The following is a 111,829-nucleotide window of genomic DNA, read 5'->3' as shown; positions in this document are numbered from 1 at the left end:
TATCTCACTAACCTTGTCAATCCGACTGGGCAGCTGGCCGGAACCCGCCTCGCCTTAGTGCAGGTGCACCGGCGAAGTCGGTTGACATACGACTCAGACTTCAAATACTATATGGTATCTAAAGTGGAACAGACGCGGAAGCGCCGGTTCCGCTGACACGCCTGGGAGGAGTGCGTGGCTGTGCAGGAACATATCAACGCCTATTTGCCTGTGCTCGCGGCGGATGGCGTATCGGTCAGCTTCGGAGGCGTGCAGGCGCTCGACAATGTCTCGCTCGACGTCGGCGGTGGCGAGATTTGCGGCTTGATCGGCCCGAATGGCGCGGGAAAGACCACCTTCCTGAATGCCATCACCTGCCTTGCACGCCTTCAACGCGGCACCGTAGAGCTGTCGGGTCGGATAATCTCCAATTCGGCGGTGCGCGACATCATCGGCCTCGGGATCGCCCGGACGTTCCAAAATGTCGGCGTGTACGGCTCGCTGAGCGTCCTGGAGAACGTCATGCTCGGCGCACACCACAAGATGGGTGGAAAAGTCGCGCGTGCCCTTCTCAATCCCTTCGGTGCGTGGGCCGAGGAGAAGACGGTCCGCCGCAAGGCTGAATCAATTCTGGATGAGTTGGGAATGGCCGCATTATCGAGCGTGCGCGCCGACTCCCTGCCCTATCCGTTGCAAAAGCGGATGGAGATCGCACGCGCCCTGGCGGCCGAGCCCAAGCTCCTGTTGCTGGATGAGCCGGCCGGCGGACTGACCCATGGCGAGGTCACCGAATTCGGCACCCTCGTCAATACGATCCGGCATAGCCGCAGGCTCTCGATCCTCCTGATCGAGCATCACATGGGCTTGGTCATGAGCCTGTGCGACCGGATCCATGTGTTCCACCTGGGTCGAAATCTGGCGTCAGGACGCCCCGAAGAAATCAGGACCAATGAAGCCGTCATCGGCGCCTATCTCGGGAGGAGCACGTGAGACTGCTTGACGTCCGCAATCTCTCGGCCTCCTACGGCAAGGTACGGGCGCTTTTTGACTGCTCGCTCGCAATCGCGCAGAACGAATTCGTCGTCCTGCTCGGCGCCAATGGCGCGGGAAAAACCACTTTGCTGCGCGCGCTTTCGGGCACGATCCGCTCGGCCGGCGAGATCGCCTATATGGGAAGCGACTTGCAAAAGATGGCGCCGGAACGGCGTCTGCAACGCGGCTTAGCGCAGATTCCCCAGGGCAGAGGCACTTTCACGGAATTCACGGTCGACGAGAATCTGACGCTGGGCGCCACAATCGTCTCCGATGCCCGCCAGGTCCGACAGGACAAGGAGCGGTGGTACGATCGCTTTCCGCGATTGCGCGAACGACGCTCCCAACTGGCCGGCAATCTGAGCGGAGGCGAGCAGCAGATGCTCGCGGTTGCGCGAGCGCTCATGTCGCGGCCAAAACTGCTGCTATGCGACGAGCCGTCATTGGGTCTCGCACCCGTCATCACGCGCGAAATATTCGCGATCTTCAAGGAACTCCGCGACATCGATGGCTTGACGCTCTTGGTCGTGGAGCAGAACGCGGACCTGTCGCTCAAGTTCGCCGACCGCGCCTATGTCATCGAGGCCGGGCATATCGTGGCCGGCGGCTCAGCCGGCGCGATACTTGCAGATGAGCATATCCAGAAATCTTACCTTGGGGACTAACGTGGCGACGTTTTACCAGATCATTGTTTGCGGCATTGCCCCAGGCGGAGTCTACGCCGTGCTGGTCATTGCCCTCGTGCTGGTCTCGCGTCTTACAAGGCGGGCGTCGGCCGACCGCCTCGATGCAGCCTCCTTCATCGACATTCACGATACCGCCGGACTGCCATTCCTGATGGTGGTAACCGCCATTTCCCCGTCCTCAAACGCCAGGGTTCCCTTGGCCAAGGCTCTCGGATCGAAGGCGCGCAGGTCGACGGCCTCGGCGTTGCAGTTGGGAGGCTGGGCTTGACCCTTTTCCTGCAAATCGTCCTCAGCGGTCTTGCCACCGGCGCCATCTATGCGGCTCTTGCCCTTGCACTGGTGTTGATCTTTCGCGCCACCAACGTCGTCAATTTCGGTCAAGGCGAAATGGCGACTTTCTCGGCATACTGCACCTGGCAGCTATGCCTGTGGGGCCTGCCATTGTGGCTTTCGATTGCAATCGGCCTGGCCGGTTCCTTTGTGCTGGGAATCTTGGCGTTTCGGGTCTTCGTCCGCCCGCTCCTGGCAGCACCAGTCGAGGCGACAGTGGTCGTTACGCTCGGCATGTTTGTGCTCTTCCAGGCGATGGTGACGTGGCTCTGGGGCGCCGAGCAGAAGCCGTTCCCCAGCCTTTTTCCCGAAGGCAGCTTCAGCCTCGGTGAGGTACAGGTGCTGGCTTCGTCGGCCGGTACCTTGCTGATCCTCATTGTCCTGGCCGCGGCCATCGCCTCCCTCTTCGCCTTCACAAGGCTTGGGCTCTCCATGCGTGCCGCGGCCTTCGACCGCGTTCGCAGCGTTCTGGTGGGCATCAACGTCGAGCGCATGCTGATGCTCGGCTGGGGTTTCGCCGCGGCGATCGGAATGATCGCGGCGGTGCTGGTCGCGCCACGGCTGTTTTTGAGCCCGACCATGATGACCCCGATCCTATTCTACGGCCTTGCCGCGGCAACCGTTGGCGGCTGGGACAGTCCGCTCGGCGCGATAGCCGGAGGCCTTCTGGTGGGCGTCAGCGAGAGCCTTGGCGCCAACTACATCGGCTTTCTGGGTGCGGACATGCGCATCGCGGTCCCGATCGGGCTCACCCTTTTCGTCCTGCTGGTCAAGCCGGTCGGTCTGTTCGGCTCACAGAAGGTCACCAAGCTATGAGCAACGACATTCGGCGCACGGTCGCGGCAACCGCTGGTTTTGTGCTGGTCGCCGCATTGCTGCCGGCCACTTTGTCAGGCTTCCAGTTGCAGCAGGTGAGCATCGCCATCTCCTATGCGGTCGCCATTCTTGGCCTCAACCTGCTTATGGGGTTTGCCGGGCAGATCTGCCTCGCCCAGGGGACGCTGTTCGGCATCGGCGCCTACGTCACCGCCATCTTGAACGCGACCTATGGCGTCCACCCGTTGGCGACCCTGCCTGCGGCAGCTGTTTTTACCGCGCTGGCCGGTCTCGTCGTCGGACTGCCGGCCCTGCGTCTGCAGGGGCTGCAACTTGCGATCATCACGTTTGGTGTCGCGGCGGCCTTTCCGCAGCTTCTGTTGAAGCTCGGCAGTTGGACGGGCGGAGTCTCCGGCTTGCCGATCGATTCCCTGGAGCCGCCTGCGTTCCTGGCCGATTACTCCGAGCTCTGGCTCTATCTGGTGTCGCTGGGGTGCGCCTGCGTCGCGGCATTCATCGTCTATCTCGTTCTCCTCGGCGACGTCGGCCGCGCGCTCCAGGCGCAACGGGACAGTCCGCAGATCGCGGAGGCTCTCGGCGTCAACCTGACCAAGACCAAGCTGTGGGCGTTCGCCATCAGCTCTGCGCTCGCCGGACTTGGCGGCGGCGTCTTCGCGATCCTCAACGGCTTCATCAGCCCGCAGTCCTTTCTCGCCCCACTTTCCATCACCATCGTGATCGGGAGCATCGTAGGCGGCTCGACAAGCATTGTCGGCGCCTTCATCGGCGGGCTGTTCATCACCTTCGTCCCGACCTGGACGTCCAGCATCAATCTCGCACTCGGCAACGTCATCTACGCGCTGGCACTAATCGGCATCATGCTTCTGGCGCGCGGAGGGGTTGCCGGTCTGCTGGAGAGACTTGCCGCTGCCTTGACGGCGCGGTCGAACGCCAACGGCAAAGCCGGATCAATCAGCCAATTAGGGAGGAAGTTATGAGACCATGTTTACGCATGCCAAGAATGCTTGTGACGGCGGCAATACTTGCGCTAGCCGTCGGTGTCGCTCCGGCGAAAGCTGACGAGGCACCGGGCATCACCGACAGCACCGTCAAGATCGGCATCACCGGTCCGCTCACCGGTCCCGTCGCCGTCGTCGGCGCGGTCGCAGAAGGCATCCGCGCCCGGGTCGAGGCCGCCAATTCCCACGGCGGCGTCAAGATGTCCGACGGCAAGACCCGCAAGATCGAGCTCGTGATCAAGGACGACATGCTCGATCCGCAGCGAACGCTTGCGAATGTGCGCGAGATGGTGGAGCAGGACAAAGTTTTCGCTCTTGTCGGCACGGCTGCCACGCCGAACAATGTCGCCATCGGACGTTATATCGAACAACGCAAAGTGCCCAATGTCTTCATGTATTCAGGCGTCCACAAGCTGAACGCGCCGCACGAGGAAATAGGGTTCGTCCCGGCCTTCTCGACCGAGGCGGCGTCGTTCGCCACTTATCTGAAGGACAACAAGCCCGAGGCAAAGGTCGCGCTCCTCTATCTCAACACCGAGACCGGCGAAACCTTCATGAAGGCCTTCGACAAGGCCATCGACGGCTCAGGCGTCAAGGTCGTCGATCGGCAACCGGTGACTTCGCAGGATCCGACCGTCGAAACGCAACTGACAGCGCTCAAGGCTTCCGGCGCCGATACGCTGGTGATCATCGCCGCGCCGCAACAAGGCGGTGAAGCAATCCGCTTCCAGGCCGAGAGCGGCTGGAAGCCGCTGACGCTCGTCACCAACCTTTCCTCGGCCTACCCGATCCTGCAGGCGGTGGGGCTCGAGAACGCCAAGGGCATCATCACCTCGAATTTCCTGAAACCGATCGTTAGCCCGGAAAAAACCGGTGATGCGGGCATCGACCAGTATCTGGACGATATCGCCGCGGCCAAGGTCAACTTCGTCTTCGCCAACACGATCGGACAGGTCGGCTACGCGACCGGCGATGCTCTTGTGAAGGCGCTCGAGCACATGAAGAAGCCGACCCGGGCTGAGCTCCTCGACACCGTCTTCAACATGCAGAAGTGGGACGATCCACTATTGCTGGACGGGATCAAGCTGAACACCAAAGCCGGCTCCGATATTTTCCCGATTGAGGCACTGCAGCTCTATCAGTTCGACGGGCAGAAGTACGTGCCTGTTGGCAAGCTTCTGGATTTCGAGGGCAAGACGGAAGAGTAACGGACGACCGACACAGGTTGCTGCCGGCTGCGAACGTCCGCGTTTTGCGGGCGCCTTTCTCGCGAGGGCGAATTTCGATTTGTTTGAGCGATTCGTGAGCCGACAATATCGTCGGCAGTCCTATCTGCGATCCGTTTTTGCCGGAAGTCATTCGGCAGAAGATGCTGGCGAAGGCGAATCCGGATTCTGTTGCGCGTGACGGCAGATCCAGCTTCAGGCAGTTTGCACCTGCTCTGCGTACCGGACGCAACTTCCCCATTCTAGCCAGTATGGTAGAGATTGGGGCTGGTGCAAATTCCGGTACGAACGGCAATGAACCTTCAAACCAGAGCCCGGTCCATTCTCGATAGCGAAGTCGTCTGGGACGCCCATTCCGGCTTCATGCCGGATCCTGCCGCGGACTTGAACAACCTGCGGATCTGGCGAGACGCCGGTGTCGACTATCTGTCCATCGATGTCGGGTTCGATCTTCTGTCCTGGGAAATGACGGTAACCAATCTCAGCTGCTTCCGCCACTGGATCCTGGCGCGTCCCGCCCACTACGTGCTGGTCTCGTCGGCCGACGAAATCCTCGCTGCCAAGGCGCAAGGCAAGCTGGCGGTCACCTTTGACATCGAAGGCATGAACGCCCTGGACGGCCGGATTGAGATGGTCGAGTTCTACCATGGCCTTGGCGTGCGCCAGATGCTTTTCGCCTATAACCGCAACAACCTTGCCGGCGGCGGATGCCATGACGAAGACCCGGGTCTGACCGCGTTCGGTCGGCAGGTGATCGACGAGATGAACCGCCTCGGCATGTTCGTGGATGTGAGCCACACCGGCTATCGCACCACCATGGACGTGATGGAGTACACGGACCGGCCAGTCATCTTCTCGCACTCCAATCCGAAAGCGCTCTGCGCCCACGGTCGCAACATCACGGACGAGCAGATCAAGGCCTGCGCCCGCACCGGCGGCATCGTCGGCGTTGTCGGGCTCAGTCGTTTCCTTGGCGAGGCGCGCACCGATTCCGAACGGCTGGCCGACCATGTCGAATATCTGATCGATCTCGCTGGCCCACGCTATGTTGGCATCGGCCTCGACCATGCTTTCCCGGTCGAGATCGAAGGCATCGACGACATCATCGCCAGCAATCCGCATTTCTGGCCGAAGAGCGAATATGCGGGAGAAACGACCTATTCGGCACCAGCCCAAATGAAAGAGCTGACCGAGGTTCTGCTTCGTCGCGGTCAGCCGGAAGGAGCGGTCCGCGACGTCATAGGCGGCAACTTCATGCGCCTTGCCCGGGAAATCTGGAAATAACCACCGGAGCAGCTGTCGAGCGCTCCGTGGGACCTTCTTTTGGTCAGGCGGGTTGGTCCGCGCCAAGAAGGACGCGCAGCTTCGCGACGGCCGCATCCGGACTGGTCGATACGGGGATGTTCGTCGCCGCTTTGACCGCATCCCGCGCGCGCGCCATGGAGAACTGTGCCAAGACGATCGCATCGAAATCCCTCAGCTTGGCGGCTTCGGCCGCGATCAGCCGGTTGTGGGTTTCCACGTCTCCTGCACGCACCGCCTCGATCGCGCCCGGCACGAAATAGCTCGTGATGGTGGCAGCTTGGCCCATGCGGGCGGCTTCGTCCCGGAACTCCTGCTCCATTCCTTCCCTGGACGGCGGGAAAGTGTAGAGCATTGCGGTGCGGCCGCCACGGCGGATCGCCGTCTCAAACATGGCCTCGTTCGGTTTCAGGACCGGAACGTCCAGCTTCGCCGCGGCCTGTTCGATCGCTTGCCCGAACGCCGAGCAGGTGAACAGCACGGCATCGCTTCCGATCGAACGGGCATAGCTGGCCAAGGCCTCGACGCGCCGGGCAATGTCGCTCGTCAGGTCAGCGGTTTTGGCGCGGTCCACTGCCAGGCTGTCCTCGAGGATATTGACGATTTCGGCGCCAGGCCATCCCGCTTCGAACACCGATCTGATCGGCTCCATCGAGATGGGCGTGGCATGGATCAGGGCAATACGAGGCTGTGACGTCATTGTGCGAGACCGAATGATAAACGAGGCCGCCCCGAGAGCAAGCGCGTTGGTACCGGATGACTATTTCGGGGCTGCCGCCGCGAAGACCCATACGCTCTCGGCAGGGATCCGCGCCCATACGTTGCCCGAGGCAAGTTGCCGCGCGCCGTGCGCCTTGGCGACGAAGTCGCCACGGCGCAGACGGTACTCCCGCTTGTCGCCGAGATAGATGCTGTCGTCGAGATGCATCTCGATGCCGTCCGGGTGCAAGGGACCGCGGTACTTCGAGATCGACACTCTCGCGATGGGTGGGATCATCCCGCTTATCCTTTCGAGGCCAGCTCACCATGGCAAGGAGGGAGGAAGGCGACCGCAGACCCAATAAGTGATCGCCCTTGCCCTCGATCACGTGGCGAGACAGCCATCACAAAGCCCGTCGCCTCGAGCGCTACGAGCGTGCGACGTTTTGGCCATGAAAACCGAGAACCGTGAGTGGCCGAACCCGGTTGCGCATAATCCGGCGGAAGAGTTCCACTTTGGGTAAGGTTGAAGGCCGCAGGAGGCAGGATCGGGCTATCTTTCCCGAAAGGCGCGCTGGAACGAGTCCACCAGCGGCTTGGTCAGATAGCTCAGAAAGGTTCGCTCGCCGGTTGAAATGAAGGTTTCGACCGGCATGCCTGGGTAGATCTGCTCGGGCTTGACCTGCGGTGGCAGCTTGTCGGCCATCTTAAGCCGCACGGTGTAATAGGGCTGTCCAGTGCTGGGAGTGGTCAGCCGATCCGCCGAAATGTAGAAGACCTTTCCCGGCACTTTTGGTGTTGTCCGTGCGTTCAGGGCCGTGAACATCATGTTCGCGCCTTGGCCGACTCGGATAGAATCGATGTCTTCAGGCTTGATCTTTGCCTCGACGATAAGTTCCTTCGTCGGCAGAAGCTCCATCGCAGGCTCGCCAGCACGAATGACGCTGCCTTCGGAATTGTAGAGAGAGCGGACGATGATGCCGTCCGCCGGGGCACGAATGGTCGTTCGCACCAGGACCGATCGAGCGGCGTTGATTTGTTCCTCAAGGTCGGCCACCTCTACCCGGGCTTTGTTCAGTTCGGTGACAGCATCCTCGACCCGGGTGGTTGTTAGTCTTTCAATCTGCTGGCGCGCTTCCACGATCTGAGTGGCCGCGCTGGCGATTTGCGCCTCCAGCGATCCCTCCTGACCTACCAACTCGGCGGTGCTGCGCAGAAGGTCGGTGTATTCGGAACGATTTGTCAGTCCCTTGTCGAGCAAGTGCTTTTTGCGTTCCGTCTCGGCATTGACGATCGCGAGCTGGTTTGCCGCAGCATCCTTTTGCGCCTTCAAGCCGGCAACAGCTTCCTGAAGGGCTGCCACCCGTTCCCTAAGGATCTCCTGATCTGCGCCATAGCGCGCTAGCCGAGCCCGGAACTCTTTGGTTTGCTCTGCAAAGACGTCACTGAATTCGGACGCGTCTGAGTAGGCGCCTAAATCGCGGGGCAGGACGATTTTCTCCAGGCCATCCCGTTCTGCCTCGAGCCGCGCGATCTCAGCCTTTTGTGCGACCCACTGTTTGAGGACTCGGTTGAGCTGCGACTGCGCCACCGTTGGATCGAGCACGATCAGCGCCTGCCCTCGTAAGACTCTGTCACCCTCTCGAGCTTTGACGCTGCTGACCACGCCACCTTCGAGATGCTGGATCATGACATTCTGTCCAGCTGCTGCAATCACTCCTGGCGCGATCGTTGCTCCGGCAATCGGCGCCATTGCGCCCCAGAATACGAAGCCAAGCAAGAAAACGGACACGCTTGCATACCCCGCGAGGGTGATGCGATCTGTGCGTGTGTCGACGTTGCGCTGCCAGCTATACGTCCTGGCGCCGATGGCTTGGCTAGTCATTAGCGACCTTTATCTCGCCTCGAGCAGATGAGGGGAAAGGCACCACTCCTTCGCGCGACTGAGAGGCTGCGGGCCACCCCGCTTGGGCGCGTCGCTCGACAAGTCTATCGAGCACGCCCTTGGTCAAACCGTAGATCTCGACCTGGCCATTGCGTAGCATCAATACGCGATCGCATTTGGAAGCGAGAGAGGGCCGATGGGTTATGACAAGCACGGTCGTTTTTCGTGAACGCGCCCCGCTAATCGCGCGCTCGAGCGCGGCTTCGCCGTTGGAATCGAGATTTGCATTGGGCTCGTCGAGAACCAGCACCTTGGGATCGCCGTAGAAGGCCCGAGCAAGCCCGATGCGTTGACGCTCGCCACCCGAAAGGCGAACGCCGGTCGGGCCGATCAGCGTCGAGTAGCCATCCCTCTGACCCAGGATGAGCTCATGCACTTGGGCCCGCTGGGCTGCTTGAACCAACTTCTCGCTGGGCGCATTCGGTTCGAACCGCGCGATATTTTGCGCGATGGTTCCCGGGAAGAGTTCCACATCTTGCGGCAGGTAACCAATATGGCGGCCGAGTTGTTCCGGGTCCCAGTTCCGAATATCGCCGCCGTCGATCCGGATCGCCCCAGAGCGGGGCGCGATCGCACCGACGATGAGGCGCGCCAAAGTCGATTTTCCAGCCTGGCTCGGCCCTACGATCGCGACTGTCTCGCCGGCGGCGACCTCAAAGGTCAAGCGCTTGATCAGCGGCAGCGAGCCATCGGCCGCGCCCGGAAGATGATAGACTATTTGCTCCACGCTTAGCGCTCCTTCAGGAGCCGGCAATGCTACGTTCTCCTGGTTGTCGAGCCCGGACCGGAGAGCCGAAAGCCTCTTCCACGCAAGATTGGCGTCGATGATCTGCCGCCAACTCCCAATGATCTGATCAAGAGGTTGCAGAGCGCGCGCCGAAATCATCGAGGACGCAAATATCATACCGGCGGTCATCTCGTTGTGCAGAACCAGATAAGCGCCGGCCCCCAATATCGCGATCTGCAGTGTCGAACGAGTGGTGCGCGATACACCGCCATAAAACGAATTGATGCGAGCGAGCCCATCCGAGGCGTGTAGAGAGCCGGAAAAACGGGTGCCCCAGAATTCTATCGCGTTGGACACCATGCCAAGTGCGCGAACGGTTTCGAAGTTTCGGGCGAAAGCCTGCGCCGAATTCATCGAGGCGTTGAGACTCTCCGCCGCCTCCTTGCCAGGTCGCGAGCTCGCGACCTGGTTCAGCATGGCGATGGCGACCATGAGAACCGCCCCGACGACCGTCACGAGGAAGAGCAGCGGATGGATGAAATAGAGCAGGCCTACGAAAATCGGCCCGAAAGGAAGGTCGAAGAGAAAGAAAATCGTTCTCGAAGCGATGAAGCCTCGCACAGTGGCCAAGTCGCGCAAGGCTTGAACATCGCCGAGGCCAGCGCGAGGGCCACTCATTGCAGCGAGAAAAGACGATGTGCCCAAAGAGACATCCAGTCGCGCCGCGAGCCGGCTTGCGTATACACCCCGCACGACTTCGAGCACGCCGAAGAGCAAGAGCGTCGAAAGCGCAAGCAATGTTAGGTAGGTGAGCGTGTCCAAATTGGCGGCGGGCAACACCCGATCATAGACCTGCAGCATGTAGAGAGGCAGAACTAGCACCAGGGTGTTCATCACCGCGGAGAACAGGCCCATTTCGACCACGCTCTTCGACAGCACCCTTCTATTCGTGTAACTGGGCATCCCCGAAATCGTCTCTTTTGGTTAAGCGATCATTTTAGACAATGTTTATATATCATGCCAAGCAGCCGCGCTATCGCTTGCGACCTTTTGACAGCCTAGCCTCACTTTCACCGGAAGTTATCCACCGGGCATCCAGTTCGGCTGGGACGCCAGGAACCACCAATCCAGGATGGCGCTAAGCGTCTGATTCTCAAGCAGAGAATTGAACCGTCCAAACCTCGAAATTGCCTTAGTCAGCTAATCGCTTGCTGGCAGTGAAATGACGTCTGCGAACGAGGCGGCGTGAAACTCAAGTTGCTACATGCTTTCCAATAATAGCGGCGCCGCCGCAGCAAGCTGGCCGCCGATAATGGTGTCGCCGCCATCGGCCCGATCGGTTTGGAATTGGTGATGGCAGCGCCGACCGGAAAGGCCGGCGCATGCACATCCGCGGCGATCAATGCGGCCGACGTTTATGGCAACTGATCGGCGTCCGCCGCCCTTTCTGATCGGTGACCGTCGGAACCAGGCACGGCGGGGGGCGCGCCCGCCCCTCGCCATGCCATGGTCCGATCGCATGAACGATCAAACGACGAATACGTCGTGATAGGTCAGTGCCGCTCCGGGCTCCAGATGGGCGATTTCCACCTGCGGGGCCGATTTCGAGCCGTCGGGATCATAGGACAAGACGCCCGTGGCCCGGTTGTAGAGCAGGTGATCGTTGCTATGGGTGGGGTGTTCTCGCAACTCAAAATACGACGAGTTCACCTGCGTCGGGCTGGACGAGGAACCGGCGCCGAGTTGGGTGAAGACGGCGTTGTCGAGATAGAGCGCGTCATTTACCGCGTCGAAGTCGGTCAGCGTGTCGACATTGCCGGCGCCATAGGCGGTGTCAAACACAAAGGTGTCGTGGCCCGCGCCGCCGGTCAGCACGTCGTTGCCACCCTTGCCCCGCAATGTGTCGTTGCCAGCCAGGCCATCAAAGGTATCGGCCGCGGCAGTGCCGACAAATGTATCGTTCCCGGTCGTTCCGTGGGTCGGGTCCGTCGGCAGGGTCGGAGATGACGGTAGCGGGTCGGTCGGCACGGTCGGAGATGACGGCAGCGGGTCCGTCCCGTCATGGGCTGCATGCCAGGCCGCCTTGGCGTTGGCCCAGTAATCGCGGGCCGCTTGGCCTTGAAGGACCGTCCAGCCGGCGGGCGGCATTGGATAATCCGCCGGCAGTGGCGTGTCGGAGAGGTTGAGATAGTAATTGCCGTGCGACTCGACCGTCTTGTCCCAGGCCCGCTGCACCCGCTCCAAGCCGTTGTGGTCAACGTCGGTGATCGCCACCACGCAGTCGATGAAGCGCAAGCTAGGAACGATATCGTCAGCGCCTGTGCCCTTGTCCAGTTTGAACGGCGAACCGTGCGTCATCTCGCCTTTGCGAAGATACTCTCCCATGCCTAGAAGCATGCCATCCATGGTCACCGTGTTGTCAGACCCATCCACGTCACCGTCGCCAAGGCTCACTCCGGAAAACACGTGGTCGAACAGCGAATCCCGGATGGTGCCGCCGATGACGTCGTCGTCCTCGACCGCGTCGTCTCGTGAGTAGCCGACATAGGTATCCTCGATGAGGAAGGTGCCAGTGCCGCCGACACGGATGCCATCCCAGGGCTTGGTGATCGTCCAGTCGTCGATGACAAAGTTGTGGGCTGAATTCACGCGGACTGCGGCGGAGTTGACGTAAACGTCCTCCCAGGCGCCGGTTTGGGAGACCGTGCCGTTGATCGTGCCGCCCGACGCCACGAGGTTGTCGCCGGGGTTGACGACCGCAAAGGGATAGAGGTTGGTGGAGCTTCCCTGATTGGCGACAATCCACGAGGCTTCGCTGGCATCGATAGTGGTGTCGGCGGGGAGACCGGATGCTTTATATTGGCGGTAGCCGTAGTCACCGCTCAAGACAATGGTATTCGTATCGGCCATTCTTGGCGACCTTTCACACCCCCACCCTTTCTGCCCAACATGCCTGAAGCCCGAATGGCTCGCGGCCAAAAGAGCCCAGGTTAGCGGTATGGAGCAAATCACAAAATTTAAAAAAAGTGTCTCAAAATGTAACAATATATCTCTCGCGGGAATTGGGTGGCGCGGCGATTTCAGCGCGGATTCTCTTCAGTGGTCTCAACGCGGCTTTCGACCCCTTGCCACCTCCGAAACCCACCGGCCTCGCAGGAGCAGTCCATGAGCGGAGACGGTGCGCACGGGTTCCATCGTTGCAAATCATCGAAATCCGGACGATTGGCGAGACGATCAAATTCGTCCGTGAGTTATGGGGCAAGAACGCACGCCGGGATGTCGAGCGCCCGGCAATGAACTGACCGATATTTGCGTCAGCTCGACATCACCTCTCTCAATATGAAGTGGAAGTCCGTGCTCTGGTCGCGGCGAGCTGTGGGGCAGGTCCCTCGACAATATCGGCCCGACCTCCTATATGCTTCGCGCAAAAGCACGGAGAAAGGGTGTGTCCCGAGAGCGTGACGTGCTTATGTGGCGCGAAGCCGGGAAACTTGCGTTATCTGGCGACTATGAAGGATGGCTTGCCATCGAATGGGAGCTTCGTAGCAGAGGATTCTCACGCGCCAAGCTGTTGTTCGATAACGACCGGGTCCGAAAAAAATTGGATGAGATCTGCAAGAGGGCACAGGAGCAACGCGCCGACCCCAAACAGACCTAAAGACCAGAAACGCCCCGCCTTTCCAGAACCCAGCCAACCTTTCTCTCTTTCCGATGAGTTGCATTTCTCCACGCCAGGTTTCTCGCCAGGCAGGCGAAAGCGCCGGCCTAAACCTTTTCCGCCGACAGACGTTGTTTGTTCCAGACGGACCGAGCGACCGGCAGCGGAGAGGATCACCCGATGTATTTCATGGCACTGGCCACCGACTACGACGGCACGCTGGCGCATGACGGACTGGTCACCGCCAGCACGCTGTCGGCGCTGAAGAAGCTGAAGAAGTCCGGCCGCAAGCTCATCCTGGTCACCGGCCGCGAACTGCCCGATCTCAAAGAGGTGTTTCCGGAGGTCGGGCTATTCGACAAGGTGGTGGCCGAAAACGGCGCGCTGATCTACACGCCGGCGAGCGAAGAAGAGCAAACAATCTCGCCCTCGCCTTCCGCCGATTTCGTCGACAGACTGAAGAAGCGCGGCGTCAAGCCGCTCTCGGTCGGCCGCTCGATCGTTGCCACCTGGGAGCCGCACCAGGCCACCGTGCTCGACGTCATCAAGGAGCTCGGCCTTGAGCTGGAGATCATCTTCAACAAGGGCGCGGTGATGATCCTGCCCTCAGGCATCAACAAGGCCACCGGACTGGCGGCTGCGCTCAAGGACCTCAGATTGTCGCCGCATAATGTGGTGGGCATCGGCGATGCCGAGAACGACCACGCCTTCCTCAGGGCTTCGGGTTGCAGCATCGCCGTCGCCAACGCATTGCCCGCCGTGAAGGAAACCGCCGACCTCGTCACGAGGGAGGCGCGCGGCAAGGGTGTCGAAGAACTGATCGGCAAGCTGATAAAGCAGGATCATCTGATAGCTCGCAAGCGCTTGCGCGGCGTCCTGCTGGGAACTGCCAACGGCAAGAAGGTCTATCTGTCGCCCGTCGAGACCGTTCTGATCGCCGGAAGCTCCGGTATCGGCAAGTCGACATTGGCCACAGCGCTCACCGAGCGGCTTGCCGAACAGGGATTGCAGTTCTGCATTTTCGATCCCGAGGGCGACTATGACGGACTGGAGGGCGCCGTTCCGCTAGGTGATGGCTCGACTACACCCAGCAAGGAGCAATTGCTGGAGCTGATCGAAAAGCCTGGCACCAATATCGTGGTCAACGGGCTGGCGCTGAAGGTCGACGAGCGGCCCGACTTCTTTGCCGAATTGCTGCCAGGCCTCGGCAGCGTCCGCTACCGCACGGCAAGGCCGCATTGGCTGATCATTGACGAGGCGCATCACCTTCTGCCCAAGCGCCGCGAGGACAGGCGCGCGGTGTTGTCGCTCGAGCTGCCGGGCACGGTGCTGATCACCGTGCATCCGGAAGCGCTCTCGACCGGGGTCCTGCGCCTGGTGACGGCGGTCATCGCGCTCGGTCCGAAGGCGAAGGGCGTGATCAAGACCTTCTGCAAGGAGGCCGGGCTGGAGGCGCCCAAGAGCATTCCTTCGCCGAAGGGTGACCGGGTCCTGCTGTGGCGGCCGCAGGACGGCAAGAAGCCGTTCACGGTCAAGGCGATCGAACCCGACCAATCGCTGAAGCGGCACAGCCGCAAATATGCCGAAGGCGAGCTGGACGAGGCCGGCAGTTTCTATTTCACGGGGCCAGAAAAGGCGATGAACCTCAGAGCCCACAATCTGATCATTTTCGCCCAAATGGCGGAAGGCATCGACGACAAGACCTGGGAATATCACCTGCGCGCCGGCGACTATTCCAAATGGTTCCGCCAACAGATCAGGGACAAGGAACTCGCCCGCGAGACGGCAGAGGCCGAGAAGGACAAGCGTCTATCGCCCGAGGAGAGCCGCAAGCGCGTGCTGGAGGCCGTGCGCCGGCGCTACACGGCGCCAGCCACGGCACCGGAGAGGTAACTCAGTCGGTTCCGGACGCCAAGCCGCCCTCAACTCGCCTCGCGCATCGCCTCAGCCGCCTGCAGGTCGACCGAGACCAGCTGGCTGACGCCCTGCTCGGCCATGGTGACGCCGAACAGGCGGTCCATGCGCGCCATGGTGATCGGGTTGTGGGTGATGATGACGAAGCGCGTCTCGGTGGTCTTCGACATCTCGTCCATCAGATTGCAGAAGCGCTCGACATTGTGGTCGTCGAGCGGGGCGTCGACCTCGTCGAGCACGCAGATCGGCGCCGGATTGGTAAGGAAGACGGCAAAAATCAGCGACATGGCGGTGAGCGCCTGCTCGCCGCCGGAGAGCAGCGTCATGGTCTGCGGCTTCTTGCCCGGCGGGCGGGCGAGGATTTCGAGGCCGGCTTCCAGCGGATCTTCGGACTCGATCAGCTGCAATTCGGCCGTGCCGCCGCCGAAAAGATGCGAGAACAGGCGCTGGAAGTGGCCGTTGACCACCTCAAAGGCCGACAGCAGGCGTTCGCGGCCCTCGCGGTTGAGGCTCTGGATCGCTTGGCGCAGTTTTCTGATCGCCTCGATGATGTCCTCGCGCTCGGACACGATGATTTCCAGGCGGTCCGACAGCTCCCTCTGTTCTTCCTCGGCGCGCAGATTGACGGCCCCTAGCCGCTCGCGCTCGATCTTCAGCCGGTCGAGCTGGCGCTCGACCTCGGCCATGTCCGGCATCGGGTCGTCGGTCTCTAGCCCGGTATGCTTGATGACGAGATGCGGCGGCGTGTTCAACGCTTCCTGGATGCGAGCCTCGACCTCGGCGCGGCGTTCGTCGGCCGCGGTCAGCCGCTCCTCGGCGCGGACGCGGGTCTCGCGCGCTTCGGCAAGCGACTGGATCGCCGCGGTCGCCGCCTTGTCGAGCTCGGCTTGCTTGGTCTCCGCTTCCTGCAGGCGATCGCCGGCGGCCTGGCGCAGCGCCTCGGCCTCGGAAAGCTGACTCAACAGCGCACGGCGCTTGGCGTCGATCTCGTCGGGCGCGTCGGCCAGCCGCTCGCGCTCAGCTTCGGCCTCAGCCTTGCGCTCGCCAAGCGCGGCGATCTGCGTCGAGGCGTTTTCGGCCCGCTCCAGCCAGTTCTTGCGCTCGGTGCCGATCGCGTCGAGCCGGCGCATGCGCGCTTCGGCCTCGCGCCGTAGGCCGTCATGCACGGCGCGCGTATCGGCAAGCGTGGCGCGGTCGCGAGCTACACTGGCGGAGGCCTGCTCGAGCTGGAGCTGCAGGTCGCCGAGATCGGGCGCGTCCCTGAGCATCTCCTCGGCTTCGAGGAAAGCGGCTTGCGTCTCTTCATGGCTGTCGACGATGCGCGCGCGGGCGTCATCCAAGGCAGCACGGCGGCTCGCCAGCTCGCCGCCGGCCTTCTCGGCCTCGGCCAGCGCGTTACGGGCGGCGTCCAGTGCGTGCTGGGCATCGCGGCCGGCCTGACGCGCGTTGCGCTCGGCCTCGCTCGCCTGGCGCATCGCCTGCTCGGCGCGCGCCAGCGCCTCCTCGGCCTCGCGCACGACGCGGGTCGCCTGCACGGCCTCGGCATCGAGCTCCGCCAGGCGGTTCTTCTGCGCCAACCGCTGCGCCGCAGCGGTCGGCGCATCGGCGCTGGCCGTCAAGCCGTCCCAGCGCCAGAGCGCGCCGTCGCGGCTGACCAGCCGCTGGCCGGGCGCGAGCTGCGCTTGAAGGCGACGGCCATCGGCGGCGTCGACGATGCCGATCTGCGCCAGGCGGCGGGCAAGCTGTGCCGGCGCGCGGACCACACTCGCCAGGCTCCTCACGCCTTCAGGCAGCGCCGCGTCACCCGGTTTAACCGCGCTCTCGCCCCAATGCACCGGGGCGCTGCGGTCGAGCGGCACGTCGAGGTCCTCGCCGAGCGCAGCGCCAAGTGCCGTCTCGTAGCCGCGCTCGACGCTGATCTGCTCCAGCACCGAGGGGAAGAGAGCGCCGCTCGCGGCGTTGAGTATCTTGGCCAGCGTGCGCGCTTCCGTCTCGATGCGCTGCAATTCGGCCGTGGCATCCTGCAGAGGCGGACGGGCAGCACTTTCGGCGGCGCGCGCTTCGGCGACCGCCTGCTCGGCGGCGATGGCGCCTAGCTCGCTCTCTTCCAGCCGGGCAAGCGCGTCCTCGACCAGCAGCCGCTTCTCGGCGGGATCGGGCAGGCCGGAAATGCGCGCCACAATATCGGAGAGCTCGCGATCGACCTCGGCAAGCTGGCGAGCGAAGCGGTCGCGGCGCTCGGCGGTCTCGCGCAAAGTGCGCTCGATCTGGTGGCGCGAGGCGGCCGCCTCGGCGCGTTCGGCCGTCAGCGCGGCAAGCCTGGCTTCGCTCTGCGAGAGCGTCGCGCCGGCCTGCTCGAAGGCGGCGCGGGTGGTGGCTTCGCGCTCGGCAGCACCTGCATTGTCCGAATTGAGCTCGGCTTCCTCGGCGCGGAGACGCTCGAGAATGTCGGCATTGTCGCGCACCATCCGCTCCTCGCGGGCGATGTCTGCATCGAGCTGTTGCAGGCGCCGCTCCAGCTCCGCCTGGCGCGAGCGGATGCGGCCGGCCTCTTCTTCGATCTGCGTCTTGGCGATCGACAGGCGCTGAAAGGCCGCCGCCGCGGCGGCTTCGGCGTCGCGCAGGTCGGGCAGGCGGTGGGCGGCGATGCCCTGCTCCCTCGCAGCGGCCATCTGGGCTGCGGCGCGGTCACCGACCAGCGTGGTCGCAACGGCAAGCGCCGAACGCGCTTCGCCTTCCTGGGTTTTGGCCAGTGTCCAGCGCAGATGCAGAAGCGTCGCCTCGGCCTTGCGGATGTCGGCCGACAGGTTCTTGAAGCGCGAAGCCTGGCGCGCCTGGCGCTTCAGGCTGTCGATCTGGCTTTCCAGCTCGCCGACGACATCGTCAAGCCGTTCGAGGTTCTGTTCGGCCGCCTTCAGCCGAAGCTCGGCCTCGTGCCGGCGCGTGTGCAGGCCGGAGATACCGGCGGCTTCTTCGAGCAGCGCCCGGCGCGCCTGAGGCTTGGCCTGGATCAGCTCGCCGATGCGGCCCTGGCCGACCATGGACGGCGAGCGCGCGCCGGTCGACTGGTCGGCGAAGAGCAGTTGCACGTCCTTGGCACGCGCTTCCTTGCCGTTGATGCGGTAGAGCGAGCCCGCCTCGCGCTCGATGCGGCGCGACACCTGCAATTCATCGGCGTCGTTGAAGGCGGCGGGTGCCGTGCGGTCCGAATTGTCGAGGAAGAGCGTGACTTCGGCGGTGTTGCGCGCCGGCCGCGCGCCGGAGCCGGAAAAGATCACGTCGTCCATGCCGGACGCGCGCATGTTCTTGTAGGAGCTTTCGCCCATCACCCAGCGCAGCGCCTCGACAAGGTTGGACTTGCCGCAGCCGTTCGGCCCGACAATGCCGGTCAGCCCGCGTTCGATGACGAACTCGCCGGGCTCGACGAAGGACTTGAAACCGAGGAGGCGAAGGCGCGAAAACTTCATTCGCGCCGCTCCGCAAAGACCAATATGCCGAAGCCAAGCAGCTTCGGCGCGGCCTGGACGTCAGAGCAGAGGGTCGATGATGGCCGACATTTCCTCAATCGACATCGCCCCTTTGTAGGTCTTTCCGTTGATGAAGAAGGTCGGCGTCGAGTCGACCTTGAACTCGTCCGCTCCGCGTTTCTGGACTGCTCTCACATCGTCCAGAAGCTTCTGGTCCGTCAAGCAGGCCTCAAATGACTCCTGTGTAAAACCGGCGAGCTTGGAAATCTGCAGCAGCGCTTCTTTGGTGTTGCTGACGCCGACCCAGCTCGGCTGCTGCTTGAACAACACGTCCACCATGGCGAAATAGTTGTCCTTGGCGCAGCGCGCCAGCATGAAGCCGGCCTCGGCGCTCGGGTCGAAGGGGAATTCGCGTAGGATATAGCGCACCTTGCCCGTGTCGATGTATTTCGACTTCAGCTCAGGGAAGGTTGTGTCGTTGAAATGCGCGCAATGCGGGCAGGTCATCGAGGCATATTCGACGATGGTGACCTTGGCGTCGTCCTTGCCGAGCTGCTTGTCGGGCAAAGCGCCGGGCTTGAGCAGTTCCGCCATGTCGACGGTGCCCTGCGCTTCCGGCACCTGAGCGGCCGCGGGCGTGGCAGGCTTGGCTGGCGTCGACGGATTGGCGGGCTTCACATCGGCCGCCTTTGCCTCTTCACCCGAGTCGCTGCACGCGGCAAGCAGCGCCACTGCCGGAACGGCGGCCAGCGTGGTCAGAAGGTTTCTGCGAGACAAAGAGCGGTTCATGCGAATCACCTGATATCGGTTGGATTTTGCAATGCAAGGGCTAGAAAAGGCGAGAGTTGGCGCGAATTAAGGCATCGGCATCCCCAATCCAATCGCCAAATTTTTCGGGCGCGATCACGAATATGCGATATTGACGACAATTTTGCAGCGCGCTCCACGACTTTTCCCGAAACCGCCGGAACTTTCGGGAGACATGCTCAGGGCTTTTTTTGTCCGAGGATGGTCGCGCCGAGCCGCTCGAGCGAAGCGCGCAAGCCATCATCCTCGATCTTGCCGACCGTTCGCGCCAGCTTCGATTTCTCGGCCTCGCTGAGCGGCCTCGGTTGTGGTTTCGGCCGCGCTTTCGCCGAAAGGACCGGCTTCTGCAGGATCTTGATGCGGCCTATGGCGTTGAAACCCAGGAAGGCGTTGACGCGGTTGATGACCTCGCCCGCCTCATGCTGAAGATGCAGCGCTGCCATGCCTTCGCAGGCAATGATTAGCACCGCCGGCTCGAACGGATCGTCCTCATGCAGGCGGCGCGGCCACTGGATCTTTTCCGGGCGCGAGTGGCTGGCCAGGCGCGGCCCGGCGATCTCTTCCCAGGACTGCACCAGTCCGATCGAGATGCCGGCGCGCTTCTTCAGGACAGGATCGAGGATCTCGGTCGCGAGATCGCTCACCGGAACGGGATTGCCGAAGGGCCTTTTCCCTGCCATGTGCGTTCTCCGATCCTAACTCACCCGATCAATGGCACCGCAAGACCAGACCCGCAAGGCCGCAGCCGAGAAGTGCGTATCCGGAGATAGCAGCATCGCCGTCCGCCTGCTTGCCTGGTACGACGCGCATCACCGCAACCTGCCCTGGCGCGTGACGCCGAGTGCGTTCTCGCGTGGGACAAAACCCGACCCTTATCGCGTCTGGCTCTCCGAGGTCATGCTGCAGCAGACCACGGTCGAGGCGGTGAAAGCCTATTTCCGGACGTTTGTCGAGAAATGGCCGACCGTCGAGGCGCTGGCGGCAGCGCCGGCCGAGGACGTCATGAAGGCCTGGGCCGGGCTCGGTTATTACTCGAGGGCACGCAATCTCAAAGCCTGCGCCGATCTCGTGGCGCAGCGGGGCGGCCGCTTTCCCGACACCGAGGCGGGATTGAAGGAATTGCCGGGCATCGGCGCCTACACGGCGGCCGCCATCGCGGCGATCGCCTTCGACCGGCCTGCCGCCGTTGTCGACGGCAATGTCGAGCGTGTCATTTCGCGGCTCTATTCGGTGGAGACGCCGCTCAGCGAGGCCAAGCCGGAAATCCGAGCGCTGGTCGAGAAGCTCGTGCCACGTGCAAGGCCCGGCGATTTCGCCCAGGCGATGATGGATCTCGGCGCAACGATCTGCACGCCGCGGCGGCCGCGCTGCATGCTGTGCCCGCTGCGCGAGGATTGCAGCGCGATCCTGTCAGGCGATCCGGAGCGTTTTCCAGTCCGTCTGTCCAAGGGCGACAAGCCGCTCAGGCGCGGTGCTGCCTTTGTCGCTCAACGCGATGACGGCGCCATCCTGCTGCGCAAACGGCCGGACAAGGGGCTGCTCGGCGGCATGACCGAGGTGCCGACCACGGCGTGGACGGCGCGGGCCGACGGCGCTACGACGGCGGACGCAGCGCCCCTTCCGGCCGACTGGCGGCGCGCCGGGCGGATCGGCCATGTCTTCACCCATTTCGCGCTCGAACTCGACGTCTTCCATGCCCACATCAGGGGTGATGCGCCCAACGGGCATTTCTGGTCGCTAGCCCACGAAATTCCCGGGGAAGCGCTGCCCACCGTCATGAAAAAGGTAATCGAGGCAGCGATACCGGGCGCAACCAAAAAGCAAGCCCCGCTGCGCCCGCGTTGAAAGGACCGCAATGACTGACATCCGCCACATCGTGTTCGATATCGGCAAGGTGCTGATCCACTACGATCCGGACCTTCCGTTCAGCCGGCTAATCCCGGATGCCGAGGAGCGGAAATGGTTCTTCGACAATGTCTGCACCAGCGCTTGGAACATCGAGCAGGATCGCGGCCGCACCTGGCAAGACGCCGAGGCGCTGCTGATCGCCGAACACCCCCATCACGCCGAGAACATCCGCAACTTCCGCCGCTGCTGGCACGAGATGGTGCCGCATGCCTATGACGACAGCGTCGCCATCATGGTCGGCCTTATCGACAGGGGCCGCGATGTGACCATGCTGACCAATTTCGCCGCCGACACATTCGCCGAAGCCCGCCGGCGCTTCGACTTTCTCAATCGGCCGCGCGGCGTCACGGTCTCGGGCGAGATCGGCCTGATCAAGCCGGACCAGGCCATCTACGACCGTCACGTCGCATCCTTCGACCTGGAGCCGGCCGCCACACTCTTCATCGACGACAGCCAGAAGAATGTCGACGGCGCCAAGGCCGCCGGCTGGCAGGCGGTGCTGTTCACCGATGCCAAGGCGCTTCAAGCGGATCTTGAACGGCTCGGGATTGCGGCCTGAACTGAATCACTTGCGGCAATCGGTTGAGCTTTCGATTCAAGCGGATCAGCCGCCTGCCCGCTCCATTCCGAGGCGGGCGATGCGGCGCAATTCGTCGATCGGGGTGAGGCCGCCGCTGCGCTCATAGTGCCAGAAGGTCCAGCCGTTGCAGGCGTCCAAACCCTGCACCTCGGCGCCGATCTTGTGGATCGAGCCGGCGCTGTCGCCGATGGCCAGCGTGCCGTCGGCGCGCACCTTGGCCGCCCAGCGCTTCTTGGCGTCGTAAAGTGTGGCGCCCGGCGCCACCAGGCCGGTGTCGATCAGGCTTATGAAGGCGACGCGCGGCTCGGCGCGCTTGCCGGACAGCACGGTGAGGTCGGCCTCATCCAGCGGGCGCACGGCGGCGATGCGCTCATTGGCGGCATCGATGTAGGATTGCTCGCGCTCGATGCCGACGAAGTGACGGCCGAGGCGCTTGGCGACCGCACCCGTGGTGCCCGAGCCGAAGAAGGGATCGAGCACGACATCGCCCGGCTTGGTCGAGGCCATCATGATGCGGGCCAGCAGCGCTTCCGGCTTCTGCGTGGGATGCAGCTTGTTGCCGTTCTCGTCTTTCAGGCGCTCGGCGCCGGTGCAGATCGGGAACAGCCAGTCCGAGCGCATCTGCAAATCGTCATTCGAGGCCTTCAGCGCTTCGTAGTTGAAGGTGTAGCCCTTGGACTTCTGGTCGCGCGAGGCCCAGATCATCGTCTCATGGGCGTTCTGGAAGCGGCGGCCGCGGAAATTCGGCATCGGGTTGGTCTTGCGCCAGACGACGTCGTTCAGGATCCAGAAGCCGAGATCCTGCATCCTGGCACCGACGCGGAAGATGTTGTGGTAGGAGCCAATCACCCAGATCGTGCCATTGGGCTTCAGCACGCGTCGCGCGGCAAGCAGCCAGGCGCGGGTGAAGGCGTCATAGGCATCAAAACTCTCGAACCGGTCCCAGTCGTCGTCGACGGCGTCGACCTTGGACTGGTCGGGCCGATGCAGGTCGCCGTCGAGTTGCAGGTTGTAAGGCGGATCGGCGAAGATGACGTCGATCGACTTTTCGGGCAGCCTGTCGAGGGCGGCGACGCAATCGCCTTTGAGGATCGTGTCCAGCCATTCGGACTGCTGGGGAGCGTGGGAAAGCTCGTCGAGAAGACGCACGGCAGTCATCAAAACACCCAAAGCACACGTTACGGTTTACTGGCCGTTATGGTTACCGATCAGCGTAAACATTCGGTGAAGGTCGGGCGAGAGCCTGCGCCACCGATTTGCGAACATCGGCCCATTGGTGTATGCCGCGCCGCTTGGGCCAGTCAGGCCATTTTCCTCCCAGCTTCGGATTGCCATGCCCCAGCCAGACCTTGTCATCTTTGATTGCGACGGCGTGCTCGTCGATTCCGAAATCATCGCCGCGCGCGTCGAGGCCGAGCTTCTGACATCGGCCGGATACGAAATTTCGGCGGAGGAGCTTGCCGAGACCTATGCCGGGCTGACCTTCAAGGACATCCTGATGCGGGTCGAGGAAAAATCTCACCTTCCCTTCCAGGCCTCGCTGATCGACCGCGCCGAGGAACTCGTCGATCGCAAGCTGCGCAGCGACGTGCGCATCATCGACGGCGCACGCGAGGCGGTGGCGGCGGTGACCACGCCGCGCGCCGTCTGCTCCAATTCGCGCACCGAGCGGATCGAGTTCATGCTTGAAAAGGTGCGCCTGCTGCCCTTCTTCGCCGGCCGCATCTTTTCGGGGCTCGACATCCCCAGCAAGAAGACCAAGCCGGCACCGGACGTGTTCCTCTATGCCGCCGAACAGCTCGGCGCCAATCCGAAGAACACTTTCGTCATCGAGGATTCGGTGCACGGCGTCACCGGCGCCAGGACGGCGGGCATGCGCGTCATCGGCTTCACCGGCGCGGGGCACAGCTATCCCGGCCATGCCGACACGCTGACCGAAGCGGGCGCCGAAACCGTCATCCGCCGTTTGGCGGAACTCGGCAGCACGATTGCGGCATTGTCGGAGTGGTCGGAGGACGCTTAACCGCGGAAGCGCGATTGGCGGCGAACCAGATCAGTTTGTCGCCGCCGCGGCGACGCGCTTCTTCCTCTTGGCCTTGGACTTGTCCGTCGCTGCCGGCGCGTTCTCGTCATAGCCGGCATAGGCTTGGTAGTCGCGGGCGGTCGGCTCCGGCACTACGACGTTGGTGTCGGTGAAGACGAACTGCGTCGCGGCAGACGGATCGGTGACCTGCACCTGATACTGATGAAGCTGCGAATAGAGCACGTCAGGCCCATGTTGGACCGCGATGCGGATCGGCATCGTCACGTTACCGGGCGTGAACAGCGGTCCCGGCACGACCTTGCCGGCCACCGCGATCTTCATCGTCAGCTGGCCGTTTTCGTGAGTGCAGTCGCGCGTCACGTCGGTGATCGAGGCCTGGTAAATGATCTTGGCGGGATCGCGATTGGGGTCGACGGGTTGACCGTTCGGTCCGGTCTGTGCGGCTGCGGCTGCCTCGGCTTCAGCGTCCGCCGCGGCATCGACTTTCTTTTTCTTCGTCTTGGCGGCGGCGCCCTTAGCATAGGTATTGAAGAAGGCGGTGCCGTCGCGCAGCGTCACTTTCGGGCAGTAGGCGCGCAACTGGCTGGCAAGCACCTTGGGGTCCTGCGGCGGTGGCGGCGCGGTCGGGTCCTTCTTGCTGAAGCCGAAGTTCAAAATGCCATTGTCGCTCGATTGGCAGCCTGCGGCGGCAAGCATAAAGCCGGTGAGCGCCAGACCCGCGACAACACGGCGGTTGACCGAATAAAACCTCATGAACTGCACTTCCCTCTCACAAAGCCGGTGACGTATATCAACGCCGCGGCGAAAATGCGACTGGAGCCGGCTCGGAAAATTAACCAATTTGCCGTGGATGACGCGGCCGGCAGCAATGGGTTCTTGACGATGCAATATGTGAGTACCCGCGGGGATGCGCCCGTGCTTGGATTTTCGGACGCGGTGCTGGCCGGACTGGCGCGCGACGGCGGGCTTTACCTGCCGCGCGAATGGCCGCAGTTCTCGTCCGCCGATATTCGCGCCATGCGCGGCCTCGCCTATCCCGATCTTGCCATCCGCGTCTTGACACCCTTCCTCGGCGGCGAGATCGCCGCACCCGTCTTCGAACGGCTGGTGCGTGAAGCCTACGCGACTTTCCGGCACGATGCGGTCTGCCCGCTGGTGCAGACGGGCAAAAACACCTTCATCCTCGAGCTCTTCCACGGCCCGACGCTGGCCTTCAAGGACGTGGCGATGCAGCTGCTCGCGCGGCTGATGGACCATGTGCTGGCCGAACGGGGCAACCGCGCGACCATCGTCGGCGCCACCTCCGGCGACACCGGAGGGGCGGCAATAGACGCCTTCGCCGGCCGCGACCGCACCGATATCTTCATCCTTTTCCCCAACGGCAAGGTCTCGCCGGTGCAGCAGCGGCAGATGACGACGTCGAGCGCCGCGAACGTGCACGCGCTGTCGATCGAAGGCAATTTCGACGATTGCCAGGGCCTGGTGAAGGATATGTTCAACGACCACGGCTTCCGCGACAGGGTGTCGCTGTCGGGTGTCAATTCGATCAACTGGGCCCGCATCATGGCCCAGATCGTCTATTACTTCTCCTCGGCGCTGTCGCTGGGCGCGCCCGACCGGCCGGTGTCATTCACCGTGCCGACCGGCAATTTCGGCGATATTTTCGCCGGTTATGCCGCCAAGCGAATGGGACTGCCGGTCGAGCGGCTGATCATCGCCACCAACGACAACGACATATTGGCGCGCACGCTTGCAAGCGGCGAATACCGCACCAAGGGCGTGTTCGCCACCACCTCGCCGTCGATGGACATCCAGGTGTCCTCGAACTTCGAGCGCCTGCTGTTCGAGGCGGCGGGCCGGGATGCCGCGACGGTCAGGCGCTACATGAACGGGCTGAAGCAGTCCGGCGCCTTCACCGTCGAAGCGGGCGAAATGGCGAGGATCCGTACAGAGTTCGACGCCGGCCGCGCCAGCGTCGACGAGGTCGCGGCAACCATTCGCCAGACGCTTGCAGCGAGCAGCTATATGCTCGATCCGCACACGGCCGCCGCCATGCACGTAGCGGCCGGCCAAATGTCGGGCGCCGTGCCCATGGTGGTTCTCGGCACCGCGCATCCGGCCAAATTCCCGGCGGCGGTCGAGGCCGCCAGCGGCGTTACGCCAGCGCTGCCCGCTTGGCTCGCCGGCTTGATGACAGCCGACGAAAAGTACACCATACTTCCATCCGAGCTGAAAATGGTGGAAGAATACGTGAGCCGCCACACGCGGGCGGCCCGTTAGGGAGTAGTTGCCATATGGGTGTTGAGGTAAGCCGTCTGTCGAACGGCCTGACGGTCGCCACCGAAACCCTTCCGAGCCTCGAATCCGTTGCCCTTGGCGCCTGGGTCAAGTCGGGCGCACGCAATGAACGCGACGAAGAGCACGGCATGGCCCATCTGCTCGAACACATGGCTTTCAAGGGAACGAAACGGCGCAGCGCCTTCGAGATCGCCTCGGAAATCGAGAATGTCGGCGGCGAGATCAACGCGGCCACCAGCGTCGAGACGACCTCCTACTACGCCAGGGTGCTTTCCGCCGACGTGCCGCTCGCGGTCGACATCCTGGCCGACATCCTGCAGGAATCGGAGTTCGATCCGGAGGAACTGGAGCGCGAGCAGCATGTGATCCTGCAGGAGATCGGCGCCGCGCACGACACACCCGACGACATCGTCTTCGACCGTTTCACCGAAACCGCCTTCCGCCACCAGACCATCGGCCGCTCGATCCTCGGCACGCCGGAGACGGTCAAATCCTTCACCTCCAGGCAGCTGCACGATTTCATCGAACGGCAATATGGCGCCGAGCGCATGGTGATCGTGGCCGCCGGCGACATCAAGCACGACAATTTCGTGCGCGAGGTGGAAAGACAGCTTGGCGGCTTCCGCGCCAAGGCCACCAGCAACATCCCGCAATATGCGCAGTATGTCGGCGGCGACTTCCGCGAGGACCGCGACCTGATGGATGCGCAGATCGTGCTCGGCTTCGAGGGCCGCGCCTACCATGTGCGCGACTTCTACGCCTCGCAGGTGCTGTCGATGATCCTCGGCGGCGGCATGTCGTCGAGGCTGTTCCAGGAAGTGCGCGAGAAGCGCGGCCTGTGCTATTCGGTCTATGCCTTCCACTGGGGCTTTTCCGACACCGGCATTTTCGGTGTGCATGCGGCGACCGGACAGAGTGATATCGCCAAGCTGGTGCCGGTCATCATCGACGAATTGCAGAAGGCCGGGGAAAGCATCCAGCAGGATGAGCTCGACCGCGCACGCGCGCAATATCGGGCCGGCCTCATCATGTCGGCCGAAAGCCCGGCAAGCCGCGCCTCGCAGATCGCCAGGCAGTTGCTGCTGTTCGGGCGGCCGATCGCCAAGGAGGAGTTGATGGAGCGGCTGGCGGCGCTGACGGTCGAGCGGCTGACCGATCTCTCCTCGCGGCTGTTCTCGACCAAGCCGACGCTGACGGCGGTCGGCCCCGTGGGGACGCTGGCGCCCTACGAGGCGATCCTCGAATCGCTTGCGGGCCCGCAGACGACGGCTCGCAGGCTCGCCGTCTAACCTTCGTTCCAAAGTCGTGTTCGCGCTTCCTTTCTTTCGCCGCGACCTGCCGGCACTGAAGGGCGAAAAGGTCACGTTGCGCGTGCCTTTGACCAACGACTACCGCGAATGGTCGACGCTGCGCGGCGAAAGCCGCGCCTTTCTGGAGCCATGGGAGCCGCGTTGGCAGCCTGACGAGCTCGACCGCACCGCCTGGCGGCTGCGCATCGGCCGCTACCGCGAGGACTATGCGCAAGGCACGGCCATTGCCTTCTTCATCTTCGAGAAGTCGAGCGGCAAGCTCGCCGGCGGCATCACGCTCGGCAACATCCGCCACGGTGTCGCGCAAAGCGGCCACATCGGCTACTGGATCGGCGAGCGCTTCGGCGGCCGTGGACTGATGACCGACGCGGTCAAGGTGGTGTCGCGTTTTGCCTTCGATACGCTGCGGTTGCACCGGATCGAGGCTGCCTGTATTCCCGACAACGCACGGTCGATCCGCGTGCTTGAAAAAGCCGGATTCCGGCGCGAAGGACTTCTCAGATCCTATCTCCGGATCAACGGCATCTGGCAGGATCACTACCTCTACGCCCGGATCGCGGACGATCCGCCGGGTGATGGAACGAAGGGCTGATATGTGACGACTTTTTCGCGAATCGCGTCGCTGTTCGCCCTCATCCTGGCGCTCTTCGTCACGCTTTCAGCGGTTGCGCCGGCATTGGCCGTCGAGCCGATCAAGATTGCCCGCGACGACAAGGCGCTCGACCTTTCGGGCGCAGTCGAGATCTACCGGAACCAGGGCGAGAATTTCCAGGTCTCGACCGCGCCCGGCCCCGACGGCATCGTGCGGCGCATCGAGGTTGAGGCCAATGACGCGCGCTCGACCGGCGACTGGGCGGTGTTCGCGCTCGCCAACACCACCGACCAGCAGCTCGATAGGCTGATCGTCGCGCCGCATTTCCGCCTGGTGAATTCCGGTATTTTCTGGCCCGATCTCGGCTCGACGCGCATCGCGGCGATCACGCCCAGCGAAGGCTTCGCGCTCGACCGCCAGACCAGCCCCGACGCCGATGTGTTCCGAGTGACGCTCAACCCCGGAACGGTCGTCACCTTCATCGCCGAGCTCGCCTCGCCCAAGCTGCCGCAGGTCTATCTGTGGGACCCGGAATCCTACAAGGACTCGGTCAATTCCTACACGCTGTTCCGCGGCATCGTCATCGGCATCGCCGGCCTCTTGGCGCTGTTCCTGACCATCCTGTTCGTCGTCAAGGGAACCTCGATGTTCCCGGCCACCGCCGCGCTTGCCTGGGCGGTGCTCGCCTATATCTGCGTCGATTTCGGCTTCCTCAACAAGGTCATCGAAATCTCGCCCGGCAACGAGCAGATGTGGCGGGCCGGTACCGAGGTGGCGCTGGCGGGTACCTTCGTGGTGTTCCTGTTCGCCTATCTCAACCTCAACCGATGGCACGGCCATTTCAGCTATGGCGCGCTGGTCTGGATCCTCGGGCTGCTGCTGATTGCCGGCGTGGCCATCGTCGATCCCGCGGTCGCCGCCGGCATCGCCCGCATCTCGTTTGCCGCGACGGCGCTCACCGGCCTCGGCCTCATCATCTTCCTCGGAATTCGCGGCTATGACCGCGCGATCATGCTGGTGCCGAGCTGGGTGATGGTGCTGCTCTGGCTATGCGGCTCGTGGATGGCGATCACCGGCATGCTGGACAACGACATCGCCCAGCCGGCGCTCGGCGGCGGCCTGATCCTGATCATCCTGTTGATCGGTTTCACGGTGATGCAGCACGCTTTTGCCGGCGGCGCGCTGCACCAGGGCCTGTTTTCCGACCTCGAGCGCCAGGCACTTGCAGTCGCCGGCTCGGGCGACATCGTGTGGGACTGGGACGTGCTGCGCGACCGCGTGGTGACCAAGCCCGACATCAGCCTGCAACTCGGCCTTGCCCCCAACAGCCTTTCGGGCGCGGCCCGCAACTGGCTGCCGGTGCTGCATGCCGACGACCGCGACACCTTCCGCACCACGCTGGACGTGGTGCTGGAGCACCGCCGCGGCCGCGTGGCCCAGAATTTCCGCCTGCGCGGCGCCGACGGGCATTATCATTGGTTCTCGTTGCGCGCCCGTCCCGTGATCGGGTCGGATGGCGAGGTGATCCGCTGCGTCGGCACCATGGTCGACGTGACCGAGCAGAAGAAATCCGAGGAGAGGCTGCTGCACGACGCCGTGCACGACAACCTGACCGGCCTGCCTAACCGCGAGCTGTTCATGAACCGGCTGGAGGCGATCATCTCGATCGCCCGCACCGAGGACAAGGTGCGCCCGACCGTCTTCGTCATCGACATCGACCGTTTCAAGCAGGTCAATGACGGGCTCGGCATTTCGGCCGGCGACACCATCCTGCTGACCATCGCGCGCCGGCTGCACCGGCTCTTGAAGCCCAAGGATTCGCTGTCGCGCTTTGCCGGCGACCAGTTCGCGCTGATGCTGCTGTCGGAACAGGATCCGGCCCGCATCGCCGCCATGGCCGATGCCATCAAGCATGCGATCAACAATCCGATCACCTTTGCCAAGCGCGAGATCGTGCTCACTGCCTCGATCGGCCTGATCACCTGGACGACGGCGCAAACCTCGTCGGAGGACATGGTCAAGGACGCCGAGCTTGCCATGCATCAAGCCAAGCGTTTCGGCGGCGACAGGATCGAGCCGTTCCGGCCGGCCTTCCGCACCGTCGGCACCGACAGGCTGCAGTTCGAATCCGACCTTCGCCGCGCCATCGAGCGGCGCGAATTCACGCTCGCCTACCAGCCGATCGTGCGGCTGGAGGATGGCAGCGTCGCCGGCTTCGAGGCGCTGCTCAGATGGGATCATCCGCGGCGCGGCATGATCCCGCCGGGAGACTTCATCCCGGTGGCTGAGAATTGCGGCCTGATCGTGCAGCTCGGCCTGTTCGCCATGCAGCAGGCGGCCGAGGATCTGGCGGCCTGGCAGAAGCAGATCGGCGACGCGCCGCTGTCAGTTTCGGTCAACCTCTCCAGCCGGCAGCTCATCCGCCGCGACCTGGTCAGCGACGTGCGCTCCGTCATTGCGCGGGCCAACTTGAAGCCGCGCTGCTTCCGGCTCGAACTCACTGAATCGCTGGTGATGGACAATCCCGAGCAGACCGCGCATGTGCTGACCAAGCTCAAGCAACTCGGCATCGGACTGTCGCTCGACGATTTCGGCACCGGCTATTCATCGCTCTCCTACCTGACGCGCTTCCCCTTCGACACGATCAAGATCGACAAGAGCTTCGTCGACGACGCAACGCCGAAACGTGCGGTGCTGCTCAAGTCCATGGTCAACATGGCCCATGAGCTTGGCCTGTCGGTCGTCGCCGAAGGCATCTCCGACGAGAGCGACGCGCTGGAGCTGCGCCAGATGGGCTGCGAATATGTCCAGAGCTTCATGTTCGGCGCGCCGATGCCCGGCGAACTGGTGCTGAAGACGCTGAGGGAGCAGTACCCGCTCACGCAGGCTTAGAGGGCGTTGCTTCGGCGCTTACGAACTGCGGTGACCTTCCAACTCGTCATCACCCTAATCGCTCAGAGCGTCGCCATTCCTCAGAGCTGATGACGAAGCTAAAGGCGGGTTCGACTGATCCCGCAGGTCGGCAAAGGCGTTTAAGCGTGTCCCGCGGCGGCGCTCAAATGGGCGAGATCGATGCCAATCGAGGCAAGGATGCGATCGTATTTGCGCTCGATGTCGGCGTCGAACAGCAGCTCAGGCGTCGCCGGGCAGGTCAGCCAGCCATTCTCGGCGATCTCGCTTTCGAGCTGGCCGGCGCCCCAGCCGGAATAGCCGAGCGCCATCAGCGCATGACGCGGGCCGCGACCCGTCGAGATGGCGCGCAGGATGTCGACCGTGGCGGTCAGGCAGATGTCGTCGGAGACGTTGAGCGAAGATTCCACGCGATAGTCGCCGGAATGCAGCACAAAGCCGCGGCTGCGGTCGACGGGCCCGCCATTGCGCACGACGAAATCGCGGGCATGCGCCGGCAAGCGGATTGCTTCCTGCTCGTTCACGATGCCAAGCTGCACCAGAAGGTCCGGGAACAGCATCTGCTGCGTCTGATTGATGATCAGGCCCATGGCGCCCTCGTCGCTGTGGGCGCAGATATAGATGACGGAGCGCGTGAAGCGGTCGTCCTTCATGCCAGGCATGGCAATCAGGAACTGATCGTCGAGAAAGCCGCGTCCGGCCGTCTTCTTTTTGTGACGCAACAAGTCCATGGAGCTGAGGGTAACCCGTTTCCGCGGCGCCGAAAAGATGGTCAGGCTGCCCGATGTCACGCAAATATGATACCTGCAGGAACATGAAATCATTGCGCGGCCAAGAACGGGCGATCAAATCACCGTCATGCGATACCTGAATATTGTGGCGCTCGGCGCCGTCGTCGGCCTGGCAGCGGGGCAGCCGGCCGAGGCATCATCCTCGGCCTGGTACAACAGCGAAGGCGGCAAGGTGCGGCTGGTGACCAGCGGCAAGCCGGACGAGGCGGGCAAGATCCACGGCGTGCTCGACATCGCGCTGAAGCCAGGCTGGAAAACCTATTGGCGCGATCCCGGCGACGCCGGTGTGCCGCCGCAGATCGACATCTCGGCCAGCACCAACATCGCAGATGCAAAGCTGTCGTTTCCGCCGCCGCAGCGCCACGACGACGGCTACGGCAAATGGGCCGGCTATGACCGTCCCGTATCGCTGCCGGTGACCTTCACGCTGTCGGCGCCCGACCAGCCGGCGACGATCGATGCCAATGTCTTTCTCGGCATTTGCGAGACGATCTGCATTCCGGTGCAGACGCGGCTCAGCCTCGATCCTGCTTCCGATCCGGACAACCCCACCGACGCGGCACTGGTGAAGACGGCGCTTGCAACGCTCCCTGCCCCGGCGCGACCTGATTTCGGCATCCGCGTGCTGCCCGGCGATCACGAGACGCTCATCGTCGAGGCGCATTCGCCCGGCGATGCCGAGTCCGTCGACTTTTTCATCGCGGGGGAGCGCGACTATATGTTCGGCGCGCCGGTGCGCAGCGAGAAGGACGGCAAGCTTGTTTTCACCGTGCCGATCCTCGACCGGCCGTCAGCGACGCCCACGGACGGCGGGCTCTACTACACGCTGACAAGCGCCGAAGGTGCGGTGGACGGGTTGCTGCCTTTCCCTTGAGCCAATTCGTCGTGGAGCCGCAATTCCGAATGGAAAACCGCTGGGCACTTTTCCTGGCATTGCTCTGAACGGTTGCGGAATGCGGCCCGGTTCGATATCGCAGGCACAGATCCTTCCCAATCTCCCGAACGAGGAAACCATGACCATTTCGGTTGGCGAAAAACTGCCCGAGGCGACTTTCAAGGTGATGACCGCCGATGGCGCCAAGCCGATGACCAGCGCCGAGATTTTCGCCGGCAAGAAAGTGGTGCTGTTCGGCGTTCCCGGCGCCTTCACGCCGACCTGCAGCAACAACCATCTGCCGGGCTATCTCGAGAACCACGACGCCATCGTGGCGCGCGGCGTCGACACTATCGCGGTCGTCTCGGTCAACGACGTCCATGTCATGGGCGCCTGGGCACGCTTCACCGGTGGCGAAGGCAAGATCCTCTATCTCGCCGACGGCAGCGGAGACTTCGCCAAGTCGGTCGGACTCGACAACGACCTTTCCGCGAACGGCATGGGGCTGCGCTCGAAGCGCTTTTCGATGATCGTCGATGACAGCAAGGTCGTAGCGCTCAATGTCGAAGCCAAGCCGGGTGTCGACGAGAGTGGGGCGGCCAAGATCCTCGAGCAGCTCTGATGCTCGACATCGTCTGGCGCGCCATCGCGATCGGCATCGGCGCCACGGTCTTCATGGACGTCTGGGCGATTATCCTCAACAAGGCGTTCGGGCTGCCGCGGCCGAATTGGGGCATGGTCGGCCGCTGGGTCCGGCATCTGCCCGAGAAGGTCTTCCATGACGATATCAGTCAGGCCGCCCTCTACACGCATGAAAAGGCGCTGGGCTGGGCGTTCCACTATCTCGTCGGAATTCTCTACGGCGTGATCCTGGTCGTGCTGGCGGGAACGGGCTGGCTGGCAGCGCCGACCTTCCTGCCGGCCTTCATCCTCGGCATAGTCACCGTCGGCGCCGGCTGGTTCCTGCTGGCGCCCGGCATGGGCGCCGGCTGGGCAGCGTCGAGGACGCCCAACCCGATGCTGGTGCGCGCGCTCAACCTCGTCTCGCACACGGTCTTCGCCCTCGGCCTGTTCTCCACGGCGCTGGCGATCCGGTAGAGAACGTCAGGCGCGTCAATAGCTCTGGGTCGAGCGTCGGGGCGCGGGCTTCCTGGCCGGAGCACCAGCCTTCTGCGGCGCAGCCGCAACCGGTGCCGGCCGCGCCTGCTTCGGCTTGAACGGCGCCATGCCTTGCCTTGCCAGTTCGTCGGCGCGCTCGTTCTCCGGGTGGCCGGCATGGCCCTTCACCCAATGCCAGATAACCTTGTGTCGCCTGTTGGCCTCGTCGAGCGCCTGCCAGAGCTCACCGTTCTTGACCGGCTTCCTCTCGCCGGTCTTCCAGCCGTTCTTCTTCCAGCCATGGATCCATTTGGAAATGCCGTCCATGACGTATTTGCTGTCCGTATAGAGATCGACCGTGCAGGGCTCCTTCAGCGCATCGAGCGCGCTGATGGCGGCAAGCAGCTCCATGCGGTTGTTGGTGGTCTCGGCCTCGCCGCCCGACAGCTCCTTGGTGACGCCGTTATAGCGCAGCACCGCGCCCCAACCGCCCGGCCCGGGATTGCCCGAGCAGGCGCCGTCGGTGAAGATCTCGATTTGCTTGTTCATGTCAGTCCGTATTCGGATGGAGACTTGATCGCCCGGTGGAAGCGCATGCGGCGGATATATTCGGTCGGATCGCGCTTCATCACCAGCCCGCCGTTGGGAATGGTCAGCCAATCATAGAGCCTGGTCAGCATGAAGCGTAGCGCCGAGCCGCGCGCCAGCATCGGCAGCGCCGCTTTTTCCTCGCCCTCAAGCGGCCTCACCGACTGGTAGCCGGCAAGCAGCGCGGCCCCTTTGGTCAGGTTGAAGGAAAAGTCCTTCTCGAAGCACCAGGCGTTGAGGCACGTGGCGACATCATAGGCATAGAGGTCGTCGCAGGCGAAATAGAAATCGATCAGCCCCGACAGCTTCTCGCCAAGGAAGAAGACATTGTCCGGGAAGAGATCCGCGTGGATGATGCCTTGTGGCAGGCGGGTCGGCCAGTTGCGCCCAAAATCGAGGAAGTCCGCGTCGACTTCGGCCGCGAGCCCCAGCTCGACCTCGTCGGCGCGGTCGCGCGACGCCGCCCAGAGCTTGCGCCAGCCGTCGATGGCAAGCGCGTTCGGCCGCTTCATCGGGAAATCCCGCCCGGCGAGATGGAGCGCGGCCAACGCCTTGCCGACCTCGCCGCAATGCGCTGCCGTCGGGCGCCTCAGCGACAGGCCCTCGAGGAAGGTGATGATGACCGCCGGGCGCCCGGCGAGAGTGCCGATGACGGTTCCGTCATGCGCGGTGACCGGAAGCGGGCAGGAAATGCCTTTTCGCGCGAGATGGCCCATCAGGCCGAGGAAAAAGGGCAGATCGGCCTTGTCGACGCGCTTCTCGTAGAGCGTCAATATGTAGGAACCGGTGGAAGCATGGACGAGAAAATTCGAGTTCTCGGTCCCTTCGGCGATGCCCTTGTAGGACAGGAGCTCGCCCACCGGATAGGCTTTCAGAAACGCGCTGAGCTCGTTTTCGTTGACGTCGGTGTAGACGGCCATCTGGGTTTACGCGGCTCCGTTGACGAAGGCCATGTCGGCCGCCGTCAGTTCGACATCGCGCAACACCCGCATCACCGGAAAATCCTCCGTTTCCGTGGCCGTGATGGCCAGATCGATGGTGACGTCGAAGCGTTGCCGGAACGCGTCGATGATCTCGTCGACGATGATTTCCGGCGCCGAGGCGCCGGCCGACAGGCCGAGCGTCGAAATCCTGCCGATCTCATCCCACGGAATTTCGGAGGCGCGCTGCACGAGAAGCGACATCGCGGCGCCCGCGCGCTCCGCCACTTCGACAAGACGCCGCGAGTTGGACGAGTTCGGCGCGCCGACGACGAGGAAAAGGTCGGCGCCGGCGGCCGTCTCCTTCACCGCCTCCTGGCGGTTGGTGGTGGCGTAGCAGATCGATTCGGCGGCCGGGGCGTGAAGCTCGGGGAAACGCTCTTGCAGCGCCCGGATGATGCCGGCGGTGTCCTCGACCGACAGCGTCGTCTGGGTGACGAAGCCAAGCGCCGCCGGGTCTGCCGGCACGAAGCTTGCCGCATCCGCCTCCGTCTCGATAAGGGTCACGGCTCCTTCCGGCAACTGGCCCATCGTGCCGATCACTTCCGGATGGCCGGCATGGCCGATCAGGAGCACATGGCGGCCGAGCCGCTGGTGCCGCATCGCCTGCTTGTGCACCTTCGACACCAGCGGACAGGTGGCATCGAGGTAGAACAGGTTGCGCGCCTCGGCGTCGGCCGGCACCGATTTCGGCACCCCATGCGCGGAAAAGACGACCGGCGACTGACGATGCTCGGGCGGGATCTCGGACAATTCCTCGATGAACACCGCGCCCAGGCTCTGCAGCCCCTCGACGACGTAGCGGTTGTGCACGATCTCATGGCGGACATAGACCGGCGCGCCGTATTTCTTCAGCGCCAGCACGACGATCTGAATGGCGCGGTCGACGCCGGCGCAGAAGCCGCGCGGCTGGCAAAGCCTGATCGTCAGCGGTGGCTTTTTTTCAATCATCAAAACGGGCCGGTTCAGTCGGAAAGCTGAAGGCGAAATGAGGCGTGCACCCCTGCCCTGTCAAGAGCGGCGCTCACTCCTCCTTCGCCGGGCGGCGAAGCCTGAGGATCAGCACCGCGGCAAGGGCGGCGGCAAGGCCATACCAGGTGACGGCATATTGCAGGTGGTTGTTCGGCAGATCGATGATGGTGACGCCGCCGACCGGCAGACCGCCGGGGTTAGGAGTCTTGTCGGCATCGATAAAGAAGGGCACCAGCACGGCTCCCGCTGGCAGACCGGCGCTCGAGGCCATGACGTCGCGGTCCTTCCAGTAAAAGATGTTCTTGGCGACGTCGTTGTCGGGCAGCATCATCGAGGGTTTTTCAGGCAGCGGATTGCGGGCAAGCCCGGTCACCGTCACCGTGCCGGCGACCTCGCCCTGCTTCCGCTTGGCCGGATCCTTGAGATCGTAAGGGACGAAGCCGCGGTTGACGAGCACGAAACGGCCGTCGTCGAGCCGCAGGGGCGTGTAGACATTGAAGCCCGTGTCGCCTTCCCAAGTGGCGAAGAAATGGCGCTCGCCCTGGTGCAGGAAAGTGCCGGTTACAGTCACCGGCGTGTAGTCGACATCGTGTGTGGCGGCGAATTCTTTCTCGACATCGGTCAGTGGCAACGGTGCCGCATGGGTGCGCTTGTCGATGGTATCGATCAGCCCTTCCTTCCAGTGCAAGCGCTGGACCTGCCATGTGCCGAGGCCGAGGAGAATGGCGAACAGGACAAGGCCGAGCCCAAGCAGCAGTGCCGAGCGCGGCCGCGAAGCGCCGGCAGTCGAGGAGGTCGCATCGCTCATTGGCCGCTGTCCAGCCTGCCTTCCGCGGCCTTCTTGGAATATTGCAGGGTGATCAGCACGCCCTTGATCAGGCGCAACGCCGCCAGGCTCAGCACCAGCGCCAGCGGTATCCACAAAATGAAATGCAGCCAGAGCGGCGGGCTCAGCGTCACTTCCATCCACAGCGCCAGGCCGACGACGATGAAGCCGATGATGAGGATCACGAAGACCGCCGGACCGTCGCCGGCATCGGCAAAGGAATAGTCGAGGCCGCAATTATAGCAGCGCTTGCCGACGGTGAGGAAGCCGGAGAACAGCTTGCCCTCGCCGCAGCGCGGGCAATGGCCGCGCAGCCCGGCCGAGATCGGGTCGACGGGTGGCCAGATCGCCTTGTCTTCGCTCATGTCAGCACCGTAGACCCGTTCGGTCAAAAAGATAAGGCGGCCACGTCGCCGCAGCCGCCTCGTGAACTCAATCCAAAGGGTCTCAGTGGGCTTCGATTACCGCGCCGCTCGAGGCCCAGACATAGATCGCGGTGAACAGGAACAGCCAGACCACGTCGACGAAATGCCAGTACCAGGCGGCCGCCTCGAAGCCGAAATGCTGCTTCGGGGTGAAATCGCCCCGCATCGCCCGGATCAGGCAGACGAGCAGGAAGATGGTGCCGATGATGACGTGGAAGCCGTGGAAGCCAGTCGCCATGAAGAAGGTGGCGCCGTAGATCGAGTCCTTGAAGCCGAACGGAGCGTGCATGTACTCGTAGGCCTGCACCATGGTGAACAGCATGCCGAGGCCGACGGTTAGGATCAGGCCGTTGATCAGGCCCTTGCGGTCGCCGTGCAGCAGCGAGTGGTGCGCCCAGGTCACCGTCGTGCCCGACAGAAGCAGGATGATGGTGTTGTAGAGCGGCAGGTGGAAGGGATCGAGAACCTCCAGACCTTTTGGCGGCCAAACGCCGCCCGTGAAAGTGGTGCGGGCATATTGCGCGGCCTCGCCCGGGAATAGGCTGGCGTCGAAGAAGGCCCAGAACCAGGCGACGAAGAACATCACCTCGGAGGCGATGAACATGATCATGCCGTAGCGCAGGTGCAGCGAAACGACGCGCGTGTGGTGGCCCTCATGCGCTTCCTTGATGGTGTCCGACCACCAGGCGAACATCGTGTAGAGCACGATGATCAGGCCGATGAAAAACAGCCACGGATTGGCGATGTTGTGGCCGAATATTGGGAAGCTGCCGGCCTTCAGATACTGCATCAGGCAAACGCCGCCGACGGCCGTGACCAATGCGCCGATCGAGCCCAGGAAAGGCCAAGGGCTGGGATTGACGAGATGGTAGTCGTGGTTCGGTTTTGCGTGCGCGTCTGCCATATCAACCCCCGAGGCTTGCTTCGGAATCTGGAACTTTGTTGCTGCTGCCAGCGGCCGGCGCGGACGACGCGACTGGCTGCTTCTTTTCGACCGGGAACATGGTGTAGGACAGGGTGATGGTCTTCAAGTCCTTCAGTTCCGGCACGTTGACGATGTCTGGATCGACATAGAACACGACCGGCATGTCCAGCGTCTCACCGGGCTTGAGCGTCGTGTCGGTGAAGCAGAAGCACTCCACCTTGTTGAAATAGGCGCCGGCCATTTCCGGCTGCACGTTGAAGGAGGCGCGCCCGGTGATGGGGCGATCGAACTTGTTGGTGGCGCTGTAATGCGCCTGCGTGGTCTCGCCGATCTTGATCGTCACCGAGCGCGCGACGGGCTCGAACTGCCACGGAATGCCGTTGGTGTTGGCGTCGAAGCGGATGGTGATGTCGCGGTCGAGCACGCGACCGGCATATTGCTTCTCGGCGCGCTGCGTCGTGCCGCCATAGCCGGTCACCTGGCAGAACATCTTGTAGAGCGGGACCGCCGCATAGGCCATGCCGACCATGCCGGTGAAGAAGGCAAGGCAGACCGCCACGACGATACGGTTGCTGTTCTTCCCGATGGGTCCGGTCTCGCCGCTCATCGCCGCCTCACATCAAATTCGTCGGTATCAGGCCGGAGGCATGGTGGCCGAAGCGCACGATGGTGGCGATGTAGAAGATGATGACGAGCGCGGCCAGCGCGACGCCGATGGCAACGGAGCGGCTGCGCCGCGCCTTCCGCTGGCGTTCGGTCAAGGTGACCAGTTCGAGGTTCTTGTCGGCCACGGTCATGCTCCCCCCATGACGAGGGCACGCCCGACCACGCTGTCGACGAGATAGGCGGCAAAGATTGCGAAGAGATAGAGCAGCGAATAGCCGAACAGCGCCTTGGCCGGCTTCATCGCGCGGTCGGCATCGCTCATGCCCAGCACCTTCCAGGCATACCAGACGAAGCCCAGGCCGAGCAGAACGGAAACCGCGCCATAGGCGGCGGTGGTGTAGCCGAGCAGCCATGGCAAGACGCCGACCGGCGCCAAGATCAGCGCGTAGGCAAAGATCTGGCGGCGGGTCGAGGCGTGTCCGGCGACGTTCGGCATCATCGGAATGCCGGCGCGGGCGTAGTCGTCCGACTTGAACAGCGCCAGCGCCCAGAAATGCGGCGGAGTCCAAAGGAAAATGATCAGGAAAAGAATCAGGCTTTCGAGGCTGACCGATCCGGTCACCGCCGCCCAGCCGATCACCGGCGGGATGGCGCCGGCGGCGCCGCCGATGACGATGTTCTGCGGCGTCCAGCGCTTTAGCCACATCGTGTAGATGACGGCGTAGAAGAAGATGGTGAAGGCAAGAAGCGCCGCCGACAGCCAGTTGATGAGCACGCCCAGCGTCATCACCGACAGCGCGGAGAGCACGAGGCCGAAGCTCAGCGCCTCACCCGGCGTGACGCGCCCGGCCGGCACCGGACGGCTCGCTGTCCTGGTCATCACCGCGTCGATATCGGCGTCGTACCACATGTTGAGCGCGCCCGAGGCGCCGGCGCCGATGGCAATCGCCAGGATCGCGATCACCGCCAGCAGCGGATTGATGGCGACCGGCGCCGCGACCATGCCGACAAAGGCCGTGAAGACGACCAGCGACATCACGCGCGGCTTGAGGAGGGCGAAGAAATCGCCCGCGGTGGCTTCCGACATGCGAAAGCCAACTTCCTCCATCAATTTGTGGTCGGCAAGGGCCATGCGTACTTAAAGTCCATCATTCCGTTGGCCAAGACCGCCGGGCGAGCAGGCGGTCCTGTATCTGCGGCCTTACTTGATCTTCGGCAGCTGTTCCCACTGGTGGAACGGCGGCGGCGACGGCAGCTGCCATTCGAGCGTGGTGGCACCCTCGCCCCACGGATTGGCGCCCGCGACGCGCTTCTTCTGGAAGGCCTCGAACACGCCATAGAGGAAGATCGCAACGCCGACGGCCGCGATGTAGGAGCCGTAGGACGAGATCATGTTCCAGCCGGCAAATGCATCCGGATAGTCGACAGTGCGGCGCGGCATGCCGGCAAGGCCGAGGAAGTGCTGCGGGAAGAAGATCAGGTTGACGCCGACGAAGGTGACCCAGAAGTGGGTGTTGGCGATCACCGGCGAGTACATGTAGCCGGTCATCTTCGGGAACCAGTAGTACCAGCCGGCGAAGATGGCGAACACGGCGCCCAGCGACAGCACGTAGTGGAAGTGGGCGATCACGAAATAGGTGTCGTGCAGCGAGCGGTCGAGGCCGGCATTTGCCAGCTGAACGCCGGTGACGCCACCGATCGTGAACAGGAAGATGAAGCCCAGCGCCCACAGCATCGGCGGCTTGAAGGAGATCGAGCCGCCCCACATCGTGGCGATCCAGGAGAAGATCTTCACGCCCGTCGGAACCGCGATGACCATGGTGGCGAACACGAAATAGCGCTGCGTGTCGAGCGACAGGCCGGTCGTGTACATGTGGTGCGCCCAGACGATGAAGCCGACGGCGCCGATCGCGACCATGGCGTAGGCCATGCCGAGATAGCCGAAGACCGGCTTCTTCGAGAAGGTCGAGACGATATGGCTAACGATGCCGAAGCCCGGCAGGATCAGGATGTACACCTCGGGATGGCCGAAGAACCAGAACAGGTGCTGGAAGAGCAGCGGGTCGCCGCCCTGGTCCGGCACGAAGAAGGCGGTGCCGAAGTTGCGATCGGTGAGCAGCATGGTGATGGCGCCCGCCAGGACCGGCAGCGACAAGAGCAGCAGGAAGGCCGTGATCAGCACCGCCCAGGCGAACAGCGGCATCTTGTGCATGGTCATGCCAGGCGCGCGCATGTTGAAGATGGTGGTGATGAAATTGATCGCACCGAGAATCGACGAGGCGCCGGCGATGTGGAGCGACAGAATCGCAAGGTCCATCGCGGGGCCAGGCTGGCCGGATGTCGAGAGCGGCGGATAGATCGTCCAGCCGCCGCCGACGCCGAAGGCGCCGGGCGCGCTCGGTACGAACATCGAGCCGAGCAGCAGGAGGAAGGCCGGCGGCAGCAGCCAGAAAGAGATGTTGTTCATGCGCGGGAAGGCCATGTCCGGCGCGCCGATCATGATCGGCACCATCCAGTTGGCGAAGCCGCCGATGAGCGCCGGCATCACCATGAAGAAGATCATGATCAGGCCGTGCGCGGCGCCGAAGGCATTGTACATGCTCTTGCCGCCGTCGATGGCGGCATCACCCTGCATGCCGTAGACCATCTGCGCCAGACCGCTGAAGATCTGGATGCCGGGCTCCTGCAGCTCCATGCGGATGGCGACCGAAAGCGCGCCGCCGATAATCCCGGCCATGATCGCGAAGATCAGGTAGAGCGTGCCGATGTCCTTGTGGTTGGTCGAGTAGACCCAGCGGACCCAGCCATGCGGCCTGTGGTCGTGGTGGTCGTGAGCTGCAGCCTCTGCCATATTCCGCTCCGTTCCCTAATTCTTGCTAACCCGCGGCGTCAGTTGCCGGCGGCCGCTACCTTGTTGGTACCATCGATCTCGGCCATCAGCGCCTTGTTGGCGGCGGGCACGTCGGTCTTGGCCGTCTCCAGCCAGGTCTTGAACTGCGCGTCGGAGACGACGCGAACCGCGATCGGCATAAAGGCGTGATCCTTGCCGCAGAGCTGCGAGCACTGGCCGTAATAGAGGCCTTCCTTCTCCGCCTTGAACCAGGTCTCGTTGGTGCGGCCGGGCACGGCATCCATCTTGATGCCGAAGGACGGCACGGCGAAGGAGTGGATGACGTCGGTGGCGGTGATCAGCACACGGGTCATGGTGTTGACCGGCACCACCAGCTCATTGTCGACGGCGAGCAGGCGCGGATAGAGGTTGCGGTCTTCCTTGCCGGCCTTGGCGCGGTCACCGTCCTGAAGGATCGCCGAGTTGAAGGAGAAGCTCTTGTCGACCTGGTATTCGTAGTCCCAATTCCATTGGTTGCCGGTCGCCTTGACGGTCAGCTTGGCTTCTTCCGGCGGGGTATACTGCGCGGTGAGCAGTTGGAACGAGGGGATGGCGATGAGCAGCAGCACGATGACCGGGCCGACGGTCCAGATCACCTCGATCAGCGTGTTGTGGCTGGTCCTGGAAGGAACCGGGTTGGCGCTCGCGCGGAACCGCAGGATGACATAGGCGAGCAGGACCAGCACCAGCAGGGTGATGACCACGATGAATACGAAGGTGTAGTTTCCGAACCATTCGATCTGCCGCATCATGTCGGTCGCAGGCGCCTGGAAGGCGGTTTCCCATGGCCGCGGCTGATCCGCATAGGCGGATGCGCTGGAGAGGAGCGTGCCCGCGGCCGCAGCACCTGCCAGAAGTCTGGCGCTTGCCATGAATTTTCTCATCGCCCTCTCGTCTCCCACTTCCTGCAATCGGATCGCACCAATAACGAACGACGCCGGGATGGGGAATCCCGGTCTGTCCCTAAGGTGGTTCAAACCATACTCTATTTCCCTCCGCAAGGAAGGAGCGGGCGAAACCGTGCGGCATTTTTGCGCGCAGCCCGAAGGGCATCCCCGACCATCGCCGCCCCCGCGCCGGGCGGTCGCAATTCGGGCGAATTTGCTCTGGAAAAGCGCGTAATTGCCGGTATCTGGGCGGGCTGGCGACGGTCGCGTCCTTTACTTGGCCTTGGCGCAGCTTAAAGTGCCGTGATTCGCAATGGAGCCGTTATGACTTCCTGGCTTTCGAGACCCTTGGCGAAGGTTATCTTCCTTGCCGCCTCGCTTAGCGCCAGCGTGGCGAACGCCGCGCCACCGCAGACCGCGGCGCCGCCCAGCGGCACGGTCAAGTCGACGCATGGCGCGTGGTCGATCATCTGCGACACGCCGGCCGGCGCAACCTCCGAGCAATGCGTGATGATGCAGAACGTCGTCGCCGAGGACCGTCCGGAGATGGGGCTTTCCGTCGTGGTGCTGCGCACCGCCGACAACAAGGCGGAGATCCTGCGGGTGCTGGCACCGCTCGGCGTGCTCCTGCCCAACGGGCTCGGCCTCAATGTCGACGGCAAGGACATCGGCCGCGCCTATTTCGTGCGCTGCTTCCAGGACGGCTGCTACGCGGAAGTGATCCTCGAGAAGCCACTGCTCGACACGCTGAAGAACGGCACGTCGGCCACCTTCATCGTGTTCCAGACGCCGGAGGAAGGCATCGGCATTCCGGTCGATCTGAAGGGATTCGCCGAAGGCTTCTCGGCTCTGCCCTAAGTCCAGCGGCGGCAACGCGGCCGCCAGTCGGCTCGGGGCGATGACGATCGCGTGTGAAGGCCGGCGATTGTCTTGACCTCACTTCGCCCCTACATCGGGGGAATGCGAAACCGCCAGCGGACAGCCCTGCCATGAACAGCCTGATCGGCCAATTCGACATTTCCGACGACCGCGTCAAAGAGATCGTCGCCGATACCATCAAGGGCGCCGACGACGGCGAGTTGTTCCTCGAATACAGCGAGAACGAAGCGCTGATGTTCGACAACGGCCGGCTGAAGACGGCGAATTTCAACACCGACCAGGGTTTCGGGCTGCGCGCCGTCGCCGGCGAGGCGAGCGGCTATGCCCATTCGAGCGACCTGTCGGAAGCCTCGCTGCTGCGCGCCGCCGATGCCGTCTCCGCGGTCAAGGGCGGCTATTCCGGAACGCTTGCCGCAGCGCCCGCGCGCACCAATCGCCACCTTTACGGCGACGAGAATCCCATCCCCTCGCCCAGTTTCGAGGCCAAGGCGAAGCTGTTGCAGGAGATCGACGCCTGGCTGCGCGCTGCCGATCCGCGCGTGCGCCAGGTGACGGCCTCGCTCGCCGCCTCCTGGCAGCATGTCGAGATCGTGCGCGGCGACGGCCAGGTGGTGCGCGATATCCGCCCGCTGGTCAGGATGAACGTCTCGGTGGTGGTCGGCGATGGCGACCGCCAGGAGAGCGGCTCCTACGGAATGGGCGGCCGCAAGAGCTTTGGCGAGTTCCTCACCGAGGAGAGTTGGAAGCACGCCGCGCGCGAGGCGCTGCGACAGGCGCTGGTCAATCTCGAGGCCGTTCCGGCGCCGGCAGGCACATTCGACATCGTGCTTTCCAGCGGCTGGCCGGGCGTGATGCTGCACGAGGCTGTCGGCCATGGCCTCGAGGGCGACTTCAACCGCAAGAAAACATCCGCCTTCGCCGGCCTGATGGGCAGCCAAGTAGCGGCAAAGGGCGTCACCGTCGTCGACGACGGCACGATCGCCGAGCGGCGCGGCTCGCTTACCGTGGACGATGAAGGCACGCCTTCGGCGCGCAATGTGCTGATCGAGGACGGCAAGCTGGTCGGCTACATGCAGGACCGCCAGAATGCGCGGCTGATGGGCATGAAGGCGACCGGCAACGGCCGGCGCGAAGGCTATGCCCACCAGCCGATGCCGCGCATGACCAACACCTACATGACCTCGGGCGATACCGCGCCGGAAGAGATCATCGCCTCGGTCAAGAACGGCATCTATGCCGTCTCCTTCGGCGGCGGCCAGGTCGACATCACCTCAGGCAAGTTCGTGTTCGGCTGCACCGAGGCCTACATGATCGAGGACGGCAAGGTGACGCAGCCGATCAAGGGCGCAATGCTGATCGGCAACGGGCCCGACGCCATGCACCGCGTCACCATGGTCGGCAACGACATGAAACTCGACAACGGCATCGGCATGTGCGGCAAGGCCGGACAGGGCGTGCCGGTCGGGGTCGGCCAGCCGCATCTGAGGATGAACCAGATGACGGTGGGCGGCACCAGGGTTTGAGCGCGCTCAATCCGGCAGGCTTGAATAGCACTCCGCCGCTTGAGTATCTTACCTGTGTCTTACATGGGGTAAGCTTGCGATGGCTGGTGCCGAAAGACTCATAACCACCGTCTCGACCAAGGGACAAATGATCCTCCCCAGCGCCATCGGAAAACGGAGAGACTGGGGTGCCGGCACGCGTCTGCAGGTCGAAGACACACCAGGCGGTGTTCTTCTGAAGCCAGCGCCGGCCTTCACCCCGACGCGACCGGAAGGCGTGTTTGGCCTGCTGCCGCACCGCGGCAGCCGAAGACGCTTGAAGAGATGAACGCGAGTGTCCTTGCCGAAGCGCGGCGGCGCCATGCTCGCAATTGATACCAACCTTGTCGTCAGACACCTGACGAACGACCATCCTGAACGCTCACTTCGATCCGGCCGGAAAGCTCACACCTAGCTACCTGCCGGAGCGCGAACACAATCGTGTTAGCAGATTATTAATTGTTCAATTGCTTTGGCCGACGCTTCCGACTTAACTATCAGCAGTCTTCTCGTTGCGGTGGTGTTGGCAGTGCTGCGTTCCCCTGGCGTCCTGACCTCTTCATTCCTCCTTGGCCTTTGCTCAGTGATCGGTGTGACGTCGCTTTGCGTCGACACGGCGGCGGCGCAGTCGACATTGTTCAAACGGCCATCGAGTCCGGTCGACCTGCGCTCCGCCACAGTGGGAGGACGTACCAGCGTCCCTTATGGCTGGATCGATTTCTGCCACCGCCGGCCGAAAGAGTGCAAAGTGCCTGCCCTGCAGCCGGCGAACGTCAAGCTGACCGCGCAGAACATGCGAACCCTCAAGCGCATAAACCAGAAAGCGAACCGCGCCATCAAGCCCGTCAGCAACTATGATCACTGGGGCACGATGATGGACCACTGGGACTATCCGGTGGACGGCAAGGGCGACTGCAAGATCTACGCGCTCTACAAGCGCAAGCTTCTCATGGAAGCGGGATTTCCCCGCCAGGCGCTGCTGATGACGGTGGTGCGCGACCTGAACAACGAAGGCCACACCATCCTGACCGTGAAGACCGACAAGGGCGATCTCGTGCTCGACAATCTGGTCGACGAAGTCCGGCCCTGGAACGCGACCGGCTATTATTTCCTGAAGCGCCAGTCGCAGCAGAACCCGAATATCTGGGTGTCGATCAATCAGCGCGGCGGCACGCCGAAAACCTGACGGATGCCGCCAGGCTCAACCGAGCGGCCTCGGCAGCCGAGGCATTCCGCTTTTGACGGTTGATACGCGCGGACCGGCGCCTCTGCCTTGCACGTTCATGGCCGAAAGATCGGCTCGCAAAGGTACGCGCCGGCCTACTGGTTGCAGGCCGGCTCGCCCTGCTGCCCGCAAGAGAGCTTCTTCTTGGGCTGCGGCTTCTCCCGGGGGACACTCCGCTCTTGCATCTGCGGCCTCGGCTGCGAACGGAATTCCGGGCGAGGCTCCGATCTCTGCCGCCGCAGCACCTGCTCGTTAGGCCTTTCCTGCCTGAACTGGCGCTGCGCATTGTGGTTCGGCCTGTTGACTTTGAAGTTGCGCTGGACGGTGACATCCCGGCCGGCGGAACCTTCTTCGTTCTGCAGCCGGCGCAGCGTCCTGCGCCTGTCGTTCCCGCTGGCCGAGCCCTGATTCTCGTCGGAGAACAGGGTCGGACTGTTCCTCCTGAGCCGCTTCTGCACGGCCGGTCCATTGTCGGTTGGCCCACCACTAACGGTCGGCAGTCTGCGGAACTTCTTGCTCTTGGCCGAGCCCTGGTTGTCATCGGAGAACATTTCGGGGGTGTTCTTTCTGAGCCGCTCGCGCAAACTCGGCCGGTTCTCGGCCGGCATCCGGTTGACGGTAGGCAGTTTACGGACCTTCCTGCCCTTGTCGCTCGCGGCGGCCGAACCTTGTTCGTTCGGTTCGACCACGGACTGGCCTGCGGACAAATCCTTGCGCGTCAGCTTCCTCGGCTTGCCACCGCTCCGTTCGGATAATGCCTTGGGATTGTTCTGCCTGAACTTCTCCCGCGCGCTCTGCCCGTTGTCGGCCGGCATGCCGTTGACGGCGGGCAGGTTGCGGAGCTTTTTACCCCTGTTCCGATCTGTGTCCTGCTTCCCGGTCCGGTCAGGACCGGCATTTCCGATCGCCTCTTGGTTGCCGCCCGAGATGCCTTGCCTGCCGGGTTGCCTCTTCAATTTGTTGCCGGGCAAGTTCTGGCCGTCGGGCGCCGGCTTGCCGTTGACCAGCGGCAGCCTCTTGCCATCGGCTCCAGGCAAAGCGTGATCGGTTGAGAGCTTGCCGGTTCTGGACGAGGTCTCCGGCGAGGTGTCAGGCTGCTGGCGCTGGATAACACGCTGACCAGGCTTCGGCGGCAGGGCGCCCTGTTGCTGCTGATTGGATGTGGCCTGACGGAACTTGGCCGCCCTCTTCTGCAGAAGCGGCGGCAGGGGAACCTTGGCCGCCAGCGCATCGGCGCGGCCACCAACGGCGCCTTCCATCGTTTTCTGGGCTGTACGGCGGTCAAGCTGAACACGGGCGCTCGGCTGCGCGGCCCGATCGATGGTCTCGTTTTTGATCGTCGTGTTGATGGTGTTGATGACCGTCGTGTTGTGGATGTTGTTGAAGATGATGGCGTTCGGCGGCGGCACGACGTGGCGCGGCGGGTTGATGAATACGGGGATCGGCACGAATACCGGCGTCGGCAGGATGAAGACGTCGACCGGCGGCGGAGGTGGCGGAAGCACGATGAAATCCGGCGGCGGCGGCGGCAGGAAGATCACCGTGATCGGCGGCGGCGGTTCGAAGTCGAAATCGGGATCGTCGAAATAGAGCACCGGCCGGTCGATATAGATGATTTCCTCCTCCGGCGGCGGCGGCAAATCATACTCATAGACGGTGAACTCCTCCGGCGGCTCCAGGGCAGCGTCGAAATGTTCGAGCCGCCGTCGTGCGTCCCAGGCATGCGGACCACGCGGATAGCGCCGCAGATAAGACCAGTAGGCTTCCGGCGTGTCCTCCAGCCAGGTCTCGCGCCAGGTGATCGCCTCGCGCCGCGCAGCGACAATGGCGCGCACGCGCTTAGCCATCGGATCGTGTGGATAGGCGACGAGGAAATCCTCGTAGCCGCGCATCGTGTCGCGGTCGAGAGCCGCGATATAAGCGTCACGAGCGTCGAAATCCTGGATCGCCCTGGTCCGGTTGGAGCGGGATTCGGCCTCCGAAACCTTGGGCGCGGGCGCGTCCGCGGCACGGTCGAAGAAGACGAAAGGCGCGGTGATCTTCGACGCATGCCACGGAACTTCCGCGCCTTGCGTCATCTCGTTGACGCGCAGCCGCGTGCGGTCGAACACCTCGTCAACCGACAACCCGCCCTCGCGTATCATTTCGGCGAGCGCCTGGGCATAGGCGCCGTAAGGGCCCTTGCCTTCCGGCGCGACCGTTCCCGGAGCCGCGTTGAACGCAATCAGCATGTTCGGGTCGGGATCGACAAGCGCGAGACCACCGGCCAGGGGCTGGCTCATCTTCGGCAAGGCATTGGGCCGCGCCGCGTCGAGCACGACGATGTTTACCTTCGTCGGCAATCCGGCCAACGACCGGGTGACATCGGAGAGCCGCATCGCCTGAAGCGGCACGTCGGCGGGACTGGCGATCTGGGCATCGACTGGAAGAAAGTAGTTCTCCCCCTCGAACTGCACGCCGTGGCCGGCAAGATAGACGAAGACGACCGCGTCGGGACCGGCGGCGGAAACCTTGCCGAGAAAATCGCGCAGCGCGCCGCGCAGCGAGTCCTGATCGACATCGCGCGCGCCGACGACGTCGAACCCTGCCGCCTGCAGGGTCTGCGCGATCAGGCCGGCGTCATTGGCGGCAGTCGCGAGCTCGCCGGACTGATAGGCGCCGTTGCCGATCACGAAGGCGAGACGTTTTTGCTCTTGCGCGAGCGCACCGGTCGCGGACGCGGCGCCAAAAGCGATGAGAACGATGAGGCTGAGGAATTTTAGAAGCGTCTGCATGGCAATGCGCTGTCCGTTATCCGCCATCCGCCATCCGCTTATTTCAGTAACGCCGAAAGAGCAGGAATGTTTCCCTAACAGCGCAAAACTAAGACCTCCAAGAAGGCGGCTTTAGGGCGCAAATTTCGGAAAAGAGAGGCTTCAAGTTTCTTGCGAACCGGCTCTCGCGGACTACCGGCGCCGCTTCGGCTTCTCCAGCAGCGCGACGGCCTCGACATGCGGCGACCACAGGAACTGGTCGATCGGCGTCACGCTCTTCAGTTGATAGCCGCCGTCGATGAGGATGCGCAGATCCCGCGCCAGCGTCGTCGGATTGCAGGAGACGGCCGCGACCAGCGGCACGTCTGAGCGGGCGATCTGCTTGGACTGATCCTCCGCGCCGGCGCGCGGTGGATCGAAGACGAGGCCGTCGAAGCCGCTCAACTCCTTGAAGGTCAGCGGCCTGCGGAAGAGGTCGCGACGCTCGCTGGTCACGCGCTTCAAGCCGCTGGCGAAGCGGAAAGCACGGTCGAGCGCGGCCAGCGCTGGGGCGTCTCCCTCCACGGCATGCACTTCCGACTTCGCCGCCAGCCGGAGCGCGAAGCTGCCGCAGCCGGCGAACAGGTCGGCGATCTTCTTGACACGCGACAGGTGCTGGCAGACGAGACCGGCCATCGTCTGCTCGGCGGCCTCCGTCGCCTGAAGGAAGGCGCCGGGCGGCAGGGCGACGGCGACCGAGCCGAACTGCACCACCGGCTTCTTCGGCTCCACGATCACCTCGCCGTCGATCGAAAGCCTCGCCAAGCCCGCGGCCATCACAAAATTGGAAGCGATGCGGCGCTGGTTTTCGCCGAGCTTGCCCGCGTCATGGACGGCGACATCGAGGCCGGACGCCGTGGCGGTGACGGTCATGTGGAAGGCTTTCGGCGTCGCGCAGACCAGTCCTGCCAGTCTTCGCAAAGGATCGAGCGCATCAACGATTGCCAGCAGCGAGATCGGGCATTCCTCGATAGGAATGATCTCGGAGGAGAGCGCGCGCACGAAACCGAGCAGCATGCCGGCCTCGGTGCGCCGAGCGCTGAAGACGACGCGGCGGCGCGTGTGCGGCGCGCAAGGCACCAGCGCGTCGATCTGACCAGCGATGCCCTTGATCTTGAGCGCCTGCACCACCCGTTCGCGTTTCCACTGCCGGTAGCCGTCGGCCTCGAAATGCTGCAACGCGCAGCCGCCGCATTCGGTGAAGTGGCGGCAGGGCGGATCAACCCTACGCGGTGAAGCCTCAACAACCGACATCAGCGTCGCGCGGTCCTTCTGGCGCGCGGCGGTGACCGTCTCGCCAGGCAGCGTGAACGGGATGAAGACCTCGCCGCCATCGGCACCGGCGATGCCGTCGCCCTGCGAACCGAGCCTTGTGATGGTGAAGCGCGCGCTCATGGCGATGCCGCGTCCTTTGATCGCGGCGAGCAGGAACTCGCGGTTGCCGTCGCCGCCCTCGATCGGCGATGGATGCAGCCCGAGCACGCGCCAGCCCGGCATCCCGGCAAGCCAGTCGCGCAAACCGGCGGCGATGCGCTCGGCCTCGCTCGGGTCCTTGAGCAGTCCGCCCTTGCCGATCGCCTCGCGACCCGCCTCGAATTGCGGCTTGACGAGAAGCAGCGCCCTGGCGCCCTCGCCCGCCAAGGCCAGCGCCGGCGGCAGCGCCAGCTTCAGCGAGATGAAGCTGACATCACAGACCAGGAAATCCGGAACGCGGTCGCCAAGATCGGCGGCGGTCAGGTCCCGCGCATTCAGCCCTTCAATGACCGTGACCCGCCGATCGGCGGCAATTTCCGGATGCATTTGGCCGTGACCGACATCGATCGCCGTGACATGGGTAGCGCCACGCTCGAGCAGCACCTGGGTGAAGCCGCCGGTCGAGGCGCCGATATCGAGCGCCTCATGCCCAGAGGGATCGAGGCCGAAATGGTCTAGGCCGGCAATCAGCTTCAGCGCCGCGCGCGACACATAGGCCTGCGCCGGATCGTCGACGGCAACGACACAGTGTGGCGCGACGGGCTGGCCCGGCTTGCGGGCGACTGCGCCGTCGACAGTGACGGTGCCGCGTTCGATCGCGTCGCGGGCGCGGGAACGGCTGGCGAACAGGCCACGTGCGACGAGCAGTTCGTCGAGACGCGGACGCGCGCTGGCGGGCAAAGAGGAACTCATCGGCCTTCATTGGCGAAAGCCGGCGGCGAAGGCAATGGCAGCCCTGTTGAATATGGCGCGGGGCACGGCAGAATGCCGGTGCCTATAGTCCGCTCACCCGGGCGAGGAGGAGCCATGCTGAAGGGAACCTGCCATTGCGGCGCCGCGCACTGGACGCTGGAAGGCGATCCGGGATCGATCACCGCCTGCAACTGCACCCTTTGCCGCCGCTACGGCACGCTCTGGGCCTATGACTATGTCGACGAGCGCATCCGCATCGCAGGTCGGACGAGCTCCTACAGGCGGGTCGAGGTGGCCGAGCCCGCGCTGGAAATCCTGTTCTGTCCGAAATGCGCCTGCGTGCTCGCCTGGCGCGGGTTGCGCCCCGGCTCGAGCGGCCGCACTCGCATCGCCGTCAATGTCAGGCTGGCCCCGCCGGAGGCGGTCGCCGACCTGCCGATCGAGCATTTCGACGGCCTCGAAACGTTCGACGACCTGCCGCGCGACGGCCGCTGCGTGCGCGATATGTGGTTTTAGAAAATAGTCCGCGAGACCGGGCGCTCGACCGCCGGCATCAGGCCGTCATTGTGGGAGGCCTGCTCGCGCGGCTCAGCAGGAGCCGGCGCCGTCGGCGCGGCTTCCTGCGGCACCACCAGTTGGGGAGCCTGCTTGTAGGAGAAGCCGCCGCGGATGTTGCCCATCTTGCCGGCAACGATGTCCATCACCGCCTTTTCGAGGTTGCGGTCGTAACGCGTTTCGGCTGCCACCGGCGCGGCCATGGCACTCAGCAGGGCCATGCCGCAAAGGAACGAATTCATTGTTCTTATCCCCTGCCTAGGACCAGGGTTTTAGCAGGGCGTCCGTTGAAAATCGGCCAAAAGACAAGGTAACCGAACGGCCAAATGAAAACGTAAACAAACAGTTGCAGCCGCAGCCAGCAAACTCAATCGGAGAGCTGAGGTTTCGATTCAGGCGCGCTGCGCCTGCATTCCATGGCCGAGTGCGGCGAAAACCGTCCGCACGATGCCGGTCGTATCGAGGCCCGCGTCGGCATACATCTTCTCAGGCTTGGCGTGATCGGTGAACTCGTCCGGCAAGACCAGCGGGCGCACCTTGAGACCGTTTTCCAACAGGCCTTCATGGGCAAGGAAATGCAGCACCTGGCTGGCGAAGCCGCCGACCGCGCCCTCCTCTACCGTCACAAGAACCTCATGCGAGCGCGCCAGGCGGCGGATGAGATCCTCGTCCAGCGGCTTGGCGAAGCGAGCGTCGGCAACGGTGGTCGAAAGGCCTGCGGCGCCGAGCTCCTCGGCGGCCAGCAGGCAATCCTGCAGCCGCGTGCCGAACGAGAGCAGCGCCACCTTGGTGCCTTCCTTGAGAATGCGGCCTTTGCCGATCTCGAGCACTGAGCCGCGCTCCGGCATGTCGACGCCGACGCCGTTGCCCCGCGGATAGCGGAAGGCGATCGGGCCGCCGTCGTAGTCGGCTGCCGTGCGCACCATATGGCGAAGCTCCGCCTCATCGGCGGCGGCCATGACGACGAAGCCGGGCAGCGAGGCAAGGAAGGTCGTGTCGAAGGCGCCGCAGTGCGTGGCGCCGTCGGCGCCGACAAAGCCGGCGCGGTCGATCGGGAAGCGCACCGGCAGTTTCTGGATCGCCACGTCGTGCACCACCTGGTCGTAGGCGCGCTGCAGGAAGGTCGAATAGATGGCGGCGAAAGGCTTGTAGCCTTCGGTGGCGAGGCCAGCGGCGAAAGTCACCGCATGCTGCTCGGCAATGCCGACATCGAAGGTTCGGGCCGGGAACACCTCGCCGAAGAGGTCGAGGCCGGTGCCACTCGGCATGGCGGCGGTGATCGCCACGATTCGTTCGTCCTCGCGCGCCTCCTGGATCAGGCTCTCGGCGAAGACCTTGGTGTAGCTCGGCGCGTTGGCCGGCGCTTTCGCCTGCGCGCCGGTGATGACGTCGAACTTGTTGACGCCGTGATACTTGTCGGCGGCGGCCTCCGCCGGCGCGTAGCCCTTGCCCTTCTGGGTGACGACATGGATCAGAATGGGACCGTCGCCATTGTCGCGGACGTTCTTCAGCACCGGGATCAGGTGCTCCAAATTGTGTCCATCGATCGGGCCGATGTGGAAGAATCCCATCTCCTCGAACAGCGTGCCGCCGGTGACGTAACCGCGCGCATGCTCGACGGCGCGGGTGATGGCGCTGTCGGCGCGCTTGCCGAGATAGGAGGTCAGCTTCTTGCCGAAATCGCGCAGGCCGAGATAGGTCTTGCCGGAGGCAAGCCTCGCCAGATAGGCGCTCATTGCGCCGGTCGGCGGGGCGATCGACATGTCGTTGTCGTTGAGGATGACGATCAGGCGGGCATTGAGCGCGCCGGCGTTGTTCATCGCCTCATAGGCCATCCCGGCGGACATGGCGCCGTCGCCGATGACGGCGATGACATTGTTGCGGCCGCCCGAGAGGTCGCGGCCCATCGCCATGCCGAGGCCGGCCGAAATCGAAGTCGAGGAATGCGCTGCGCCGAAGGGGTCGTATTCGCTCTCTGCGCGCCGGGTGAAGCCGGAGAGACCGCCTTCCTGGCGAAGCGTGCGGATGCGGTCGCGGCGGCCGGTCAGGATTTTGTGCGGATAGGCCTGGTGGCCAACGTCCCAGATCAGCCGGTCTTCTGGCGTGTTGAAGACATAGTGCAGCGCAACCGTAAGCTCGACGACGCCGAGACCGGCGCCAAGATGGCCGCCGGTGTGCGACACCGCATCGATCAGCTCCGCGCGCAGTTCGGTCGCCAGCTGCGGCAGCTCGCTTTCATCAAGCGCCCGCAGATCCGCCGGGATGCGGACTTTGTCGAGGAGCGGCGTGTCAGGCTTCGGGTTCACTCTGGGACGACCTGTCAACTTAACCTTGGGTTAACCTTCAAATATGCGCTTTGCTATGCGCGAGATAGGCTGACGGCGCGCCAATGTAAATGCGTGTCAGTGACGCGCCGGCGCAGAATGTCCATCCTGCGCTAACCTTCCGGCAGCGGAATGAATTCTTCCTCATCGCCAGGAACGATATCGAAGCGGCCCGTCTTCCATTCTTCCTTGGCCTGCTCGATGCGTTCTTTCGAGGACGAAACGAAATTCCACCAGATATAACGCTTGGAGCCCAGCGACGCTCCGCCGAACAGCATGAAATGCGCGCCGCGCTCGGACGACACGACGATTTCCTCGCCCGGTTTGAACACCAAAAGCCGCTCGGCCGGGAAACGGTCGCCGGCAATCGAAACCTCGCCCTCCAGCGTGTAGATGGCGCGTTCCTCGGCGTCGCCGGGGATTTTGACGCTGGCGCCCGCCGCCAGCCGCAGATCGGCATAGAGCGTTTCCGAGGCGGTCGCGACGGGCGAGCGCAGCCCGGAAAATTCGCCGATGACGACGCGGCCGCTAACGCCCTCGGCATCGATTTCGGGCAGTTGGACGACCGACGTGTTCGCGAACACCGGGGCGATTTCTTCCTTGCTGTCCGGCAGCGCCAGCCAGGTTTGCAGGCCGGAAATCGACATCGGCGCGCCGCGCAATTCCTCGGGCGTGCGCTCGGAATGAACGATGCCGCGGCCGGCGGTCATCAAATTCACGTCGCCCGGCGCGATCACCATTTCGGTGCCGAGCGAGTCGCGATGCCTGATCTTGCCGTCGAACAGATAAGTGACGGTGGAAAGCCCGATATGCGGATGCGGGCGCACGTCGATCGCATGGCCGGCGCGCAGGATGGCCGGACCCATGCGGTCGAAGAAGATGAACGGACCGACCAGCCTGCGCTTCGCCGTCGGCAAGGCGCGGCGAACCTCGAAGCCGCCAATGTCCTTGGCGTTCGGAATGACCATCAACTCGATCTGGTCGCAGGCGAAGGCGTCGCCGGCCTCAGGATCGTTGCTCGGAAAGAAGCTCATGACCGGCGTCAGGCGAAGCGGAGCGCGGATCGGGCCTTCGCCTTGGCGGCCTCTTCCTCGCGGTTGCGCGGATGCTGGGTGGTTTCGAGGCTGTCAAGCAGCTCGCGCGCGGCGGCGGCGATCGCCTCGACGGCGTGGTTGAAGGCATGCTCGTTGCGCTTGGACGGCTTGGTCGCGCCGCTCAGCTTGCGAACGAACTGCAGCGCCGCGTCATGGACCTCGTCGTCGGTCGCCGGCGGATCGAAGTTGAACAGGGTCTTGATGTTTCGGCACATGCTTTAACTCCTTACCTGCTTTCTGCCCGAACCGGTCTGACATTGTGCACCGAGGTGTGTTGAGATTCAGGTCAGACCGAGCCGAAAATGGCGGGTTCCGAGAACCGGACCGGAGCGTACTTGAAGGACGTGAGCACCGGAACCGCAGAAAGCCGCGTTTGCAGGCGGCCTCACCTGAATATCAATACACCTCACTCGGCGTCGAGCGGCTCCGTTCCAACCGGCTTGCCGTCGCGCGAGAGCCTGATCTTCTCGACCTTGTCCTCGGCGGCCTTGAGCAAGCGGTCGCAATGAGCCTTCAGCGCCTCGCCGCGCTCGTAGATCTTGATCGACTGGTCGAGCGGAACGTCGCCGCGCTCCAGATCATCGACGATCTTCTCCAGCGCGTCGAGCGCCTGTTCGAAGCTCATCACCTTGACGTCTTGGTTAGCTTCATCAGCCATCATTCATCCCTTCATCAGCCGCCCGACATGGGCGGCGACCGAAAATGCCAATCCTTGCAGATCGTAACCGCCCTCCAGCAGGCTGACGAGCCGGTTGCCGCTGTGGCGCCCGGCGCGCTCCATCAGCTGGCCGGTCGCCCAGTCGAAATCATCCTCGGTCAGGTTGATCGCGGCCAGCGGATCGCGATGGTGCGCATCGAAACCGGCGGAAATGATGATCAGATCCGGCTGGAAGGCGTCGATCGACGGCAGCACGCGCGACAGGAAGGCGTCGCGGAACGTGTCGCTGCCGGTGCTCGGCGCAAGCGGCGCGTTGACGATGTTGCCGGCGCCGGTCTCGCTCTTGGCACCGGTGCCCGGATAAAGCGGCATCTGGTGGGTCGAGCAATAGAGCACCGACGGATCGTCCCAGAAAATGTCCTGCGTGCCGTTGCCGTGATGCACATCCCAATCGACGATGGCGACGCGCTCGGCCAGATGCTTCTCCTGCGCATAACGGGCGGCGATCGCCGCGGTGTTGAACAGGCAAAAGCCCATCGCGGTCGCTTTTTCGGCGTGATGGCCGGGCGGACGCGCGGCAACGAAGACATTGGCGGCACGGCCCTCGAACACATCGTCGACGGCGGCGTTCGCCGCGCCGATCGCCGTCACCGCGGCCTGCCAGCTTTTCGGGCTGGCGCTGGTGTCGGCATCGATCGAGACGATCCCCGTCTCGGGAATCGCAGCGCGGACACGGCCGACGAAATCCTCCGGATGCGCGTAAAGGATAGTCGCCTCGTCGCCTTCCGGCGCCTCGACGCGGTCGAGGGCCGAAAAAGCCTCGTCGTCGAGCACGCGCTCGATGGCGCGCAAACGGTCGGGCCGCTCGGGGTGGCCGGCCGGCGTGAGGTGTTCCAGGAATACCGGATGAGTGTAAAGACGAGTGGTCATGGCGCCTAATCTAGGCACCTGTCGCACGGATAGCCATGTTTCAGCGCCGAATGATTGGGGAAATCGCGCCCAATCGTGTCGCTGGCGGCATTGGCCCGGCCTCGGCTTCGCGATAAGGTCGCGTCGCTGCCTGGTGCCCGCAACGCGGGAGAATCGGGAACACGGTTGAAATCCGTGGCGTGCCCAACGCTGTGAGGGGGACCGCGCCGGCAAACGCCACTGTCCCAGACGGGAAGGCGCCGGATGCGGGTCGATCCCGAGCCAGAAGACCGGCCCGGCAGACATGGTCATCCGCATGGTCAGGCGGAGGACTGCTTATCGCAAGGGGACAAGCGATGCAGGCACGAACAGCCGCCGCCGGCGGCGATGACTTTGACCAATTGGCGCGCGACGCCGTCTACCGGGCCATGTTCACCCGGCGCGACGTGCGCAGCCATTTCCTTACCGACGATCTCGACGACGGCGTTTTGGCGCGGCTGCTCACCGCGGCACACCACGCGCCGTCGGTCGGCTACATGCAGCCCTGGAACTTCATCATCATCCGGGACGCCACAAGGCGGCGGCAGGTGCGCGACCTTTTCCTCGCCGCGCGCGAACAGGAACTGCCGGCGATCGAGGTGGAGCGGCGGGCGCTCTACCGCAAGCTGAAGCTCGAGGGCATCTGCGAAAGCGCGCTCAACCTCTGCATCACCTGCGACCGCCAGCGCTCGAAGAACTCGCCGCTCGGGCGCTGGCACAATCCGGAGATGGACCTCTACAGCACCGTCTGCGCGGTGCAGAATTTCTGGCTCGCGGCGCGGGCGGAAGGCGTCGGGGTTGGCTGGGTGAGCATCATCGAGCCCGAAGCGCTGAAGCGACTGCTGTCGATCCCCGAGCACGTCACGCCGATCGCCTATCTCTGCGTCGGCCGCGTCTCGGAATTCGCGCCAAGGCCCGACCTCGAAGCGCATGGCTGGGGCAAGCGCCTGCCGCTGCCCGAGCTGGTGATGAGCGAGACCTTTTGCGGCGCCGGCGAGGCGCCGCTCAAATCGGCGATCGCTCGTCTCGGAGAACGATTGAAGCCTTAGAACCGCTCGGCGTTCCATAGACCCGCACCAACCGCAACGCGCCATCGCGCTTCGCGTTTGCGCAATGGCGCATTGGCAGGCCTGACCGTCGTTGCCCGCTCTCAGAAACCGGGGATTGTTCGCGCATCGCTTGACAACGTGACGGTTCTTCTTGGCGTGATTGGGCCGGATCTCCGCACTCGCTTCCTCACGGCTAACCCTGTGCCAAGCGATGTCGTTCTCGGGCTTCAACGTCTCGCGAATTCACCGGCGTTCGCAATTAAATTCTGTCTTCTCATGTGAATAGGCAGATTGAGCTGGGCTACGGCGCTTATTGTCGGGCCACAGATGAGACCCGGCGCGTTCCCATGAATTTTTTTGCAATAGATCGGTCCGCCGAACATGAGGACGAAGCGGAATGGGAGCGCATCCGCGCAAAATACCCCCCGCAAGAACCACTCCTCAACTTGAACAACGCCGCGGTCAGTCCCCCACCGACTGTTGTCGAGGAAGCGACGGTTGACGCCTACCGCTTCATCAGTCGCAATCCCGACTACAATATGTGGAGCAAGCTCGACACAGCACTTCCTCATATCAAACGCGAGCTGGCGGAACTGATCGATTGCAGCCCCGGAGAGATCGCGCTGAACCGGAATTCGTCGGAGGGTCTTTCGACAGCGATCTTCGGAATACCGGTGACTAAGGGCGATCAAGTGCTGATCTCGCCTTGGGACTACCCCAGCGTTCGTGCGGGCTGGCTGCAGCGGCAACAGCGCGAGGGCATCGAGGTTGTAAACTGCACATTCGACCTCATGGACAGCGACGACGACATCATCGAATCCTATGTTCAGGCGATGACCCCGCGTACCCGCGTCCTGCAGCTGACTCACATGTACCACTGGAACGGGCGTGTCCTGCCGGTGAACCGGCTCTGCGAAATCGCGCGGGAGCGCGACATCATGACTGTCGTCGACGGTGCCCAGACTTTTGCTCAGATGCCTGTCAGCTTCCGCGAACTCGATTGCGATTTTTTTGTCACCAGCCTGCACAAGTGGCTCGGTGCTCCTATCGGCAACGGGATGCTGGTCGTCAGCGAACGCCGGATCGATACCACCTGGCCATTGCTTGCACCTTTCGACCAGCCCGCGGTGCACATAGACAGGTTCGACCATTGGAATCTCGGCACCTACAATTCCGCTGTCCAGGCAGGAATCGCGCCCGCAATTCAATTCCACAAGGCGATCGGCGCGGAACGGATGCATGCGCGACTGCGCGAACTCACCCGATATTGGGTAGGTCTCGTCCAGGACATTCCCGGTTTCAGGCTCCATACGCCGACCGACACGGACAGCCTCGCTGCGATAAGTCTGTTTTCGATCGACAGCATCGACATGCAGCAACTCGAGCGCGACCTTCGCGAGAAACACCAGGTCCACGTGAAATACCGCAAGGTCGAGCACGTCGAGGGTTTGCGGGTTTCGCCACACATTTACATGCTTAAGCGCGATCTTGATGCCTTTGTCGCCGCGCTGCGAAGCGCTGTGGAGTGAACCGACGAATTTTCTCTGGCTGTGCCCGACCTTAGCCGTCTGCTGTCTGGCGAATAGCGTTTTCGCAGTCGAGGGGTGCAGGATGGCAGCGCCGCTATTTGCGCTTAAAGCTGCCCAGGCCTGCACCGTGACAAGAGTTCAATAGTTTCGCTCAAGGCCGTGAGCGTGGTCTGCATTTTTGAGGTCGATCAATGCGCCAAGTCTACGTGAGTGGATCCTATCTACCGGAAAGCGAGGCCCGTATCTCGGTCTTCGATCGGGGCTTCCTGTTCGCCGACGGAGTCTATGAGGTCACGCTCGTTCTTGATGGCAAGCTCGTCGATTTTGCCAGTCACATGGCGCGCCTGCGGCGATCGCTCCGTGAACTCGATATGCCGTTCTCCCTGACCGAAGCAGATCTTTTGAAGATCCACAGGGAGCTCATTGGACGGAACAATGTATCCGAGGGACTTGTCTATTTGCAGATCACCCGGGGCGCGGCCGACCGCGATTTCATATTTCCTACTCGGGATACGCCGAACACCGTGGTGCTCTTCACACAAGAGAAGGCACTTGTCGAAAATCCGGTCGCCATACGCGGCCAGCACGTCATAACCGTGGAAGATCTCCGGTGGCGGCGCTGCGACATCAAAACGGTGCAACTCCTGTATCCCTCCATGGCCAAAATGCAGGCGAAATCACGCGGCGCCGATGACGCATGGCTAGTGAGGGATGGTTACGTCACGGAAGGCTCTTCCAACAACGCCCATATCGTGACTTCGGATGGGACGATCGTCACGCGGGATCTCTCGAGCGATATCCTGCACGGGATTACCCGGGCAGTCGTTCTGCAGTGCGCAAGTGAACTTCATCTGCGGGTGGAGGAGCGCCCATTCACAGTAGTAGAGACCAGACTTGCGACGGAGGCGTTTTCAACGTCATCATCCGGGCTGGTGAACCCGGTGGTCAGGATGGATGGTGCGCCGATCGGCAACGGGCTGCCGGGCGTAGTCACCCGGCGGTTGCGACAAATTTATCTCGATAGAAGCCGAGCATCGGCGATCTAGCGTTGATCGTCGACGGGTGTTCTCTGCGGCGTCAAACCTCGATACGCAACCTGCCGGTGGCGTTACTCAGGGCGCATATGGACCGCGCTAACTCAAGCACTCCTGACGCCAGCCCTGCACGTGAATAGCTCGCCCGAGCACTCGCGGCGCCCAAGTAGCTTGACAAAGCCGCTGCTAGACTAGCGTTCGCGCCAGATGCTGGCGGCGATCCTTCCAATGGCGGGGCATCTGCTCTGACTCTAGTCAAGCGGTCCTTGGCGAATCCCAGCGCGAGCCGCCGAAGGGGCTGAGCGCCTTGTCGCGCAGCTCCCTGAACTTGGACGAGGCTTCGGCCAGGCGCCGGTCCCATTCCGGATTGGGGACCTGGCCCTCGATGGTGGCGAAGTAGACCTGCATCAGCGAAGCGATGGCGAAGGGCTCGATGAAAGCCGCCTTGAAGGCCCAGGCGAAGACGATGGCCAACACGAAAGCCCAGCCGGCAAGCTGGCCCGGCATGGCCCAGAGGATCGCGGCGGCGGGCGCCAGCATCAAAAGGAAGATGACGAAGGAAACACCCCACATGATCACCGCCAGCCAGACGGCGTTCTTGACCATCAACTTGCCGTTCTGCGCGTAGAGCACGACGCCTTGCCTGGCGGTCTCGAAAGGCGAGTTGGAATTGATGCGGATGTTGTAGCCGAGGATGATCTCGTCGACATAGGTCAGCGACAGGCGGATGACGGTGTTGATGAAGCTCACCAGACCGCTCAAGCCTGGAATGGGTAGGAACGCAGCAATGCCGCCGATCAGCCCTGTGATGGCGCGGATGGCGCCTTTCACCAGCTGGTCGACGACGAAAAGGATGTTGGCCTCGGCGAAGCGCTTCGTCACCACTTCGCGCGCGTAGGCGATCTGGCCATGGCCGTCGGGAACGTCCTGCCCGTCGATCAGATGGACCATGACGGCGATATGGCCGGCCTTGAGCACATAGAGAATGTATTCGCGGATCCAGTAGACGGCGATCGAGACCACGCCGAAGCCGACGACCCCACCCCACAAGGCAAAGGACATCGGTCCGTCCGGATCGGTCGAGATGTGGCCGACGCCGTAACCGACGCTGGCGCCGGTGCCGGTCGCTGTTATGTAGGCCACCGTGATGCCGAAATAGACGATGATGCGAAAGACGATGAACGGCCACGTCCGCATCATGATGGACACCGACCGGCCGATGCTGAAATCCCACATGGCCCCGACCCTCCGCCTCAGAGAATTGGCGGGAGAGGATGCGCTCGCTCCTGCCAAAGTCAATGTCGGAGGGATTTTGAGCGGGGGACAATTGTCTGAGGCAGCGCGGACCCGAGTGATTGCCCGGAACGCCGCGACCGGATGCTATTTGGTTTTAAGGCCTTCCAGCAGCTGCTTGAACGCCGCCACAACCTTCTTCGACGTCGCTTCCGGATCCTTGGCATTGGCGATGCGCTGCGAGGCCTGGCTACTGGCGCCGTTGATGAGCCGCGCTGCGGTCTCGGGATCGAGATCGGGAACGACGACGCCCTCCTCCTGCAGCTTTGACAGGTGATCGGCCATTGAAGCCGTGCAGGCGCTGGCGTTGGGCCACTGAGCCGGATCGCCGAGCACGGCCGGGCCGTCCCTGAACATGATGCGCTGGATTTCCGGCTCAAGCGCCATCTCGATATAGGTGGTGCATTCGTCGACGAAATGCTGCCAGCGAGTAGGCGCCCGCGAGGCCACCTCGTTCACCCGCGCCGCCATCTCGGCGTCGATCTCGGCGATCACCGCCTGCAGGAGCCCCTTCTTGTCGCCGAAATGATGATAGAGCGCGCCGCGCGTCAGACCCGCCGAAGCGGTGAAATCGTCCATCGAGGCCTTGGCATAGCCGATCGTGCCGAAGGCATGGCGCGCGGCCGCGATCAGCTTGGCGCGCGTTTCGGCGATCATCTCCTTGCGGGGTTTGTGCATGGCTCCTGGCCTTATTCACATACGCGTCGTATGCTAATTGACATACGCGACGTATGAACTATCTGACATTCATACGCTGCGTATGTAATTGCGGCGCCTTCCCTTGTCGAGGAACAGGACCATGCGAAACCCCTATTCGGAAATCTTTCGGGCTCCTGGCACGAAGAGCTTCGCCGCGGCAGCCTTCATCGCGCGGCTGCCGATCGCCATGGCGCCGATCGGCATTGTGGCGATGCTGTCGCAAACGCATGGCGAGTACTGGCTGGCCGGCGCGGTCTCGGCCACATACGCTTTATTCAACGCCTTCCTGTCGCCGCAGGTCTCGCGGCTGGTCGACCGCCTCGGCCAGAGCCGGATTGCCGTGCCGACGACACTTGTCTCGGTGCTTGCCTTCGCAACCTTGATCGTCGCGGCCAACCAGCACTGGCCGGTGTGGACCTTGTTCCTATCCGCGCTGCTTGCCGCGTTAATGCCCAGCATCCCGGCGCTGGTCAGGGCGCGCTGGACCGAGATTTTTCGCGACCGCCCCGAGCTCAATACGGCCTTCGCCTTCGAATCGGCCGCGGACGAGCTGGTCTATGTCGCTGGGGCATCGCTGTCGGTGGGCTTGAGCGCCGCGCTATTCCCGGAAGCCGGGATGGTGGTGAGCACCTTGCTGCTCGCCTTCGGCTCGGCGGCATTCCTGCTGCAGCGTTCGACGGAACCGCCCATTCGCCCGGCCGAGGATGGCGCGGCCGGTTCGGCGATCCGCCTGCGGCCGGTGCAGATCATCACCTTTGCGCTGATCTTTGTCGGCGCGACCTTCGCAACCACGGAAGTCACCACCGTTGCCATTACTGAAGAGCTGGGCCAGCCCGAAGCAGCCAGCCTCGTCATCGGCGTCTATGCACTGGGATCCTTCGTGCTCGGCATCATCGTCGGCGCGCTCAGTTTGCGCACGCCGCTGCAACGCCAACTCGCGATAGCTGTCGCCGTCATCGCGCTCACCACGCTGCCGCTGCTTTTTGCCGACACGGTGCCGACCCTGGCGCTAGCCGTCTTCGTCAGCGGCGTTGCCATCTCGCCGACCTTCATCACCGCCTTTGGCCTGATCGAACGCCACGTGCCGCCGGCAATGCTCACGGAAGGCGTGACCTGGGTGACCACCGGGATCGGCATCGGCATGGCGCTAGGCTCCTTCGCCGCCGGCTGGATGGTCGACACTTTTGGACCGCAGAACGGGTTCTGGGTGTCGGTGGCGGCAGGCTCAGTCGCTTTGGTCACCGTGCTCGCCGGCCAGTGTCGGCTGGCGACGCCGGACTGCGACCCGAATGAATGCGAAGCGGCGATTGCTCCGGCTGGATGATACCGATGCATCCGGCTCTGGCTGGCTATATGTCCTGCTTTTGAACGAACTTCGCCGCCGGGACTGCGTAAAGCCCCGTCGGCGCGCCATGGAGCATGATCTCCCGCTCGAAGACGAAGCCGCATTTCTCCAGCACGCGCCGCGATGCCGGATTGGCGGGACGCGCCAGTGCGATCACCCGATCGGCGCGCAAGGGGCCGAAAGCCGCGTGCAAGGTCCCCCGGACCAGTTCCGTCGCGTAGCCATGCCCCCAGGTCTCGGGATGAAGATGATAGGACAGGTTCAGCCCATCGAAATCGCTCGATAAGGTGACACCGCCGAAGCCGATCAGCCTCTCGTTGGCTTCGACCGCCCAGCGACCAAATCCGTGCCTGTCCCAATGATCGATGTCGCGAGCGAGCCTTGCAGCGCTCTGCTGCGGCGTGTCCGGCGTCGGGTCGGGGCGATGCGCCACCAGTTCGGGGCGCGAAAAAAGATCGGCCAGAAACTCCAGATCCGCCTGTTTGGGCCGGCGCAGCAGCAATCGTTCGGTCCGCTGGCTGACAGGCAATGGCGCGGCCATCGTTTTTCTCCGCCGCCTGTCGGCCGAAACGTCAGAGAATTTCCGTTTTGGCGATGTGAATGCCGAATCCTTCGAGGCCGACATAGTGGCGCTCGCGCGAGGCGATCAGGTTGATCGAGGAAATGCCGAGATCCTTGAGGATCTGCGCTCCGAGCCCGATCTCGCGCCACTCGTTCTCGCGCCGGCGCGCCTCTTCGTGATCCTCGCGGTCGCCGCTTTGTGGCCGCTTGCGCTCCTGATGGGCGACGCCGACCGAGCCTTCGCGCAGGTAGACGATGACGCCACGCTTGCGCTCGCCCATCGCCTTCATGATGTGGTCCAAGCGGTGGCTGGTGCCGAAGACGTCGGTGACGACGTCTTCCGAATGCAGCCGCACCGGCACCTCCTCGCCGTCGCGGATGTCGCCGAAGACGACCGCGACATGGTGCATGGAATCCCAGGGCAGCGTGTAGGTGAAGACCTGCGCCTTGCCGCCGGGCGTCTCGATGTCGGAGCAGGCGACGCGCTCGACCAGCGTTTCCTTGCGCTGGCGATAGGCGATGAGATCGGCGACCGAAACCTGCTTCAGCCCGTGCTGCGCGGCGAAAGCCTGCACCTCAGGTCCACGCTTGACGGTGCCGTCGTCGTTGACCAGTTCGGAGATGACGCCGATCGGCGGCAGCCCGGCGAGTTTGCACAGGTCGACCGCGGCTTCCGTATGGCCCGAGCGCATCAAGACACCGCCTTCGCGCGCGATCAGCGGGAAGATGTGGCCGGGCCGCACGAAGTCGGAGGCACCAACATTGCCATTGGCGAGGTTACGCACGGTGAGCGTGCGGTCGTCCGCCGAAATACCCGTCGTGGTGCCGTGCTTGAAGTCGACGCTGACGGTGAAAGCCGTGGTGTGGGCGGAATCATTGTCGGCCACCATGGGCGCAAGGTTTAGCCTCCTTGCGTCCTCGCGCAGCATCGGCGTGCAGACGATGCCGGAGGTGTTGCGGACGATGAAGGCCATCTTTTCCGGCGTGCAGTGGACGGCGGCAACGATCAGGTCGCCCTCGTTCTCGCGCCCATCATCGTCCATGACGACGACGATCTCGCCGCGCTCGAAAGCGCGGATCGCTTCGACGATCTTCTTCTGGTCGTATGGCATGGACGCTCGCTAGCTCGCTTGGGGAATAGGGCGGTAAGGGAGTAGGGGAACGGAAAAAGTTTGGCGTCGCCGAATGCGACGTAACATACTCACCTACTGCCCTACTGCCTTCCCGTCTGTCCTCTATGGCGCAGATAATGATCCGCGATCGCGCAGGCAACCATGGCCTCGCCGATCGGCACGGCGCGGATGCCGACGCAAGGATCGTGGCGGCCCTTGGTCATGACCTCGACGTCCTTGCCGTCCTTGTCGATCGATTTCCGCGGCGTGAGGATCGAGGAGGTCGGCTTGACGGCGAAGCGGGCGACGATCGCCTGGCCGGTCGAGATGCCGCCGAGGATGCCGCCGGCATTGTTGGACAAAAACACCGGCTTGCTGTCATTGCCGATCCGCATCTCGTCGGCATTCTCTTCGCCGGTGATGCGGGCGGCTTCGAAGCCGTTGCCGATCTCGACGCCCTTGACGGCGTTGATCGACATCAGGCCGGAGGCGATGTCCTGGTCGAGCTTGGCATAGATCGGCGCGCCGAGGCCCGCCGGCACACCTTCGGCGACGATCTCGATCACCGCGCCGACCGACGAGCCGGCCTTGCGAATGCCGTCGAGATAGGCGGCAAAGACCGGAACCGAGGCCGGGTCGGGGGTGAAAAACGGGTTTTCCGCATCGCCGACGAAACTCCAGTTCCAATTGGCGCGATCGATCGACTTTTCACCCATCGAGACCAGCGCGCCGCGCACCACCATGCCCGGCACTACCTTGCGTGCCAGCGCGCCGGCCGCCACTCTGGCTGCCGTCTCGCGCGCCGAGGAGCGGCCGCCGCCGCGATGGTCGCGCAACCCGTATTTGACCTCATAGGTGTAATCGGCATGGCCCGGCCGGTACTGGCGGGCGATCTCGCCGTAATCCTTGGAGCGCTGATCCACATTTTCGATCAGCATCGAGATCGGCGTGCCGGTGGTGATCATCGTCTCGCCGTCCTCGTCGAGGATGAAGCCGGAGAGGATCTTGACCTCGTCCGGCTCGCGGCGCTGGGTGACGAAGCGCGACTGGCCCGGGCGGCGCCGGTCGAGCTCGGCCTGGATGTCCTCGCGCTTGAAGCGGATCCCGGGCGGGCAGCCGTCGACAACGCAGCCAAGAGCGGCGCCATGGCTTTCACCCCAGGTGGTGACGCGGAAAAGATGGCCGAAGGTGTTGTGAGACATGGAAAAAACGCCCTGCCCGGCGCGGACCCGGTTCGCCGGTTCAAGCGTGCCTTCTATTGGCGTTTTCCACAGCGGTCAAACGGTGATCGGATGCATCAATCTGTGATCTGGAGGATTTAGTTTTGACACATTCGGTTGGTTTCTGCTCTCTTCCATCCGCCGTTGAGGATCCGCCGTTGCTCATGCCGGCGCAATGACCAAAGAGGACGACGATGCGTACCCTGATTGGCGCCGCCTGCGCCATGTTGCTCATTTCCACCGCTGCCGCGTTCGCCGGCCAGACCGAAGGCTTGATCAAGAAGGTCGACAAGGACACGCTGACGCTGACGCTGGACGACGGAAAGTCCTACAAGCTCAACGCCGAAACCGATCTCGACGCGCTGAAGCCCGGCATGGATATCGTCCTCGCCTACGACGTGACCAATGGCGAGAATGTCGTGACCGATATGCAGCTGCCGGACAGCGACTAGAATCATCCGCGCCGCGAGGTCTTGGCGGACGGCGCAGTACGTTGTAGCAGTACGTTGGTAGAGGACACCTTTGCCAATGTCCGAGCGCCGAACGCTTCGTCATGCTGGAGCGAAGCAAGGGGCGCAGCGACGCAAACGCAGATTCCCGGATGGCGACGTTCGAGGCCTTCGGCCTGCCTCCAACACACGGCCTGAAACGCAGGCCCTACAGCCACTCCAGGGTGCGGCCCTCGAGCCGTAGCAGGCGGTCCTGCGGTACGTCGAGGCTGGCGGCTTCCTGCTTGGAAATGCCGGTGACGAAGCGGAAGAAGCAGCGCATGATCCCGCCATGGGTGACGCAGACGGTCGGCTGGCGAAGCGCGTCGAACCAGGGTTTTATCCGCTCGAGCAGCATCTCGTAGCTTTCGGCGCCCTCGCCGGGCGGCTGGAAATCCCACTTCGCGGCGCGGCGGCTTTTGGTCGAACCCGGGACACGCTTTTCGAGTTCGGCAAAGGTGAAACCCTGCCAGTCGCCGAAGCTTAGCTCCACCAAGCGCGGATCGGTGCGATAGGCGAGCGGGTCGAGACCCATCGCCGCGCGCATCAGTTCCATCGTCTCACGCGTGCGGCGCATCGGGCTGGCGACAAAATCGAAAGCCGCGGCGTTTCCGATAAGGTCCGCCAACCGTCGGCCGTTTTGCGTCGCCTGCTCGCGGCCAAGTTCGTTGATATCGGTATCCGCCTGGCCTTGCAGCCGACCCTCGGCGTTCCACTGCGTCTGGCCGTGGCGCGCGATGTAGACGAGCGGATACATCAGGTCTCCGGAGGTCGGGCCAGGGCCTGGACGATAGACAGGCGGAGAGAACTAGTCCTTGACGGTCGAGATGTCGGGCGCGTCGACCGCCTTCATGCCGACGACATGGTAGCCGGAATCGACGTGATGGACCTCGCCGGTCACGCCGCGCGACAGGTCCGACAGGAAGTAGACGCCGGAATCGCCGACTTCTTCCTGCGTCACCGTCTGCTTGAGCGGCGCGTTGTACTCGTTCCATTTGAGGATGTAGCGGAAGTCGCCGATGCCGGAGGCGGCAAGGGTCTTGATCGGGCCGGCCGAGATGGCGTTGACGCGGATCTTCTTGGAGCCGAGGTCGACGGCCAGATAGCGCACGCTGGCCTCGAGCGCCGCCTTGGCGACGCCCATGACGTTGTAGTGAGGCATAACCTTCTCGGCGCCGTAATAAGTCAGCGTCAGCAGCGAGCCGCCTTCGCTCATCAGCGGCTCGGCGCGCTTGGCGATGGTGGTGAAGGAAAACACCGAAATATCCATGGTGCGCAGGAAATTATCGCGCGTCGTCTCGACATAACGGCCGGTCAGCTCGTCCTTGTCCGAGAAGGCGATGGCATGGACGAGGAAGTCGAGCTTGCCCCAGTGCTTGGCGATGTCGGCAAAGACTGCGTCCAGGCTTTCCGGATCGGTCACGTCGCAATGGCCGGCGACATGCGCGTTGAGTTCCGCCGCCAGCGGCTCGACGCGCTTCTTGAACGCCTCGCCCTGATAGGTCAGCGCGATTTCGGCGCCGTGATCGACGCAAGCCTTGGCGATGCCGAAAGCGATCGACCGATTGTTTGCGACGCCAAGGATGAGGCCTCGCTTACCGGCCATCAGGCCCTGTCCACCCGCCATGTGCGCAATTCTCCGCAAGAATGTCTGCTTTGTGGAGCCCTATCGCACAGGCACAGGGCCCCTTCAAGCGTCGAAAACAGACTGGCTTGAGGAGAAAACTGCTTCGATCAGCCTTTCCGCTTACGCATCAGGGCTTCGAGATCGGCGTCTCCACCCTCCGGCAGCATCAGCCGCACATGGGCGTAGAGATCGCCATGGCCACCTACTTTTTCCGGCAGGCCCCTGCCCTTGAGGCGCAACACCTTGTCCGAGCTCGACCATGCGGGAACGTTGACCGCGAGCTTGCCGGTCGGCGTCTCGACGGCCACCTTGGCGCCGAGCACCGCGTCGGCGAGTTCGATAGGCAGGTCGACATGCAGGTCGCGGCCCTCGATGCGATAGCGCGGATGGCGGCGAATGTGGATCTTGACCAGCGCGTCGCCCGGCTGGCCGGGCCCCTGCTCGCCCTGACCCTTCAGGCGGATGGTCTGGCCCTCCTCGACATAGGTGGGAAGCTTGACCGCCATCTTGCGGCCGTCAGGGAACATCGCCGTCACCTTCTCCGCGGTGGCGGCCTCTTCGACGGTGATGTCCAGCGTGACATTGAGGTCAGGCGCCTGGACCGGCTGGCGACGGTCGCCACGGCCTGGACCGCGCCCACCCGAAAAGGCCTCGCCGAAGATCTGGCTGAAGATGTCGCTGTTGCCGTCGAAAGGATCGCCGCCCGGACGACCGGTGCGGAATTCGAAATGCGCCCCGCCGGGGCCCTGCTGACGGCGGAATCCGGCAAACGGATCGCCACCGGCCGCGCCCTCGAAGCCCTGGAATCTCGGCTTGCCGTCGGCGTCGATCTCGCCGCGATCGTAAGCTGCGCGGCGCTTCTCGTCGCCGACGATCTCATAGGCCTGGTTGGCGGCCGCAAAACGCTCTTTCGCCTTCGGATCATTCGGATTCTGGTCCGGATGATGCTGCTTGGCGAGCTTGCGGTACGCCGATTTTATTTCCTTGGCCGAGGCGTTCTTGGCAACGCCCAGCACCTCATAGGGGTCGCGCATGCTTCCTGCCTGAAAGAGAGATTGGGTCCACAGTTGCCCTCTATATGCGCTCGCATAGGAAGAAATTCCAGTGGTGCAAGATGCCAATGGAGACTGAAATTAGAGCGCCTTGAACTCCTGCATGCGCCAGCCTCCGGCGTCGGCAATGCACAGCTCGCCCTGATACATGGCGACGCCGTCGAAACTTTCCCGCGTCGCGTTGAAGCGGCGGCAGGTCAAGCCGCCATCCTTGAGTTCCACCAGCTCGGTGATCGAGCCGCGGGAGCCGGTGCCGGCATTGGCCCATGGCACCGCCTGGCCGCCGAGCTCCTGGATGTCGGCGGAAGACACCGCATTGCCGATCGTGGTCTGGTCCGAGTCGTTGTCGCTGCTTGCCGGCACGGCGGGCGCGGACGGCGCGCTGGAGGTGATGATCGAGCGGTCAACCTCCGCCTTCTCGAGGCTGAAGCCGCCGGCGCCACAGGCCGCGAGCGGAAGCGCCAATGTCAGCAACGCAGCCTTGGCGCTGGCCGAAGCAATAACGCTCCATTGCCCGCTGTCAAAAGCTTGCGCGATACGCGACAATCGGCGAACTCCTCCCGCAACGTTAAAAATTTGGAAAACTATGAACGAAAGCGAGTTAACAAGCGGTGACTTCGCCGAGGCTTTGGAGCCGTTCCGGCTGTTTGCCGAGTGGCTGGACGACGCCGTCAAGAGCGAGATCAACGACCCCAACGGCGTTGCGTTGGCAACCGTCGACGCCGACGGCATGCCGGATGTGCGGATGGTGCTGCTCAAGGGGTTCGACGAACGGGGATTTGTCTTCTACACGAATTTCGAGAGCGCCAAGGGCCGCGAGATTCTTGGCAGCATGAAGGCGGCGATGTGCTTCCACTGGAAATCGCTGCGCCGCCAGGTGCGCGTGCGCGGGCCGGTGGAGATCGTCAGCGACGCCGAGGCCGACGCCTATTATGCGACGCGGCCGCGCGGCAGCCGCATCGGCGCCTGGGCCTCCAAACAGTCGCGGCCGCTGGAAAGCCGTTTCGCGCTGGAGAAGGCGGTGGCCGAATACACGGCGCGCTATGCGATCGGCGAAATCCCGCGGCCGAAACACTGGTCGGGCTTCCGCATCTTGCCGCAGACGATCGAGTTCTGGCACGACCGCCCGTTCCGGCTGCATGACCGCATCGTGTTCTCGAGAAACGACGCCGGCGGCTGGGACAAGACGCGGCTCTACCCCTGAGGTCGCCGAGAGCGGAGATTTTCAGCCTTTCTTGCGGGTCATGAAGGCGGTCAACGCGGCGCGCGCCTCGTCGGACTTCAGCCGCTCGCGGAAATGCTCGCTCTCGACCTTGATGCGGGCGACGAGTTCCTCGCGCGGCTCACGCATCAGATCGCGGGCAATTTTAAGCGCCTGTGGCGGCTTGGCGGCGATCTCGGCCGCCGCAGCCAGCAGCGCGCCTTCCAGGGCGTCTTCCGCGACCACATCGTAGATCAGGCCGGCGGCCTTGGCGCGCTCAGCCGAAAAACCTTCGCCGAGACCGAGCAGCGCGAAGGCGCCCTGGCGGCCGAGGATCTGCGGCGCGAGCAGGCTGGAGCCGGCCTCCGGCACGAGGCCGAGGTCGACGAAGGGCGTGCGGAAGAGCGTGCGCGGCGTGGCGAAGGTCAGGTCGCAATGCAGATTGAGCGTGGTGCCGATGCCCACCGCTATGCCATCGACACCCGAGACCATCGGCTTCTCCGCCTTGGCCAGCGCCATCAGGAAATCCCACACCTCATTCCCGCCCTCGCCGCCGGTGGCGATCACCAGGAAATCCGCAAGATCGTTGCCGGCGGAAAAGGCACCGGGCACGCCGAGAAAGACATGGACGCGAACCGTCGGATCGGCATCACCTTCAGAAAGGGCGGCCGACATTTTCGCGTACATGGCACGTGTCAGCGCATTCTTCTTCTCAGGCCGGTTCATGCGGATGATCTGCACGGCGCCCCGGCGCTCGATGAGGATATGGTCGGTCACGATCGGTTCCTTCGGCTGACTGGCTGTTCAGGCGATCAGCGCCTTGCCGGCGGCGGCGAGGCTTTCGGCGCCGTCGATGACGCGCTCCTTGAGCGCGCGCGTCTCGCCTAGGAGGTTTTCGGCAAAGAAGCGGCAAAGCGCGACTCGGCCGCGGTCGGCTAGGCCGCCCTGCGCCAGATAAGCGCCGCCCGCGGCGAGCGAGATCAGGCGCAGATAGGGCGTGGCGCCAGCCATCGCGGCATCCGCCTTGCCGTCGGCCATCAGCCTTTGCAAGAAGCGCGTCGCCTCGTCGAGATCGGCAAGCGCGCGATCGAGATTGTCGGCGGTGCGGCCAAAACCCTCGATGTTGGAGGTGCGCACCGCATCGGCCATCGCTTTCAATTCGCCGATATAGCGATGCACGTGCTCGCCGCCGCCGAGCGGCAGTTTTCGCGAGACGAGGTCGATCGCCTGGATGCCGTTGGTGCCTTCATAGATCGGCGCGATGCGGGCGTCGCGATAGAGCGCCGCCGCGCCCGTCTCCTCGATGAAGCCCATGCCGCCATGCACCTGGATCCCCAGCGAAGCGACCTCGACGCCGACATCGGTCGAAAAGGCTTTTGCCAGCGGCGTCAAGAGATTGGCGCGGTCGCGCCAGTTGGCGGCGGCCTCGCCCTCGGCGACACGGGCACGGTCGATGGCGTGCGCACAGGTATAGGCGATAGCACGCGCGATCTGCGTCAGCGCCTGCATGGTGAGAAGATTGCGCTGCACGTCCGGGTGACGGACGATCGGCGCCATGCCGGACCCTGAATAATCAGATGCCTTGCCCTGCCGGCGCTCATTGGCATAGGCGATCGCCTTCTGCGTGGCGGTTTCGGCCACCGCAACGCCCTGCATGCCCACCGCGAGACGAGCGTTGTTCATCATCGTGAACATGCAGGCCAACCCTTTGTTCTCCTCGCCGACCAGCCAGCCGATGGCGCCGGGCGTCATGCCCTCAAAACCGTCGCCATAGATCATGGTGCAGGTCGGCGATGCATGGATGCCGAGCTTGTGCTCGAGGCCGGAACAGAAGACGTCGTTGCGGGCGCCGAGCGAGCCATCGTCATCGACCAGGAACTTCGGCACCAGGAAGAGCGAGATGCCGCGCGTGCCGGCGGGCGCGTCGGGCAGCCTCGCCAGCACCAGATGCACGATGTTGTCGGTGAAATCGTGCTCGCCATAGGTGATGAATATCTTCTGGCCGAAGATGCGGTAGCTGCCGTCGCCGGCAGGCTCGGCACGGGTGCGCAAAGCGGCGAGGTCCGAGCCGGCCTGCGGCTCGGTCAGGTTCATCGTGCCCATCCACTCGCCCGAGACGAGCTTGGCGAGGTATTTGGCCTTCAGCGCCTCGGAGGCGTGCTTGTCGAGCGCCTCGACCGCGCCCATGGTGAGCGTCGGACCGATGCCGAAGGCCATGGCGGCGGAGTTCCACATTTCGAGCGCGGCGACGCCGAGCATGGTGGGCAGGCCCTGGCCGCCATATTCGGCCGGCCCGGACAGCGCGTTCCAGCCGCCTTCGATCCAGCGCCGGTAAAGCTCCTTCCAGCCCGGCGGCGTGGTGACGGCGGCATCCACAAGCACCGCGCCATGCTCGTCGCCGATCTTGTAGAGCGGCGCAACCTCCTCGCTGGCGAAGCGCCCGGCCTCGGCCAGGATCGCGTCGACCAGGTCCTCGCCGAGGTCGCCGAAGGTGCCGGCGTCCAGCGCCGGCTTCAGGCCGGCCACCTGCTTCAGCGTGAAGGCGATGTCCTCGACCGGTGCGCGATACATTGTGCCTGCTTCTCCTCCAGTGCGGCCAACCGTAGTCGCGCAGCCGAAGCGAGACCATCCATTCTTCGGGCGGCCTACGCCCTTCTTTTTACGTAAACGTCAAACACGCGGATTTTGCAAGCGTAGACTTCGTCATCCACGGGTGGAGCGGGAGCGAAGCGGACGCGTACCACCCGAGGATCGTGTGTGTTGGTCCGGTGTCTGGTTTGAAGTGGGAAGGGGACCCGAGTGGATCCCTGGTCGTACTTGCGGACAGGCCGTGGCATGGCCCGGTCCCTTCCCACCGGTGAACCACCAGAATGGTCGCTGGCGCGTCACAAGAAGCGCGCCGGCCGACGGCACGCTGCCGCAGGAGCCGGGCCCGATCAGTTCGAGATTCAGTCGCTGTTCCGGCGCGCGGGTTGACAGCACTTCCTTAACCATAGCGGTTCAGGATCGTCCTCTGGTCAGTGGGGACACCCTGATTGAAAAAGCCGGCGCGACCTCTTCGCCGCCTGGCGCTTCTCGCGGCTGCGGTTGCGCTGGGCACGGCGGCAAAGGCCTCGGATTTCTCCGAGCCGTGGAAGAATGCCGACCGCGCGCTGGTGATCGACGCCTACGAATACAACTCCATCGATTGGGCTGAGCTTGCCACCGACAAGCGCATTGTCGGCTTCATCAACAAGGCGTCCGACGGGCTGCCGCCGCCCTATTTCTGCTTCGGCGACGAGACCGAGGTGAAGCTCTGCAAGGCGCTGTGGAAGCGCCATGCGGTGACGCGCGAGCTTTTCCAGACACGCAAGGTGGTGGCGAAGGCGCTCGGCCTGAAGTGGGGCGCCTATCACCTCGCCCGCCCCGGCAATCCGGTCGAGCAAGCCAACAATTTCATCGATTTCGCCGAGCCGGCGCCGGACGATCTCATTGCCCTCGACATCGAGGGCATCGACCCCACGCAATGGATGTCGCTCGAGGATGCGGAAGAATTCGTGCGCCAGGTGCATCGCCGCCTCGGCCGCTTCCCGGTGCTCTACTCGAACGGCAAGACCGCCCAGTACATCGCCGACAACCGTTACACCTACCGGCTGTTGTCGCGGTTGCCGCTCTGGTATGCGCGCTACAAGCCGGACATCGACGTGCATTTCCCGATGGGCAACTGGCAGGGTTACGCGCTCTGGCAGTTCGCGGCAAAGGCGAATTGCGGCCGCTTCAGCTGCCCCTATCGCGTGCCGGGCACGCCCAACGACATCGACGTCAGCGTCGCGCCGATGAAAGCCGATGCGTTGCGCCAGCAATGGGCCTTTGGCGGCTTGATCGACGTGCCGGCGGATTACCTCGCCTCGATCCCGGTGCCGATCCCGCGCGAAGCGGGCCTCGCCGGCAAGGTCACCATCACCTATGCCGATGTGGCGACGCCGCCGACCATCGAGGAAATGGTCGCGGTGCTCGGCGCGCGCTGGGAGAAATTCCGCGACGGATTCCGAATGCCGGTGGTCAAGACCGTGCCGCAGCGCCCGAGCTTCGGCATCGTGCAATATGTCGCCTGGAAACGAGCCGGACAGCGCACGCCCGAACAGCTCGACGCCGCCTTCGCGGCCGCCGATCCGGTCAGCACTGCATCGACGACGCTCGACCACCGCAGGCAGTAGTCAACGGCAGCGTCAACGATGATTGCCCAGGCTGGCATACATGCCGGTGGTGCGGAACTGTGTGGGCGTGATGCCGTAGCAGCGGCGAAACACCTTGGAAAAATAGTTGGGGTCGTCGAAACCGCACAGAACAGCGACTTCCTTTACCGGCAGGAAATCGGCCTTGGTCAGCAACTTGGCGGCGCGCTGCAGCCGCTGCTGCAGGACGAATTCGGCCGGCGGCAATCCTTCGCTCTCGGCGAAGCAGCGCGAGAAATGGGCGCGGCTGAGGCCGCTGATTTCGACCAGCTCCGCCACCGGCAGCGGCTTGTCGAGATTGGCGTTGATGTGATCGATGACCGACTGCATGGCGCTCTGCTTCTCGGCGAAGGCGTGCGAGCCGAAGACATCGTCGTAAAGCGCCATCGCCGCCTCATAGGCGATCGCCGAGGCCGCGCCCGGCGAGGCGGCGCCCTTGATCAGGCGCAGGCTGCAATCGGCAAGGTGATCGATGGTCGCCGGCTGCAGCCGGAACACGGGACCTGAGACGCTGAGGATCGACTTGTGGACGCGGAGCGCCTCCTCGCCGTTCATCGAGATCCAGAAATATTCCCAGCGGTCGCCCTTGGCCAGCCAGTAGCGATGGTTGTGCGGCACCAGCACCAGCAGCGTATCGCTCGCCTGCAGGCGGTAACTGCGGCTTTCATAGCGCAATTGCCCGGTGCCGCTGATCGTATGCTGGAGCACGGTAAACGGGGTCTGGCCGCGCTTTCGCCCGTCCCAGTCGTAAGTCTCGTCCTCGCGCACCTCGTAGCCGGTGCTGGTCGGCATGGCGTGCAGGCGCTGGCGCCCGCGCGGCAGCGAGATCGTGCGCATCAGCTTTCCATTGGCGATCAGATCCTGCAGCACAAAATTACCCTCGAAAGCATAATCCTTCTCTGGCCGCGCCAGCGAATAAGCGCATAATCCGGCTCACTCAAGAACGGGAAAGACCCGCGGTCGAGGAGCGGGCGGGAGGAGAAAGAGCCGGATTTCGGGCTCCACATGGCGAGCGCGCCTGCCGGCGCGCGGCCATATCCTCCCTTGCTGCTCCTTGCCTAACATTCGATTGGATCGAGGTGAAGGTGATGAGCTTCAAAATCGCTATTATTGGCGCCGGCAGCGTCGGCTTCACCAAGAAGCTGTTCACCGACATTCTCTGCGTGCCCGAATTCAAGGACATCGAATTCGCGCTGACCGACATCAGCGAGCACAATCTCGGGATGATCCAGGCGATCCTCGATCGGATCGTGGAAGCAAACGGGCTGCCGACCAAAGTGACGGCGACGACCGACCGCCGCAAGGCGCTGGAAGGCGCGCGCTACATCATCAGCTGCGTGCGCGTCGGCGGTCTCGAAGCCTATGCCGACGACATCCGCATCCCGCTGAAATACGGCATCGACCAATGCGTCGGCGACACGATCTGCGCCGGCGGCATCCTCTACGGCCAGCGCAACATCCCGGTGATCCTCGACTTCTGCAAGGACATCCGCGAGGTCGCCGAGACCGACGCCAAGTTCCTGAACTACGCCAACCCGATGGCGATGAACACCTGGGCCGCGATCGAATACGGCAAGGTCGACACGGTCGGGCTCTGCCACGGCGTGCAGCACGGCGCCGAACAGATCGCCGAGGTGCTCGGCGCGAAGTCGCCCAGGGAGCTCGACTATGTCTGCTCCGGCATCAACCACCAGACCTGGTTCATCGAGCTCAGGCTGAACGGCCGCGCGATCGGCAAGGACGAGCTGGTCGCCGCCTTCGAAGCGCATCCGGTCTATTCGAAGCAGGAGAAGCTGCGCATCGACGTGCTGAAGCGCTTCGGCGTCTATTCGACCGAAAGCAACGGGCATCTGTCCGAATACCTGCCGTGGTACCGCAAGCGCCCCGACGAGATCACACGCTGGATCGACATGTCGGACTGGATCCATGGCGAGACGGGCGGTTATCTCCGCTACTCGACCGAGACCCGCAATTGGTTCGAGACCGAGTATCCACAGTTCCTCGAAGCGGCTTCGAAGCCGATCGACCCGGCGAGGCGCTCCAACGAGCATGCCAGCCACATCCTCGAGGCGCTGGAAACCAACCGCGTCTATCGCGGCCACTTCAACGTCAAGAACAACGGCGTGATCACCAACCTGCCGCAGGACGCCATCATCGAGTCACCCGGCTTCGTCGATCGGTTCGGCATCAACATGGCCGCCGGCATCACGCTGCCCGAGCCATGCGCCGCCACCTGCATGTCCTCGATAAACGTCCAGCGCATGTCGGTGCATGCCGCGATCGCCGGCGACATCGATCTCTTGAAGCTCGCCATGCTGCACGATCCGCTGGTCGGCGCGGTGTCGACGCCGGAGGAGGTCTGGCAGATGGTGGACGAGATGGTCGTCGCCCAGGCCGCCTGGCTGCCGCAATATGCCGATGCTGTGCCGGCGGCAAAGGAGCGGCTTGCGAAGTCGAAGGTCAAGACCCGCGAATGGGCGGGCGCGGCGCGGCGCAACGTGCGCTCGATCGAGGAACTGCGCGCCGAAAAGGCGGGACTGAAACAGGCCGGCTGAGATTTCGGGCAGGCGGACCTGCAGGAGGCAGATCAGCCGAAAACGGCCCCCAAAATAAAGATCAAGCGGCGGGCAAGCAGCAGACGTTCAAAACATCTGGGAGGAGACAATGAGAAACTTACATAGAATTGGCATTGCCGCCGGACTGGCGCTCGGCGTTTCTATTCCGGTGCTCACCGCTTTCGCTTCTGAACCGACGATCCCGCCCGAGCCGGCGACATTCCCGGCCGAGGGCAAGATCCATTATGTGGCGCGCGACTCCATCCTGGAGTTCAAGGCGCTGCCCGAATATCACGAGCCGGACTGGGTGACGGAGAAATACGTCAAGACCGGCAAGCTGCCGCCGCTCAAGGACAGGCTGCCCAAGGAACCGCTGGTCTTCAAGACCGCCAACATGCCGGACGGCATCGGCGTCTATGGTGACACGATGCGCCATGTCATCGGCGGCAGGCCGGAAGGCTGGAACTACGGTGCCGGCCAGACGCAAGGCTGGGGCGGCATCGACATCGCGCTTTCCGAATGCCTGACACGCACCGCGCCGCTGTTCCAGGTCGATGCCAAGGACACCGAGCCGCTGCCGAACCTTGCCAAGAGCTGGGAGTGGTCGAAAGACGGCCACAAGCTCACCATGCATCTCGTCGAAGGCGCCAAATGGTCGGACGGCGTGCCCTTCAACGCCGACGACGTCATGTTCTACTGGGACGACGAGGTCGTCGACCCCAACGTGTCGCCGCTCAACGGGGCGACGCCGGAAACCTTCGGCGTCGGCACGATGCTCAAGAAGATCGACGACTACACCGTCGAATGGACGTTCAAGGAAGCGTTTCCGAGGCAATATCTCTATGCGATGGCCTACGGCACCTTCTGCCCCGGCCCGGCGCACATTTTGAAGCCGCAGCATCCGAAATATTCGAAGAACACCTACGACCAGTTCAAGAACGCCTTCCCGCCGGAATACATGAACATGCCGGTGATGGGCGCCTGGGTGCCGGTCGAATACCGCCCGGACGACATCATCGTCATGCGGCGCAATCCTTACTACTGGAAGGTCGACGAGAAGGGGAACCAACTGCCTTATCTCAACGAGCTGCAATACAAGCTCTCGACCTGGGCAGATCGCGACGTCCAGGCCGTCGCAGGCTCGGGCGACTTCTCCAATCTCGAGCAGCCCGAGAACTTCGTCGCCTCGCTGAAGCGCGCGGCTGACAAGAACGCGCCGGCACGGCTTGCCTTCGGTCCGCGGCTCATCGGCTACAATCTGCGTATGAATTTTTCCGCCAATGGCTGGGGCAACCCGGACGAGCGAGGCCAAGCGATCCGCGAATTGAACCGCAACGAGGATTTCCGCAAGGCCGTGACCATGGCGATCGACCGCAAGGCGCTCGGCGACTCGCTGGTCAAGGGACCGTTCACCGCCATCTATCCCGGCGGCTTCTCCTCCGGCACCAGCTTCTATGACCGCAAGTCGACGGTTTATTACCCGTTCGATCTCCAAGGGGCCAAGGCCGAGCTCGCCAAGGCCGGTCTCAAGGATACCGACGGCGACGGCTTCGTGAACTTCCCGGCGGGCACCGCCGGCGGCAAGAACGTCGAGATCGTGATGCTGGTCAACAATGACTACACCACCGACAAAAGCCTTGCCGAGGGCGTCGTGGCGCAGATGGAGAAGCTTGGGCTGAGGGTCGTGCTCAACGGGGTCAACGGCACGCAGCGCGACGCGATCCAGTATTCCGGCCGCTTCGACTGGCTGATCCGGCGCAATGACCAGGAGCTCACCTCCGTTGTGCAGAACACGGAGCAACTCGCTCCGGTCGGTCCCAAGACTAGTTGGAACCATCGCGCGCCTGAAAGCGGCGAAGTCGATCTGATGCCGTTCGAGAAGGACCTCGTCGACATCGTGAACAAGTTCGTCACGACGCAGGACAACGACCAGCGCGCCGACCTGATGAAGAAGTTCCAAAAGATCTCGACCGAGCACGTCTACAATGTCGGGCTAACCGAATATCCCGGCGCGCTGATCGTCAACAAGCGCTTCTCCAACATCCCGCAGGGAACGCCGATCTTCATGTTCAACTGGGCCGAGGATTCGATCATTCGCGAACGCGTCTTCGTCGCAGCCGACAAACAGGCGAAATATGAGCTCTTCCCCGACGAGCTTCCCGGCAAGCCCGGAGACAAGGGGCCGATGAACTAGTTAACCTCCCTGACGAAGAGAACTCCGGTCGCGCCAGCTGGCGCGGCCGGACAAAGCCAAATCTCCGGTGCGCCCAAGGCGCGACCGGCCAGCAAAGGAAGCCGACCATCCATGTTGCGATTCCTGCTCATGCGCATAGCGTCGGCGCTTCCCGTGCTCGCCATCTTGAGCCTGGTCACCTTCGCCATCATCCAGGCGCCGCCGGGCGACTATGCCGACTACATCAAATCGCAGCTCATCAACCAGGGCGGCGCCTCCTATGCCGAGGCGGATGCACAGGCCCAGGCCTACCGGAAAGAACACGGCCTCGATAAGCCGCTGCCCGTTCAGTATCTCAACTGGATCGGCGGCATCGTCACGCGCGGCGATTTCGGCTACAGCCTCTACTACAACAGGCCGGTGGCGGACGTGGTCGGCGAGCGCCTGCCGCGCACGCTGCTCCTGGCGCTGGTCTGCCACCTGCTCGCCTCGGTGCTGGGCATAAGCTTCGGCATTTGGGCGGCGACCCGCCAGTATTCCTGGATCGACTCGACGCTCTCGGCCATCTCCTTCCTCGGCATGACGGTGCCGCGCTTCCTGATGGCGCTGATCATCGTCTACCTGCTGGTCTTCCAGTTCAACGTGTCGGAGATCGGCAGCTTCTTCTCGCCGCAATATGGCGGCGCGCCATGGTCGTGGGCAAAATTCCTCGACCTGGTCAAGCATGTCTGGCCGGTGGTGGCGATCGCGACCTTCGGCGGGCTCGCCTACAATATGCGCGTCATGCGCGGCAACCTGCTCGACACGCTCAACGCGCAATATGTCGAGACGGCCAAAGCCAAGGGCCTGACTGGCGGCGCCGTGGTGATGCGCCATGCCGTGCCCAATGCGCTGCATCCATTGGTCATGTATCAAGGCGTGGTGCTGCCCTACATGCTGACCGGCGAGATCGAGACGGCGATCATTTTCGCGCTGCCGACCGTCGGGCCGGCGATCGTGGGCTCGATGGCGGTGGGCGATGTCTATGTGACTGCAACCTTCATGATGGTTCTGTCGGCGACGCTGATCGTCGGCAACATCATCGCCGACATGCTGCTGGTCCTGCTCGACCCCCGCGTGCGCCAGTTCGGGGAGCACTAGATGCTGGCCCGCGATCCCTCGCCCCCGCCACCCGCCGAAGGAGCCGCGATTCCGGCCGCGCATGGCAACGAGAGCTACATCGCGCTTGTCTGGCGCCGGCTGAAGCGCTCCTGGACCGGCATGGCCGGGCTATGCCTGGTCGTGCTGCTGCTTCTCATGACCCTGTTCGCGGAATTCCTCGCGCCTCTTGACCCGAAAGCGACCGATATCGCCTTCGCGCCGCCGCAGGTGGCTAGCCTTCACGACAAGGACGGCAACTTCGTCGCGCGGCCAAGGATTTACGCGCTGGCCGAATCGACCGACCTCGACCCGGTGACCTTCCAGCCGATCGTCGGCCCCGATTACGATCATCCACGACTGCTCGGCTTCTTCGTCGAGGGCGCTCCCTACAAACTCTTCGGCCTCATCCCGGCGAACCGGCATTTCTTCGGCTCGATAGACGGCCAGCCGGTGCATTTCCTCGGCACCGACAAGTTCGGCCGCGATGTGCTGTCGCGCGCCATCTACGGCTCGCGCGTCTCGCTGATGATCGCGCTGACGGTGGTCTTCATCATCACGGTGATCGGCACCAGCGTCGGCATGGTGTCCGGCTATTTCGGCGGCCGGTTCGATGTCTGGATGCAGCGCTTCGTCGAACTGGTGCTCGCCTTCCCGCAACTGCCGCTTTACCTGGCGCTGACGACGCTGATCCCGGTCACCGCGCCGACCAATGTCTTTCTCGCCTTCGTCATCATCGTCATGTCGGCGCTTGGCTGGGCGCAGATGTCGCGCGAGGTACGCGGCAAGACGCTGGCGCTGGCGCGCATCGACTATGTGCGCGCGGCCATGGCGGTGGGCGCCACCGATCGGCGGATCATCATCCAGCACATCTTTCCCAATGTGATGAGCCATGTGATCGTCGCCGTGACGCTGGCGATCCCAACGGTGGTGCTTCTGGAATCCTTCCTCGGCTTCCTCGGCTTCGCGGTGAAGCCGCCGCTGATCTCGTGGGGCCTGATGCTGCAGGACACCGCGACCTATTCGGTCATCGGCACCTATCCGTGGATTCTGTCGCCGGTCGGCTTCGTGCTGATCACCGTTTTTGCCTTCAACGCGTTGGGCGACGGCCTGCGCGATGCCGTCGATCCCTATTGAGGTGGCAGGAATGACGACGATCGCGCTTGCCGAATCCTTCGCTCCCGCCGTCCGGCTCGACCATGACGGACGCCAGGACCAGCCGGTCATCGACGCCCGCAACATCGAAGTCGCCTTCAAGGTCGAGCACGGCTTCGTCGAGGCGGTGAAGAACGTCTCGTTCCAGCTCTATCGCGGCGAGACGATCGCGATCGTCGGCGAATCCGGATCCGGCAAATCGGTGACGGCGCGCACCGTCATGGGGCTCTTGTCGCGGCGGGCGACGGTATCGCCGAGGTCAAGCGTCGACTATCTCGGGCAAAATATCCTGAAATTCGCCGAGAGCGCCCGGCGCAAGCTGCGCGGCAATCGCATCTCGATGATCTTCCAGGAGCCGATGAGCTCGCTCAACCCGATCTATTCGGTCGGCAGCCAGATCGTCGAAGCGATCAGGGTGCACCGCAAGGTGAGCCGCAAAGAGGCCTGGGCGCGAGCGCTTCAGCTTTTGCGGCATGTCCAGATTCCCGAACCCGAAGCACGCCTCAAGCAGTATCCGCACCAGCTCTCCGGCGGCCAGCGGCAGCGCGTCATGATCGCCATGGCTTTGGCCAACGAGCCCGATGTACTGATCGCCGACGAGCCAACCACCGCGCTCGACGTCACCGTCCAGGCGCAGATCCTCAACCTGATCCGCAATCTGCAGAAAGAAATGCGGATGGCGGTGGTTCTGATCACGCACGATCTCACCGTCGTGCGCAAGTTCTCCGACTATGTCTATGTCATGCAGCATGGCGAGATGCGCGAGCATAACGTCACCGAGCGGCTCTTCGCCGATCCGCAGCATCCCTACACAAAGCGGCTGCTCGCATCCGAACCACACGGCCGGCCGAAGCCGCTGCCCGATAAGTCCAGCACGATCCTCGAGGCGAACGGCGTGCGCGTCTGCTTCACGCTGCGGCACGGCACGTTCCTTAAGCCGGACTGGCGCGAGCTGGTTGCGGTCGACGATCTCGACCTCAAACTTTGCCGTCACGAGACGCTGGGCCTGGTCGGCGAATCCGGTTCCGGCAAGACCACTTTCGGTCAGGCGCTGCTTCGGCTGCTCGACGCGAGGCGCGGCGAGATCCGCTTCGATGGCCAGCCGATCCAGGATCTCACGCGCGCCGAGATGCGGCCGCTGCGCTCGCGCATGCAGATCGTCTTCCAGGATCCGTTCTCCTCGCTCAACCCGCGCATGACGATCGGCCAGATCATCGAGGAAGGCCTGGTCGTGAACAGGATCGGGGCCACACGGCGCGAGCGGATCGAGCGGGTGCGTGAGGCGCTGGTCAGCGCCGGCATGCCCGGCGATATCCTGTCGCGGTTTCCGCACGAATTTTCGGGCGGCCAGCGGCAGCGCATCGCGATCGCGCGGGCCATCGCACTGGAGCCGGAATTCATCCTGCTCGACGAGCCGACATCGGCGCTCGATCTTTCCGTCCAGGCGCAGATCATCGACCTGCTGCGCAAGCTGCAGGACGAGCGCGGCTTGAGCTATCTCTTCATCTCGCACGACCTCAAGGTGGTGCGGGCGCTCTGCCACCGCGTGATCGTCATGCAGCACGGCAAGATCGTCGAACAGGGGCCCGTAGACGAGGTCCTCACCAGTCCCAAGACCGCCTACACCGAACGGCTCGTCCGGGCCGCTTTCGACGTGGCGTGACCATATTCCGGAGGCTCACAGTGGCAAGAAATCCCAGGATCACCTTCATCGGCGCCGGCTCGACGGTGTTCATGAAGAACATTGTCGGCGACGTGCTGCAGCGCCCGGCGCTGTCGGGCGCGACGATCGCTTTGATGGACATCAACCCGCAGCGGCTGGAAGAGAGCGCCATCGTCGTCAACAAGCTGATCGCGACCCTCGGCGTGAAGGCGAAGGCCGAGACCTATTCCGACCAACGCAAGGCGCTGTCCGGTGCCGATTTCGTCGTCGTCGCCTTCCAGATCGGCGGTTACGAGCCCTGCACCGTCACCGACTTCGAGGTGCCCAAGAGATATGGCCTGCGCCAGACGATCGCCGACACGCTGGGCGTCGGCGGCATCATGCGGGGCCTGAGGACGGTGCCGCATCTGTGGAGGATCTGCGAGGACATGCTCGCCGTCTGCCCCGACGCGATCATGCTGCAATACGTCAACCCAATGGCGATCAACACCTGGGCGATCGCCGCGAAATTCCCCCAGATCAAACAGGTTGGGCTCTGCCATTCGGTGCAGGGCACGGCGATGGAGCTGGCGCACGACCTCGACCTTCCCTATGAGGAGATCCGCTACCGCGCAGCTGGCATCAACCACATGGCGTTTTACCTCAAGTTCGAGCATCGCCAGCCGGACGGCTCCTACCGCGACCTCTATCCCGACCTTGTCCGCGCCTATCGCGAAGGCCGCGCGCCGAAGCCCGGCTGGAACCCGCGCTGCCCCAACAAGGTGCGCTACGAGATGCTGACCCGGCTCGGCTATTTCGTCACCGAAAGCTCGGAGCATTTCGCCGAATACACGCCCTATTTCATCAAGGAAGGTCGCCCCGACCTGATCGAGAAATACGGCATCCCGCTTGACGAATATCCGAAGCGGTGCATCGAGCAGATCGAACGCTGGAAGGGTCAGGCGGAGGCCTACCGCTTGGCCGACCGGATCGAGGTCGAGCAGTCAAAGGAATATGCCTCCTCGATCATGAACTCGGTGTGGACCGGCGAGCCGTCGGTCATCTACGGCAATATCCGCAACAATGGCTGCATCACCTCGCTGCCTTTAGACTGCGCGGCGGAAGTGCCGTGCCTGGTCGATGCTTCCGGCATCCAGCCGACCTATATCGGCGAGCTGCCGCCGCAGCTGACGGCGCTGATCCGCACCAACATCAATGTTCAGGAATTGACGGTGCGGGCGCTGATGAGCGAGAGCCGCGAGCACATCTACCACGCGGCGATGATGGACCCGCACACGGCGGCCGAGCTCGATCTCGATCAGATCTGGTCGCTGGTCGACGACCTGCTTGCAGCGCATGGGGACTGGTTGCCGGCCTGGGCGCGACCAGGCAAGAGCAAGGCTGCCTGATTAGAGCAATTTCAGGAAAAGTGAGAAGCGGTTTTCCGTCCGAAATTGCGTCAAAACAAATAGACGGGAGATTTCGCCGTTTCCGTGAAACGGTGAAATGCCCTATTTGCCGGTCTGCTCGCGCTCGACGGCGCGCCAGCCGATGTCGCGGCGGAAGAAACCCTGCGGCCAGTCGATATGATCGGTCGCCCCGTAGGCCTTTTTTTGTGCCTCCCCGACGGTTGCGCCGGTTGCGGTGACGTTGAGCACGCGGCCGCCATTGGCGACGAGCGCGCCGCCATTGATGGCGGTGCCCGCGTGGAAGATTTCGGCGCCGTCGCTGGCGGCCTCGTCGAGACCGCGGATGACCGAGCCCTTTTCCGGCGTGCCGGGATAGCCCCTCGCCGCCATCACCACGGTCAGGGCCGCGTCGTCGCTCCAGCGGACCGACATGTGCGCGAGCTGGCCGTCGACAGCGGCGTTGAGCAGGACGAGCAGGTCGTCCTTCAGCCGCATCATCAGCACCTGGCATTCGGGATCGCCGAAGCGGGTGTTGTACTCGATCAGCTTGGGGCCTTGGTCGGTGATCATCAAACCGGCGAAGAGGATGCCGGCGAAAGGCGCGCCGAGATTGGCCATGCCGCGCATCGTCGGCTCGATGATCTCGCGCATGGTGCGCTCGGTCATCTCGGGCGTCATCACCGGCGCCGGCGAATAGGCGCCCATGCCGCCGGTGTTCGGACCGGTATCGCCGTCGCCGACGCGCTTATGGTCCTGCGCGGTGCCGAAGGGCAGCGCGGTGGCGCCGTCGCAGAGGCAGAAGAAGCTCGCCTCCTCGCCGGTCAGATATTCCTCGACGACGACCTCGGCGCCGGCGGAGCCAAAAGCGCCGTCGAAACAGGCGTCGAGCGCGGCAAGCGCCTCCTCCAGCTTCATGGCGATGGTGACGCCCTTGCCGGCGGCAAGGCCGTCAGCCTTGATGACGATCGGCGCGCCCATCTTTTCGACATAGGCCTTGGCCGCGGCGAGATCGCCGAAGCGGCCATAGGCTGCGGTCGGGATGTTGAACTTGGCGCAAAGATCCTTGGTAAAGCCCTTCGAGCCTTCGAGCCGCGCCGCCGCCTTGGAGGGGCCGAAGACGCGGATGCCCCAGGCGCGCAAATCATCGGCAATGCCAGCCACCAGCGGCCCTTCCGGACCGACCACGACGAGGTCGATCTTCTTCTCCTGGCAGAAGGCGGCCACAGTGGAGTGGTCGGCGATGTCCAGCTTGACCAGTTCGGCGAAACGGCCGATGCCGGGATTGCCGGGCGAAGCATAGAGCTTCGTCAGCAGCGGCGACGCGGCGATCTTCCAGGCAAGCGCATGTTCGCGGCCGCCGGAGCCGAGAAGAAGAACGTTCATGGCCACCTCTTGCTGATCGTCTCCCCGAACCCGCTATTGGTCCAAGGGCGACGGGTCAAGGCATCTTGGCGTTTCGGGGGGCGATTGCACACGGGAAGATTGCCCACATCAAGACGCAATGAGGCAATTTGCCGATGGGAAACCGATCCCGCCCGGCCCAATCCAAAGTCGACTCAGCTCCGGAAAACGACAGGGAACCAGTCCTCGCGCAACTTCTGGCCGGGCTTGATGTGCTTCCCATGCAGCGCATTGTTCTCGCCCGCGACGCGCGCCTGCGCCTATCGAAGGCGGCACTCGCCTTCATCGAGACAGCGAAAGCATGGTTCGCCAGTCACGATGTTTTCACTGCCTGAGCGACAACGCGGCTGCTTGACGGCGCCCATCGCTGCTGCCACTCCAGCACGATGGAAACCATCCAGTCGAAAGCAGCCCAGGGCCGCGTCGCGGACGCGCCGAGCGGCCATTGGGTTTACCGGGTGCTGCCGCGCTGGCTGTGGCCCTATGCGCAGCTTGCGCGCTGGGACCGGCCGATCGGCTGGCAGCTGCTCTTGTGGCCCTGCTGGTGGTCGGCGGCTCTTGCGGCCAGCGCCTATCCGCGGCCGACGGATCCGCTGCTGACGCTGTTGCCCGCGCCCTGGTACCTGTTCCTGTTTTTCATCGGCGCCGTCGCCATGCGTGGCGCCGGCTGCACCTACAACGACATCGTCGACGAAGACATCGACAACCAGGTCGAGCGCACCCGCTCGCGGCCGCTGCCGGCCGGCAAGGTGAAGCGCCGCCAGGCCTGGGCGTTTCTGATCATCCAGGCGCTGGTCGGGCTCGCAGTGCTTTTGCAGTTCAACAGCTTCGCCATTCCGCTCGGCATCGCCTCGCTGGCCATTGTCGCGATCTACCCGTTCATGAAGCGCATCACCAATTGGCCGCAATTCGTGCTCGGGCTCGCCTTCTCCTGGGGCGCGCTGATGGGCTGGGCGGTCGAGTTCGGCGATCTCGATGGCCCCGCCATCATGCTCTATATCGGCTCGATCCTGTGGGTGATCGGCTACGACACGATCTACGCGCATCAGGACAAGGAAGACGACGCCATCGTCGGCGTGCGCTCGACGGCACGCCTGTTCGGCGACAACACGAAGACCTGGCTCACCGGGCTCTATGGCGGCACGCTTGCCTGCTTCGCCATCGCCTTTGCCTCGGCTCAAGTGCCGATGCCGGCGCTGGCCGGGCTGATTGCCGCCGGCGCGCATATGGCGCGCCAGATCATCCGGCTCGACATCAACGATCCCGATCAGTGCCTGAAGCTGTTCAAGTCGAACAACCAGGTCGGCTGGCTGATTTTTCTGGGGCTGATCGGCGGGGCGTTTTGGGTGGTGCTGAAGCCGCTGGTGTAGCGCCTCTCTTTCTCCCCTTGTCGTGGGAGGGTGGATCGGCGCGCAGTGCCGAGACGGTTGAGGGTGTTTCAGCGGAGTGAGAGCTCGGCGTTTCCTGGAGAACCCCTCATCCGTCGCCTTCGGCGACACCTTCTCCCACAAGGGGGAGAAGGGAAGGGTCGCTGCTATTCGCGCGCGATAATCTCCTCACCGCCGACGACGAGACGCAGGCCGAGATTGCCGGTCCTGCGGCGGGCGAGGAAGCGCGGGCGGCGCATGTTGGAGACACGGCCCTGGCGGCGTTCCTGCGGCGGCAGCGCTTTGATTGCGGCGCCCAGCGATTCCTCCAGCGTGCGGGCGACGCCGTCGGCCTCGATCAGAAGCATCGGCAGGCGATAAGCGTCGGCCCAGGCGCGCCAGTCGGCGGCGACGTCGTCGAGATCGTCGGCGACCAAAAGCGGCACCGACAGCATCGGATCATTGTGCAGAAGTTCCAAAGTCACGGTGACATTGCCGTCCGGATCCTCCATGGCGCGGGCGGCGACACCACGGAAGGCATTGGCGGGCAGCGCGATGATCGCCGGCACGCCGCTCATCTCCAGCGTGCGGCGAATGACGGCGCCGCGCGGGTCGATGGTGAAGGTTACATCGCCATAGTCGTCGCGCGTGGCATAGCTTACCATCTGCGGCAGGCGAAACGGGTCGAGACGCATGTTGCGCCCCGCCCAGACTGGCTTCAGTCCAGTGTTCATTCGAATGCCTTCCTGTTTCTCCTGAGGGCCGTTTTCCGGTTCTCTCCGGGCCGGTTTTTCCGGCCTCGTTATGCGGGAAACATTAGCGCTCGCTTCTTACCGCCGCGCTTAAGAAAGTCAGTTAAATTTTGCTGATCGGAGCCGATGGTTATCGGAATGCGACCAGCCACAAGATGTTGGAAGAATTAGATAACCTTACCGGGATTCATGATGCCGGCCGGGTCGAAGGCCGCCTTCACCCGGCGCATCAGATCGATCGCCATTGGCGGGGCCGTGGCGATCAGCTCGTCGCGCTTCAATTGGCCGATGCCGTGCTCGGCCGAGATCGAGCCGTGGAAGGAACGCACGACATCGTGCACGGCCTTGTTCATCGGGTGGTAGAGCTCAAGGAACGGGTCGTCCTGCCAATCCAGCGGGCGAGAGATGTTGTAGTGAAGATTGCCGTCGCCCATGTGGCCGAAGCAGACGACGCGGGCGCCGGGACAGACAGTCTGGACCACGCCTGCCGCCTTTTCGATGAACTCCGGGATCGAGGCGATCGGCACCGAGATGTCGTGCTTGATCGAGGCGCCCTCCGGCTTCTGGCATTCTGGCAGCGTCTCGCGGAAATTCCAGAAGGCGTCGCCCTGGGCAAGACTTGCCGACACCACCGCATCGCCGACGATACCCTGATCGAGGCCGGCCGAAAGAATCTCCTCGATCAGCGCCTTGCCATCTTCTTCCGAGCGACCTGAAGAGACCTGCATCAGGGCATACCACGGCCAGTCATCCGCCAGCGGTCGGGTGATCCCTTGCCCATGCTTAAGCGTGAAGTCGTAAGGCCGTTTGGCGATCAGCTCGAAAGCCGTGAGCGAAGCACCGGCGCGATCCATCGCCAAGCTGAACAGCGAGAGCGCTGCCTGGGGCGACGACAGGCCGGCGAAGGCAACCTCCCTGCCCTTCGGCTTCGGAAAGAGCTTCAGCACCGCGGCGGTGATGACGCCGAGGGTGCCCTCGGCGCCGACGAAGAGGTTTTTCAGATCGTAGCCGGTGTTGTCCTTCTTCAGCTTGCGCAGATCGTCGAACACTTCGCCGGTCGGCAGCACCACTTCGACGCCGAGGCAAAGCTCGCGCGCATTGCCATAGGCAAGCACGCCGGTGCCCCCGGCGTTGGAAGAGAGATTGCCGCCGATCTGGCAGGAGCCTTGGGCTGCAAGCGACAGCGGGAACAGCCGGTCGGCAGCGTCGGCCGCTTCCTGGAGCGTCTGCAGGATGACGCCGGCCTCGGCGGTGATGGTGTTCGACAGGACATCGATCTCGCGGATGCGGTTCAGCCGCGACAGCGAGAGCACGATGTCGCGGCCGGACTTGTCCGGCACTTGGGCGCCGACCAGCCCGGTGTTGCCGCTCTGCGGCACGACCGGCGTGCCGGTCTCGGTCGCGAGCCGCATGATGCGGCTCACTTCCTCGACGCTGCCTGGCCTCAGCACCAGCGGTGTCCGGCCATGCCAGAGGCCGCGCCGCTCGGCGATGTAGGGCGCGATGTCAGCCTGATCGCGCAGCGCGTATCTGTCGCCGACGATGGCAGCGAAGCGGTCGATGAGGGCAGGATCGAGGTCGAAGGGCTGGTCGTTCATGCGCCCAAACCTAGAGCAATTCCAGGAAAAGTGTGAAGCGGTTTTCCGTCCGGAATTGCGTCAAAACAAAGAGATAGGCTCAGTCGATCTTGTCACGCGGGGCGGCGGCGCGCGCGAGCCGGTCGTTGATCGCCTCGCCCAAGCCGTCGGCCGGGATCGGCTCGACGGCGATCGTGGCCGCGCCGCTGCGGTCGAGCGCCTGCATATAGGCGAACAGATTGGCGGCGGCCTCCCGCAGATCCCCCGCCTCGGAAAGATTGCGCAGCGCCACGGCATCCTGCCAGCCTTCAGCGCGAGCGCGGCCGAAGGCGAGCAGCGCCTCGCCGCTTGCGATCTTGCCGACGTTGAGCCGCATCAATGCGCCGGGCGCGTAATGCGAGGCGAGCATGCCGGGCGCCTGGATGCCGGCAGCACCGCGCATCAGCTTTGCGCCGGCCGCCTCTTCAATGTCCCCGGCAGCGATGCCGCCGGGTCGCAGCAGACGCAGCTTGCCGTCCTCGATCTTGACGATGGTCGATTCCAGGCCGACGGGCGTCGCGCCGCCGTCGACCACCAGCTTGATCTTCCCGCCGAGATCGGCCGACACGGCCTCGGCCGTCGTGGCGCTGATCCTGCCGGAGGAATTGGCGCTCGGCGCCGCGAGCGGCCGGCCCAATCTCGCGATCAGCTCGCCGCCGAAGCCTCTCGGCATGCGCAGCGCGATCGTGTCAAGCCCGGCTGTGACGAGCGGATGGATGCCGTTTTCCGCGCGCTGCGGCAACACCAGCGTCAGCGGACCGGGCCAGAAAGCTTCCGCCAGCTTTGTTGACAATAGATCGAATGTAGCAATGCGGTTTGCCATGGCGAGGTCGGCGACATGGGCGATCAGCGGGTTGAAGCGCGGGCGCCCCTTGGCCTCGAAGATACGCGCCACGGCAGCCCCATTGGTGGCGTCACCTGCCAGTCCGTAAACGGTCTCGGTCGGGATGGCGACAACATCGCCGCCTTCGAGCAGCGCCAGCGCCCTTTCCATCGCCTCGCCGACGCCAAGTATCTCAGCCAAATTCACCACCGATCCTGAACATGCCGGTCCCGTAATACGGCATGGCAGCAGGGGCAAGGGCGCGCATTGGCGATTTATCAATCCCTAAAATGTTAAGTTTCCGCGCAAGTCGGCATCAATTCGCCGACGCTAGGGTGCGGATTTCCGGTTGGTGGGCGGAGAGTTGTCGTGATGCGTATGTCTTGCTTTGATGCAATTGCGAACGGAAAGCTGTTACGTCCCTTTCCTGGAATTGCTCTAGGAGCGGTCGTTATCGGTCTTCTGACGACGAGCGGCTTGGCACAGGCTTCGTCCATCGTCGTGCTCGGCGCGGCGACCTCGACGCCATCCATTGTCAGGCTGGCCGCGATCGAGCCCGGCAAGGCTACACCGTCAGTTGTGGCGCTCGGCGAGCCGGTGCCAGCCGTCACCGATGAGAAAGTGGCCGCGATCCCGGAGAAATCCGGACAGAGGCACGCGCAGCCGCCGACGATCATTCGCGGCGGCATCGTCGGCGGCGCCTCGGCGACGCCCGCGGCGGCTGCCCCGGCCAAGGAGGCCGCGACACCGGCAAACGGCACCGCGCCCGCCGGCACGCCTCCCAACGGCACGGCTGCGGCCACGCCCCCCAACGGCACGGCTCAGGCTGCCCCCAACGGCGATACCAACGCTTCCGAGAACAACCCCGCCACGACGGCAACCGCGTCTGACGGCGAGACCCAACCGGAAGCCCAACCGGAAGCTGCCCCGACGCCGCCGCGGTTCAGCAAGGCGATGTAGGCGCGACGGCCTCCCGCGCCTTACGGAGCATGCAGCTTCCGACCGGCATTCTGGTTGTCAGCCGACGATTTTTGAAAAATCGGCGACCTGGTCGGTGGCGGCGCGGATGCGAGCAAGCAGGGCCAGGCGGTTGGCGCGCACGGCCTGGTCCTCATCATTCACGAGAACCCCTTCAAAGAATGAATCAACTGGTTCACGCAAGACGCTAAGCGTCAGCATGGCGGCGGAAAAATCTTCGTTTTGAATCGCTTGGCCGGCTTCCTTCTCGGCCTGATTCACCGCGGCCGACAGCTTCTTTTCCGCATCCTCGCGGAACAGCGCCGGCTCAACAATCTCGGCGACCCGTGTTTTCTTCTTCTCCTCGGCAGCCAGGATGTTGGCGGCGCGCTTGGTACCGGCAAGCAGGTTCTTGCCATCCTCCGTGTCGAGGAACTTGCCCAGCGCCTCGACGCGGCGAACGATCTGCAGAAGGTCGTCGGACTGCGGCGTGATGACGGCGTCGATAAGATCGTATCGTGCACCGCTCTCGCGGAGATATACCTTGAGGCGGTCATGGAAGAAGCCGAGGAGATCCGAAATTTGTGCGGCATCGCCGGCGAAGCTCGCAAAGGCGTTGGCGAAGACCGATGTCAGTCCGAGGCGAATGCGGTTCTCGATCAGGATCCGGACCACGCCGAGTGCAGCTCTTCTGAGCGCGAACGGATCCTTGCTGCCTGTCGGCTTTTCATCGATCGCCCAGAAGCCTGTCAGCGTGTCGAGCTTGTCGGCCAGCGCGACAGCAACCGACACCGGGTCGGTCGGCACCCGGTCGGACGGGCCTTGCGGCTTGTAGTGCTCCTCGGCGGCCGCGGCCACCGACGGATGCTCGCCCTGGAGCAGCGCATATTTGCAGCCCATGGCGCCCTGCAATTCCGGGAACTCGCCTACCACCTCGGTCTGCAGGTCGGCCTTGGCGAGCACCGCGGCGCGGGCGACGAGCGCGGTAATCTCCCCCCTCGAGGGGGAGATGTCGCCAGAGGCGACAGAGGGAGTCGTCTCGCGTGGAGTGCCAACCTCTTCCCTCTTCGAAATGCCAGAATGCGTCGCACCAGCCGAAGCAACCCCCTCTGGCCTGCCGGCCATCTCCCCCTCAAGGGGGGAGATCGACTTCGCCACCGTCGGCGCCAATTCTTCGGCCAAGCGCTTGATGCGCGCCACGCGCTGCCCTTGTGTGCCAAGCTTGGCATGGAAGGTGACGTTGAGATGGTCAAGGCGCGCCATGCGCTGGTCGAGCGGCTTCTTCAGATCCAGCTCGAACTTCGCCGCCGACTCTTGCAGCGTGCCGAGGTCGGGCAGATCGCCCTGGTCGGTCTTCCAGAAATAGAGGGCGTCTGAGAGACGCGCCCGCACCACCTTGCCATTGCCGTAGGCGATCTCTTTGCCGCCGTCCTTCGCTTCGATATTGGCAACCAGGATGAAGCGATCGGAGAGTGGCGATTGGCCAATCTCCCCCCTTGAGGGGGAGATGCCCGGCAGGGCAGAGGGGAGTGCCTCGCGCTGAGAGAACGGCGGGACGGCACCCCCCTCTGTCGGCTTCGCCGACATCTCCCCCTCTAGCGGGGAGGTTGGGCGCGACGTCACGAAGCATTTCTGATTGGCGCGAATGGTTAGGCGAATGACCTCGGCCGGGATGGTGAGAAAATCCTGCTCGAACTCGCCCATCAGCACGACCGGCCACTCGACCAGGCCGGAGACCTCTTCCAGCAGGCCCTCGTCCTCGACGAGATCGAGGCCGTTGGCGAAGGCGACATTGCGGGCATCGGCCAGGATGATCTCCTTGCGCCGGTCGGCATCAAGCACGACCTTGGCCGCTTCGAGCTTCGCCACATAGTCGTCGAAGCGGCGCACGGTGATCGTGCCCGGTGCATGGAAGCGGTGGCCGTAGGTGACGTTGCCGGAGCGGATGCCGTCGATCTCGAAATCGACCACCACCGGCTCCTCGGTCTCGGGGCCGAAGGTGCAGACGATCGATTGCAGCGGCCGCACCCAGCGCAGCGAGCCGGGCTTGGCCGAGGCCGCGCCCCAGCGCATCGATTTGGGCCAGGGAAAGTTCTTGATGATGCCCGGCACCAGCTCGGCGATGATCTCTTCCGCCGCCCTGCCCGGCTTCGAGATGTGGGCGACGTAGAAGTCGCCCTTTTTGGGATCCGAATGGACATGCGCCTCGGCGATCGACGAAAGGCCGGCCTTGCGCAGAAAACCCTGCACCGCCTGGTCGGGCGCGGTGGTCGAGGGGCCCTTGATCTCCTCGCGAATGTCCTTCGAGCGCGCCGTCAGCCCGCGCACGTCCAGCGCCAGGCGGCGCGGCGTCCAGTATTCGCGCGCCGCCTCATAGGTCAGACCCGCCTCGACCAAGCCGTCGGTCAGCATCTTGCGAAGATCGCCAGCCGCCTTGCGCTGCATGCGCGCGGGGATTTCTTCCGAGCGGAGTTCTAGGAGTAGGTCAGGCATCAGTTAGCTCCTTACCCCCCCCTTGGTGGGGAGGGTCGGCGCGCAGCGCCGGGGTGGGGTGGCGGCGTTTCAGCCGCCAGCACCTTCGGCACCATCGCGCAGACCAAGGTGTGATTTTCGTTCTTCCACAGCCGCATAGATTGTATCGAGAACGGAATCCAGTTCGTTTTTTATCTCGTGGTTAGCCCTGGCTCTCAAACCATCTCGTTCGGACTGCATCATGGCACTGCTGGCCATCAAAGCCATGTTGGAAGCCATCCACCTCGATGATCAGCTTCAGCCGATGGGAGATAAAGTCAGGATAGTAACCGCCAACCGACGCTTGTCGACGAAAGTGCGTTCCTTCGACCGGAATACGCCAGAGGTGCCGCCACAGCCTGCGTTCCTCCTCGGTCATTGCCGCGCGCAGCCTTCGTGCGGACTGCAGCTTGAACCGATCAAGTTTTGGCATAGGGAAGCGCCCGTCACCCCACCCGCCGCTTCGCGGCGACCTCCCCCATCAAGGGGGAGGTAGAGGGCGCATAGCAACTCGGCTCGCGCCTGTCACCCTGCCTGCCGGTCGGCAGTTCGAGCTATTTCAGGAAATTTTCAGTTCTTTGTCGGGACGACGCGAGCCCACCCGTCATAAGAACAGACACCCCATGAACCAAACGCAGTGCTGAAGCGACCAACGCTCAGACGGAGAACTATTGGCTGAACGACCATGAAGACGGCATCGAGAATCCTGCAGATCCTGGCACTGAGCGCCTGCTTCGCCGCCCAGATGCATGGCACATTCTCGATGCCGGGCGTGCGACAGGCACTGCGGACGATTGATGCCGCGACAGTCCAGATCACGTTGCCGATTGCAGCCGCCGCCGAGATCGCCAGCGTGACTTTGGGCTAAGTCGCCAAGCCGCCCGCGCGCGTTTGCAGGAACGCCTCTCCGCAAGCCTTGGCAAGGTTGCGCACGCGCAGAATGTAGCTCTGGCGCTCGGTCACGGAAATCACGCCGCGGGCGTCAAGCAGATTGAAGACGTGGCTTGCCTTGATGCACTGGTCATAGGCGGGGAAAACCAGACGGTGCATCGACGAATTGTCGTTCGACGCCGGCGCGCCGGCGGCAAGCAGCGCCTTGCACTCGGCTTCGGCGTCCTCGAAATGCCGAAGCAGCATCGCCGTGTTGGCGAATTCGAAGTTGTGGCGCGAATATTCCTGCTCGGCCTGCAGGAACACGTCGCCATAGGTGACCTTCTCAGGCCCCTCGCGGCCGTTGAAATTCAAGTCATAGACATTGTCGACGCCCTGCACATACATGGCGAGGCGCTCGAGCCCATAGGTGAGCTCGCCCGCCACCGGCGCGCATTCGATGCCGCAGACCTGCTGGAAATAGGTGAACTGCGACACTTCCATGCCGTCGCACCAGCACTCCCAGCCGAGGCCCCAGGCACCCAGCGTCGGGCTCTCCCAATCGTCCTCGACGAAGCGGATGTCATGCAGCAGCGGATCGACGCCGATGGCTTCCAGCGAGCCGAGATAGAGTTCCTGCAGGTTCGGCGGGTTCGGCTTCAGGATCACCTGATATTGATAGTAATGCTGCAGCCGGTTCGGGTTCTCGCCGTAGCGGCCGTCCTTCGGCCGACGCGACGGCTGCACGTAAGCCGCGTTCCAGCGCAACGGGCCGAGCGCGCGCAAGGTGGTGGCGGGGTGGAAGGTGCCGGCGCCGACTTCCATGTCGTAGGGCTGCAGGATGACGCAGCCGTAAGCTGCCCAGTAGTTGTGCAAGGTCAGGATCAGCCCCTGGAAGGAGCGGCTGGGATGCATGTGGGCAGGGATCTCGACGGTCACGGCGGCCTCGGAAAGCGCTGGGAGTGGGCTTTCCCTAGTTGCCGGGCCGGCAAGCGTCAAGGCAGGGCGCCGCATCGAGGAGAGGTTGAACGCTTTGCCGGCGGGTGGCCCATTGCCGGCCGCTCACGCGGGCCGTTTGCTTCGGCGAGCCGCAACGACAAAGGTTCCCGCCATGCTCGGTCAACTCACCGTCCGCCCCGTCACCCAGCAGGATTACGAGCAGTGGCTGCCGCTCTGGGACGGCTACAACGAATTCTACGGCCGCTCGGGCGAGACCGCGCTTGCCGGCGAGATCACCCAGATGACCTGGTCGCGCTTCTTCGACGCTTACGAGCCGGTGCATGCTCTGGTGGCCGAGCGCGACGGCAAGCTTCTCGGCCTCGTCCATTATCTCTACCACCGCTCGACCACGGCGATCGGGCCGAACTGCTATCTGCAGGATCTCTTCACCTCACAAGCCGCGCGCGGCCAAGGCGTCGGCCGGGCGCTGATCGAAGGCGTTTACGAGTGCGCCAAAGCCGCGGGCTCGGGTCGCGTCTACTGGCTGACGCACGAGACCAACCACACCGCCATGCAGCTCTATGACAGGATCGGCGAGCGCTCGGGGTTCGTCGTCTACCGCAAGATGTTTTGAAACGTTGCGGGGCCCCCAAGGGCCCCGCCAAACTGCAGAAATGTGCGCCTCAGCCCTTCGGCGCCGCGGGCGGGACCGGTTTCAGCTTCGGCGTTTCCTGCGCCGTGTTGGACTCGATCGGCGGCAGGCCCTTCAGCAGCTTCTGCTGCAAGGTGGCGAGCACATCCGGGTCCGGCTTCAGGTCGCGTGCCTGGGTCCACTGGAAGGTCGCTTCCAGCTTGCGGCCGACGCGCCAATAGGCGTCGCCCAGATGGTCGTTGAGAACCGGATCCTCGGGCTTCAGCGACACGGCGCGCTCCATTTCGCGCACGGCGTCGTCGAAGCGGCCGAGGCGGTAATAGGCCCAGCCAAGCGAGTCGACGATGTAGCCGTCGCTTGGCCTGAGATCCACGGCCTTCTGGATCATCGCCAGGCCTTCCTTGAGGTTCGTGTTCATGTCGACCCAGGAATAGCCGAGATAGTTCAGAACCTGCGGCTGGTCGGGCTGCAGTTCCAGCGCCTTGCGGAAATTGGGCTCGGCCTTCGGCCATTCCTTCAACCGCTCATAGGCGATGCCGCGCTGGTAGAAGATGTTCCAGTTGGCGGCAGTCGGCGTCTTCAGCTGTTCGACCGCCTTGTCGTAGAGATTGGCAGCCGAACGGTAGTCCTCCTTGGAGGAGTAGACGCCGCCAAGCGCCAGGTAGCCGCGCATGTCGGTCGGGTGCGCATCGACATAGCCCTTGAGATGCGCGATGGCTTCGTCGTGACGGTCGATGTCGGCAAGGTTCAGGCCAAGCTGCAGCTCAGAAAGCTCCTTCAATGGCGAGGAGGCCGGAATGCGCCGATAGAGCGCGATCGCGCCTTCGCCGTCCTTCAGCTGCTCGGCGACGGCGGCCAGCTGCACGAGGGCGGCGTCGCTGTCCGGCTTCAGCGCCAGCGCATATTGCAGATAGAGCCTCACGAAAGGCTCGCCGCCGCCACGGTTGAGCGCGGTGGCGAGGTCGAGCAGGATTTCCGAGGCACCGTCGGCCGGGGTAGCGACTAGGGGCTCGATCTTGTCGCCCTTGCTGATCCTGTCGCGCAGCGTGGTGATTTCGAGCTTGCCAGGCGCGAAGGCTTCGGCCTGGTTCAGCACCGCCATCGCCTTTGTCTTGTCGCCCTTGCGGGCGAGGAACGAGGCATAGGCCTGGGCATTGCGCATCCACGTCTCGGGCGCGGAGCCGCCGGCGGCGGTATCGGCCAGGGTGGCGGCGTAGATCTCATCGGCCTTGGCGGAAAAGCCGGCGGAGTCGGCGATGAGGGCGCGATGGAAGGACTTGAACAGGCCGAACCAGTCCGGACCCTTGAGCTTGTCGATCGAAGCCATCGCCTCCGAGGCATCGCCCGCGCCTTCCTTGGCCCAACCGTCCATGATGCCGGAGAGCAGCCGGTCGAGATCGGATTCGAGCGACAGCTTCAGCCAGTACTGAGCCTTGGCGTAGTCCATCTTGTGGAAGGAATCGATGGCAAGCGCCAGACGTGAGAAGCGCTCGACATCGGGAACTTCCTTGAGCTTGTCGGCATAGACCAGCGATTCCTCGAAGCGGCCCTGGGCGACCAGCGCCAGCATGAGGCTCTGCTGCAGTTCGGTGTCATTGGGGGCAAAGGCGAGGGCCTGCTTGTAATAGGCGATGGCATTGTCGAGATCGTTGTCGCTTTCGGCAATATGGGCGGCAAGATAGGCGCCCGAAAAGGACGTGATCTGGACCGGTTGGGAGTTTTCCTTGGCATGGGCAGGCAGCACCGACAGCGCCACACCCGTTAAAAATGCCAGCCTCGTCAGCCAGCGCGCACGTCCTTGCCGCATTGTATCCCTTTCAGCCAGACGCGATCCCCCCTTGGCGGACCGCCCACAGAGTCGATGTTTTCCCGACAAAGCATGGCCTTTTTGGGGTCAGGCTTCAATCCGCAGCGAATCACAATGCAATCATCGGGCTTAAAAAATACGGCGTGCGTCCAAAAAGTCCGGCGCGGGAAGCCGCAGACGGCGCCGCCTAAAGACGCGTATCTTGGAATCCGCTGAGGGCAACCGCGCTGCACAGGTCGGACCATTCGCAGCCCGAGCACGCCTGACGCGTCAGGCCAGAGGAAAACGCCTTGCGCATCGGCGCCAGGCTGGAGGCATCCAACACGAGCCGGTCGCCGGCCTGGACGGACCGGCCCAGGAGAGCGCCGACGTCGCGCGCCGCGAGCCCGTCGCGCTCGGCGGCGCCTTCGCCCAGGCAGTGCGGCTCGGGCTCGACCAGCATCGGGGCGCAGATGTCGTCCGGCCCGGACACGATCAGGACCGCCTCGCCGTCGCCCAGCCGCTTCACCACCTTGTCGTAATTGGCGGTGAAAGCGGGCGAGTAGCCTTTGCCGACATAGGTCAGCAGGCAGAGCAGATGATGGGCGCGCAGCCTGACAGTCATTGCGTCTTTGACGAGCGGTCGCGCGGTTCGGCCCGATAGGTGGAAAAGAGCTTCAGCGTCGCGGCGCCCAGCGCCGACTTCAGGAGGCCGCCGACAATGAAGGGTAGGAAGCCGAAGGTGATGGCCTTCTCGGCGCCGATCATGGCGGCAAGCCAGGCCGTGCCGAGAACCAGGCAGAGAAGGTTGCCGATGAGCATGGCGGCGAGAGCAAGCATCACCCGATTGCCGTTCCAGCCGCGCTCGGCCAGCCAGCCGACGATCGCACCGACGATCGGGAAGGAGAAGAGATAGCCGCCGGTCGGGCCCATAAAATGCTGCACGCCGGCCGCACCGCCGGCCAGAACCGGGAAGCCGGCGGCACCCTCGACAAGCCAGGCCGCGATGGTGAGCGCGCCGAAGCGCCAGCCATAGAGCGCACCGACCAGCGTCACCGCGAAGGTCTGCATGGTCACCGGAACCGGCACCATCGGCACCTCGATGTAGGACGACAGCGCCAGGAACAGCGAGCCGAGGACGACGGCGCCGAACTGCCAGGCAACGGAGCGGCTGTGCAGTTGGAGCGGGCTGAAGGAAGACTGGCGGGTCGAAACGGCGATGTTTGTCACGGTGAGGTCCCTGGTTGAGTTGAAATTATAGATAATTCCTGCAATCGATCTATTATCGAATCCATATTTTTGCGGAGATGGCAAGCGCTGCCTTGCGGAGGGCAATGAGGCTGAGCCATTCATGGGCAATCGGGGCGCCCAAAACCGACATTTGACTGCCATTGAGCGCAGAAAGGCAGCTGTGTCTGCGTTCTCGCGCTAGCCGACGATGGCGAAGGCGTCGCGAGTCCTGCCGGAAGCGGTCTTGACCGGTTTTTGGCCGATCCATTGCACATGCCGGCCGAGCGTGGCGGCGGCCGATTCCGTGTTGCCTTGCCTCAGCGCGCTCAGGATCGCCCGGTGATCCTGATCGGTGCGGGTCTCCCATTCGGAGCGCCAGGCGGCGAACAGGAAACGCGCGCTTGCGGCATGCAGGTCGTCGATGGTGGAAAGCAGGCGCGGCATGTTGCAGGGCGTCAAGATCAAGCGGTGGAAGGTGCGATTGGCCTCCTCCCAGGAGCGGACATCGCGGGATTTGTCGCCCGCCTTGGTCGCCTCCTCGGCGCGGTCGAGGATCGCCGGCGTCAGATGCGGCGCGGCGTGGCGCAGCGCCAACACTTCGAGCGCGGCGCGCATCTCGGCCACTTCCCTGACCTCGCCGAGATCGAAAGCGGCCACACGCACGCCGCGGCGCGGCTCGCTGATCGCCAAACCCTGCGCCTCGAGGCGGCGGAAGGCCTCGCGCACCGGCACGTGGCTGGTGCCGAATTCCTCGGCGACATGATCCTGGCGCAGCCGCGATCCGGGCTCGATAGCGCCCGCAATGATGCGGTCCGCCAGTTCCTTGCTGATGCGGACGGCGATCGTGTCCTCTGTGGTGGCCATGTTTTATAGATAATTTGCTGAGCTGCCGTTTGTCGAGACGGCCAGAGCGGAATCACAGGCGCCCGCCCGGCGGACGCCAGGCGATGCCAAGGAGAACCGACAGGCGCTCAGTTGACGCGGCTGATGCAGAAATCGATGACGTCGATCAGCGCCGATTTCTGCGGCGTCGCCTCCAGCGGCGCGAGCGCGTCGCGGGCGATCTCGCCGAAGTGACGGGCGCGGCCAATCGTGTCGGCGATGGCGCCATGGCGGGTCATCAGACCGATCGCCTTTTCGAGCCCGGCATCGTCGGCGACATTTTCCTCGATGGCGCGCTTCCAGAAGGTGCGCTCGGCCTTGGTGCCCCGCCGATAGGAGAGGATCACCGGCAGCGTCACCTTGCCCTCGCGGAAATCGTCGCCGACATTCTTGCCGAGATCCTTGCTGGAGCCGCCATAGTCCAGCGCGTCGTCTATGAGCTGGAAGGCAAGGCCGAGATTCATGCCATAGGAGCGCAGCGCCGCCCGGTCGGTGCGGGAAGCGAGCGCGATCACCGGACCGACCTCGGCGGCGGCCGAGAACAGGGCGGCGGTCTTGGCCTTGATGACGGCGAAGTGCTCGTCCTCGGTGGTCTCCAGATTCTTGGCAGCCGCAAGCTGCATCACCTCGCCCTCGGCGATGATGGAGGCGGCGCTCGACAGGATGTCGAGAGCCTCCAGCGAGCCGACTTCGACCATCATGCGAAAAGCCTGGCCGAGCAGGAAGTCGCCGACCAGCACGCTCGCCTGGTTGCCCCAGATCATGCGCGCCGTCTTCTTGCCGCGGCGAAGCGCGCTCTCGTCGACGACGTCATCGTGGAGCAGCGTCGCGGTGTGCATGAATTCGACTGCGGTGGCGAGCTTGACGTGCCCCTCGCCCGCATAGCCGAACATCTGGGCGGCGGCGAGCGTCAGCATCGGCCGCAGCCGCTTGCCGCCGGACGAGATCAGGTGGTTGGCGACCTCCGGGATCATCTCGACGTCGGAGCCGGCCTTCGACAGGATCAGCTCGTTGACTCGTCCCATGTCGGCTGCCGTCAGGTCGATGAGATCCTGGATGGAAGCAGGTTCCCGCTTGCCTTCGATATTCAGAACGACACCCACCACGATCACTCCCGTCTCATTGACGCGCCCGACAACACCCTGGTCCCGGTGGGACTCTAGGTCGGCACAACCGCGCACGGCAAGAGGCGAATTGGCGCGGTTTGGCTGGCGCTGGGCTGGCCTGGCGTTTACATGAGCGCCGCAACCTGCGATTTTCATTCCATGATCGAGCTTGTCCGCACCAACGACGCCGTCCTCATCTCCTTCGTCGAATCGCTCATGCGCGACGCCGGCATCGCCTGCTTCGTCGCCGACCAGAACATGAGCGTGCTCGACGGATCGATCGGCATCCTGCCCAGGCGCGTCATGGTCGATGCCGAGAAAGCCGATGCCGCGCGGCGCATCCTGAAGGATGCCGGTATCGAGAACGAGATCCGCCGGCAATAATGGCAGCATCAACCGCCCTCGCCCCGGACACGCCGGCCCACACGGTCGACGCCTTCCATCGCGGGCGCTTCTGGCTGGTGCAGCCGCGACAAGGCCACCGTGCCGGCATGGACGCCATGATGCTGGCTGCTGCCGTCCCGTCCGGCTTTTCCGGCCGGCTCGCCGATTTCGGCGCGGGCGCCGGTGCGGCGACGCTCGCCGTGCTGTCGCGCTGCCCTGAGGCCCACGCGGTTCTGGTCGAGCGTTCCGAGGAGATGGCGGCCTTTGCCGCCGCCACGCTTGCCCACCCCGGCAACGCGCATCTCGGCGACCGCGCCTCGGTGCTTAAGGCCGACGTCACGCTTGCGGGACGGGCACGGCACGGAGCCGGACTTGCCGACAATTCGTTCGACTTCGTCGTCATGAACCCGCCCTTCAACGCGGCACAAGACCGCGCAACGCCGGACGCGCTGCGCAGAGAAGCGCATGTCGCGGAGGACGGCCTGTTCGAGCGCTGGATCAGAAGTGCGGCCGCCGTCGTCAAGCCGCGCGGCGGACTGGCGGCGATTGCGCGGCCGGAGCAGCTTGTCGCCATCCTGGATGCGATGGAAGGCCGCTTCGGCGATGCCGAGATGCTCTGCGTGCACCCGCGCCCAGACGCGGCGGCGATCCGCATCGTCGTCAGGGCGGTGCTCGGCGCGCGCGGAAAACTGTCGATCCGGCCTCCGCTCACCTTGCACGGCGCATCCGGCAACGAGCCGACGGAGCGGACCGAAATGATCAACAACGGGCTGGCGTCGCTGTTCGGCGATTGATCAGAGGCCGGCGATGCGGCATTGCCGTTGCGCGGCGAATTCCTACATGCCCGGGAGCAAGGATGAGGTCTGACCTTGCTCTAGCATCTCTTGTGGAGACAAGCTTTCGTGAAACGCTTCTTCAACCGCCTGCTGCCGAAATCCTGGCGCTCGACAGTCGTCACCATTCCGGTCATCCGGCTGCATGGCACGATCATGCCCGGCGGCGGCCAGTTCCGGCCAAGCCTGTCGCTCGCCTCGACGGCCGGGCTCATCGAGAAGGCGTTCGGCTTCGACGCGCCGGCGATTGCGATTTCGATCAACTCGCCGGGCGGCTCGCCGGTGCAGTCGCGGCTGATCTTCAAGCGCATCCGCGACTTGGCGGCAGAGAAGGACAGACGAGTGCTCGTCTTCATCGAGGATGTGGCGGCCTCCGGCGGCTACATGATCGCAATCGCCGGCGACGAGATCTTCGCCGACCCTTCCTCGATCGTTGGCTCGATCGGCGTCGTCTCCGCCTCCTTCGGCTTCCCGGAGCTGATGAAGAAGATCGGCATCGAGCGGCGCGTCCACACCGCGGGCCAGAACAAGGCCGTGCTCGACCCCTTCAAGCCGGAAAAGAGGGAAGACGTCGAGCGGCTGAAAGCCTTGCAGCTCGAAGTGCACGAGACCTTCATCGATCTCGTCAAGGAACGGCGCGGCACCAAGCTCAAGGACGACCCGGATCTGTTCACCGGACTGTTCTGGACCGCCAAAAAGGGTCTCGAGCTCGGCCTCGTCGATGCGCTGGGCGACATGCGCAGCGTGCTCAAGACCCGTTTCGGCGAAAAGACGCAGCTCAGGCTGATCACCGCGCCGCGCGGGCTTTTCGGCCGTTTCGGCTTGTTCGGATCGCGTTTTTCGGCGCCGGACATCGCCGCGGCCGCGGCCAGCGGCGTCATCGATGCGGCGGAAGAGCGCGCGCTGTGGGCGCGCTTCGGGCTTTGAAAAAGCCATGATTGCGTCTAGCATGGCCGCTTGACCGACCCATCCGGCCGGCCTTGCCGCGAGAAACGCGGGAGGAGTTGTGAGATGCCGCAGATCATTTTCTTCGTTGTCGTCGGCGCCGCCGCCTATTTCGGTTATCGCGCTTTCGTACGCGAGGCCGAGCGCGTGACGGCCAAGATCCGGCGCACCGAGAAGCAGGCGGCCAACGGCACGATGGGAACGCTGGTCAAGGATCCGAAGACCGGCGAGTACCGTCTGGCTAAGGACTGAACACCATCTCGCCAGCAGCCGACATTCTGGAGGCCGAGGCCAAGTCCCGGACATGGCTTGCGCCTGCCAAGATCAACCTCGCGCTGCACGTCACCGGACGGCGCGCCGACGGTTATCACCTACTCGACAGCCTTGCCGTGTTCACGCGCTTCGGCGACCGGCTCGAGATCGAGCTGGCGCAAGACGATGCGTTCTCGGCGTCTGGTCCCTTCGCCGCCGGCGTGCCAATCGATGGCGACAATCTGGTACTCAAAGCGCGCGACGCGTTGCGGCGGGAAGCCGGCGCGCAACAGGCGCCACCAGTCGCCATCCGGCTGGAGAAGAACCTGCCGGTCGCTTCCGGCGTCGGCGGCGGCTCGAGCGACGCGGCGGCGGCGCTCAACGGCCTTTCGCGCCTCTGGGAGCTCGACATCGGGGAGGCGGGGCTGGCGCGGATCGGGCTGACGCTCGGCGCCGATCTCCCGATGTGCCTCAAGGCAAGGCCGCTAATTGCGCGCGGCATCGGCGATGAACTGTCGCCGCTGACGGAGTTTCCGGCGCTGGCGCTCATCCTGGTCAACCCGGGCGTGGCCGTTTCGACACCCGAAGTGTTCAAAGCGCTTTCCAAACCTGACAATGAGGCATTGCCGCCGCTGCCCGGCCGCCTCGATTTTCACGGCATACGCAATTGGCTGGACACGACGCGGAACGATCTCGAACCTGCCGCTCGCGCCATCCAACCGGCGATTGGCGATGCGCTCAAGGCGCTGAAAAAAGCGGGAGCCACCTTTGCCCGCATGTCGGGCTCCGGCGCTACCTGCTTCGGCCTGTTCGAGACTGGCAATGTCGCCAAGCGCGCGGCGATCGACATCCGCCGCCGCCATCCCGGTTGGTTCGTGGCCGCGACGCGCAGCATGGAGACCGACTGATGGCCAACGAAAGCCGCCCCTTCATCCCGGTGCGCATCGCGGTGCTGACCGTTTCCGACACGCGCAGCCTGGCCGAGGACAAATCCGGGCAGATATTGGCCGACCGCATCGCAGAGGCTGGCCATATACTGGTGGCTCGCGACATCGTCACCGACGACCGCGAGAAGATCCGCGAAAAAGTGCTCGCCTGGTCGAGGGATGAAACGGTGGACGTCGTTATCACCACGGGTGGCACCGGCTTCACCGGCCGCGACGTAACGCCGGAAGCGCTGGAGCCGATTTTCGAAAAGCGCATGGACGGCTTTTCGGAAGTCTTCCACCGGATTTCCTATGACAAGATCGGCACATCGACGATCCAGAGCCGGGCGACCGGCGGCGTCGTCAACGCCACCTTTATCTTCGTGCTGCCGGGCTCGCCCGGCGCCTGCAAGGATGCTTGGGACGGCATCATCAAGGCGCAGCTCGACTACCGGCACATGCCCTGCAACTTCGTCGAGATCATGCCGCGGCTGGACGAGCACCTCAGGCGCGGCGGCAAGCCGGAGTAGCGGCCCCGTCCGGCTCAGCGGATGACCGGCTCGCCGTGGAAGCGGCGGCGCGACGGCCGCGAGACGCCGAAGCCGATTTCCATCATCAGCCGCGGCGTATGCGTCGGCACCGTTCCCATATGGAAGCCGAACGGATCCTCGACGAAGCCGAGGCCCGCCTCGCCCGTCAGCGTCGCAGCGCTTTCCGGACCGTAGACGTCCAGCACGTCTTCCGCGGGGTGGCCGACCAGAAGCGTGAACTGGTGCTTGAGCGCGCGGCGCCTGTGGCTGCCGCGGACATAGACATGCGGGCCGGTGCCGGCGTCGACCGGCACCAGATAGAAGAAGAATTTCAGCATCCGCCAATCGTCGAGATCGAAATGGTATTTGCCGAGCGAGGCGAGATTCTTGTCGGCATCCGAGGCCTTGCCGGTCGGAAAGCTCCACCACACGCGCGTCGTGATCAGTTTCGCCTGGCCGCCGAGATAGTGCTGCGCGACCTCGAGGAGCAGCGGATCCCGCTGGATGGCAAGCGCCGCCGGGCAATCGAGAATGCGTTCGAAATAATGCCCGCTGAGCAGCGAGCGGCCGAAACGCTTCTCCGCCTCGGCATGGTCGCCCGGCATGAATTCGAGACGGCGGTCGAAATTGCCGAAACAGGGCGTGCGTTGCGCAAAAACGGCGATCTCCTCATGGATCGCCGACGGCAGCGTGAACCCCGAAAACAGTCCATCGGAGCGAAGCGCCGCGACCACCGCCTCGCGATCGACGCCGGCAAACATCGTCTCTCCCGCATTGTCGAGCGGGCGAACGCGTCTGGCGCCTAGCCAGTGCATGCGGCGCCCCGGCATGGTGCGCGCCAGCACGAACATCGGCAGCCAGGCCGGATTTTCGCGTAGATCTTTCAGATAGGTCGGGATGCGCACGGCGATGCGCCTGAACAGGCTGCCATTACGAGCGATCGCCTCCAGGCTGGCCGCGCCTGAATTGTCTGGAGTACCAAGGTTCATCGGGTTCCTCGTATGCATGGCGTCCGACGAAGCGCCAGCCGTCTGCCGCTTCATCGTCACCCAATCCCGATTGTCCCGCTTCAAGCAGATGCTAATCCACTGCAGGTTTTTGTGCAATGCACAATAGAATGGGCCGGCAAAGTTCGCGGCCTTTTTCTCTCTTTTCGCCTTCTGGAGAGAAGGAGGGCATGCGCTCACTTCGGCGGCGCCACCCAGATTTCGGCAATCAGCCTTCTGGTGGCGAGGCCGCGCGCCAGGGCTTCGGCGCTGCGGGCGCTTTTCGCCAGCACCGTGGCCTGGCGCTTGCTGATGACAAGCCCTTCCTCCAGAGCCCGGTTGCCCGAAAAAACCCGGACCAGAAACGGCGTGCGATTGCCGCGGACGCGTGAAAAACGCGCCGGCATCGTCTGCCTCGCCGCGTGAGCGACGACGTCGTCGATCCAGCCTTCGGCGAGCCGGGCGCCGGGTTCCAGAAGCAGGAGCCAGTCGCCCTTGGCCTGGCCGATGCCTGTTGCGATGCCGCCGGCGACAAGGTGGCAGCCGGCATGCTCGGCGACGCGATGCGTCTGGTCGGTCGAGCCGGTGTCGCAGACGATGACGTCGCGCACCACGCCCTCGACCGCGCCGCCGATCAGCGAGGCCAGCGTGCGGGCAAGGCCTTCTTCGTCGTTCCTGGTTTCGATGAGGACGCTGAGCATTTTAGCCGAATAGCGGAAAGCGCGGCGCTGCGCCAGATGCGCGTTCTGAACGAAAAAGTTCTTGCTTTGTTCTCGTTGGCAAAATAGGAATAGTTTCATGAACAGAGCGATTCGACAGCCTGCCGAGAGTCCCTGGGAGAGGGCGAAAATGGAACAGATCGTGCGCCCCGACATTGCCGCTTTCGGAGCAGGCAGAGCCGAGATGGCAAATGCAATGATAGACCAGAGCGGCATGCGCGTGCGGCCGGACCGCAATCGCGGACGCTCCGCGGGCATCAATCCGTCCGGCCGCTTCGAGCCGGTCAGCCGGCATGTGTTCGACGATGGCTGGAACTCGCTGGAGGAACTGCCGCCGTTCAAGACGGAGGTGCAGGTCGAGAAGCCGCGCACCATCATCACGCGCAACGAGTCGCCGGACATTTCCTTCGATCGTTCGATCAATCCCTATCGCGGCTGCGAGCATGGCTGCGTCTACTGCTTTGCCAGGCCGACGCATTCCTTCATGGGCCTGTCGCCGGGGCTCGATTTCGAATCGAAGCTCTTTGCCAAGCCCGATGCGGCGCGAATGCTGGACAGGGAATTGTCGAAGCCCGGCTACCAGCCGCGCACCATCGCCATCGGCACCAACACCGATCCCTATCAGCCGATCGAAAAGCAATACCGCATCATGCGCGAGATCCTGGAGGTGCTGGAGGCGCGTGGCCATCCGGTCGGCATCGTAACCAAGTCGGCACTGGTGACGCGCGATATCGACATCCTGTCGCGCATGGCCGAGCGCGGGCTCGCCAAGGTGGCGCTGTCGGTGACGACGCTCGACCGCATGCTGGCGAGAACCATGGAGCCGCGTGCCTCGACGCCGACAAAGCGGCTGGAAGCGATAAGGCAGCTTTCGGATGCCGGCGTCCCCGCCTCGGTGATGGTGGCGCCGATCATTCCCGGCCTCACCGATCCGGAGATGGAGCGCATCCTCGATTCGGCGCGCGCCGCCGGCGCCAGGGAGGCAGGCTATGTCGTGCTGCGTCTGCCGCTCGAGGTGGCGCCGATCTTCAAGGACTGGCTGTTGCGCCATTATCCGGATCGCTACCGGCATGTGATGTCGCTGATCCGCTCGATGCGCGACGGCAAGGACTACGATTCGGAATGGGGCAAGCGCATGAAGGGCGCCGGACCCTATGCCTGGCAGATCGGCCGGCGCTTCGAGATCGCCGCCAAGCGGCTCGGCCTCAATGCCGAGCGGCGGCAGCTTCGGACCGACCAATTCGTCGCAGGCTCCGGCGTCGGCGAGCAGTTGATGCTGCTGTGAAGATGATGCCGGCCGCGAAGGCCGGCGGCTAAGGCAACTCGGGAGGCAGAGTTTTGCGCCCGGATTGCGATCCGCTAACCCTCTGTTTTGATGTAACTTCGTACGGAAGGCCCGCTACGCACTCTTCCTGGAATTGCTCAAGAATCCCGTCCGGCCCAGTCCCCCGGCCGTGAGACGGTGCCCTCCCGGTCCGACGCCCCATCCGACCCGGAGGGACTTGCGGAGAATCGGAGCCGATGCGAACCTCGCCGCACCATGGCTCGCGCGCGTTCCGATTCTCCGCTTCTCTTCGAAATGGTCGAGAAGCCCGACTTCTCGATTGAAACGAAAGCGATGGCCGAGGGGCTGTGGCCGGTAGCGGGGATGGACGAGGCGGGCCGCGGGCCGCTTGCCGGTCCGGTGGTGGCGGCGGCCGTGGTGCTCAACCCGGCCAACATTCCCGAAGGGCTCGACGATTCCAAGCGCCTCACCCATCTGCAGCGCGAGGCGCTGTTCCTCAAAATCCTGGGCTCGGCGCTCAGCGTCTCGATGGCCTCGATCAGCGCCGAAGGCATCGACAACAGCAACATTCTGAAAGCCAGCCTGGAAGCCATGCGCCGCGCCGCCGCCGGACTGTCGCTGCCGCCCAAACTGGCGCTGGCGGACGGCCGCGACGTGCCGCCAGGGCTCACCTGCGAGGGACGCGCGCTGATCAAGGGCGACCAGCGCTCGCAATCTATCGCCGCCGCCTCGATCATCGCCAAGGTGATGCGCGACCGCATGATGTGCGGCTGCGGCGGCCATCATGAGCATTACGGCTTCGAAATGCATATGGGCTACGCGACGGTCCGCCACCGGACCGCGATCGAGGCGCATGGCCCGGTGGCGCGACTGCACAGGGCGTCGTTCGCACCGTTCCGGTTTGGCGGCGTCGAGGTGGCGGAAGCGGAAGAGAGCTTCGAGGGAATAGATTAATCTTCCCCGTCGGGGGGGAAATGGCCGGCTGGCGGAGAGGGTCGTCGCGCGTGAAGCACCGACGCCCTCTTTAGTCGCACAAGGCGTCGAGCTCTACGCGCAACGATCCTCTCTGTCGGCTTCGGCGAAAGCTCCCCCTCAAGGGCCCTCAAGGGGGAAGATTATTCGCGCCCAAAACAAAAAAGCCGCCGGGTTGCCCAGGCGGCTTCATGTCAGCAACGGCAGAGCCGCTCAGTTCAGCTTGGCCTTCACGTCCTGCAGCGCCGACTTGAACAAATCGGCGCCGGCCTTGGCGTCGACCTTGGCGGCAAGCAGCGCACGGGCGGCCTCGACGGCGATGTCGACGGCGCTGGCACGCACCTCGCCGATCGCTTCGCGCTCGGCCTGGCTGATCTTCTGCTCGGCAAGCGCCGTGCGCCGGGCGACGTAGTCCTCGGTCTTCTTATGCGCCTCGGAAGCAAGGAGCTCGGCCTCGCGCTTGGCGGCGGCGACGATGTCGGCGGCCTCCTTCTCGGCTTCCTTGCGCTTCTGCTGGTATTGGCCGAGCAGCTGCTGGGCCTCTTCGCGCAGGCGGCGCGCTTCCTCGAGTTCGCTGCTGATCTTGGCCGCACGGGAATCGAGCGACTTTGCGAGCATGCCCGGCACCTTCAGATAGATGACGGCGCCGAGGAAGATGATCAGGGCAATGGTGGCCCAGAGCGTGGCAAGTGATGTGGCGTCCATGATGGCCTCCTCACCGGGTCGCGGATTTGACCGCGGCCGAAATCTCGGCCTTGTCGGTCTTGCCGCCGACCAGCGCCTCGACGATGGCCGACGTGGTGTCCTCGGCGATCGTGCCGACTTCCTTCATCGCCTTGGCCTTGATCGAGGCGATGCTCGCCTCGGCCTCGCCGAGCTTCTTCTCGAGTTCCGTCTCGAGCTTCTTGCGCGTGCTTTCGGCTTCGCTCTTGGCGGCGTCGCTCGCCTGCTGGCCGATCTTGTTGGCGTTGGCCTTAGCTTCCGCCAATTCCTGCTCATAGGCGGCAACGGCAGCGTCCGCCTCGCCCTTCAGCCTGGCGGCGTGGTCGAGATCCTGGGTGATGCGATCGTTGCGGACATCGATGATACCGCCGATGCGCGGCATCACAACCCGCTTCAGGAACAAATAGAAGAGCCCGAAGGTGATGACGAGCCACAGGATCTGCGACGGGAAGGTCTCGGCATTGAACGGCGGGAACGTGCCATGCTCCTCGGCAGGCACGGCGGTGCCCGCATGCGTATCGCCCTCGGCCGTGGCCGGCGCGGATTCTTGCGCAAAGGCAGATGTCACGAACATCTCATTCCCCTGTCCATACG

General features: G+C 63.8%; 107 protein-coding genes, 2 pseudogenes and 1 riboswitch. Of the genes and pseudogenes, 49 read left to right on the top strand and 60 right to left on the bottom strand.

The annotated features are described in order from the left end of the window. The first annotated feature begins 174 nt into the window (after positions 1-174). From A9K66_RS21915 to A9K66_RS21885, 7 genes are all read left to right on the top strand, one after another. Positions 175-969: an ABC transporter ATP-binding protein gene (locus tag A9K66_RS21915; RefSeq protein ID WP_067327884.1), complete on the top strand. Its 795-nt coding sequence runs from the start codon at positions 175-177 to the stop codon at positions 967-969. Beyond that, positions 966-1,676, top strand: coding sequence for an ABC transporter ATP-binding protein (locus A9K66_RS21910; RefSeq protein WP_066997920.1), 711 nt, complete (start codon positions 966-968; stop codon positions 1,674-1,676). Before A9K66_RS21915 ends, A9K66_RS21910 begins: the two co-directional genes overlap by 4 nt. A gap of 1 nt (position 1,677) precedes the next feature. Next, entirely contained in the window at positions 1,678-1,965 is a 288-nt protein-coding gene (locus A9K66_RS21905; RefSeq protein ID WP_067327883.1) for a hypothetical protein, read from the top strand. Then, entirely contained in the window at positions 1,962-2,843 is an 882-nt protein-coding gene (locus A9K66_RS21900) for a branched-chain amino acid ABC transporter permease (protein ID WP_067327882.1), read from the top strand. The genes A9K66_RS21905 and A9K66_RS21900 overlap by 4 nt, the downstream gene beginning before the upstream one ends. Next, entirely contained in the window at positions 2,840-3,841 is a 1,002-nt protein-coding gene (locus A9K66_RS21895; protein ID WP_067327881.1) for a branched-chain amino acid ABC transporter permease, read from the top strand. The genes A9K66_RS21900 and A9K66_RS21895 overlap by 4 nt, the downstream gene beginning before the upstream one ends. A gap of 14 nt (positions 3,842-3,855) precedes the next feature. Further along, entirely contained in the window at positions 3,856-5,070 is a 1,215-nt protein-coding gene (locus tag A9K66_RS21890) for an ABC transporter substrate-binding protein (RefSeq protein WP_067327880.1), read from the top strand. Between the two features lie 312 nt (positions 5,071-5,382). Next, positions 5,383-6,372: a membrane dipeptidase gene (locus A9K66_RS21885; RefSeq protein ID WP_067327879.1), complete on the top strand. Its 990-nt coding sequence runs from the start codon at positions 5,383-5,385 to the stop codon at positions 6,370-6,372. Between the two features lie 43 nt (positions 6,373-6,415). Here A9K66_RS21885 and A9K66_RS21880 read toward each other — a convergent pair whose 3' ends face one another. The 6 genes from A9K66_RS21880 to A9K66_RS30465 all read right to left on the bottom strand — a co-directional run bounded on the left by A9K66_RS21880 (position 6,416) and on the right by A9K66_RS30465 (position 13,596). Next, positions 6,416-7,024 carry an aspartate/glutamate racemase family protein gene (locus tag A9K66_RS21880; RefSeq protein ID WP_245307634.1) on the bottom strand — a complete coding sequence of 203 codons (609 nt, stop codon included), beginning with the start codon at positions 7,022-7,024 and terminating at the stop codon, positions 6,416-6,418. Between the two features lie 126 nt (positions 7,025-7,150). Continuing rightward, the gene (locus tag A9K66_RS21875; RefSeq protein WP_067327877.1) at positions 7,151-7,387 is read right to left on the bottom strand and encodes a hypothetical protein; all 237 of its coding nucleotides are present in this window, start codon (positions 7,385-7,387) and stop codon (positions 7,151-7,153) included. 255 nt (positions 7,388-7,642) lie between these two features. Next, a complete protein-coding gene (locus A9K66_RS21870; protein WP_067327876.1) occupies positions 7,643-8,974 on the bottom strand; it encodes an HlyD family type I secretion periplasmic adaptor subunit in 1,332 nt (443 codons plus the stop codon). Further along, positions 8,967-10,700: a type I secretion system permease/ATPase gene (locus A9K66_RS21865; RefSeq protein ID WP_164748217.1), complete on the bottom strand. Its 1,734-nt coding sequence runs from the start codon at positions 10,698-10,700 to the stop codon at positions 8,967-8,969. Before A9K66_RS21865 ends, A9K66_RS21870 begins: the two co-directional genes overlap by 8 nt. Positions 10,701-11,288: 588 nt before the next feature. Continuing rightward, positions 11,289-12,671, bottom strand: coding sequence for a calcium-binding protein (locus A9K66_RS21860; RefSeq protein ID WP_067327874.1), 1,383 nt, complete (start codon positions 12,669-12,671; stop codon positions 11,289-11,291). A gap of 646 nt (positions 12,672-13,317) precedes the next feature. After that, entirely contained in the window at positions 13,318-13,596 is a 279-nt protein-coding gene (locus tag A9K66_RS30465) for a hypothetical protein (RefSeq protein ID WP_127323569.1), read from the bottom strand. A gap of 3 nt (positions 13,597-13,599) precedes the next feature. On the opposite strand from A9K66_RS30465, the gene A9K66_RS21850 reads away from it, so the two are divergent. Further along, positions 13,600-15,312: an HAD family hydrolase gene (locus A9K66_RS21850; RefSeq protein ID WP_067328025.1), complete on the top strand. Its 1,713-nt coding sequence runs from the start codon at positions 13,600-13,602 to the stop codon at positions 15,310-15,312. A gap of 29 nt (positions 15,313-15,341) precedes the next feature. On the opposite strand, the gene smc is transcribed toward A9K66_RS21850, so the two are convergent. The 3 genes from smc to A9K66_RS21835 all read right to left on the bottom strand — a co-directional run bounded on the left by smc (position 15,342) and on the right by A9K66_RS21835 (position 20,287). Then, positions 15,342-18,800 (bottom strand): chromosome segregation protein SMC, encoded by a 3,459-nt coding sequence (gene smc / locus A9K66_RS21845; RefSeq protein ID WP_067327872.1) that lies wholly within the window; start codon positions 18,798-18,800, stop codon positions 15,342-15,344. A 60-nt stretch (positions 18,801-18,860) separates the two neighbouring features. Then, positions 18,861-19,589, bottom strand: a complete 729-nt coding sequence (locus A9K66_RS21840) for a DsbA family protein (protein ID WP_067327871.1) — start codon at positions 19,587-19,589, stop codon at positions 18,861-18,863. Between the two features lie 197 nt (positions 19,590-19,786). Then, positions 19,787-20,287 carry a DUF721 domain-containing protein gene (locus A9K66_RS21835; RefSeq protein WP_067327870.1) on the bottom strand — a complete coding sequence of 167 codons (501 nt, stop codon included), beginning with the start codon at positions 20,285-20,287 and terminating at the stop codon, positions 19,787-19,789. Positions 20,288-20,318: 31 nt separating this feature from the next. On the opposite strand from A9K66_RS21835, the gene mutY reads away from it, so the two are divergent. Then, the gene (gene mutY, locus A9K66_RS21830; RefSeq protein WP_067327869.1) at positions 20,319-21,452 is read left to right on the top strand and encodes an A/G-specific adenine glycosylase; all 1,134 of its coding nucleotides are present in this window, start codon (positions 20,319-20,321) and stop codon (positions 21,450-21,452) included. A gap of 10 nt (positions 21,453-21,462) precedes the next feature. Then, on the top strand, positions 21,463-22,074 hold the full coding sequence (locus A9K66_RS21825; protein WP_067327868.1) for an HAD family phosphatase: 612 nt from the start codon (positions 21,463-21,465) through the stop codon (positions 22,072-22,074). 45 nt (positions 22,075-22,119) lie between these two features. On the opposite strand, the gene A9K66_RS21820 is transcribed toward A9K66_RS21825, so the two are convergent. Further along, positions 22,120-23,253 carry a site-specific DNA-methyltransferase gene (locus A9K66_RS21820; protein ID WP_067327867.1) on the bottom strand — a complete coding sequence of 378 codons (1,134 nt, stop codon included), beginning with the start codon at positions 23,251-23,253 and terminating at the stop codon, positions 22,120-22,122. A gap of 175 nt (positions 23,254-23,428) precedes the next feature. On the opposite strand from A9K66_RS21820, the gene A9K66_RS21815 reads away from it, so the two are divergent. Further along, a complete protein-coding gene (locus A9K66_RS21815; RefSeq protein WP_067327866.1) occupies positions 23,429-24,118 on the top strand; it encodes an HAD family phosphatase in 690 nt (229 codons plus the stop codon). A gap of 30 nt (positions 24,119-24,148) precedes the next feature. Here A9K66_RS21815 and A9K66_RS21810 read toward each other — a convergent pair whose 3' ends face one another. Further along, a complete protein-coding gene (locus A9K66_RS21810) occupies positions 24,149-24,892 on the bottom strand; it encodes a hypothetical protein (RefSeq protein WP_067327865.1) in 744 nt (247 codons plus the stop codon). 129 nt (positions 24,893-25,021) lie between these two features. Between A9K66_RS21810 and thrC the strand changes: the two genes are divergently transcribed. Genes thrC through A9K66_RS21790 form a run of 4 tightly spaced genes read left to right on the top strand, consistent with a single transcriptional unit; the run spans position 25,022 to position 31,231 of the window. Further along, the gene (gene thrC / locus A9K66_RS21805; RefSeq protein WP_067328024.1) at positions 25,022-26,419 is read left to right on the top strand and encodes a threonine synthase; all 1,398 of its coding nucleotides are present in this window, start codon (positions 25,022-25,024) and stop codon (positions 26,417-26,419) included. Between the two features lie 14 nt (positions 26,420-26,433). Continuing rightward, positions 26,434-27,726, top strand: coding sequence for a pitrilysin family protein (locus A9K66_RS21800; RefSeq protein WP_066997977.1), 1,293 nt, complete (start codon positions 26,434-26,436; stop codon positions 27,724-27,726). Between the two features lie 16 nt (positions 27,727-27,742). Continuing rightward, positions 27,743-28,339 (top strand): GNAT family protein, encoded by a 597-nt coding sequence (locus A9K66_RS21795; RefSeq protein ID WP_066997979.1) that lies wholly within the window; start codon positions 27,743-27,745, stop codon positions 28,337-28,339. A 3-nt stretch (positions 28,340-28,342) separates the two neighbouring features. Further along, on the top strand, positions 28,343-31,231 hold the full coding sequence (locus tag A9K66_RS21790; protein ID WP_067327864.1) for an EAL domain-containing protein: 2,889 nt from the start codon (positions 28,343-28,345) through the stop codon (positions 31,229-31,231). A gap of 140 nt (positions 31,232-31,371) precedes the next feature. Here A9K66_RS21790 and A9K66_RS21785 read toward each other — a convergent pair whose 3' ends face one another. Then, positions 31,372-31,980 carry a YqgE/AlgH family protein gene (locus A9K66_RS21785; RefSeq protein WP_066997984.1) on the bottom strand — a complete coding sequence of 203 codons (609 nt, stop codon included), beginning with the start codon at positions 31,978-31,980 and terminating at the stop codon, positions 31,372-31,374. A 127-nt stretch (positions 31,981-32,107) separates the two neighbouring features. On the opposite strand from A9K66_RS21785, the gene A9K66_RS21780 reads away from it, so the two are divergent. The 3 genes from A9K66_RS21780 (at position 32,108) to A9K66_RS21770 (ending at position 34,012) form a co-directional block, all read left to right on the top strand. Continuing rightward, positions 32,108-32,914, top strand: a complete 807-nt coding sequence (locus tag A9K66_RS21780) for a protein-disulfide reductase DsbD domain-containing protein (RefSeq protein ID WP_067327863.1) — start codon at positions 32,108-32,110, stop codon at positions 32,912-32,914. A gap of 139 nt (positions 32,915-33,053) precedes the next feature. After that, the gene (locus A9K66_RS21775) at positions 33,054-33,536 is read left to right on the top strand and encodes a peroxiredoxin (protein ID WP_066998201.1); all 483 of its coding nucleotides are present in this window, start codon (positions 33,054-33,056) and stop codon (positions 33,534-33,536) included. Next, positions 33,536-34,012 (top strand): DUF2938 domain-containing protein, encoded by a 477-nt coding sequence (locus A9K66_RS21770; protein WP_067327862.1) that lies wholly within the window; start codon positions 33,536-33,538, stop codon positions 34,010-34,012. The genes A9K66_RS21775 and A9K66_RS21770 overlap by 1 nt, the downstream gene beginning before the upstream one ends. 15 nt (positions 34,013-34,027) lie before the next feature. Here A9K66_RS21770 and rnhA read toward each other — a convergent pair whose 3' ends face one another. The 11 genes from rnhA to coxB all read right to left on the bottom strand — a co-directional run bounded on the left by rnhA (position 34,028) and on the right by coxB (position 43,096). After that, positions 34,028-34,561 carry a ribonuclease HI gene (gene rnhA, locus A9K66_RS21765; RefSeq protein WP_067327861.1) on the bottom strand — a complete coding sequence of 178 codons (534 nt, stop codon included), beginning with the start codon at positions 34,559-34,561 and terminating at the stop codon, positions 34,028-34,030. Further along, on the bottom strand, positions 34,558-35,520 hold the full coding sequence (locus A9K66_RS21760) for a homoserine kinase (protein ID WP_067327860.1): 963 nt from the start codon (positions 35,518-35,520) through the stop codon (positions 34,558-34,560). Before A9K66_RS21760 ends, rnhA begins: the two co-directional genes overlap by 4 nt. A 6-nt stretch (positions 35,521-35,526) precedes the next feature. Then, positions 35,527-36,531 carry a 4-hydroxy-3-methylbut-2-enyl diphosphate reductase gene (gene ispH, locus A9K66_RS21755; RefSeq protein WP_067327859.1) on the bottom strand — a complete coding sequence of 335 codons (1,005 nt, stop codon included), beginning with the start codon at positions 36,529-36,531 and terminating at the stop codon, positions 35,527-35,529. Between the two features lie 73 nt (positions 36,532-36,604). Beyond that, a complete protein-coding gene (locus tag A9K66_RS21750; protein ID WP_067327858.1) occupies positions 36,605-37,360 on the bottom strand; it encodes an SURF1 family protein in 756 nt (251 codons plus the stop codon). Further along, positions 37,357-37,743, bottom strand: coding sequence for a DUF983 domain-containing protein (locus A9K66_RS21745; RefSeq protein ID WP_067327857.1), 387 nt, complete (start codon positions 37,741-37,743; stop codon positions 37,357-37,359). The genes A9K66_RS21750 and A9K66_RS21745 overlap by 4 nt, the downstream gene beginning before the upstream one ends. An 82-nt stretch (positions 37,744-37,825) precedes the next feature. Then, on the bottom strand, positions 37,826-38,707 hold the full coding sequence (locus A9K66_RS21740; RefSeq protein WP_066998007.1) for a cytochrome c oxidase subunit 3: 882 nt from the start codon (positions 38,705-38,707) through the stop codon (positions 37,826-37,828). Position 38,708: 1 nt separating this feature from the next. After that, positions 38,709-39,335 carry a cytochrome c oxidase assembly protein gene (locus A9K66_RS21735; RefSeq protein WP_067327856.1) on the bottom strand — a complete coding sequence of 209 codons (627 nt, stop codon included), beginning with the start codon at positions 39,333-39,335 and terminating at the stop codon, positions 38,709-38,711. Positions 39,336-39,342: 7 nt separating this feature from the next. Further along, positions 39,343-39,525 carry a hypothetical protein gene (locus A9K66_RS21730; RefSeq protein WP_067327855.1) on the bottom strand — a complete coding sequence of 61 codons (183 nt, stop codon included), beginning with the start codon at positions 39,523-39,525 and terminating at the stop codon, positions 39,343-39,345. Continuing rightward, positions 39,522-40,466 carry a heme o synthase gene (locus A9K66_RS21725; protein WP_067327854.1) on the bottom strand — a complete coding sequence of 315 codons (945 nt, stop codon included), beginning with the start codon at positions 40,464-40,466 and terminating at the stop codon, positions 39,522-39,524. Before A9K66_RS21725 ends, A9K66_RS21730 begins: the two co-directional genes overlap by 4 nt. Positions 40,467-40,535: 69 nt before the next feature. Next, positions 40,536-42,185 (bottom strand): cytochrome c oxidase subunit I, encoded by a 1,650-nt coding sequence (ctaD, locus tag A9K66_RS21720; protein ID WP_066998019.1) that lies wholly within the window; start codon positions 42,183-42,185, stop codon positions 40,536-40,538. A gap of 38 nt (positions 42,186-42,223) precedes the next feature. Continuing rightward, positions 42,224-43,096, bottom strand: a complete 873-nt coding sequence (gene coxB / locus A9K66_RS21715; protein WP_245299655.1) for a cytochrome c oxidase subunit II — start codon at positions 43,094-43,096, stop codon at positions 42,224-42,226. Between the two features lie 339 nt (positions 43,097-43,435). On the opposite strand from coxB, the gene A9K66_RS21710 reads away from it, so the two are divergent. From A9K66_RS21710 to A9K66_RS21700, 4 genes and pseudogenes are all read left to right on the top strand, one after another. Further along, on the top strand, positions 43,436-43,969 hold the full coding sequence (locus A9K66_RS21710; RefSeq protein WP_066998026.1) for an invasion associated locus B family protein: 534 nt from the start codon (positions 43,436-43,438) through the stop codon (positions 43,967-43,969). Positions 43,970-44,100: 131 nt separating this feature from the next. Beyond that, positions 44,101-45,513 carry a metalloprotease TldD gene (gene tldD, locus A9K66_RS21705; protein ID WP_067327853.1) on the top strand — a complete coding sequence of 471 codons (1,413 nt, stop codon included), beginning with the start codon at positions 44,101-44,103 and terminating at the stop codon, positions 45,511-45,513. Positions 45,514-45,592: 79 nt separating this feature from the next. Next, positions 45,593-45,867 (top strand): annotated as a pseudogene (locus tag A9K66_RS29755) (AbrB family transcriptional regulator). Positions 45,868-46,048: 181 nt separating this feature from the next. After that, on the top strand, positions 46,049-46,717 hold the full coding sequence (locus A9K66_RS21700; RefSeq protein ID WP_348626458.1) for a transglutaminase-like cysteine peptidase: 669 nt from the start codon (positions 46,049-46,051) through the stop codon (positions 46,715-46,717). A 134-nt stretch (positions 46,718-46,851) separates the two neighbouring features. On the opposite strand, the gene A9K66_RS21695 is transcribed toward A9K66_RS21700, so the two are convergent. From A9K66_RS21695 to A9K66_RS29750, 3 genes and pseudogenes are all read right to left on the bottom strand, one after another. Then, positions 46,852-49,557 carry a caspase domain-containing protein gene (locus tag A9K66_RS21695; RefSeq protein WP_245307632.1) on the bottom strand — a complete coding sequence of 902 codons (2,706 nt, stop codon included), beginning with the start codon at positions 49,555-49,557 and terminating at the stop codon, positions 46,852-46,854. 144 nt (positions 49,558-49,701) lie between these two features. Further along, entirely contained in the window at positions 49,702-50,943 is a 1,242-nt protein-coding gene (locus A9K66_RS21690) for a class I SAM-dependent RNA methyltransferase (RefSeq protein WP_067328021.1), read from the bottom strand. 33 nt (positions 50,944-50,976) lie between these two features. Then, a pseudogene (locus tag A9K66_RS29750) lies at positions 50,977-51,714 on the bottom strand (TlyA family RNA methyltransferase); the annotation flags it as partial. Positions 51,715-51,828: 114 nt separating this feature from the next. Here A9K66_RS29750 and A9K66_RS21685 point away from each other — a divergent pair. Next, entirely contained in the window at positions 51,829-52,230 is a 402-nt protein-coding gene (locus tag A9K66_RS21685; protein WP_067327852.1) for a GFA family protein, read from the top strand. On the opposite strand, the gene A9K66_RS21680 is transcribed toward A9K66_RS21685, so the two are convergent. From A9K66_RS21680 to A9K66_RS21655, 6 genes are all read right to left on the bottom strand, one after another. Further along, on the bottom strand, positions 52,227-52,511 hold the full coding sequence (locus A9K66_RS21680) for a hypothetical protein (RefSeq protein ID WP_067327851.1): 285 nt from the start codon (positions 52,509-52,511) through the stop codon (positions 52,227-52,229). The genes A9K66_RS21685 and A9K66_RS21680 overlap by 4 nt on opposite strands. Before the next feature lie 150 nt (positions 52,512-52,661). Next, complete coding sequence (dxs, locus tag A9K66_RS21675; RefSeq protein ID WP_067327850.1) at positions 52,662-54,575, bottom strand: 1-deoxy-D-xylulose-5-phosphate synthase; 1,914 nt, start codon at positions 54,573-54,575, stop codon at positions 52,662-52,664. 131 nt (positions 54,576-54,706) lie between these two features. Then, on the bottom strand, positions 54,707-55,627 hold the full coding sequence (locus A9K66_RS21670; RefSeq protein WP_067327849.1) for a pirin family protein: 921 nt from the start codon (positions 55,625-55,627) through the stop codon (positions 54,707-54,709). Positions 55,628-55,635: 8 nt separating this feature from the next. Continuing rightward, entirely contained in the window at positions 55,636-55,902 is a 267-nt protein-coding gene (locus A9K66_RS21665; protein WP_066998050.1) for a DUF2277 domain-containing protein, read from the bottom strand. 191 nt (positions 55,903-56,093) lie between these two features. Next, a complete protein-coding gene (locus tag A9K66_RS21660; protein WP_067328020.1) occupies positions 56,094-56,345 on the bottom strand; it encodes an exodeoxyribonuclease VII small subunit in 252 nt (83 codons plus the stop codon). A gap of 3 nt (positions 56,346-56,348) precedes the next feature. Further along, positions 56,349-57,275 carry a histone deacetylase family protein gene (locus A9K66_RS21655; RefSeq protein ID WP_067327848.1) on the bottom strand — a complete coding sequence of 309 codons (927 nt, stop codon included), beginning with the start codon at positions 57,273-57,275 and terminating at the stop codon, positions 56,349-56,351. 114 nt (positions 57,276-57,389) lie between these two features. After that, positions 57,390-57,568: riboswitch (cobalamin riboswitch) on the top strand. Between the two features lie 42 nt (positions 57,569-57,610). Here A9K66_RS21655 and bluB point away from each other — a divergent pair. The 3 genes from bluB to A9K66_RS21640 all read left to right on the top strand — a co-directional run bounded on the left by bluB (position 57,611) and on the right by A9K66_RS21640 (position 60,917). Then, positions 57,611-58,342, top strand: a complete 732-nt coding sequence (gene bluB, locus A9K66_RS21650) for a 5,6-dimethylbenzimidazole synthase (RefSeq protein ID WP_067327847.1) — start codon at positions 57,611-57,613, stop codon at positions 58,340-58,342. Between the two features lie 347 nt (positions 58,343-58,689). Beyond that, positions 58,690-59,871: an aminotransferase class V-fold PLP-dependent enzyme gene (locus A9K66_RS21645; RefSeq protein ID WP_067327846.1), complete on the top strand. Its 1,182-nt coding sequence runs from the start codon at positions 58,690-58,692 to the stop codon at positions 59,869-59,871. A 191-nt stretch (positions 59,872-60,062) separates the two neighbouring features. Next, the gene (locus tag A9K66_RS21640) at positions 60,063-60,917 is read left to right on the top strand and encodes a D-amino-acid transaminase (protein WP_067327845.1); all 855 of its coding nucleotides are present in this window, start codon (positions 60,063-60,065) and stop codon (positions 60,915-60,917) included. A 243-nt stretch (positions 60,918-61,160) separates the two neighbouring features. Here the strand turns inward: A9K66_RS21640 and A9K66_RS21635 are convergent, their stop codons facing one another. Continuing rightward, complete coding sequence (locus tag A9K66_RS21635) at positions 61,161-62,141, bottom strand: hypothetical protein (protein ID WP_067327844.1); 981 nt, start codon at positions 62,139-62,141, stop codon at positions 61,161-61,163. A 144-nt stretch (positions 62,142-62,285) separates the two neighbouring features. Next, positions 62,286-62,876, bottom strand: a complete 591-nt coding sequence (locus tag A9K66_RS21630) for a TetR/AcrR family transcriptional regulator (RefSeq protein ID WP_067327843.1) — start codon at positions 62,874-62,876, stop codon at positions 62,286-62,288. Between the two features lie 121 nt (positions 62,877-62,997). On the opposite strand from A9K66_RS21630, the gene A9K66_RS21625 reads away from it, so the two are divergent. Next, the gene (locus tag A9K66_RS21625) at positions 62,998-64,221 is read left to right on the top strand and encodes an MFS transporter (RefSeq protein WP_067327842.1); all 1,224 of its coding nucleotides are present in this window, start codon (positions 62,998-63,000) and stop codon (positions 64,219-64,221) included. 25 nt (positions 64,222-64,246) lie between these two features. Here A9K66_RS21625 and A9K66_RS21620 read toward each other — a convergent pair whose 3' ends face one another. The 3 genes from A9K66_RS21620 to aroC all read right to left on the bottom strand — a co-directional run bounded on the left by A9K66_RS21620 (position 64,247) and on the right by aroC (position 67,117). Beyond that, complete coding sequence (locus A9K66_RS21620) at positions 64,247-64,783, bottom strand: GNAT family N-acetyltransferase (RefSeq protein ID WP_067327841.1); 537 nt, start codon at positions 64,781-64,783, stop codon at positions 64,247-64,249. A 31-nt stretch (positions 64,784-64,814) separates the two neighbouring features. Beyond that, positions 64,815-65,915, bottom strand: a complete 1,101-nt coding sequence (gene ribB / locus A9K66_RS21615) for a 3,4-dihydroxy-2-butanone-4-phosphate synthase (RefSeq protein ID WP_067327840.1) — start codon at positions 65,913-65,915, stop codon at positions 64,815-64,817. A gap of 101 nt (positions 65,916-66,016) precedes the next feature. Next, positions 66,017-67,117, bottom strand: a complete 1,101-nt coding sequence (gene aroC / locus A9K66_RS21610) for a chorismate synthase (protein WP_067327839.1) — start codon at positions 67,115-67,117, stop codon at positions 66,017-66,019. A 212-nt stretch (positions 67,118-67,329) separates the two neighbouring features. Between aroC and A9K66_RS21605 the strand changes: the two genes are divergently transcribed. After that, complete coding sequence (locus A9K66_RS21605) at positions 67,330-67,587, top strand: DUF1344 domain-containing protein (protein WP_066998075.1); 258 nt, start codon at positions 67,330-67,332, stop codon at positions 67,585-67,587. A gap of 205 nt (positions 67,588-67,792) precedes the next feature. Here the strand turns inward: A9K66_RS21605 and A9K66_RS21600 are convergent, their stop codons facing one another. The 4 genes from A9K66_RS21600 to A9K66_RS21585 form a co-directional block, all read right to left on the bottom strand. After that, positions 67,793-68,380: a histidine phosphatase family protein gene (locus tag A9K66_RS21600; RefSeq protein ID WP_067327838.1), complete on the bottom strand. Its 588-nt coding sequence runs from the start codon at positions 68,378-68,380 to the stop codon at positions 67,793-67,795. Positions 68,381-68,431: 51 nt separating this feature from the next. Continuing rightward, entirely contained in the window at positions 68,432-69,250 is an 819-nt protein-coding gene (gene fabI, locus A9K66_RS21595; protein WP_067327837.1) for an enoyl-ACP reductase FabI, read from the bottom strand. Positions 69,251-69,357: 107 nt separating this feature from the next. After that, the gene (locus A9K66_RS21590) at positions 69,358-70,284 is read right to left on the bottom strand and encodes a DnaJ C-terminal domain-containing protein (RefSeq protein WP_066998086.1); all 927 of its coding nucleotides are present in this window, start codon (positions 70,282-70,284) and stop codon (positions 69,358-69,360) included. Positions 70,285-70,383: 99 nt separating this feature from the next. Continuing rightward, the gene (locus tag A9K66_RS21585) at positions 70,384-70,848 is read right to left on the bottom strand and encodes an RT0821/Lpp0805 family surface protein (protein ID WP_067327836.1); all 465 of its coding nucleotides are present in this window, start codon (positions 70,846-70,848) and stop codon (positions 70,384-70,386) included. A 40-nt stretch (positions 70,849-70,888) separates the two neighbouring features. Between A9K66_RS21585 and pdxH the strand changes: the two genes are divergently transcribed. Beyond that, a complete protein-coding gene (pdxH, locus tag A9K66_RS21580) occupies positions 70,889-71,506 on the top strand; it encodes a pyridoxamine 5'-phosphate oxidase (protein ID WP_067327835.1) in 618 nt (205 codons plus the stop codon). Positions 71,507-71,527: 21 nt separating this feature from the next. Here pdxH and A9K66_RS21575 read toward each other — a convergent pair whose 3' ends face one another. Continuing rightward, positions 71,528-72,280, bottom strand: coding sequence for a crotonase/enoyl-CoA hydratase family protein (locus A9K66_RS21575; protein WP_067327834.1), 753 nt, complete (start codon positions 72,278-72,280; stop codon positions 71,528-71,530). 27 nt (positions 72,281-72,307) lie between these two features. Then, complete coding sequence (locus A9K66_RS21570; protein ID WP_067327833.1) at positions 72,308-74,074, bottom strand: acyl-CoA dehydrogenase family protein; 1,767 nt, start codon at positions 74,072-74,074, stop codon at positions 72,308-72,310. A 464-nt stretch (positions 74,075-74,538) separates the two neighbouring features. On the opposite strand from A9K66_RS21570, the gene A9K66_RS21565 reads away from it, so the two are divergent. Continuing rightward, entirely contained in the window at positions 74,539-75,699 is a 1,161-nt protein-coding gene (locus tag A9K66_RS21565; protein ID WP_067327832.1) for a glycoside hydrolase family 25 protein, read from the top strand. A 12-nt stretch (positions 75,700-75,711) separates the two neighbouring features. Here A9K66_RS21565 and A9K66_RS21560 read toward each other — a convergent pair whose 3' ends face one another. Then, complete coding sequence (locus A9K66_RS21560; protein WP_082954024.1) at positions 75,712-76,554, bottom strand: AraC family transcriptional regulator; 843 nt, start codon at positions 76,552-76,554, stop codon at positions 75,712-75,714. A gap of 251 nt (positions 76,555-76,805) precedes the next feature. On the opposite strand from A9K66_RS21560, the gene A9K66_RS21555 reads away from it, so the two are divergent. From A9K66_RS21555 to A9K66_RS21530, 6 genes are all read left to right on the top strand, one after another. Continuing rightward, complete coding sequence (locus A9K66_RS21555; RefSeq protein WP_067327830.1) at positions 76,806-78,272, top strand: alpha-glucosidase/alpha-galactosidase; 1,467 nt, start codon at positions 76,806-76,808, stop codon at positions 78,270-78,272. A gap of 109 nt (positions 78,273-78,381) precedes the next feature. Beyond that, positions 78,382-80,466 (top strand): ABC transporter substrate-binding protein, encoded by a 2,085-nt coding sequence (locus A9K66_RS21550; protein ID WP_067327829.1) that lies wholly within the window; start codon positions 78,382-78,384, stop codon positions 80,464-80,466. A gap of 111 nt (positions 80,467-80,577) precedes the next feature. After that, positions 80,578-81,585: an ABC transporter permease gene (locus tag A9K66_RS21545; protein WP_067327828.1), complete on the top strand. Its 1,008-nt coding sequence runs from the start codon at positions 80,578-80,580 to the stop codon at positions 81,583-81,585. Next, a complete protein-coding gene (locus A9K66_RS21540) occupies positions 81,586-82,719 on the top strand; it encodes an ABC transporter permease (protein WP_067327827.1) in 1,134 nt (377 codons plus the stop codon). Between the two features lie 10 nt (positions 82,720-82,729). Further along, positions 82,730-84,400 carry an ABC transporter ATP-binding protein gene (locus tag A9K66_RS21535; protein WP_067327826.1) on the top strand — a complete coding sequence of 557 codons (1,671 nt, stop codon included), beginning with the start codon at positions 82,730-82,732 and terminating at the stop codon, positions 84,398-84,400. Between the two features lie 20 nt (positions 84,401-84,420). Further along, entirely contained in the window at positions 84,421-85,788 is a 1,368-nt protein-coding gene (locus A9K66_RS21530) for an alpha-glucosidase/alpha-galactosidase (protein ID WP_067327825.1), read from the top strand. 102 nt (positions 85,789-85,890) lie between these two features. On the opposite strand, the gene purD is transcribed toward A9K66_RS21530, so the two are convergent. After that, positions 85,891-87,171, bottom strand: coding sequence for a phosphoribosylamine--glycine ligase (purD, locus tag A9K66_RS21525; protein ID WP_067327824.1), 1,281 nt, complete (start codon positions 87,169-87,171; stop codon positions 85,891-85,893). Between the two features lie 134 nt (positions 87,172-87,305). On the opposite strand from purD, the gene A9K66_RS21520 reads away from it, so the two are divergent. Both A9K66_RS21520 and ubiA read left to right on the top strand, forming a co-directional pair. After that, positions 87,306-87,524, top strand: coding sequence for a hypothetical protein (locus tag A9K66_RS21520; RefSeq protein WP_067327823.1), 219 nt, complete (start codon positions 87,306-87,308; stop codon positions 87,522-87,524). 51 nt (positions 87,525-87,575) lie between these two features. Next, a complete protein-coding gene (gene ubiA, locus A9K66_RS21515; protein WP_067327822.1) occupies positions 87,576-88,559 on the top strand; it encodes a 4-hydroxybenzoate octaprenyltransferase in 984 nt (327 codons plus the stop codon). A 164-nt stretch (positions 88,560-88,723) separates the two neighbouring features. On the opposite strand, the gene A9K66_RS21510 is transcribed toward ubiA, so the two are convergent. The 3 genes from A9K66_RS21510 to A9K66_RS21500 form a co-directional block, all read right to left on the bottom strand. Beyond that, on the bottom strand, positions 88,724-89,290 hold the full coding sequence (locus tag A9K66_RS21510; RefSeq protein WP_067327821.1) for a DUF6101 family protein: 567 nt from the start codon (positions 89,288-89,290) through the stop codon (positions 88,724-88,726). A 185-nt stretch (positions 89,291-89,475) separates the two neighbouring features. Continuing rightward, entirely contained in the window at positions 89,476-90,906 is a 1,431-nt protein-coding gene (locus A9K66_RS21505) for an FAD-binding oxidoreductase (protein ID WP_067327820.1), read from the bottom strand. Between the two features lie 79 nt (positions 90,907-90,985). Then, positions 90,986-91,948, bottom strand: coding sequence for an L-threonylcarbamoyladenylate synthase (locus A9K66_RS21500; RefSeq protein WP_067328019.1), 963 nt, complete (start codon positions 91,946-91,948; stop codon positions 90,986-90,988). Between the two features lie 276 nt (positions 91,949-92,224). On the opposite strand from A9K66_RS21500, the gene A9K66_RS30830 reads away from it, so the two are divergent. Further along, positions 92,225-92,707: a hypothetical protein gene (locus A9K66_RS30830; RefSeq protein ID WP_067327819.1), complete on the top strand. Its 483-nt coding sequence runs from the start codon at positions 92,225-92,227 to the stop codon at positions 92,705-92,707. Positions 92,708-92,764: 57 nt separating this feature from the next. Here the strand turns inward: A9K66_RS30830 and glyS are convergent, their stop codons facing one another. Continuing rightward, positions 92,765-95,197 (bottom strand): glycine--tRNA ligase subunit beta, encoded by a 2,433-nt coding sequence (gene glyS / locus A9K66_RS29745; protein WP_082954007.1) that lies wholly within the window; start codon positions 95,195-95,197, stop codon positions 92,765-92,767. Positions 95,198-95,266: 69 nt separating this feature from the next. Then, the gene (locus tag A9K66_RS30825; protein WP_197507506.1) at positions 95,267-95,443 is read right to left on the bottom strand and encodes a hypothetical protein; all 177 of its coding nucleotides are present in this window, start codon (positions 95,441-95,443) and stop codon (positions 95,267-95,269) included. 457 nt (positions 95,444-95,900) lie between these two features. On the opposite strand from A9K66_RS30825, the gene A9K66_RS21475 reads away from it, so the two are divergent. Then, complete coding sequence (locus A9K66_RS21475) at positions 95,901-96,083, top strand: hypothetical protein (protein WP_067327818.1); 183 nt, start codon at positions 95,901-95,903, stop codon at positions 96,081-96,083. On the opposite strand, the gene A9K66_RS21470 is transcribed toward A9K66_RS21475, so the two are convergent. Next, complete coding sequence (locus tag A9K66_RS21470) at positions 96,080-97,024, bottom strand: glycine--tRNA ligase subunit alpha (RefSeq protein ID WP_082954005.1); 945 nt, start codon at positions 97,022-97,024, stop codon at positions 96,080-96,082. The genes A9K66_RS21475 and A9K66_RS21470 overlap by 4 nt on opposite strands. Before the next feature lie 172 nt (positions 97,025-97,196). On the opposite strand from A9K66_RS21470, the gene A9K66_RS21465 reads away from it, so the two are divergent. After that, on the top strand, positions 97,197-97,658 hold the full coding sequence (locus A9K66_RS21465; RefSeq protein ID WP_067327816.1) for a GNAT family N-acetyltransferase: 462 nt from the start codon (positions 97,197-97,199) through the stop codon (positions 97,656-97,658). 49 nt (positions 97,659-97,707) lie between these two features. Here A9K66_RS21465 and A9K66_RS21460 read toward each other — a convergent pair whose 3' ends face one another. The 5 genes from A9K66_RS21460 to A9K66_RS21440 all read right to left on the bottom strand — a co-directional run bounded on the left by A9K66_RS21460 (position 97,708) and on the right by A9K66_RS21440 (position 102,677). Beyond that, positions 97,708-99,483 carry a tetratricopeptide repeat protein gene (locus A9K66_RS21460; protein WP_067327815.1) on the bottom strand — a complete coding sequence of 592 codons (1,776 nt, stop codon included), beginning with the start codon at positions 99,481-99,483 and terminating at the stop codon, positions 97,708-97,710. A gap of 187 nt (positions 99,484-99,670) precedes the next feature. Beyond that, positions 99,671-100,087, bottom strand: coding sequence for a DUF1284 domain-containing protein (locus A9K66_RS21455; RefSeq protein WP_067327814.1), 417 nt, complete (start codon positions 100,085-100,087; stop codon positions 99,671-99,673). Further along, on the bottom strand, positions 100,084-100,692 hold the full coding sequence (locus A9K66_RS21450) for a biotin transporter BioY (protein WP_067327813.1): 609 nt from the start codon (positions 100,690-100,692) through the stop codon (positions 100,084-100,086). The genes A9K66_RS21455 and A9K66_RS21450 overlap by 4 nt, the downstream gene beginning before the upstream one ends. 198 nt (positions 100,693-100,890) lie before the next feature. Further along, entirely contained in the window at positions 100,891-101,556 is a 666-nt protein-coding gene (locus A9K66_RS21445; protein ID WP_067327812.1) for a GntR family transcriptional regulator, read from the bottom strand. A gap of 107 nt (positions 101,557-101,663) precedes the next feature. After that, positions 101,664-102,677 carry a polyprenyl synthetase family protein gene (locus A9K66_RS21440; protein WP_067328018.1) on the bottom strand — a complete coding sequence of 338 codons (1,014 nt, stop codon included), beginning with the start codon at positions 102,675-102,677 and terminating at the stop codon, positions 101,664-101,666. A 162-nt stretch (positions 102,678-102,839) separates the two neighbouring features. Between A9K66_RS21440 and A9K66_RS21435 the strand changes: the two genes are divergently transcribed. The 6 genes from A9K66_RS21435 (at position 102,840) to moaB (ending at position 106,550) form a co-directional block, all read left to right on the top strand. Next, positions 102,840-103,064, top strand: a complete 225-nt coding sequence (locus A9K66_RS21435; protein ID WP_066999078.1) for a DUF2007 domain-containing protein — start codon at positions 102,840-102,842, stop codon at positions 103,062-103,064. Beyond that, positions 103,064-103,858 (top strand): methyltransferase, encoded by a 795-nt coding sequence (locus A9K66_RS21430; protein ID WP_067327811.1) that lies wholly within the window; start codon positions 103,064-103,066, stop codon positions 103,856-103,858. Before A9K66_RS21435 ends, A9K66_RS21430 begins: the two co-directional genes overlap by 1 nt. A gap of 108 nt (positions 103,859-103,966) precedes the next feature. Continuing rightward, positions 103,967-104,824: a S49 family peptidase gene (locus tag A9K66_RS21425; RefSeq protein ID WP_067327810.1), complete on the top strand. Its 858-nt coding sequence runs from the start codon at positions 103,967-103,969 to the stop codon at positions 104,822-104,824. An 84-nt stretch (positions 104,825-104,908) separates the two neighbouring features. Further along, a complete protein-coding gene (locus A9K66_RS21420; RefSeq protein ID WP_066999017.1) occupies positions 104,909-105,094 on the top strand; it encodes a hypothetical protein in 186 nt (61 codons plus the stop codon). A gap of 26 nt (positions 105,095-105,120) precedes the next feature. After that, positions 105,121-106,002: a 4-(cytidine 5'-diphospho)-2-C-methyl-D-erythritol kinase gene (locus A9K66_RS21415; RefSeq protein ID WP_067327809.1), complete on the top strand. Its 882-nt coding sequence runs from the start codon at positions 105,121-105,123 to the stop codon at positions 106,000-106,002. After that, entirely contained in the window at positions 106,002-106,550 is a 549-nt protein-coding gene (moaB, locus tag A9K66_RS21410) for a molybdenum cofactor biosynthesis protein B (protein ID WP_067327808.1), read from the top strand. The genes A9K66_RS21415 and moaB overlap by 1 nt, the downstream gene beginning before the upstream one ends. A gap of 14 nt (positions 106,551-106,564) precedes the next feature. On the opposite strand, the gene A9K66_RS21405 is transcribed toward moaB, so the two are convergent. Continuing rightward, positions 106,565-107,539, bottom strand: coding sequence for a hypothetical protein (locus A9K66_RS21405; RefSeq protein ID WP_067328017.1), 975 nt, complete (start codon positions 107,537-107,539; stop codon positions 106,565-106,567). A gap of 194 nt (positions 107,540-107,733) precedes the next feature. Beyond that, a complete protein-coding gene (locus A9K66_RS21400; RefSeq protein WP_067327807.1) occupies positions 107,734-108,237 on the bottom strand; it encodes a glycosyltransferase in 504 nt (167 codons plus the stop codon). Positions 108,238-108,385: 148 nt separating this feature from the next. On the opposite strand from A9K66_RS21400, the gene A9K66_RS21395 reads away from it, so the two are divergent. Beyond that, a complete protein-coding gene (locus tag A9K66_RS21395) occupies positions 108,386-109,540 on the top strand; it encodes a PA0069 family radical SAM protein (protein WP_067327806.1) in 1,155 nt (384 codons plus the stop codon). Positions 109,541-109,795: 255 nt separating this feature from the next. Beyond that, the gene (locus tag A9K66_RS21390) at positions 109,796-110,494 is read left to right on the top strand and encodes a ribonuclease HII (RefSeq protein ID WP_067327805.1); all 699 of its coding nucleotides are present in this window, start codon (positions 109,796-109,798) and stop codon (positions 110,492-110,494) included. A 231-nt stretch (positions 110,495-110,725) separates the two neighbouring features. Here A9K66_RS21390 and A9K66_RS21385 read toward each other — a convergent pair whose 3' ends face one another. Together A9K66_RS21385 and A9K66_RS21380 are read right to left on the bottom strand one after the other, a co-directional pair. Next, on the bottom strand, positions 110,726-111,217 hold the full coding sequence (locus A9K66_RS21385) for a F0F1 ATP synthase subunit B (protein WP_066999035.1): 492 nt from the start codon (positions 111,215-111,217) through the stop codon (positions 110,726-110,728). Positions 111,218-111,227: 10 nt separating this feature from the next. Beyond that, positions 111,228-111,809, bottom strand: a complete 582-nt coding sequence (locus A9K66_RS21380; RefSeq protein WP_067327804.1) for a F0F1 ATP synthase subunit B — start codon at positions 111,807-111,809, stop codon at positions 111,228-111,230. Positions 111,810-111,829: the final 20 nt, after the last annotated feature.

This window comes from Mesorhizobium sp. AA23, assembly GCF_001672435.1.
Classification (GTDB): Bacteria; Pseudomonadota; Alphaproteobacteria; order Rhizobiales; family Rhizobiaceae; genus Mesorhizobium.
The sequence above is the reverse complement of the archived record's forward strand: the minus strand, read 5'-3'. Positions and strand labels throughout refer to the sequence as shown.

What these genes read in the sequence shown, in the direction of transcription:
- A9K66_RS21895 (WP_067327881.1), top strand. Translation starts at nt 2,840, where the DNA reads ATGAGCAACGACATTCGGCGCACGGTCGCGGCAACCGCTGGTTTTGTG.
- A9K66_RS21890 (WP_067327880.1), top strand. Translation starts at nt 3,856, where the DNA reads ATGCCAAGAATGCTTGTGACGGCGGCAATACTTGCGCTAGCCGTCGGT.
- A9K66_RS21885 (WP_067327879.1), top strand. Translation starts at nt 5,383, where the DNA reads ATGAACCTTCAAACCAGAGCCCGGTCCATTCTCGATAGCGAAGTCGTC.
- A9K66_RS21875 (WP_067327877.1), bottom strand. Translation starts at nt 7,387, where the DNA reads ATGATCCCACCCATCGCGAGAGTGTCGATCTCGAAGTACCGCGGTCCC.
- A9K66_RS21870 (WP_067327876.1), bottom strand. Translation starts at nt 8,974, where the DNA reads ATGACTAGCCAAGCCATCGGCGCCAGGACGTATAGCTGGCAGCGCAAC.
- A9K66_RS21860 (WP_067327874.1), bottom strand. Translation starts at nt 12,671, where the DNA reads ATGGCCGATACGAATACCATTGTCTTGAGCGGTGACTACGGCTACCGC.
- A9K66_RS21850 (WP_067328025.1), top strand. Translation starts at nt 13,600, where the DNA reads ATGTATTTCATGGCACTGGCCACCGACTACGACGGCACGCTGGCGCAT.
- smc (WP_067327872.1), bottom strand. Translation starts at nt 18,800, where the DNA reads ATGAAGTTTTCGCGCCTTCGCCTCCTCGGTTTCAAGTCCTTCGTCGAG.
- A9K66_RS21840 (WP_067327871.1), bottom strand. Translation starts at nt 19,589, where the DNA reads ATGAACCGCTCTTTGTCTCGCAGAAACCTTCTGACCACGCTGGCCGCC.
- A9K66_RS21835 (WP_067327870.1), bottom strand. Translation starts at nt 20,287, where the DNA reads ATGGCAGGGAAAAGGCCCTTCGGCAATCCCGTTCCGGTGAGCGATCTC.
- mutY (WP_067327869.1), top strand. Translation starts at nt 20,319, where the DNA reads ATGGCACCGCAAGACCAGACCCGCAAGGCCGCAGCCGAGAAGTGCGTA.
- A9K66_RS21825 (WP_067327868.1), top strand. Translation starts at nt 21,463, where the DNA reads ATGACTGACATCCGCCACATCGTGTTCGATATCGGCAAGGTGCTGATC.
- A9K66_RS21820 (WP_067327867.1), bottom strand. Translation starts at nt 23,253, where the DNA reads ATGACTGCCGTGCGTCTTCTCGACGAGCTTTCCCACGCTCCCCAGCAG.
- A9K66_RS21815 (WP_067327866.1), top strand. Translation starts at nt 23,429, where the DNA reads ATGCCCCAGCCAGACCTTGTCATCTTTGATTGCGACGGCGTGCTCGTC.
- A9K66_RS21810 (WP_067327865.1), bottom strand. Translation starts at nt 24,892, where the DNA reads ATGAGGTTTTATTCGGTCAACCGCCGTGTTGTCGCGGGTCTGGCGCTC.
- thrC (WP_067328024.1), top strand. Translation starts at nt 25,022, where the DNA reads ATGCAATATGTGAGTACCCGCGGGGATGCGCCCGTGCTTGGATTTTCG.
- A9K66_RS21800 (WP_066997977.1), top strand. Translation starts at nt 26,434, where the DNA reads ATGGGTGTTGAGGTAAGCCGTCTGTCGAACGGCCTGACGGTCGCCACC.
- A9K66_RS21785 (WP_066997984.1), bottom strand. Translation starts at nt 31,980, where the DNA reads ATGGACTTGTTGCGTCACAAAAAGAAGACGGCCGGACGCGGCTTTCTC.
- A9K66_RS21780 (WP_067327863.1), top strand. Translation starts at nt 32,108, where the DNA reads ATGCGATACCTGAATATTGTGGCGCTCGGCGCCGTCGTCGGCCTGGCA.
- A9K66_RS21775 (WP_066998201.1), top strand. Translation starts at nt 33,054, where the DNA reads ATGACCATTTCGGTTGGCGAAAAACTGCCCGAGGCGACTTTCAAGGTG.
- A9K66_RS21770 (WP_067327862.1), top strand. Translation starts at nt 33,536, where the DNA reads ATGCTCGACATCGTCTGGCGCGCCATCGCGATCGGCATCGGCGCCACG.
- rnhA (WP_067327861.1), bottom strand. Translation starts at nt 34,561, where the DNA reads ATGAACAAGCAAATCGAGATCTTCACCGACGGCGCCTGCTCGGGCAAT.
- A9K66_RS21760 (WP_067327860.1), bottom strand. Translation starts at nt 35,520, where the DNA reads ATGGCCGTCTACACCGACGTCAACGAAAACGAGCTCAGCGCGTTTCTG.
- ispH (WP_067327859.1), bottom strand. Translation starts at nt 36,531, where the DNA reads ATGATTGAAAAAAAGCCACCGCTGACGATCAGGCTTTGCCAGCCGCGC.
- A9K66_RS21750 (WP_067327858.1), bottom strand. Translation starts at nt 37,360, where the DNA reads ATGAGCGATGCGACCTCCTCGACTGCCGGCGCTTCGCGGCCGCGCTCG.
- A9K66_RS21745 (WP_067327857.1), bottom strand. Translation starts at nt 37,743, where the DNA reads ATGAGCGAAGACAAGGCGATCTGGCCACCCGTCGACCCGATCTCGGCC.
- A9K66_RS21740 (WP_066998007.1), bottom strand. Translation starts at nt 38,707, where the DNA reads ATGGCAGACGCGCACGCAAAACCGAACCACGACTACCATCTCGTCAAT.
- A9K66_RS21735 (WP_067327856.1), bottom strand. Translation starts at nt 39,335, where the DNA reads ATGAGCGGCGAGACCGGACCCATCGGGAAGAACAGCAACCGTATCGTC.
- A9K66_RS21730 (WP_067327855.1), bottom strand. Translation starts at nt 39,525, where the DNA reads ATGACCGTGGCCGACAAGAACCTCGAACTGGTCACCTTGACCGAACGC.
- A9K66_RS21725 (WP_067327854.1), bottom strand. Translation starts at nt 40,466, where the DNA reads ATGGCCCTTGCCGACCACAAATTGATGGAGGAAGTTGGCTTTCGCATG.
- ctaD (WP_066998019.1), bottom strand. Translation starts at nt 42,185, where the DNA reads ATGGCAGAGGCTGCAGCTCACGACCACCACGACCACAGGCCGCATGGC.
- coxB (WP_245299655.1), bottom strand. Translation starts at nt 43,096, where the DNA reads ATGGCAAGCGCCAGACTTCTGGCAGGTGCTGCGGCCGCGGGCACGCTC.
- A9K66_RS21710 (WP_066998026.1), top strand. Translation starts at nt 43,436, where the DNA reads ATGACTTCCTGGCTTTCGAGACCCTTGGCGAAGGTTATCTTCCTTGCC.
- tldD (WP_067327853.1), top strand. Translation starts at nt 44,101, where the DNA reads ATGAACAGCCTGATCGGCCAATTCGACATTTCCGACGACCGCGTCAAA.
- A9K66_RS21695 (WP_245307632.1), bottom strand. Translation starts at nt 49,557, where the DNA reads ATGGCGGATAACGGACAGCGCATTGCCATGCAGACGCTTCTAAAATTC.
- A9K66_RS21690 (WP_067328021.1), bottom strand. Translation starts at nt 50,943, where the DNA reads ATGAGCGCGCGCTTCACCATCACAAGGCTCGGTTCGCAGGGCGACGGC.
- A9K66_RS21685 (WP_067327852.1), top strand. Translation starts at nt 51,829, where the DNA reads ATGCTGAAGGGAACCTGCCATTGCGGCGCCGCGCACTGGACGCTGGAA.
- A9K66_RS21680 (WP_067327851.1), bottom strand. Translation starts at nt 52,511, where the DNA reads ATGAATTCGTTCCTTTGCGGCATGGCCCTGCTGAGTGCCATGGCCGCG.
- A9K66_RS21670 (WP_067327849.1), bottom strand. Translation starts at nt 55,627, where the DNA reads ATGAGCTTCTTTCCGAGCAACGATCCTGAGGCCGGCGACGCCTTCGCC.
- A9K66_RS21665 (WP_066998050.1), bottom strand. Translation starts at nt 55,902, where the DNA reads ATGTGCCGAAACATCAAGACCCTGTTCAACTTCGATCCGCCGGCGACC.
- A9K66_RS21660 (WP_067328020.1), bottom strand. Translation starts at nt 56,345, where the DNA reads ATGGCTGATGAAGCTAACCAAGACGTCAAGGTGATGAGCTTCGAACAG.
- A9K66_RS21655 (WP_067327848.1), bottom strand. Translation starts at nt 57,275, where the DNA reads ATGACCACTCGTCTTTACACTCATCCGGTATTCCTGGAACACCTCACG.
- bluB (WP_067327847.1), top strand. Translation starts at nt 57,611, where the DNA reads ATGCAGGCACGAACAGCCGCCGCCGGCGGCGATGACTTTGACCAATTG.
- A9K66_RS21645 (WP_067327846.1), top strand. Translation starts at nt 58,690, where the DNA reads ATGAATTTTTTTGCAATAGATCGGTCCGCCGAACATGAGGACGAAGCG.
- A9K66_RS21640 (WP_067327845.1), top strand. Translation starts at nt 60,063, where the DNA reads ATGCGCCAAGTCTACGTGAGTGGATCCTATCTACCGGAAAGCGAGGCC.
- A9K66_RS21635 (WP_067327844.1), bottom strand. Translation starts at nt 62,141, where the DNA reads ATGTGGGATTTCAGCATCGGCCGGTCGGTGTCCATCATGATGCGGACG.
- A9K66_RS21630 (WP_067327843.1), bottom strand. Translation starts at nt 62,876, where the DNA reads ATGCACAAACCCCGCAAGGAGATGATCGCCGAAACGCGCGCCAAGCTG.
- A9K66_RS21625 (WP_067327842.1), top strand. Translation starts at nt 62,998, where the DNA reads ATGCGAAACCCCTATTCGGAAATCTTTCGGGCTCCTGGCACGAAGAGC.
- A9K66_RS21620 (WP_067327841.1), bottom strand. Translation starts at nt 64,783, where the DNA reads ATGGCCGCGCCATTGCCTGTCAGCCAGCGGACCGAACGATTGCTGCTG.
- ribB (WP_067327840.1), bottom strand. Translation starts at nt 65,915, where the DNA reads ATGCCATACGACCAGAAGAAGATCGTCGAAGCGATCCGCGCTTTCGAG.
- aroC (WP_067327839.1), bottom strand. Translation starts at nt 67,117, where the DNA reads ATGTCTCACAACACCTTCGGCCATCTTTTCCGCGTCACCACCTGGGGT.
- A9K66_RS21605 (WP_066998075.1), top strand. Translation starts at nt 67,330, where the DNA reads ATGCGTACCCTGATTGGCGCCGCCTGCGCCATGTTGCTCATTTCCACC.
- A9K66_RS21600 (WP_067327838.1), bottom strand. Translation starts at nt 68,380, where the DNA reads ATGTATCCGCTCGTCTACATCGCGCGCCACGGCCAGACGCAGTGGAAC.
- fabI (WP_067327837.1), bottom strand. Translation starts at nt 69,250, where the DNA reads ATGGCGGGTGGACAGGGCCTGATGGCCGGTAAGCGAGGCCTCATCCTT.
- A9K66_RS21590 (WP_066998086.1), bottom strand. Translation starts at nt 70,284, where the DNA reads ATGCGCGACCCCTATGAGGTGCTGGGCGTTGCCAAGAACGCCTCGGCC.
- pdxH (WP_067327835.1), top strand. Translation starts at nt 70,889, where the DNA reads ATGAACGAAAGCGAGTTAACAAGCGGTGACTTCGCCGAGGCTTTGGAG.
- A9K66_RS21570 (WP_067327833.1), bottom strand. Translation starts at nt 74,074, where the DNA reads ATGTATCGCGCACCGGTCGAGGACATCGCCTTCACGCTGAAGCAGGTG.
- A9K66_RS21560 (WP_082954024.1), bottom strand. Translation starts at nt 76,554, where the DNA reads ATGCGCACGATCTCGCTGCCGCGCGGGCGCCAGCGCCTGCACGCCATG.
- A9K66_RS21555 (WP_067327830.1), top strand. Translation starts at nt 76,806, where the DNA reads ATGAGCTTCAAAATCGCTATTATTGGCGCCGGCAGCGTCGGCTTCACC.
- A9K66_RS21550 (WP_067327829.1), top strand. Translation starts at nt 78,382, where the DNA reads ATGAGAAACTTACATAGAATTGGCATTGCCGCCGGACTGGCGCTCGGC.
- A9K66_RS21545 (WP_067327828.1), top strand. Translation starts at nt 80,578, where the DNA reads ATGTTGCGATTCCTGCTCATGCGCATAGCGTCGGCGCTTCCCGTGCTC.
- A9K66_RS21540 (WP_067327827.1), top strand. Translation starts at nt 81,586, where the DNA reads ATGCTGGCCCGCGATCCCTCGCCCCCGCCACCCGCCGAAGGAGCCGCG.
- A9K66_RS21535 (WP_067327826.1), top strand. Translation starts at nt 82,730, where the DNA reads ATGACGACGATCGCGCTTGCCGAATCCTTCGCTCCCGCCGTCCGGCTC.
- purD (WP_067327824.1), bottom strand. Translation starts at nt 87,171, where the DNA reads ATGAACGTTCTTCTTCTCGGCTCCGGCGGCCGCGAACATGCGCTTGCC.
- A9K66_RS21520 (WP_067327823.1), top strand. Translation starts at nt 87,306, where the DNA reads ATGGGAAACCGATCCCGCCCGGCCCAATCCAAAGTCGACTCAGCTCCG.
- ubiA (WP_067327822.1), top strand. Translation starts at nt 87,576, where the DNA reads ATGGAAACCATCCAGTCGAAAGCAGCCCAGGGCCGCGTCGCGGACGCG.
- A9K66_RS21510 (WP_067327821.1), bottom strand. Translation starts at nt 89,290, where the DNA reads ATGAACACTGGACTGAAGCCAGTCTGGGCGGGGCGCAACATGCGTCTC.
- A9K66_RS21505 (WP_067327820.1), bottom strand. Translation starts at nt 90,906, where the DNA reads ATGAACGACCAGCCCTTCGACCTCGATCCTGCCCTCATCGACCGCTTC.
- glyS (WP_082954007.1), bottom strand. Translation starts at nt 95,197, where the DNA reads ATGCCTGACCTACTCCTAGAACTCCGCTCGGAAGAAATCCCCGCGCGC.
- A9K66_RS30825 (WP_197507506.1), bottom strand. Translation starts at nt 95,443, where the DNA reads ATGGCTTTGATGGCCAGCAGTGCCATGATGCAGTCCGAACGAGATGGT.
- A9K66_RS21475 (WP_067327818.1), top strand. Translation starts at nt 95,901, where the DNA reads ATGAAGACGGCATCGAGAATCCTGCAGATCCTGGCACTGAGCGCCTGC.
- A9K66_RS21465 (WP_067327816.1), top strand. Translation starts at nt 97,197, where the DNA reads ATGCTCGGTCAACTCACCGTCCGCCCCGTCACCCAGCAGGATTACGAG.
- A9K66_RS21460 (WP_067327815.1), bottom strand. Translation starts at nt 99,483, where the DNA reads ATGCGGCAAGGACGTGCGCGCTGGCTGACGAGGCTGGCATTTTTAACG.
- A9K66_RS21455 (WP_067327814.1), bottom strand. Translation starts at nt 100,087, where the DNA reads ATGACTGTCAGGCTGCGCGCCCATCATCTGCTCTGCCTGCTGACCTAT.
- A9K66_RS21445 (WP_067327812.1), bottom strand. Translation starts at nt 101,556, where the DNA reads ATGGCCACCACAGAGGACACGATCGCCGTCCGCATCAGCAAGGAACTG.
- A9K66_RS21435 (WP_066999078.1), top strand. Translation starts at nt 102,840, where the DNA reads ATGATCGAGCTTGTCCGCACCAACGACGCCGTCCTCATCTCCTTCGTC.
- A9K66_RS21430 (WP_067327811.1), top strand. Translation starts at nt 103,064, where the DNA reads ATGGCAGCATCAACCGCCCTCGCCCCGGACACGCCGGCCCACACGGTC.
- A9K66_RS21420 (WP_066999017.1), top strand. Translation starts at nt 104,909, where the DNA reads ATGCCGCAGATCATTTTCTTCGTTGTCGTCGGCGCCGCCGCCTATTTC.
- moaB (WP_067327808.1), top strand. Translation starts at nt 106,002, where the DNA reads ATGGCCAACGAAAGCCGCCCCTTCATCCCGGTGCGCATCGCGGTGCTG.
- A9K66_RS21405 (WP_067328017.1), bottom strand. Translation starts at nt 107,539, where the DNA reads ATGAACCTTGGTACTCCAGACAATTCAGGCGCGGCCAGCCTGGAGGCG.
- A9K66_RS21400 (WP_067327807.1), bottom strand. Translation starts at nt 108,237, where the DNA reads ATGCTCAGCGTCCTCATCGAAACCAGGAACGACGAAGAAGGCCTTGCC.
- A9K66_RS21395 (WP_067327806.1), top strand. Translation starts at nt 108,386, where the DNA reads ATGGAACAGATCGTGCGCCCCGACATTGCCGCTTTCGGAGCAGGCAGA.
- A9K66_RS21390 (WP_067327805.1), top strand. Translation starts at nt 109,796, where the DNA reads ATGGCTCGCGCGCGTTCCGATTCTCCGCTTCTCTTCGAAATGGTCGAG.
- A9K66_RS21385 (WP_066999035.1), bottom strand. Translation starts at nt 111,217, where the DNA reads ATGGACGCCACATCACTTGCCACGCTCTGGGCCACCATTGCCCTGATC.
- A9K66_RS21380 (WP_067327804.1), bottom strand. Translation starts at nt 111,809, where the DNA reads ATGTTCGTGACATCTGCCTTTGCGCAAGAATCCGCGCCGGCCACGGCC.